At 64.5% G+C, this 94981-nt stretch carries 79 protein-coding genes, 1 tRNA gene, 2 pseudogenes and 1 riboswitch; of the genes and pseudogenes, 32 read left to right on the top strand and 50 right to left on the bottom strand.

From position 1 onward, the window contains the following. The 3 genes from F3J20_RS19615 to F3J20_RS19605 all read right to left on the bottom strand — a co-directional run. Positions 1-1484: MlaD family protein (locus F3J20_RS19615; RefSeq protein WP_167284250.1), on the bottom strand; the 1484-nt coding region annotated here is incomplete at its 3' end. Beyond that, positions 1477-2127 (bottom strand): paraquat-inducible protein A, encoded by a 651-nt coding sequence (locus F3J20_RS19610; RefSeq protein ID WP_167035931.1) that lies wholly within the window; start codon positions 2125-2127, stop codon positions 1477-1479. The genes F3J20_RS19615 and F3J20_RS19610, both read right to left, overlap by 8 nt. A 7-nt stretch (positions 2128-2134) precedes the next feature. Continuing rightward, on the bottom strand, positions 2135-2782 hold the full coding sequence (locus F3J20_RS19605; RefSeq protein ID WP_205192436.1) for a paraquat-inducible protein A: 648 nt from the start codon (positions 2780-2782) through the stop codon (positions 2135-2137). A gap of 412 nt (positions 2783-3194) precedes the next feature. Here F3J20_RS19605 and F3J20_RS19600 point away from each other — a divergent pair, with 412 nt between their 5' ends. The 4 genes from F3J20_RS19600 (at position 3195) to F3J20_RS19585 (ending at position 6625) form a co-directional block, all read left to right on the top strand. Further along, a complete protein-coding gene (locus tag F3J20_RS19600; RefSeq protein WP_167035934.1) occupies positions 3195-3755 on the top strand; it encodes a cytochrome b in 561 nt (186 codons plus the stop codon). Positions 3756-3763: 8 nt separating this feature from the next. Beyond that, positions 3764-4327: a YceI family protein gene (locus F3J20_RS19595; protein WP_167035936.1), complete on the top strand. Its 564-nt coding sequence runs from the start codon at positions 3764-3766 to the stop codon at positions 4325-4327. 155 nt (positions 4328-4482) lie between these two features. Continuing rightward, positions 4483-5052 carry a YceI family protein gene (locus tag F3J20_RS19590; RefSeq protein WP_167035939.1) on the top strand — a complete coding sequence of 190 codons (570 nt, stop codon included), beginning with the start codon at positions 4483-4485 and terminating at the stop codon, positions 5050-5052. Between the two features lie 295 nt (positions 5053-5347). Then, a complete protein-coding gene (locus F3J20_RS19585) occupies positions 5348-6625 on the top strand; it encodes an MFS transporter (protein WP_167284249.1) in 1278 nt (425 codons plus the stop codon). Between the two features lie 77 nt (positions 6626-6702). On the opposite strand, the gene F3J20_RS19580 is transcribed toward F3J20_RS19585, so the two are convergent. The 6 genes from F3J20_RS19580 to queA all read right to left on the bottom strand — a co-directional run bounded on the left by F3J20_RS19580 (position 6703) and on the right by queA (position 13269). Further along, on the bottom strand, positions 6703-7005 hold the full coding sequence (locus F3J20_RS19580; protein WP_167036906.1) for a contact-dependent growth inhibition system immunity protein: 303 nt from the start codon (positions 7003-7005) through the stop codon (positions 6703-6705). A 159-nt stretch (positions 7006-7164) separates the two neighbouring features. After that, the gene (gene secF, locus F3J20_RS19575; RefSeq protein WP_167035945.1) at positions 7165-8115 is read right to left on the bottom strand and encodes a protein translocase subunit SecF; all 951 of its coding nucleotides are present in this window, start codon (positions 8113-8115) and stop codon (positions 7165-7167) included. A gap of 18 nt (positions 8116-8133) precedes the next feature. Beyond that, a complete protein-coding gene (secD, locus tag F3J20_RS19570) occupies positions 8134-10230 on the bottom strand; it encodes a protein translocase subunit SecD (RefSeq protein ID WP_167035948.1) in 2097 nt (698 codons plus the stop codon). A gap of 120 nt (positions 10231-10350) precedes the next feature. After that, positions 10351-10680 carry a preprotein translocase subunit YajC gene (yajC, locus tag F3J20_RS19565; RefSeq protein WP_167035951.1) on the bottom strand — a complete coding sequence of 110 codons (330 nt, stop codon included), beginning with the start codon at positions 10678-10680 and terminating at the stop codon, positions 10351-10353. A 229-nt stretch (positions 10681-10909) separates the two neighbouring features. Next, the gene (tgt, locus tag F3J20_RS19560; RefSeq protein ID WP_167284248.1) at positions 10910-12103 is read right to left on the bottom strand and encodes a tRNA guanosine(34) transglycosylase Tgt; all 1194 of its coding nucleotides are present in this window, start codon (positions 12101-12103) and stop codon (positions 10910-10912) included. 119 nt (positions 12104-12222) lie between these two features. Next, the gene (gene queA / locus F3J20_RS19555) at positions 12223-13269 is read right to left on the bottom strand and encodes a tRNA preQ1(34) S-adenosylmethionine ribosyltransferase-isomerase QueA (RefSeq protein ID WP_167284247.1); all 1047 of its coding nucleotides are present in this window, start codon (positions 13267-13269) and stop codon (positions 12223-12225) included. Positions 13270-13461: 192 nt separating this feature from the next. Between queA and recG the strand changes: the two genes are divergently transcribed. The 6 genes from recG to ubiA all read left to right on the top strand — a co-directional run bounded on the left by recG (position 13462) and on the right by ubiA (position 19622). After that, positions 13462-15930, top strand: a complete 2469-nt coding sequence (gene recG, locus F3J20_RS19550) for an ATP-dependent DNA helicase RecG (protein ID WP_167284246.1) — start codon at positions 13462-13464, stop codon at positions 15928-15930. A 248-nt stretch (positions 15931-16178) separates the two neighbouring features. After that, complete coding sequence (locus tag F3J20_RS19545) at positions 16179-17138, top strand: hydrogen peroxide-inducible genes activator (protein ID WP_167284245.1); 960 nt, start codon at positions 16179-16181, stop codon at positions 17136-17138. 214 nt (positions 17139-17352) lie between these two features. Continuing rightward, on the top strand, positions 17353-17475 hold the full coding sequence (locus F3J20_RS32425; protein ID WP_275691473.1) for a hypothetical protein: 123 nt from the start codon (positions 17353-17355) through the stop codon (positions 17473-17475). Positions 17476-17621: 146 nt separating this feature from the next. Further along, a complete protein-coding gene (locus F3J20_RS19535) occupies positions 17622-17786 on the top strand; it encodes a hypothetical protein (RefSeq protein ID WP_167035966.1) in 165 nt (54 codons plus the stop codon). A gap of 224 nt (positions 17787-18010) precedes the next feature. Beyond that, positions 18011-18505, top strand: a complete 495-nt coding sequence (locus F3J20_RS19530) for a Dps family protein (protein ID WP_167035969.1) — start codon at positions 18011-18013, stop codon at positions 18503-18505. A 253-nt stretch (positions 18506-18758) separates the two neighbouring features. After that, entirely contained in the window at positions 18759-19622 is an 864-nt protein-coding gene (gene ubiA, locus F3J20_RS19525) for a 4-hydroxybenzoate octaprenyltransferase (protein ID WP_167284244.1), read from the top strand. Between the two features lie 252 nt (positions 19623-19874). Here the strand turns inward: ubiA and proC are convergent, their stop codons facing one another. From proC to F3J20_RS19495, 6 genes are all read right to left on the bottom strand, one after another. Further along, the gene (proC, locus tag F3J20_RS19520) at positions 19875-20690 is read right to left on the bottom strand and encodes a pyrroline-5-carboxylate reductase (RefSeq protein WP_167035975.1); all 816 of its coding nucleotides are present in this window, start codon (positions 20688-20690) and stop codon (positions 19875-19877) included. 82 nt (positions 20691-20772) lie between these two features. After that, positions 20773-21483, bottom strand: coding sequence for a YggS family pyridoxal phosphate-dependent enzyme (locus F3J20_RS19515; protein WP_167035978.1), 711 nt, complete (start codon positions 21481-21483; stop codon positions 20773-20775). A 36-nt stretch (positions 21484-21519) separates the two neighbouring features. After that, a complete protein-coding gene (gene glcF / locus F3J20_RS19510) occupies positions 21520-22746 on the bottom strand; it encodes a glycolate oxidase subunit GlcF (protein ID WP_167035981.1) in 1227 nt (408 codons plus the stop codon). Positions 22747-22754: 8 nt separating this feature from the next. Continuing rightward, positions 22755-23843, bottom strand: a complete 1089-nt coding sequence (glcE, locus tag F3J20_RS19505) for a glycolate oxidase subunit GlcE (RefSeq protein ID WP_167035984.1) — start codon at positions 23841-23843, stop codon at positions 22755-22757. 213 nt (positions 23844-24056) lie between these two features. Next, positions 24057-25550 (bottom strand): FAD-linked oxidase C-terminal domain-containing protein, encoded by a 1494-nt coding sequence (locus F3J20_RS19500; RefSeq protein WP_167035987.1) that lies wholly within the window; start codon positions 25548-25550, stop codon positions 24057-24059. 207 nt (positions 25551-25757) lie between these two features. Continuing rightward, positions 25758-27173 (bottom strand): FAD-linked oxidase C-terminal domain-containing protein, encoded by a 1416-nt coding sequence (locus F3J20_RS19495; protein WP_167035990.1) that lies wholly within the window; start codon positions 27171-27173, stop codon positions 25758-25760. Positions 27174-27505: 332 nt separating this feature from the next. On the opposite strand from F3J20_RS19495, the gene F3J20_RS19490 reads away from it, so the two are divergent. Continuing rightward, positions 27506-28060, top strand: a complete 555-nt coding sequence (locus F3J20_RS19490; protein ID WP_167284243.1) for a cob(I)yrinic acid a,c-diamide adenosyltransferase — start codon at positions 27506-27508, stop codon at positions 28058-28060. Between the two features lie 56 nt (positions 28061-28116). Here the strand turns inward: F3J20_RS19490 and F3J20_RS19485 are convergent, their stop codons facing one another. The 6 genes from F3J20_RS19485 to F3J20_RS19460 all read right to left on the bottom strand — a co-directional run bounded on the left by F3J20_RS19485 (position 28117) and on the right by F3J20_RS19460 (position 37230). Continuing rightward, entirely contained in the window at positions 28117-28449 is a 333-nt protein-coding gene (locus F3J20_RS19485; protein ID WP_167035996.1) for an XRE family transcriptional regulator, read from the bottom strand. Next, positions 28446-28751 (bottom strand): type II toxin-antitoxin system RelE/ParE family toxin, encoded by a 306-nt coding sequence (locus F3J20_RS19480; RefSeq protein WP_240158601.1) that lies wholly within the window; start codon positions 28749-28751, stop codon positions 28446-28448. The genes F3J20_RS19485 and F3J20_RS19480 overlap by 4 nt, the downstream gene beginning before the upstream one ends. Positions 28752-29035: 284 nt before the next feature. Continuing rightward, on the bottom strand, positions 29036-30109 hold the full coding sequence (aroG, locus tag F3J20_RS19475; RefSeq protein ID WP_167035999.1) for a 3-deoxy-7-phosphoheptulonate synthase AroG: 1074 nt from the start codon (positions 30107-30109) through the stop codon (positions 29036-29038). Between the two features lie 369 nt (positions 30110-30478). Continuing rightward, a complete protein-coding gene (tldD, locus tag F3J20_RS19470) occupies positions 30479-31945 on the bottom strand; it encodes a metalloprotease TldD (protein ID WP_167036002.1) in 1467 nt (488 codons plus the stop codon). Between the two features lie 87 nt (positions 31946-32032). Beyond that, positions 32033-32896, bottom strand: coding sequence for a carbon-nitrogen hydrolase family protein (locus tag F3J20_RS19465; protein WP_167036005.1), 864 nt, complete (start codon positions 32894-32896; stop codon positions 32033-32035). Positions 32897-32979: 83 nt separating this feature from the next. Then, complete coding sequence (locus F3J20_RS19460) at positions 32980-37230, bottom strand: YhdP family protein (protein WP_167284242.1); 4251 nt, start codon at positions 37228-37230, stop codon at positions 32980-32982. Between the two features lie 230 nt (positions 37231-37460). On the opposite strand from F3J20_RS19460, the gene glnE reads away from it, so the two are divergent. Next, complete coding sequence (glnE, locus tag F3J20_RS19455) at positions 37461-40256, top strand: bifunctional [glutamate--ammonia ligase]-adenylyl-L-tyrosine phosphorylase/[glutamate--ammonia-ligase] adenylyltransferase (RefSeq protein WP_167036011.1); 2796 nt, start codon at positions 37461-37463, stop codon at positions 40254-40256. A gap of 35 nt (positions 40257-40291) precedes the next feature. On the opposite strand, the gene recN is transcribed toward glnE, so the two are convergent. Beyond that, positions 40292-41965 carry a DNA repair protein RecN gene (gene recN, locus F3J20_RS19450; protein WP_167036014.1) on the bottom strand — a complete coding sequence of 558 codons (1674 nt, stop codon included), beginning with the start codon at positions 41963-41965 and terminating at the stop codon, positions 40292-40294. Between the two features lie 73 nt (positions 41966-42038). Next, complete coding sequence (locus F3J20_RS19445) at positions 42039-42941, bottom strand: NAD kinase (protein WP_167036017.1); 903 nt, start codon at positions 42939-42941, stop codon at positions 42039-42041. Between the two features lie 279 nt (positions 42942-43220). On the opposite strand from F3J20_RS19445, the gene hrcA reads away from it, so the two are divergent. The 3 genes from hrcA to F3J20_RS19430 all read left to right on the top strand — a co-directional run bounded on the left by hrcA (position 43221) and on the right by F3J20_RS19430 (position 45954). Further along, positions 43221-44240 carry a heat-inducible transcriptional repressor HrcA gene (gene hrcA, locus F3J20_RS19440; RefSeq protein WP_167036020.1) on the top strand — a complete coding sequence of 340 codons (1020 nt, stop codon included), beginning with the start codon at positions 43221-43223 and terminating at the stop codon, positions 44238-44240. 227 nt (positions 44241-44467) lie between these two features. Continuing rightward, positions 44468-45538, top strand: coding sequence for a ferrochelatase (hemH, locus tag F3J20_RS19435; protein WP_167036023.1), 1071 nt, complete (start codon positions 44468-44470; stop codon positions 45536-45538). A gap of 8 nt (positions 45539-45546) precedes the next feature. After that, the gene (locus F3J20_RS19430; RefSeq protein WP_167036026.1) at positions 45547-45954 is read left to right on the top strand and encodes an RNA-binding S4 domain-containing protein; all 408 of its coding nucleotides are present in this window, start codon (positions 45547-45549) and stop codon (positions 45952-45954) included. On the opposite strand, the gene F3J20_RS19425 is transcribed toward F3J20_RS19430, so the two are convergent. Further along, positions 45926-46087, bottom strand: coding sequence for a hypothetical protein (locus tag F3J20_RS19425; RefSeq protein ID WP_162842037.1), 162 nt, complete (start codon positions 46085-46087; stop codon positions 45926-45928). The genes F3J20_RS19430 and F3J20_RS19425 overlap by 29 nt on opposite strands. A gap of 369 nt (positions 46088-46456) precedes the next feature. Between F3J20_RS19425 and grpE the strand changes: the two genes are divergently transcribed. The 4 genes from grpE to F3J20_RS19405 all read left to right on the top strand — a co-directional run bounded on the left by grpE (position 46457) and on the right by F3J20_RS19405 (position 52568). Beyond that, positions 46457-47032 (top strand): nucleotide exchange factor GrpE, encoded by a 576-nt coding sequence (gene grpE, locus F3J20_RS19420; protein ID WP_167036029.1) that lies wholly within the window; start codon positions 46457-46459, stop codon positions 47030-47032. A gap of 193 nt (positions 47033-47225) precedes the next feature. Beyond that, on the top strand, positions 47226-49178 hold the full coding sequence (gene dnaK / locus F3J20_RS19415; protein ID WP_167036032.1) for a molecular chaperone DnaK: 1953 nt from the start codon (positions 47226-47228) through the stop codon (positions 49176-49178). Positions 49179-49445: 267 nt separating this feature from the next. Beyond that, positions 49446-50585 (top strand): molecular chaperone DnaJ, encoded by a 1140-nt coding sequence (gene dnaJ / locus F3J20_RS19410; RefSeq protein ID WP_167036035.1) that lies wholly within the window; start codon positions 49446-49448, stop codon positions 50583-50585. 24 nt (positions 50586-50609) lie between these two features. Next, positions 50610-52568, top strand: coding sequence for a bifunctional anthranilate synthase component I family protein/class IV aminotransferase (locus F3J20_RS19405; protein ID WP_167036038.1), 1959 nt, complete (start codon positions 50610-50612; stop codon positions 52566-52568). 54 nt (positions 52569-52622) lie between these two features. Here the strand turns inward: F3J20_RS19405 and panB are convergent, their stop codons facing one another. From panB to hda, 6 genes and pseudogenes are all read right to left on the bottom strand, one after another. Continuing rightward, positions 52623-53438: a 3-methyl-2-oxobutanoate hydroxymethyltransferase gene (gene panB / locus F3J20_RS19400; protein WP_167036041.1), complete on the bottom strand. Its 816-nt coding sequence runs from the start codon at positions 53436-53438 to the stop codon at positions 52623-52625. Between the two features lie 36 nt (positions 53439-53474). Continuing rightward, positions 53475-54155, bottom strand: coding sequence for a deoxynucleoside kinase (locus tag F3J20_RS19395; RefSeq protein WP_167036044.1), 681 nt, complete (start codon positions 54153-54155; stop codon positions 53475-53477). After that, the gene (folK, locus tag F3J20_RS19390) at positions 54152-54697 is read right to left on the bottom strand and encodes a 2-amino-4-hydroxy-6-hydroxymethyldihydropteridine diphosphokinase (protein WP_167036047.1); all 546 of its coding nucleotides are present in this window, start codon (positions 54695-54697) and stop codon (positions 54152-54154) included. The genes F3J20_RS19395 and folK overlap by 4 nt, the downstream gene beginning before the upstream one ends. A 48-nt stretch (positions 54698-54745) precedes the next feature. After that, positions 54746-56359 (bottom strand): polynucleotide adenylyltransferase PcnB, encoded by a 1614-nt coding sequence (gene pcnB, locus F3J20_RS19385; RefSeq protein ID WP_167036050.1) that lies wholly within the window; start codon positions 56357-56359, stop codon positions 54746-54748. Further along, positions 56356-57042, bottom strand: coding sequence for an HAD family hydrolase (locus F3J20_RS19380; RefSeq protein WP_167036053.1), 687 nt, complete (start codon positions 57040-57042; stop codon positions 56356-56358). Before F3J20_RS19380 ends, pcnB begins: the two co-directional genes overlap by 4 nt. Positions 57043-57232: 190 nt before the next feature. Then, positions 57233-57916 (bottom strand): annotated as a pseudogene (gene hda, locus F3J20_RS19375) (DnaA regulatory inactivator Hda); the annotation flags it as partial. Positions 57917-58227: 311 nt separating this feature from the next. On the opposite strand from hda, the gene purM reads away from it, so the two are divergent. Continuing rightward, complete coding sequence (gene purM, locus F3J20_RS19370) at positions 58228-59295, top strand: phosphoribosylformylglycinamidine cyclo-ligase (RefSeq protein ID WP_167036058.1); 1068 nt, start codon at positions 58228-58230, stop codon at positions 59293-59295. A gap of 165 nt (positions 59296-59460) precedes the next feature. Here purM and miaA read toward each other — a convergent pair whose 3' ends face one another. After that, positions 59461-60405, bottom strand: a complete 945-nt coding sequence (gene miaA, locus F3J20_RS19365) for a tRNA (adenosine(37)-N6)-dimethylallyltransferase MiaA (RefSeq protein WP_167036061.1) — start codon at positions 60403-60405, stop codon at positions 59461-59463. Positions 60406-60450: 45 nt separating this feature from the next. Then, positions 60451-62580, bottom strand: coding sequence for a DNA mismatch repair endonuclease MutL (gene mutL / locus F3J20_RS19360; RefSeq protein WP_167284241.1), 2130 nt, complete (start codon positions 62578-62580; stop codon positions 60451-60453). 218 nt (positions 62581-62798) lie between these two features. On the opposite strand from mutL, the gene F3J20_RS19355 reads away from it, so the two are divergent. Next, the gene (locus F3J20_RS19355; RefSeq protein WP_167036069.1) at positions 62799-63470 is read left to right on the top strand and encodes a VTT domain-containing protein; all 672 of its coding nucleotides are present in this window, start codon (positions 62799-62801) and stop codon (positions 63468-63470) included. A gap of 189 nt (positions 63471-63659) precedes the next feature. Here the strand turns inward: F3J20_RS19355 and F3J20_RS19350 are convergent, their stop codons facing one another. Together F3J20_RS19350 and F3J20_RS19345 are read right to left on the bottom strand one after the other, a co-directional pair. Then, positions 63660-64478 (bottom strand): mechanosensitive ion channel family protein, encoded by an 819-nt coding sequence (locus tag F3J20_RS19350; protein WP_167036072.1) that lies wholly within the window; start codon positions 64476-64478, stop codon positions 63660-63662. A gap of 193 nt (positions 64479-64671) precedes the next feature. Further along, positions 64672-65046, bottom strand: a complete 375-nt coding sequence (locus F3J20_RS19345) for a hypothetical protein (protein ID WP_167284240.1) — start codon at positions 65044-65046, stop codon at positions 64672-64674. A gap of 664 nt (positions 65047-65710) precedes the next feature. Here F3J20_RS19345 and katG point away from each other — a divergent pair. The 6 genes from katG to F3J20_RS19315 all read left to right on the top strand — a co-directional run bounded on the left by katG (position 65711) and on the right by F3J20_RS19315 (position 73885). Continuing rightward, entirely contained in the window at positions 65711-67927 is a 2217-nt protein-coding gene (gene katG, locus F3J20_RS19340; protein ID WP_167284239.1) for a catalase/peroxidase HPI, read from the top strand. A gap of 411 nt (positions 67928-68338) precedes the next feature. Continuing rightward, the gene (locus F3J20_RS19335; protein WP_167284238.1) at positions 68339-69475 is read left to right on the top strand and encodes a muconate/chloromuconate family cycloisomerase; all 1137 of its coding nucleotides are present in this window, start codon (positions 68339-68341) and stop codon (positions 69473-69475) included. A gap of 29 nt (positions 69476-69504) precedes the next feature. Continuing rightward, positions 69505-69795: a muconolactone Delta-isomerase gene (gene catC / locus F3J20_RS19330; RefSeq protein WP_167036084.1), complete on the top strand. Its 291-nt coding sequence runs from the start codon at positions 69505-69507 to the stop codon at positions 69793-69795. A gap of 77 nt (positions 69796-69872) precedes the next feature. Then, the gene (catA, locus tag F3J20_RS19325) at positions 69873-70808 is read left to right on the top strand and encodes a catechol 1,2-dioxygenase (protein WP_167036086.1); all 936 of its coding nucleotides are present in this window, start codon (positions 69873-69875) and stop codon (positions 70806-70808) included. A 243-nt stretch (positions 70809-71051) separates the two neighbouring features. Then, the gene (locus F3J20_RS19320) at positions 71052-72308 is read left to right on the top strand and encodes a GTPase (RefSeq protein ID WP_167284237.1); all 1257 of its coding nucleotides are present in this window, start codon (positions 71052-71054) and stop codon (positions 72306-72308) included. Further along, a complete protein-coding gene (locus F3J20_RS19315) occupies positions 72305-73885 on the top strand; it encodes a dynamin family protein (protein ID WP_167284236.1) in 1581 nt (526 codons plus the stop codon). Before F3J20_RS19320 ends, F3J20_RS19315 begins: the two co-directional genes overlap by 4 nt. A gap of 48 nt (positions 73886-73933) precedes the next feature. On the opposite strand, the gene F3J20_RS19310 is transcribed toward F3J20_RS19315, so the two are convergent. Both F3J20_RS19310 and F3J20_RS19305 read right to left on the bottom strand, forming a co-directional pair. After that, a complete protein-coding gene (locus tag F3J20_RS19310; RefSeq protein ID WP_167284235.1) occupies positions 73934-75331 on the bottom strand; it encodes an ATP-binding protein in 1398 nt (465 codons plus the stop codon). Continuing rightward, positions 75318-76025 (bottom strand): response regulator transcription factor, encoded by a 708-nt coding sequence (locus F3J20_RS19305; RefSeq protein WP_167036097.1) that lies wholly within the window; start codon positions 76023-76025, stop codon positions 75318-75320. Before F3J20_RS19305 ends, F3J20_RS19310 begins: the two co-directional genes overlap by 14 nt. An 854-nt stretch (positions 76026-76879) precedes the next feature. Between F3J20_RS19305 and F3J20_RS19300 the strand changes: the two genes are divergently transcribed. Next, positions 76880-78643, top strand: a complete 1764-nt coding sequence (locus F3J20_RS19300) for a hypothetical protein (protein ID WP_167036100.1) — start codon at positions 76880-76882, stop codon at positions 78641-78643. Between the two features lie 82 nt (positions 78644-78725). On the opposite strand, the gene F3J20_RS19295 is transcribed toward F3J20_RS19300, so the two are convergent. Continuing rightward, positions 78726-79754: an alcohol dehydrogenase catalytic domain-containing protein gene (locus F3J20_RS19295; protein ID WP_167284234.1), complete on the bottom strand. Its 1029-nt coding sequence runs from the start codon at positions 79752-79754 to the stop codon at positions 78726-78728. Between the two features lie 534 nt (positions 79755-80288). On the opposite strand from F3J20_RS19295, the gene F3J20_RS31885 reads away from it, so the two are divergent. Beyond that, positions 80289-82094 (top strand): hypothetical protein, encoded by a 1806-nt coding sequence (locus tag F3J20_RS31885; protein WP_205299337.1) that lies wholly within the window; start codon positions 80289-80291, stop codon positions 82092-82094. Between the two features lie 150 nt (positions 82095-82244). On the opposite strand, the gene F3J20_RS19285 is transcribed toward F3J20_RS31885, so the two are convergent. Further along, complete coding sequence (locus F3J20_RS19285; RefSeq protein ID WP_167036106.1) at positions 82245-82871, bottom strand: alpha/beta fold hydrolase; 627 nt, start codon at positions 82869-82871, stop codon at positions 82245-82247. Between the two features lie 402 nt (positions 82872-83273). On the opposite strand from F3J20_RS19285, the gene F3J20_RS19280 reads away from it, so the two are divergent. Then, on the top strand, positions 83274-83630 hold the full coding sequence (locus tag F3J20_RS19280) for an STAS/SEC14 domain-containing protein (protein ID WP_167036109.1): 357 nt from the start codon (positions 83274-83276) through the stop codon (positions 83628-83630). Positions 83631-83686: 56 nt separating this feature from the next. Here F3J20_RS19280 and F3J20_RS19275 read toward each other — a convergent pair whose 3' ends face one another. Together F3J20_RS19275 and F3J20_RS19270 are read right to left on the bottom strand one after the other, a co-directional pair. Continuing rightward, the gene (locus tag F3J20_RS19275) at positions 83687-84991 is read right to left on the bottom strand and encodes an amino acid permease (RefSeq protein WP_167284233.1); all 1305 of its coding nucleotides are present in this window, start codon (positions 84989-84991) and stop codon (positions 83687-83689) included. Then, on the bottom strand, positions 84988-85167 hold the full coding sequence (locus F3J20_RS19270; protein ID WP_167284232.1) for a hypothetical protein: 180 nt from the start codon (positions 85165-85167) through the stop codon (positions 84988-84990). The genes F3J20_RS19275 and F3J20_RS19270 overlap by 4 nt, the downstream gene beginning before the upstream one ends. A gap of 381 nt (positions 85168-85548) precedes the next feature. Between F3J20_RS19270 and F3J20_RS19265 the strand changes: the two genes are divergently transcribed. Next, a complete protein-coding gene (locus F3J20_RS19265) occupies positions 85549-86247 on the top strand; it encodes a helix-turn-helix domain-containing protein (protein ID WP_345889901.1) in 699 nt (232 codons plus the stop codon). A 7-nt stretch (positions 86248-86254) separates the two neighbouring features. Here F3J20_RS19265 and F3J20_RS19260 read toward each other — a convergent pair whose 3' ends face one another. The 10 genes from F3J20_RS19260 to ydfG form a co-directional block, all read right to left on the bottom strand. Further along, entirely contained in the window at positions 86255-86602 is a 348-nt protein-coding gene (locus F3J20_RS19260) for a DUF4188 domain-containing protein (protein WP_167284231.1), read from the bottom strand. Between the two features lie 800 nt (positions 86603-87402). Next, positions 87403-87478: transfer RNA gene (locus tag F3J20_RS19255), tRNA-Lys, on the bottom strand. A 210-nt stretch (positions 87479-87688) separates the two neighbouring features. Next, positions 87689-88438, bottom strand: a complete 750-nt coding sequence (gene ybgF, locus F3J20_RS19250; protein WP_167036118.1) for a tol-pal system protein YbgF — start codon at positions 88436-88438, stop codon at positions 87689-87691. A 20-nt stretch (positions 88439-88458) separates the two neighbouring features. Continuing rightward, the gene (gene pal, locus F3J20_RS19245) at positions 88459-88965 is read right to left on the bottom strand and encodes a peptidoglycan-associated lipoprotein Pal (protein ID WP_167036121.1); all 507 of its coding nucleotides are present in this window, start codon (positions 88963-88965) and stop codon (positions 88459-88461) included. A 32-nt stretch (positions 88966-88997) separates the two neighbouring features. Next, positions 88998-90290, bottom strand: coding sequence for a Tol-Pal system beta propeller repeat protein TolB (gene tolB, locus F3J20_RS19240; protein WP_167036124.1), 1293 nt, complete (start codon positions 90288-90290; stop codon positions 88998-89000). 182 nt (positions 90291-90472) lie between these two features. Further along, positions 90473-91483, bottom strand: coding sequence for a cell envelope integrity protein TolA (gene tolA, locus F3J20_RS19235; protein WP_167284230.1), 1011 nt, complete (start codon positions 91481-91483; stop codon positions 90473-90475). Beyond that, complete coding sequence (tolR, locus tag F3J20_RS19230) at positions 91480-91926, bottom strand: protein TolR (protein WP_167284229.1); 447 nt, start codon at positions 91924-91926, stop codon at positions 91480-91482. The genes tolA and tolR overlap by 4 nt, the downstream gene beginning before the upstream one ends. Positions 91927-91936: 10 nt before the next feature. Next, complete coding sequence (gene tolQ, locus F3J20_RS19225; protein ID WP_007179119.1) at positions 91937-92614, bottom strand: protein TolQ; 678 nt, start codon at positions 92612-92614, stop codon at positions 91937-91939. A gap of 186 nt (positions 92615-92800) precedes the next feature. Then, positions 92801-93253 (bottom strand): tol-pal system-associated acyl-CoA thioesterase, encoded by a 453-nt coding sequence (gene ybgC, locus F3J20_RS19220; RefSeq protein ID WP_167284251.1) that lies wholly within the window; start codon positions 93251-93253, stop codon positions 92801-92803. A 227-nt stretch (positions 93254-93480) separates the two neighbouring features. Further along, on the bottom strand, positions 93481-94227 hold the full coding sequence (gene ydfG / locus F3J20_RS19215) for a bifunctional NADP-dependent 3-hydroxy acid dehydrogenase/3-hydroxypropionate dehydrogenase YdfG (protein WP_167284228.1): 747 nt from the start codon (positions 94225-94227) through the stop codon (positions 93481-93483). Between the two features lie 247 nt (positions 94228-94474). After that, positions 94475-94601: riboswitch (ZMP/ZTP riboswitch) on the top strand. A 166-nt stretch (positions 94602-94767) separates the two neighbouring features. Between ydfG and glyA the strand changes: the two are divergent. Beyond that, a pseudogene (gene glyA, locus F3J20_RS19210) lies at positions 94768-94981 on the top strand (serine hydroxymethyltransferase); the annotation flags it as partial.

The following is a 94981-nucleotide window of genomic DNA, read 5'->3' as shown; positions in this document are numbered from 1 at the left end:
GCGGCCGAGAGCGTGTCGCGCGCCTGCGGCACGACTTCCGTGTCGAGGCGCGAGAACAGCTGGTCGGCATTCTTCAGCGCGCTGTTCAGGTTGTTGCCGATCTGGTCGAACGGCACCTTGTCGAGCTTCTTCGCGATGTCGGCAACCTGCAGCTGCAATTCGTCGAGCGTGTTCGGAATGGTCGGCAGCTCGATCGGATCGTTCGTCACGTCGACGCTGGCAGGCGGCGCTTTCGGGAAAATATCGAGCGCCACGTAGAGCTGGCTCGTAATCAGGTTGCCGGTGCGCAGCTGGCCGCGCAGCCCGTGCTTGACCAGTTGCGCGAGCAGGTTCTGACCGGCGAGCGTGCCCGGGGCCGGCGCGGTTTCGCGGAAGCGCTTGCCGAGGCGGTCCGGATACACGTTCATCGTGACCGGCATCGTGAAGCTGCGCGTCTTCGGGTCGTAGTCGATGCCGATGTTGGTCACCTGGCCGAGCACGATGCCGCGGAAGTCGACCGGCGCGCCGATCGACAGCCCGCGCAGCGACTGGTTGAAGTTCATCACGACGCGCAGCGGGATGCCGTCCGGTTCGCGCATCGCGTCCGCTTCGTCGGAGCCGAGGCGGAACGTCTGGTTGTTCGGCGCCTGCGGGCCCATGTTCTGGCCGAGCGGCGACTGGAACGACAGGCCGCCGACGATCACCGTCGCGAGCGACTGCGTGTTCAGCTTGAAGCCGCTCGAATCGAGCCGCAGATCGACACCGCTCGCATGCCACCAGCGCGTGTTGGTGCCGACGTACTGGTCGAACGGCGCGGACACGAACACCTGCATCGTCACGCCGGTGCCGTCCTTGTCGAGCGAGAAGCCGACTACCTGGCCGACCTGCACGCGCCGGTAGAAGATCGGCGAGCCGATGTCGATCGAGCCGAGCGAGTCGCCATGCAGCGTGTACTGGCGGCCCTTCTGGTCGCCGGTGATCGGCGGCGGCGTTTCGAGGCCGACGAAGCTCTTTTCCGTTTCGGTCGAGCGGCCCGCGTCGGCGCCGATATAGGCGCCCGAAAGCAGGGTGGTCAGACCCGACACGCCGCTCGCGCCGACCCGCGGGCGCACGACCCAGAAGCGCGAGTCCTTGACCGCGAACTGTTCGCCTTCCTTGGTGAGCTGCACCTGCACGAGCACGTGCGACAGATCCTGCGCGAGCCTGATCGTCTTGACCGAGCCGACGTCGACGTCCTTGTACTTGACCTTGGTCTTGCCGGGCTCGAGCCCTTCGGCACTGATGAAGCTGATCGTGATGACGGGCCCGCGCTCGGTCACCGACTTGACCACGAGCGCGATGCCGATCAGCGCGGCGATCAGCGGAATCACCCAGACGAGCGAGGGCAGCCAGCGGCTGCGCGGCTCGATGTCGGGGTCGGGCAGATGAGGCGGCAGCTTCGGTCCGTTCGAATCGTGGCGCGGCGCATCGTCGGAAGCGGGCGTCGGTCCTTGCGGGCTAGTCATGATGAGGGTCCTGAGGTTGGGAGGGGCTGCCTTCCACGGGGTCCCAGATGAGCCGTGGATCGAATTGCATGGAGGCGATCATGGTCAGGATCACGACCGAGCCGAACGCGATCGCGCCCGGTCCGGCCGTGATCACGGCCAGCGACCTGAAGCGCACGAGTGCCACCGTGAGCGTGACGACGAACACGTCGAGCATCGACCAGCGGCCGATGCGCTCGACCATCCGGTAGAGCGTCGTGCGCTGCTGCGGACGCCAGCGCGAGCGGCGCTGCGCCGTGGCGGTCAGCAGCGCGAGCACGCCGAGCTTGAGCATCGGCACCATGATGCTCGCGATGAACACGATCACCGCGAGCGGCCAGTCGCCCGAGGTCCAGAAATAGACGACGCCGCTCATGATGGTGTCGTCCTCGGAGCCGAGCAGCGACGCGGTGTGCATCACGGGCAGCAGGTTCGCGGGAATATACAGCAGCGCGGCCGCGATCAGCAGTGCCCAGGTACGCGTCAGGCTGTCGGGATGGCGCGAGTGCAGGTGCGCGCCGCAGCGTCCGCAGTGCTGCGGCGCGCGCGAGCGCACGCGCGGCTCGACGCGTCCGCACGCATGACAGGAAATGAAGCCCGCGCGTTTCGCGGTGACGTATTTCATCGCGGGTTCATCCTTCGCGTCGAGTGGGCGGCAGCGGCCGCTTGCCGCGCCGGCCGAGTTCGTCGGCGAGGTCCCACAGCACGGCCGGGTCGAACGTGACGACCACGGCGAACATCAGCGTGAGCGCGCCGAACGCGAACAGCGCCGCTTCGGGGATCACGCGCGCGAGGCTCACCATCTTCACGATCGTAATCAGCACGCCGAGCATGAACACTTCGATCATGCCCCACGGCCGCACGAACTGGATCGCGCGCAGCACGCGGTTGAAGTGGCTCGGCACGTAGCCCGCGCGCAGCGGCACGAGCACATAGAGCAGCGCGACGAGTTCGGTGAGCGGAAAGAGGATCGTCGAGCAGAACACCATGACCGCGACGATCTGCATGTCCTCGCCCCAGAGCGCGACGAGCGCACCGAACAGCGTGGTCTGCGAGGTGATGCCGTTGGTTTCGAGTTCGACGATCGGAAAGCCCTGCGCGATCAGGAACGTGATCAGCGCGGCGAGCGTCATCGCGCAGATCGCGTCGAGCTTGCGCGAGACGCCGCGATAGAGCGTTGCGCCGCAACGCGGACAGCGCGCGGCAGTGCGGCCGACAAGCCGTGGCTTGCGGAACAGCGTATCGCATTCATGGCACGCGATCAGATTGTCATGTTCCATGCGGTAGATGGGCTAACGACGTGGAAGGCGGCGTGCAAGGTCCGTTGTGCCCGCTTGTGCCTGCTTGTGCCTGCTTGTTGCCTGCTTGTTGCCTGGGTTATGGCCTGGTTATGGCCTGTTTATGCCGGGCTTATCCCTGTGCATGCCCGTTGTGCAGGGCGCAGCGGGCGGCGGGGTGGAGCAATAGTACCAAACGCGCCCCGCCACCGCCGCTATGCGCCGTAGCAAAGTTCGGACCTGTCCGCCCCGTGCCGCGACAGCCGGCTTGCCGTGCCTGGGGTAGCATGGCGGCCTTGGCGTGTGTCGCAGCAGGGCTCCCACCGCAGGCAACGCGAAATGGCGGGGAATAGCCGGGCAAGCCGCGCCGTTAACTTCCATCCGACTGCGTTCCCTCCGACTGCGTTGCTCCGTCATGCCACTCAATCCTTCGTTCGGTACCCGGGAGTCGTACACGCGGACCGCCATCGCGTTTCACTGGCTGATCGCGCTCCTGATCGTCTGCGGCTTCGCGCTCGGCTGGGTGATGACCGACATCCCGGGCTTCACGCCCGCCAAGCTGCGTTATTTCTCCTGGCATAAATGGATCGGCGTGACCGTGTTCGCGCTCGCGATCGTGCGCATCCTGTGGCGCGCGACGCACGCCGCGCCGCCGTTGCCGCGCCGCATGCCCGCCTGGCAGCGCGGCGGCGCGCATCTCGTGCACCTGCTGCTGTACGCGCTGATGATCGCGATTCCCGCGTCCGGCTATCTGTATAGCTCGGCGGCCAACGTGCCAGTCGTCTATCTCGGGCTGATTCCGCTGCCGCGCCTGATCGCGCCGGACCCGCATCTCAAGGACCTGCTGAAGAACCTGCACATCGCGCTCAATTACACGTTGCTCGTGCTGGTCGCGCTGCACGTCGCGGCCGCGCTCAAGCATCAATGGCTCGATCGCGACGGGCTGCTTTCGCGCATGCTCCCTTTTCTCAAATAAGGACAACCATGAAGGTCTCGTTTTATCGCTACATGCTCGCCGCGTTCGCGGCGGCCTCGCTGACCGCCTCGGGCGCGGCGCTCGCACAGGTCGACGTCGCGAAGAGTTCGGTGACGGCCACCTCGAAGCAGATGAACGTGCCGGTCGAAGGCAAGTTCGGCAAGTTCAGCGCCGAGGTCAGCTTCGATCCGGCCAGGCCCGCGGCCGGCAGCGCGCAGATCAACATCGACGTCGCCAGCTACGACCTCGGCGACGAGAGCTACAACGAGCAGGTGCGCGGCAAGGAATGGTTCGACGCGAAGACGTATCCGGGCGCGACGTTCGTGTCGATCGCGATCGCGCCAGCCGGCGGCGGCAAGTTCAACGTGACGGGCAAACTGACCATCAAGGGCAAGTCGCAGACCGTGGTCGTGCCGGTCACGGTGGCGCAGCAGGGCGCGCTGCAGACCTTCGATGGTGCGTTGCCGATCAAGCGCTCGCAGTTCGACATCGGCACCGGCGAGTGGAAGGACACTTCTGTCGTCGCCGATGAGGTGCTCATCAAGTTTCATCTCGTTGCCGCGCACAAGTAGCGCGCGGCATGCGCGGCATGCGTGACATGCGTGACATGCGTGACGTGCATCCCGCGCGCTGCGCGGCCGGCTTTTTACCGGCTTCCTGCTGGTTTCTTACCGCAATCTTCACCGCGATTTTCACCGCCATCCAGGAGCATGAATTGAAAACGTCCATGTCGATCGCTGTCGGTGCGCTGGCATCCTCCCTTTCGCTCGGCGCGTTTGCCGCCGATACCTATATGCTCGATCCGACCCACACGTATCCGAGCTTCGAGGCGGATCACTTCGGCGGCCTGTCGATCTGGCGCGGCAAGTTCACGAAGACCATCGGCACGGTGACGCTCGATCGCGCGGCGAAAACCGGCACGGTGGACGTAACCGTCGATCCCGCTTCGGTGCAGACCGGCAACGGCAAGCTCGACGAGCACCTGAAGGCGGCCGAGTTCTTCGACGTCGCCCAATATCCGGGCGTGACCTACAAGGGCACCGGAATTAAATTCGACGGCGACAAGCCGGTCGAGGTGATCGGCAACCTGACGATTCGCGGCATCACGAAGCCGGTGAATCTGAAGATCGATTCGTTCAAGTGCATGCCGCACCCGGTGCTCAAGCGCGAAGTCTGCGGCGTCGAGGCGAGTACCGAATTCAACCGCGCCGATTTCGGCATGGACTTCGGCGCGAAGTACGGCTTCGGCATGGAGACGCGTTTGCATATCCAGTCCGAAGGCATCAAGCAGCAGTAAACGCGCTGCTTTCGCGACTGCCGTCGCCGCGAAGCGAGCCGCGCACTGTCTCGCTTCGCGCTGCGCCGCAACACGAAAACCGCTTCGATCGCTCGCACGACGAAGCGGTTTTTTACCGCTGCTACCGAATGCCGCGCCCTTATGTGGCGGGCCTCCGCTATTTGCCGCTCGCCTCGTTTTATTTTTTCAGTTAAATAGAACGCATGAAGCCATGCCGGTGATGCGCGTAGCCGGTGCGGCCTGCGCGGCACAGCGCCTTCGCCGATAAATATTGCGCGCGGCACAGGAGATCGGGATGAATGCAACGACAGCAGCAAGCATCGCGGGAAGCCGGCACAGCTCGTGGCGCGCCGTGGCGGCGGCCTCGATCGGCAACGCGCTCGAATGGTTCGATCTGGTCGTGTACGGTTTTTTCGCCGTCATTATCTCGAAGCTGTTTTTTCCGGCCGGCAACGAGACGGTCTCGCTGCTGCTCACGCTCGGCACGTTCGGCGTGTCGTTCTTCATGCGGCCGCTCGGCGCGATCGTGATCGGCGCGTACTCGGACCGCGCGGGGCGCAAGGCGGCGCTCACGCTGTCCATCGCGCTGATGATGACCGGCACGCTCATCATCGCGGTCCTGCCGACCTATCAGAGCATCGGCCTCGCCGCGCCGCTGATCCTCGTGGTCGCGCGCTTGATGCAGGGCTTCTCGGCGGGCGGCGAGTTCGGCAGCGCGACCGCGTTTCTCGCCGAGCACGTGCCGGACCGGCGCGGCTTCTACGCAAGCTGGCAGATGGCGAGCCAAGGGCTCACGACGCTGCTCGCCGCCGGCTTCGGCGCGCTGCTGACCGGCAGCCTCTCGCCGCAGCAGATGACGTCGTGGGGCTGGCGCGTGCCATTCGTCTTCGGTCTGCTGATCGGCCCGGTCGCGCTCTATATCCGCACGAAGCTCGACGAGACGCCCGAATTCCTCGCCGCCGAAACGACGCAGACGCCGCTGCGCGATACGTTCGCGACGCAGAAACTGCGGCTCGTGATCGCGATGGGCGTGGTCGTGCTCGGGACCGTGTCCTCGTACCTGGTGCTGTTCATGCCGACCTATGGCGTGAAGCAGTTGGGGTTCGCGCCGTCGGTCGCGTTTTCGGCGATTGCGGTGACGGGGCTGATCCAGATGGTGCTCTCGCCCGTGGCCGGGCATCTGTCGGACCTGCATGGACGCACGCGCATCATGCTGAGCGCGGCCGGCCTGCTGCTCGTGCTGGTCTATCCGGCGTTTCTGTATCTGATCGCGCATCCGAGCTTCGGCACGCTGATCGTGTGGCAGATCGTGTTCGGTATTCTCGTGAGCGGCTACTTCGGCGCGACGCCGGGTTTGCTGTCGGAAATCTTTCCGGTGCAGACGCGCACGACCGGCATGTCGCTCGCGTATAACATCGCGGTGACGGTCTTCGGCGGCTTCGGGCCGTTCATCATCGCGTGGCTGATCGGCGCGACCGGTTCGAAAGCCGCGCCGAGCTATTACGTGATGTTTGCCGCGCTGGTGAGCATCGCGGCGTTGATGGGGGCGCGGCGCAGGTTGGGGTTCCGGTAGCTGGATTGCAGCCTGATGCGGGTTCAGTGCACTTTTTCCGTCATGTGCCCGGCGGCACGAAGCCGCCCGGCGGGTCGCTACTCGCTTAGAAGGCGCTTCAGTTCGTCGAGAAACGATGCCGTCGTGTGGCCCCATAGCTTCGGATTGAAATCCTGTCCGTACTTTTCATAAAAGGCACTGTCCAGGTTTTCGCCGCAGCTTGCCGCCAGTCTGTTAATTTCATCGATAGCAGACTGGCGCATTTCAGGCGTAATTCCATTTTTATAAATGCTAACAATTTCCTCAATCGAGTCTGCGTGGTAGTGATAATCCTGATTCAGGTATCCGCCAAAGAGGATATCGAGATTTGGGTATGAGGGATTATTTTCTGCGCGAGTCATCATTGGGTGTATGTCTTCCCAGCCTCTGATTAAGCGCTATCGTTTCACGCGTGTGCGGCATGGTTGCAAGGCGGAGTAAACGTAAAAGGCCGGTTTGCAATGAACCGGCCTTTTGACTCTTTCGGCTCGCGCAATCCGTGAGCTATGCGCGAATCCGCATCAGACTTGCGCGCCCGCGTTCGGATCGTTCGGATCGACGCGGTCCTTCTTTTCCTTCAGCAAGTCTTCGCGCTTGACGCCGAACCACATCGCGAGCGCCGCGGCGACGAACACCGACGAGTAGATACCGAACAGAATACCGACCGTCAGCGCGAGCGCGAAGTAGTGCAGCGTCGGGCCGCCGAACAGGAACATCGACAGCACCATCATCTGCGTACAGCCGTGCGTGATGATGGTTCGCGACATCGTGCTCGTGATCGCGTGGTTGATCACTTCGATCACGCTCATCTTGCGTTCGCGGCGGAAGGTCTCGCGAATCCGGTCGAAAATAACGACCGATTCGTTGACCGAGTAGCCAAGCACCGCGAGCACCGCGGCCAGCACCGACAGCGAGAACTCCCACTGGAAGAACGCGAAGAAGCCGAGAATGATCACGACGTCGTGCAGGTTGGCGATCACGCCGGCCACCGCATACTTCCATTCGAAGCGGAACGACAGGTAGATCACGATGCCGACCACCACGCACGCGAGCGCGAGCAGACCGTCGGTGGCGAGTTCCTTGCCGACCTGCGGGCCGACGAATTCGACGCGCTGCAACTGCACCTCGGGCGTATCGGCCTTCAGCGCGCCCATCACCTGTTCGCTCTGTTGCGCGGACGTGTAGCCCGTTTTGAGCGGCAGGCGGATCAGCACGTCGCGCGAGGAGCCGAAGTTCTGCACCTGCGCGTCGGCATAGCCGAGCTTGCCGAGCGTGTTACGCACCGGGTCGAGCGGCACCGCGCCCGGATACTGCACTTCGATCACGGTACCGCCGGTGAATTCCACCGACAGATGCAGCCCGCGATGCACGAGGAAGAACACCGCGGCGAGGAAGGTGATCAGCGAGATCGCGTTGAAGACCAACGCGCGCTGCATGAACGGAATGTCTTTGCGGAAACGGAAAAATTCCATGGTCTTGTTCTCCGGGACTCAGCGGGATGAACCCGGTTTCTCCGGCGTCGAGGCGCTCGACGCCGGCGTGCCTGGCGCATTGCGTCGGCGCACGGTCGGCTTCGCGCGGCCTTGCGCGCCGGCCGCGGCCTTTGCGCCCGCCTTCGGATTGGCCTTGGCGGCGGCCTTCGTGGCGGCGATGGCCTGCGCGGTGTCGGTCGCGTCGTCGTCGCTGCCGAGGCTATTGCCGGCGTAGGCGGCGCCTGCTCCCGCCGTTTGCGGACGCCACACCTGGCCGATCGACAGCGACTTCAGCTTCTTCTTGCCGCCGTACCAGAAGTTGACCACGCCGCGCGAGAAGAACACGGCCGAGAACATCGACGTCAGAATGCCGATACAGTGAACCATCGCGAAGCCGCGCACCGGACCCGAGCCGAATGCGAGCAGCGCGAGGCCGGCGATCAGCGTGGTCACGTTCGAGTCGAGAATCGTCGCCCATGCGTGCTCGTAGCCGTTCTGGATCGCCAGTTGCGGCGGCGCGCCGTGGCGCAGTTCTTCGCGCACGCGCTCGTTGATCAGCACGTTCGCGTCGATCGCCATACCGAGCGCGAGCGCGATAGCGGCGATACCCGGCAGCGTGAGCGTGGCCTGCAGCATCGACAGCACCGCGACCAGCAGCAGCAGGTTCACCGAGAGGCCGATCATCGAGATCACGCCGAACAGCATGTAGTACGCGATCATGAACACGGCGATCGCCGCGAAGCCCCACACCACCGAGTGGAAGCCCTTCTTGATGTTGTCGGCGCCGAGGCTCGGGCCGATCGTGCGTTCCTCGATGATTTCCATCGGCGCGGCGAGCGAACCGGCGCGCAGGAGCAGCGCGAGGTCGGTGGCCGCTTGCGGGGTCGGCTGGCCGGTGATCTGGAAGCGGTCGCCGAGTTCGGACTGGATGGTCGCGACCGTCAGCACCTCGCCCTTGCCGCGCTCGAACAGCACCATCGCCATCGGCTTGCCGATGTTGTCGCGCGACACGCTGCGCACCGCGCGGCCGCCGGCCGAGTCGAGACGGATGTTGACCGACGGACGCTGATGCTCGTCGAAGCCCGCCGACGCGTCGATGATGCGGTCGCCGGTGAAGATCACCTGCTTGCGCAGCAGCACCGGCACCTGGTTGCCTTGCGTGAACAGTTCGTCGCCCGGCGGTACCGGGTCGTTCGGGTTCGGATGCGTGTTGACCGGGTCGGCGAGACGCGCTTCGAGCGTCGCCGTGCGGCCGATGATGTCCTTCGCCTTCGCGGTGTCCTGCACGCCCGGCAGTTCGACCACGATGCGGTCCGTGCCCTGCTGCTGGATCACCGGCTCGGCTACGCCGAGTTCGTTCACGCGGTTATGCAGCGTCGTGATGTTCTGCTTGAGCGCGGCGTCCTGCACCGCGCGCTGCACGGCCGGCGTGAACGTGCCGACCAGCTGCACGCCGCCGTCCGCGCCGGTGTTCGGCTGCGAGGCCCACTGGAGTTCGCTGACGCTGCGGCTGAGCAGCTTGAGCGCCGCATCCGCCGTGGCCTGGTCGGCCAGATTCACCACCACCGACTGGTTTACGCGATTCACGCCGCCGTCGCGGACGTTGTTGTCGCGCAGCAGCGTGCGCACGTCCGAGGCGTCCGAATCGAGCTTCTTGTTCAGTGCGCCGGCCATGTCGACCTGCAGCAGGAAGTGCACGCCGCCGCGCAGGTCGAGACCGAGGTACATCGGCAGCGCGCGCAGCGCGGTCAGCCAGTTCGGCGAGGCGCTTTGCAGGTTCAGCGCGACGATGTACTGCGGATCGTTCGGGTCGCTATTGAGCGACTTCTGCAACAGGTCCTTCACGCGCAGCTGCGTGTCGGTGTCCGTGAGGCGCACGCGGATGTTCGCGTTGTTCTGCGAGTTGTCGAACGTGACCGCGGTCGGCTTGATCTGATTGCCGGCGAGCGCGGCTTCGACCGACGCGAGCGTCGTGGCGTCGAGCCTGACCGTCGCCTTGCCGCTCGACACCTGCACGGCCGGCGCTTCGCCGTACAGGTTGGGCAGCGTGTACACGAGGCCGATGACCAGAGCCACCAGCATCACGGCGTATTTCCAGAGGGGGTAGCGATTCATGAGTGGTCCAACGGGAAGGTTGGCTTGGATGCGATGCGTCCGGCGATGAGCGCGGGCGGTTCAGCGCGGGGAGGGCATGAACCGCCGGCGAGGCCGCGCCGGACGCGGGGAGAGCAGGCCTTACAGCGACTTGATCGTGCCCTTCGGGAGAATCGTCGTGACCGACGCCTTTTGCACGGTGATTTCCGTGCCTTCCGAGACTTCGATGCCGACGTAGGCTTCGCCCACCTTCGTCACCTTGCCGACGATGCCGCCGTTCGTCACGACTTCATCGCCCTTGGCCATCGCCGCGAGCATGTTGCGATGTTCCTTCTGACGCTTCATTTGCGGGCGAATCATGATGAAGTACAGCACGCCGAACATCAGGATCAGCGGCAGGAAGCTCATCAGGTTCGATTCGATGCCACCTGCTGCAGCGCCTTGAGCATAGGCATTGGAAATGAACGACACGTTGGTCTCTCCGTTATCAGTCAAACGAACAAAAAATCAGCCGATTATTCTACCACCGGCCGCACACGCGCCGGCACGGCGAATCGGCTTTGCGATCAACCGTTTAAAGCCGCGCCTGCGGCCCGCGTGGCGGGCCTCGGCGCGCGGCCGGCGAAAGTGAATTGTAAGTTTATGCGCGCGGCCGTGGGTGGCCGGGTGGATTCCTCAGCGGAATCAGTGTGCCGCACGATCATGACGACGGCTCGACGCCGCGCGCGCGGTCCTCGTGAAAACGCTTGCGGAATGTGTCGAACATTTTTGCGTCGATCGCGTCGCGCATTTCCTGCATCAGTTCGAGGTAGTAGTGCAGGTTGTGAATCGTGTTCAGCTGCGCGCCGAGGATTTCTCCGACCCGGTGCAGGTGGTGCAGATAGCCGCGCGTGAAGTTGCGGCAGGTGTAGCAGCCGCATTGCTCGTCGAGCGGGCGCAGCGAGTTCTTGTGCGTCGCGTTGCGGATCTTGATGTCGCCGAAGCGCGTGAAGAGCCAGCCGTTGCGCGCGTTGCGCGTCGGCATCACGCAGTCGAACATGTCGACGCCGGCGGCGACGCCCGCCACGAGGTCTTCCGGCGTGCCGACGCCCATCAGGTAGTGCGGCTTGTTGGCCGGCAGCTTTGGGCCGATGTGGTTCAGAACCCGCATCATGTCCTCCTTCGGCTCGCCGACCGACAGCCCGCCGATCGCGAGGCCGTGGAAGTTTTTCTCCGCGAGACCGGCGAGCGATTCGTCGCGCAGGTCCTCGAACATGCCGCCCTGCACGATGCCGAACAGTGCATTCGGATTGCCGAGGCGCTGGAATTCGTCGATCGAGCGCTGCGCCCAGCGCATCGACATGCGCATCGAGTCGGCCGCTTCCTTGTGCGAGGTCGGGATGTTGTTGGTCGCGTACGGCGTGCACTCGTCGAACTGCATGACGATGTCCGAATTCAGCACCTTCTGGATCTGCATCGACACTTCCGGCGACAGGAACAGCCGGTCGCCGTTGATCGGCGAGGCGAACGTGACGCCGTCCTCGGTGATCTTGCGCAGATCGCCGAGCGAGAACACCTGGAAGCCGCCCGAGTCGGTCAGAATCGGCTTGTTCCAGCCCATGAAGCCGTGCAGGCCGCCGTGCGCTCCGATCGTTTCGAGCCCCGGGCGCAGCCACAGGTGAAACGTATTGCCGAGGATGATCTGCGCGTGCATTTCCTCGAGCTCGCGCGGCTGGACCGCTTTCACGGTGCCGTAGGTGCCGACCGGCATGAAGATCGGCGTCTCGACCACGCCGTGATTGAGCGTGACGCGGCCGCGGCGCGCGAGGCCGTCGGTGCCGAGCAGTTCGAATTTGAGGCCATTCTCCGGGTGCTCGTGAGCCGCTTGTTGCAACGATGGATGACCAATGGTCATGGAGTGACTCCTGTGCTACCGGAAAACAGTCCGGCGCAAACAATGAAAACCGCCACGAGGGATCGCGGCGGCTGGGAAAACTGCCAATACGTCAAAGCAGAAGCTATGCTCGAGCCGGCTCAAACCTCGCGCCGCGTCAGCAGCATCGCGTCGCCGTAGCTGAAAAAGCGATAGCGCTCGTCGATCGCATGACGATACGCGGCGCGAATCGTCTCGACGCCCGCGAACGCCGACACCAGCATCAGCAGCGTCGACTTCGGCAAATGGAAATTCGTCACCAGCCGGTCGACCACGCGGAACCGGTAGCCCGGCGTGATGAAGATGTCGGTTTCGGCGCTCGCCGCGGCGAGCGGGTGGCCGGCCGCTTCGGCGTCGCGCGCGGCGGCTTCGAGCGCGCGCATCGAGGTGGTGCCGACCGCGATCACGCGATTGCCGCGTGCTTTGGTCGCGGCGATCCGGTCCGCGAGCGCTTGCGGCAGGTGATACCACTCGCTGTGCATCTTGTGCTCGGCGATGTTCTCGACGCGCACCGGCTGGAACGTGCCCGCGCCGACGTGCAGCGTCAGCGTCGCGCGTTCGACGCCGTGCGCATCGAGCCTCGCGAGCAGCGCGTCGTCGAAGTGCAGGCCGGCGGTGGGCGCGGCGACCGCGCCCGGATTCTGCGCGAACACGGTCTGGTAGCGGGTTTCGTCGGTCGCGTCGGGATCGTGCTCGATGTAGGGCGGCAGCGGCAGGCGGCCGTATTGCTCGATCAGCGTGAGGCAGTCGGCGGGGAAATGCAGCGTGTAGAACGGGTCGACGCGCTCGCCGACCGTGACGTCGAACGCATCCGCGAGACGGATCGTGGTGCCTGGCTGCGGGCTCTTGCTCGCGCGAATCTGCGCGAGCGCGTCGCGTTCGCCGGTCAGGCGCTCGACCAGCACCTCGATCTTGCCGCCGCTCGCCTTCTGGCCGAAGAAGCGCGCCTTCAGCACCTTGGTATCGTTGAAGACGAGCAGGTCGCCCGGCGCGAGGCATTCGGGCAGCTCGGTGAAGCGGCGGTCGATCAGGCGCGCGGCGCCCGCGGCGTCCACGTCGAGCAGACGGCTCGCGCTGCGCTCGGGCAACGCGACTTGCGCGATCAGCTCGGGCGGCAGATCGAAATCGAAATCGGAAAGCGTAAACATGCGAACGACTGGAAGCGGGTTGGGACTGATTTGGGACTGAATTGAGCCGAAGCCGGAGCCGGGCCGCTATGATGGCGGGACGCCGGAGCGGTCCGCGCGCACCCTGTGCCGCATCCCGTATGCGCCAGAGCGCGAAGGGCGGCACGACCTTTTCTTTCGACAGCAGCCGATATTGTACTTGCGAAGCAGCCCATGCCTTTGTCCGACCGCCGATTGTCCACCGCCACCCCAGACGCGGGCGCCGAGCCGCGCCGCCGCGGCGCGCGGAGCGAGGCGGGGGAAGGCGGTGCGGCGGAAGGCGGATCGCGAGGTGCGGGAGAGCGCGTGATGGCGGCTGGCCATCGTGGTACGCCTCGCGGTGAAGAAAGCGGTGAGGGGGCGGGCGATACGGCGAGTACACCGCCGGGTGGCGACGTGAAGAGCAAACCCGCCGCGAATGTCGGCATCGAGGCTGCGGCTGAAGCGGCAGGCGAGGCCGACGCCAAAGACACAGCCGAGGCCGTGGCAAAGCGCAGAACCAAAGCCAGCAGCGAGACCGGCGCCAAAGGCTCCGCCGAGGCCGCCACCAAACCCGCCGCCCAAGCCGCCTCGAAACCCGCGCTCAAAACCGCCGACAAACTCGCCAAGCTCGGCCTCACCCGCGACATCGACCTCGTGCTGCATCTGCCGATGCGCTACGAGGACGAAACCTCGCTGACGCCGATCGGCCATCTGCTGCCGGGCGGCATCGCGCAAACCGAAGGCGTCGTGTTCGACAACGAGATCGCCTACCGCCCGCGCCGTCAGCTACTCGTGAAGCTGCATGACGATGCCGGCGACGAACTCGTGCTGCGCTTTCTGAACTTCTACGGCTCGCAGGTCAAGCAGATGGCGATCGGCGCGCGGCTGCGCGTGCGCGGCGACGTGCGCGGCGGCTTCTTCGGCATGGAGATGGTGCATCCGGCCGTGCGCGCGGTCGAGGCGGACACGCCGCTGCCGCAGGCGTTGACACCGGTCTATCCGAGCACCGCGGGCGTGTCGCAGGCGTATCTGCGCAAGGCGATCGACAACGCGCTCGCGCGTACCTCGCTGCCGGAACTGCTGCCCGCGCCGGTCGCGCGCGCGTTTCTCGATCCGCTCGGCGTGCCCGGGCTGATGGACGCGGTGCGTACGCTGCATCATCCGGGCGCGCAGTCCGACGAAACCGCGCTGATCGACGGCACACATCCGGCGTGGGTGCGCATCAAGTTCGAGGAACTGCTCGCGCAGCAGATGTCGCTCAAGCGCGCCCACGACGAGCGCCGCACGCGCGCCGCGCCGGCCATGCCGCGCCGCAAGCTCGGCGACGACGCGGCGCTGGTCGCGCGGCTGCTGAAGGCGCTGCCGTTTTCGCTGACGGCGGCGCAGGAGCGCGTCGGTGGCGAGATCGCGCTCGATCTGACGCAGCCGCATCCGATGCAGCGCCTGTTGCAGGGCGACGTCGGCAGCGGCAAGACGATCGTCGCCGCGCTCGCCGCCGCGCAGGCGATCGATGCCGGCTACCAGGCCGCGCTGATGGCGCCGACCGAAATCCTCGCCGAGCAGCACGCGCGCAAGCTGCGCGGCTGGCTCGAACCGCTCGGCGTGAACGTCGCGTGGCTCGCGGGCAGTCTGAAGGCGAAGGAGAAGCGCGCCGCGATCGAAGCGGCGGCGCTCGGCACCGCGCAGCTTGTGATCGGCACGCATGCGATCATCCAGGACGCGGTCGAGTTCGCGCGGCTCGGCCTCGTGATCGTCGACGAACAGCATCGCTTCGGCGTCGCGCAGCGGCTCGCGCTGCGCGCCAAGGCGCAGAACGCCGCCGACGGCGCACGCGATTTCCAGCCGCATCAGCTGATGATGTCCGCGACGCCGATTCCGCGCACGCTCGCGATGACCTACTACGCCGACCTCGACGTTTCCACGATCGACGAACTGCCGCCCGGCCGCACGCCGATCCTGACCAAGCTCGTCTCCGACGCGCGCCGCGAAGAGGTGATCGGCCGCGTGCGCGAGGCGGCGCTGACGGGGCGCCAGGTGTACTGGGTGTGTCCGCTGATCGAGGAAAGCGAGACCTTGCAGTTGCAGACCGCGGTCGAGACCTACGAAACGCTCGCGGCCGCGCTGCCCGGACTGAAGGTCGGGCTCGTGCACGGGCGCCTCGCGCCGGCCGAGAAGGCCGCCGTGATGGATGCGTTCTCGCGCAACGAAATCCAGCTGCTGGTCGCGACGACCGTGATCGAAGTGGGCGTCGACGTGCCGAACGCGTCGCTGATGGTGATCGAGCATGCCGAGCGCTTCGGTCTCGCGCAGCTGCACCAGTTGCGCGGTCGCGTGGGGCGCGGCAGCGCCGCGTCGGTCTGCGTGCTGCTCTATACGGGACCGCTGTCGATGACCGCGCGCTCGCGTCTGCAAACGATGCGCGAAACCACCGACGGCTTCGAGATCGCACGCCGCGACCTCGAAATTCGCGGGCCGGGCGAGTTTCTTGGCGCGCGGCAGTCGGGCGCGGCGATGCTGCGTTTCGCCGATCTGCAGAACGACCAGTGGCTGATCGAGCCCGCGCGCGAGGCAGCCGCGGTGCTGCTCGAAAAATACCCCGAGGTGGTGTTGCAGCATCTCGCGCGCTGGCTCGGCGCGCGCGAGCAATATCTGAAAGCGTGATAGTGGGCGCGTGCGCGGGCTTGAAGGCGCGGGCGGGTTCGGCTTGATGGCGCGTAACGGCGCCTCGGTGCGCGCGAAGCCGTGCGTGCACCGAGGCGCACAACTGCCGCACCTAAGCGCACCTAAGCGCGAATCCGCGCGACCCAACCCCGCCAAACGCTCGCCGAAAATCCCGCAAAGGTTGGCGAACCGACCCTATAGGTGTATAACTAGAACCTATCAAACCCTCCATACTGATTGATCCCCGAATGACGCTCACCGAATTGAAATACATCGTGGCGGTGGCTCGCGAGCGCCACTTCGGCCGGGCGGCCGAAGCGTGCTTCGTTAGCCAGCCCACGCTGTCCGTGGCCATCAAGAAGCTCGAGGACGAGCTGAACGTGCAGATTTTCGAGCGCGGCACGAGCGAGGTCAGCGTCACGCCGATCGGCGAACAGATCGTCACGCAGGCTCAGCGCGTGCTCGAACAGACGCTCGCGATCAAGGAAATCGCCAAGCAGGGCAAGGACCCGCTCGTCGGCCCGCTGCGCCTCGGCGTGATCTACACGATCGGGCCGTACCTGCTGCCCACGCTCGTCAAGCAGATGATCCAGCGCGTCCCGCAGATGCCGCTGATGCTGCAGGAAAATTACACGCTCAAGCTGATCGAACTGCTCAAGCAGGGCGAAATCGACGTCGCGATCATGGCGCTGCCGTTTCCCGAAACGGGCCTGATGCTGCGCCCGCTCTACGACGAGCCGTTCGTCGTCGCGCTGCCTTCCGGCCACGCATGGGAAAACCGTCCGAAGATCGACCCCGACGACCTCAAGCAGGAAACCATGCTGCTGCTCGGCAGCGGTCACTGCTTCCGCGATCACGTGCTCGGCGTGTGTCCCGAGCTGATGCGCTTTTCGCAGAACGCCGACGGCATCCAGAAGACCTTCGAGGGCTCCTCGCTCGAAACGATTCGCCATATGGTCGCGAGCGGCGTCGGCATTACCGTGCTGCCGCGCATGTCGGTGCACGAAGTCAGGCCGCACGCGGCCGGCATCGACGCGGGCCTGCTCAGCTATGTCGCGTTCGACGAACCCGTGCCGGACCGCCGCGTCGTGCTCGCGTGGCGCAAGAGCTTCACGCGCATGCCCGCGATCGATGCGATCTGCGACGCGATCGCCGCGTGCGATCTGCCGGGCGTCAAGAAGCTCGATCTGCCGGCTGCCGTCAACTGACGGCGGGCTCCGCACCGCGCTGTCGGTGCGGATGCCCGTGTGGATGTCTCACAAACAGGGCGCAAGCCCTATCAAATAGATTAAATTAATCAAACACGAGAATTCGATAGGGTTGATATAGTTTCTTCCATGGATCGCCCGATCCCTTTATTTCATAAGGCTGAGTGCTCGGACCCGAAGCGCGGAACCCGAGGCAAGCCAGGAGGACAACACCATGCAAGCGAATTCGCAGCCCGTTCACGTTTCCACCCCTGCGCAAGCGGCTACGCCGCGTGTCGTGCCGAGTTTTCGCACGGTCGCTCTGTCGCTGCTGGTCGACCGGGTTCTGGCCGCTTGACGCGCTGGTGCCGCGCGAGCTGGCGAACCGCATCGGCGCGGGCAATTTCCCGACGTGGCGCTGCGCGATTCAGGTGATGCCGGAAGCGGACGCCGCCCACTACGCGGGTAACGTACGAACCAACGATACGAACCGGGAGCAGGATCATGATTCAGATGATGATGGCAACCATCGGCGGCCCGAGCACCGCACGCGGCATGCAGGCGCATCGACATGCGTGGATGTTGCGCAAGACGGTCGGCTGCGCGATCGTTGCGAGTGGTTTTGCGGTGATCGCCGTGCAGGCGTTGCAGCACGTTTTCGGTGGTTGAATACAGGGCTTTTTGTGCAGTTGCCCCGAACATGTCAATCAACGCAACACCGCTGTGACGGCAAGGTGAAGGCAAGTCGGCGCAGGGTGCCCGTCGGCATGACGGCGTAGCCCGGCACCTGGCTAACGCAGCGGGGTTTCACGCTACACTGTCGAACGTTTTATATCCGTTTCTGCTGACCGTCATTTGCCGACCGGTCCGTATCACTCTTCAAAGGAGTCATCATGGCCAAGAAAGAAGCTGCAGCCGTACAGCACGTCAACATCGGGATTAGCGACAAGGATCGCAAGAAGATCGCGGAAGGGCTCTCGCGTCTGCTCGCCGATACCTACACGCTGTACCTGAAGACCCACAACTTCCACTGGAACGTCACGGGCCCGATGTTCAACACGCTGCACCTGATGTTCGAAACGCAATACAACGAACTGTCGCTCGCCGTCGACGCGATCGCCGAACGCATCCGCGCGCTGGGCGTGCATGCGCCGGGCAGCTACCGCGACTTCGCGAAGCTGTCGTCGATTCCCGAAGCCGACGGCGTGCCGGCGGCCGAAGAGATGATCCGCCAGTTGGTCGAAGGTCAGGAAGCAGTGGTGCGTACCGCGCGCGCGATCTTCCCGTCGACGGAAGCCGCTAACGACGAACCGACCGCCGACCTGCTCACGCAACGCATGCAGACGCATGAAAAGACTGCGTGGATGCTGCGCTCGATGCTGGCGTAAAGCGCGTTTGAGTTGCGCCTGAGCGGCATCTGATGCCGGTGTGCGGACAACGTCCGCGTCGCGCTGCAACGAACGAGCCCCCTGCACAGGGGGCTTTGTTTTTTGCGCCGCCGTTGCGTCGCTATTGCGTCGTTCGCATGCACGCGTCGTGCGGCTCGCGTCGCACCTCGATACGCAGCCGCGCGAATCCGGGCGCGTCACGCGCATCCCGTAAAATAGCAGGACCGTGTTCGCACTTCACCGAATCCGTCCCATGTTCGCACGACTTCCCCTGTATCTGCGCCTCGTGCGCATGGACAAGCCGATCGGCAGCCTGCTGTTGCTGTGGCCGACGCTCAACGCGCTGTGGATCGCGTCCGGCGGCCATCCGTCCTGGCAGTTGCTCGTGATCTTCACGATCGGTACGGTGCTGATGCGCTCGGCCGGCTGCGCGATCAACGATTACGCGGACCGCGATTTCGACCGCCATGTGAAGCGCACCGAAAACCGTCCGCTCACCTCGGGCAAGATCAAGGCATGGGAAGCGGTGGCGCTCGCCACCGGTTTGTCGCTGCTCGCGTTTCTGCTGATCCTGCCGCTCAACGCGTTGACGAAGCAGTTGTCGGTGGTGGCGCTGTTCGTCGCCGGTTCGTATCCGTTCACGAAGCGTTTCTTCGCGATTCCGCAGGCCTATCTCGGCATTGCGTTCGGCTTCGGCATTCCGATGGCATTCGCCGCGATCCAGGATCACGTGCCGCTGCTTGCATGGGTGATGCTGCTCGCAAATATCTTCTGGTCGGTCGCCTACGACACCGAATACGCGATGGTCGATCGCGACGACGACATCAAGATCGGCATCCGCACGTCGGCGCTGACGTTCGGCCGCTTCGACGTGGCCGCGGTCATGCTGTGTTACGCGGTGACGCTCGGGATTTACGTCGGCATTGGCGTGACGCTCGGTTTCGGCGTGCTGTACTGGATCGGTTGGGCCGCGGCAGCAGGCTGCGCGATCTATCACTACACGCTGATCCGCAATCGCGAGCGCATGCCGTGCTTTGCCGCGTTCCGCCATAACAACTGGCTCGGCGGCGCGCTGTTCGCGGGGATTGCCGCGCATTACGCGGCGGCTTCGTTCTGATGCGCGTGCGCGGCGGCTGATCCGGCCGCTGCGGCTATTGCTGTTTTTCGACGCCGTAGGTGCCTGCCCTGAATCGAAGGGTGGCCACCTACGGCGTTTTTGCTTCTGCGTGACGATGTGCGGGTGGTTTCGAGCGCCAGGCCGTCGCTCTGTTTTCCGGCGGATGCCTGAGCGCCGCCCGATAGCGACCCGATCGCTACGAGATAGCTACCCGAGCATCGCATGGCCGCCGCCCCATCGCCGCCCGGCCACTTACTGCTTGCCGAACTCCTCGCCCATCTCCTTCGCACGCGCATCCGCCGCGAGCACGCCGCGCACAATCGCATCCTTGATGCCGCTCGCGTCGAATGAGGCGAGCGCCGCCGCGGTCGTGCCGCCTTTCGACGTCACGCGTTCGCGCAGCACGCCCGGCGGCTCGTCGGAATTGGCCGCCAGTTGCGCGGCGCCGGTGAAGGTCGCGACCGCGAGCGCGCGGCCCTGCGCTTCGTCCATGCCGAGCTGGCGCGCGGCTTCCTGCAGCGCCTCGATGAAATAGAACACATAGGCCGGCCCGCTGCCCGAGATCGCGGTGACCGCGTCGATCTTCGCTTCGTCGTCGAACCAGACCGTTTCGCCGACCGCACCGAGCACCTGCGACGCGAGCGCGCGGCCCGCTTCGTCGACGCTCTGCGTGGCGACGAGGCCCGTCACGCCCATGCCGATCAGCGCCGGCGTATTCGGCATCACGCGCACGATGCGGCCGTGGCCGCCGAGCCAGCGCGACATGTCGGCGATGCGGATGCCCGCGACGATGCTCACGGCCAGTTGCGACGCCTGCAGATGCGGCGCGAGTGCTTCGGCCACGCTCTTGAGGATTTGCGGCTTCACCGCGAGCACGACCGCGTCGTAGGCGGCGAGCGCGCTGTCGGCGCTCGCGCCGGTGCGGATGCCGAATTGCTCTTCGTTGCGCTTGCGCGCGTCTTCGTTCGGATCGATCGAGTACAGATCAGCCGGCGCGACGCCGCGCTTGATGAGGCCGCCGATCAACGCCGCGGCCATGTTGCCGCCGCCGATAAACGCAATTTTCATGATGGTCCGGTGAGGTTCAGATAAGAAGCGGGAATGCGACGAGGGCGCTCGCGCAGCCGCGCGCGAATGCCCGGGAAAAAGCTCAGTGCGAATAATCGCGCGCGCCGAAAATCGCGGTGCCGACGCGCACGATCGTCGCGCCTTCGAGCACGGCGGCTTCGAGGTCGGCCGACATGCCCATCGAGAGCGTGTCGAGTGCGAGCCCGTCGCCGCGCAGGCGTTCGAACAGCGCGCGCAATTCGCGATGCGGCGCGCGTTGTGCTGCGAGATCGCCGGCCGGTTCGGGAATCGACATCAGTCCGCGCAGCTTCAGCTTTGGCAGCGCGGCGATCTGCTGCGCGATTTCCGCCGCCTCGGCGATGCCGACACCGCTCTTCGACGCCTCGCCGCTGACGTTGACTTGCAGGCACACGTTAAGCGGCGCCAGGTTGTCGGGGCGCTGCTCGGAGAGCCGCTGCGCGATCTTGAGCCGGTCGACCGAATGCACCCAGTCGAAATGCGCGGCGACGGGGCGCGTCTTGTTCGATTGCAGCGGCCCGATGAAATGCCATTCGAGCGACGCGCGCAGATCGGCCAAGGCCTCGATCTTGTCGAGCGATTCCTGCACGTAGTTCTCGCCGAACGCGCGCTGGCCGGCCGCATGGGCGGCGCGCACGGCATCGGCGGGAAACGTCTTGGAGACCGCGAGCAGCCGCACGGATTGCGCATCGCGCCTGGCCGCCCGCGCGGCTTCGGCAATGCGCTGCCGCACGTCGGCGAGGTTGTGCGCGAGGTGGTGGAGCAGGTCGGACATGGAGCGAGCCGGTGTTCAGCGAAGACGATGCCCCGATTATACGGACAGCATGTGCTCGACCAGCTCGATCCAGTGCGCGACCGGCGTCGACGTGCCGCTTTGCAGATGCGCGATGCAGCCGACGTTCGCCGACACGATCACCTGCGGCTCCTGCGCCTGCAGCCGCTCGAGCTTCTGATCGCGCAGCGCGTACGAGAGACGCGGCTGCGTCAGCGAATAGGTGCCGGCCGAGCCGCAGCACAGATGGCTGTCGGCGGGCAGGCGCACGTCGACGCCGAGCGCGCTCAGCAACTGCTCGACCTTGCCGCGTATCTGCTGGCCGTGCTGCAGCGTGCAGGGCGGATGAAACGCGACCGTGTGCACCGAGCGGCGCCGCGTGATCGCGACAAGCTGTTCCTCGAACTCCGGCAGTATTTCCGCGACGTCGCGCGTCAGCTCGACGATGCGGCGCGCTTTCTCCGCGTATTCGGGATCGTGGCGCAGCAGATGCGCGTATTCCTTGACCGTCGCGCCGCAGCCCGAGGCGTTCATCACGATCGCCTCGGCGCCCTGTTCGACGTGTGGCCACCATGCGTCGATATTGGCGCGCAGGTCGTCGAGCGCTTCGTCGTGATAGCCGAGGTGCAGGCGGATCGCGCCGCAGCAGCCGGCCTCGGGCGCGACCACCGTTTCGATGCCGAGCGCATCGAGCACGCGCGCGGTCGCGATGTTGACGTTCGGCATCATCGACGGTTGCACGCAGCCCGCCAGCATCAGCATCTTGCGTTCGTGTTTCGCGGCGGGCCATGCGAGCGGGTTCTGCCGCGCGGGCACCTTGTCGCGCAGCTTTTTCGGCAGAATGCGGCGCACGCGCTGGCCGAGCCGCATCGCCGGCGTGAAGATCACGCTGTTCGGCACGACGCTCGCGAGCACGCGGCGCAGCAGCCGCTGGTTGAGCGGGCGCCTGACTTTCTCTTCGGTGAGCTTGCGGCCGATTTCGACGAGCCGCCCGTATTGCACGCCGGACGGGCACGTCGATTCGCAGTTGCGGCAGGTGAGGCAGCGGTCGAGGTGGACCTGCGTGCTGCGCGTGACCGGCGCGCCTTCGACCATCTGCTTGATCAGATAGATGCGCCCGCGTGGGCCGTCGAGTTCGTCGCCGAGCAACTGGTAGGTCGGACAGGTGGCCGTGCAGAAACCGCAATGCACGCACTTGCGCAGGATGGCGTCCGCTTCGTTGCCATCGGGCGTATTGCGAATGAAGTCCGCGAGGTTGGTTTGCATCGCGTCGCTCAGAAGTCGGGGTAGAGACGGCCGCGATTGAAGATGCGGGCCGGGTCGAAGGCGTGTTTGAGGCCGCGATGGATTTTCATCAGCGGCGTGGGCAGCGGCGTGAAGACGCCGGCGCTGCGGTCGTAGCCGTGGCCGCTGCGGAAGATCGTCGCGTGGCCGCCGGCCTGCTTCGCGCTGATGCGCACGGTTTGCGCGTCGGTGTCGGTGATCCACCAGCGCTGGCCGCCGCCCCATTCCATCAGCTGCGCGCCGGGCAGTTGCAGCGGCTCGGTGATCGACGGCAGCGCGAGACGCCACAGCGCGGCCTTCGGCGGGATCGCCGAGAAGAACGCATCGGTCTGCTCGCGCAGGCCGGCCCAGAAACGCTCGGCCTCGACCGCATCGACGACTTCGCCGTCGAGCGCCGCGCGCGCCGCCTTGACCGCGGCTTCCGCGCCCGCGAGCCGCACGGCGAGCGTGCCGTTGCGCCATGCGCTCGCGGTGATCGGCAGCGGCCGGCCGGCCCATTCGTTGAGCTTGCGGACCGCGTCGGTGCCGTTCATGTCGAACTTCAGCGTGGCTTCGGCCTGCGGCAGCGGCAGCACCTTGACCGACAGTTCGAGGATCAGTCCGAGCGTGCCGAGCGAGCCCGCCAGCAGCCGCGAGACGTCGTAACCGGCGACGTTCTTCACGACCTGGCCGCCGAAATGCAGCACCTGGCCCTGGCCGTTCATGACGACGGCGCCGAGCACGAAGTCGCGCGCCGCGCCGACGGCCGGGCGGCGCGGCCCGGAAATGCCCGCGGCGATGCAGCCGCCGAAGGTGGCCTGCGGCCCGAAGTGCGGCGGCTCGAACGGGAGCATCTGGTCGTGCTCGGCGAGCGCGGCTTCGATCTCCAGCAGGGGCGTACCCGCGCGCGCGGTGATGACGAGCTCGGCCGGATCGTAGGCGATGATGCCGCGATAAGCGCGCGTGTCGAGGATCTCACCTTCCAGCGTCTGACCGTACCAGTCTTTGGTGCCGCCGCCCCGGACGCGCAGCGCGCGTCCTTCTGCGCTGGCCGAACGCACGCGTTCGGACCAAACGGCGACGATGTCGTCCTCTTCCATGGTGTCCTGCTCGTTGTGTTTCGGTTGATTGTACCGGGCGGGGGCTCGCTGGCAACCAGGAGCGCACCCGCATCGGCAGATCGGCTGAAGGGACCGCGAAAGGCGGGGCAGGCGCTATGCAACGGAGCGCCTGCCCCGCCTTTTGCGGTGCGCGCTTCATGCGCGATGCGAGCATGAACGATGCGAGCGGTAACGGACCCTAGAAGCCGGACGCTAGAAGCGCGGCAGCTCAGGGTGGGGCAGCAGCCCGCCGCGCACATGCATCTTGCCGTATTCGGCGCAGCGCGCCCGCGTGGGAATACCCTTGTCGGGGTTCAGCAGGCCGGGCGCGTCGAATGCGCGCTTGACCGCGTGGAACGTGTCGCGTTCCTCGGGCGAGAACTGCACGCACATCGAATTGATCTTCTCGATGCCGACGCCATGCTCGCCCGTGACCGTGCCACCCAGTTCCACGCAGGCTTCGAGGATGTCGCAACCGAATTCCTCGGCGCGGTGCCACTCGTCCTTGTCGTTGCCGTTGAAGAGGATCAGCGGATGCATGTTGCCGTCGCCGGCATGGAACACGTTGATGCAGCGCAGCCGGTATTTTTTCTCCATCTCTTCGATGCGCGCGAGCAGCGGTCCGATACTGCGGCGGGGCACGGTGCCGTCCATGCAGTAGTAGTCCGGCGAAATGCGGCCGGCCGCCGGAAACGCGTTTTTGCGCCCGGACCAGAAGCGCAACCGTTCCTCTTCCGTGCGCGAAATCTGGATGCGGGTTGCACCGTGTTCGCGCAGTACCGCGGTCATGCGCACGATCTCGTTGGCGACCTCGTCGGGCGTGCCGTCCGATTCGCACAGCAGGATCGCCGCCGCGTCGAGGTCGTAGCCCGCGTTGACGAATTCCTCGACCGCGCGCGTGGCCGGCTTGTCCATCATCTCGAGGCCGGCCGGAATGATGCCCGCCGCGATGATGCCGGCCACCGCGTCGCCGCCTTTCACGACGTCGTCGAAACTGGCCATGATGACCTGCGCCGTCTGCGGCTTCGGGATCAGCTTGACTGTGACCTCGGTGACGATCGCGAACATACCCTCGCTGCCGATCAGCACCGCGAGCAGATCGAGCCCGGGCGCGTCCGGCGCGAGCGAGCCGAATTCGACGATCTCGCCTTCCATCGTCACCGCGCGCACGCGCAGTACGTTGTGCACCGTGAGGCCGTATTTCAGGCAGTGCACGCCGCCCGAATTCTCTGACACGTTGCCGCCGATCGTGCAGGCGATCTGCGAGGACGGGTCCGGCGCGTAGTAGAGCCCGTAAGGCGCCGCGGCTTCGGAGATCGCGAGATTGCGCACGCCCGGCTGCACCGTGGCGGTACGCGCATACGAGTCGACCTCGACGATTTTCCTGAAGCGCGCGAGTGACACGACCACGCCATGCCGGATCGGCATGGCGCCACCCGAGAGGCCGGTGCCCGCGCCGCGCGGCACGATCGGCACGCCGAGGCGATGGCAGATCTGCACGATGCGTTGCACCTGCGATTCGGTTTCCGGCAACGCAACCGCGAGCGGCAGACGCCGGTAAGCGGCGAGGCCGTCGCATTCGTACGCGACGGTGTCTTCCTCGCGATACAGCAAACAATGATTCGGCAACACGGCCATCAGCGCCTGCACGACTTCGCGCTGGCGCTGGGCGAGTACTTCGGCCGACAGTTCAGCGGGTGCGTTCATGTAACTTGTCTCCCCTTGCTTTTGCCGATCCGGCTCTTCGTTCGAGCCGGTTGTTTCAGGCGGCCTCGTTGCGAGCCGATTCGCTTCGAGTCACGTCGTTCCGGGTCACGGCGTTTTGAGTCACATCGTTCCGGGCCACCGCGTTTCGAGGCCGGCGCGACCGCCGCCCGATGTGGCGGCCGCCGCTTCCGGCGTGCCCGGTCTGCGTCAGGCCGCCCAGCTGAATATCTTGCCCGGGTTCATCAGATTGCGCGGGTCGAGCGCATGCTTGATCGAGCGCATCGTATCGACCGCGACGTCGCCGTGTTCCTCGAGCAGGAAGCGCATCTTGTGCAGGCCGACGCCATGCTCGCCGGTGCAGGTGCCGTCCATGCGCAGCGCGCGCTGCACGATGCGATGGTTCAGGCGCTCGGCTTCTTCGAGTTCCTCGGGCTTGTCCGGGTCGATCAGGATCGCGACGTGGAAGTTGCCGTCGCCGACATGGCCGACGATCGGGCAGGGCAGCGGCGAGGCCTTCAGATCCTGCTCCGTTTCCACCACGCATTCGGCGAGGCGTGAGATCGGCACGCAGACATCGGTCGTGACCGCACGGCAGCCGGGCTTCAGTTGCAGCATCGCAAAATAGGCGCTGTGACGCGCGTTCCACAAACGGCTGCGGTCTTCGGGGCGCGTCGCCCATTCGAAACCCTCGCCGGAATTTTGCGCGGCGATGTCCTGCACGAGTTCGGCCTGTTCCTTGACGCCGGCCTCGGTGCCGTGGAATTCGAAGAACAGCGTGGGGGCTTCGCGCAGCGTCAGATTCGAGTGGCGGTTGATCGAGCGCACCGCGAGCGAGTCGACGAACTCGACGCGCGCGATCGGCACGCCGATCTGGATCGTCTCGATGACCGCGCGCACTGCATCGCCCATCGACGGGAACGCGCATATCGCGGCCGATACCGCTTCGGGCTGCGGATAAAGCCGCACCGTGATTTCGGTGATGACGCCGAGCGTGCCTTCGGAGCCGACGAAGAGCCGCGTGAGGTCATACCCCGCCGACGATTTGCGCGCGCGCGTGCCGGTTTTGATGACGAGGCCATCGGCCAGCACGACCGCGAGGCCGAGCACGTTTTCGCGCATCGTGCCGTAGCGCACGGCATTGGTGCCCGACGCGCGCGTGGCCGACATGCCGCCGATGCTCGCGTCGGCACCCGGATCGATCGGGAAGAAGAGGCCCGTGTCGCGCAGTGCTTCGTTCAACTGCTTGCGCGAGATGCCGGGCTCGACGGTGACGGTGAGGTCCTCGGCGTTGATCGACAGCACGCGGTTCATGGCCGACAGATCGATCGACACGCCGCCTTGCACCGCGAGCAGATGCCCTTCGAGCGACGAGCCGTTGCCGTACGGAATGATCGGCACGTCGTACTGGCCGCATAGCTTGACGGCGGTTTGCACGTCTTCGGTCGTGTGCGCGAAGACGACGGCGTCGGGCAACTGGGGATCGAATGGCGATTCGTCGCGGCCATGATGCGCGCACACGGCTTCGGCAACCGACACGCGTTCACCGAACGCGGCTTTGAGCTGGTTCAGCAGTTCGGCGGGAAACGGCCGGCGCAGCGGGGCCGGCGGCACGGGATGGTTCACGCATGTCTCCTGTCGAACGGAGTGGGCGGCTTGGCGGTCGACCCGAGTGGTGCCTGCGGTTGGCCGAAGTGAGCGCTCTCGCGCGTCATTCGGTTCCCGGCGAAGCTCCTGCTTCGGTTTCATGCAAAGCGCTTACTCCGATTTCATGAAAGATTTTTGAGGGCACGGCTTATGTGTGCCGCATTCATTTCATTTTACGCCGATCGTCCGTGGGCCGGCACCGGTCCGCGCTCGGCTCGGCTTCCCGGCTCATATAATGGCGGCGATTTCGCGATGCGAGCAATATGGATAAACGTGGTGGGCGTATCGCCACTGAACGTATGGGGGACATCATGGGCAACCGCCTGAGCAAGATCGCCACTCGCACCGGCGATGACGGCACCACCGGTCTCGGCGACGGCCGCCGCGTGCGCAAGGACAGCGCGCGCATTGCCGCGATCGGCGATGTCGACGAACTCAATTCGCAACTCGGCGTGCTGTTGTGCGAGAGCCTGCCCGACGGCGTGCGCGCGGCGCTGGTGGCGATCCAGCACGATCTGTTCGATCTGGGCGGCGAGCTCTGCATTCCCGGCCACACGATGATTACCGAGCGGCATCTCGCCCAGCTCGACGGCTGGCTCGCCGACTACAACGCCGCATTACCGCCGCTGAAGGAATTCATTCTGCCCGGCGGCTCGCGCGCCGCAGCGCTCGCGCATGTGTGCCGCACCGTCTGCCGCCGCGCCGAACGCGCGATCGTGGCGCTCGGCGAGCATGAGGCAATCAACGCGCCGCCGCGTCAATATGTGAACCGGCTGTCCGATCTGCTGTTCGTGCTCGCGCGCGTGCTCAATCGCGCGGATGGCGGCACCGACGTGCTATGGCAGCACGATCGCGGCACGCATTGAGTGCAATTGAGCGAATGGTGCGCGGGTGCGCATGGCATCAGGCACCGGGCCCCGCGTTAGCCGATCGCGAGCGTAACCGGCTTGCCGATGCGGCTCATCATTTCGACGAGCGTGTCGATCGTGAACTTGGTGGTTTTCTTGTTGACCACGTCGGATACGCGCGGGCGCGACACCATCAGAATTTCCGCCGCCTCGGCCTGCTTCAGATGATGCTGTTCGATCCAGCTCGACAGCTCGGTCATGAGCTGCTCCTTGAGCAGGCGCGTGTCGTTGATCTGCTTTTGCGACGCCGCGTGCAGGCGCTTCGCTTCTTCGGCGGAAAAGCCGAGTTCGAGAAACAGATTCGCACCGGGTTGGGTGACGTGGCGAATGCGGGTGTCGGTCGTCATTGATAAGGTTTCCTATCGTTAATGATCGCGCGGTAGCGCATCTCGGCGATCTTTTTGTCTCGCGGCCCGAGCTTCTGCGTTTTCTTCTGAAAACAATGCAGCACGTAGATCGCTTCGACAAACTTACTCACATACATCACGTGAAAAATGCCGTCTTCGTCTTTGATGCGGATTTCGCGCGTTCCGGTGCCGATCGAGTCGAACGCTTTCCAGTCGTCGGGGTCGAGTCCCGCCTGAATCTTGTGCAGTTGAAACCCCGCGCGACGACGTGCTTCAGCGGGAAAGGCGAGCAGATCGCGCAAGCTCGAACCTAATCAGCGAATTTCTTTTTCCTGCTCCATAACCGCTTTTGTGTATAAAATATTGTACGAGCCATCCAGCCCGGTCAAGTCCGTTTGCATGCCTCTGAGTCAGGTACGCACGCGTTGCGAAGGCGTCACATGCAAGCGGACAACGAGCTGTTACGGTACAGAGGCGGCGCGCGCAGCACCATCGTCCGTTCGGCCAATAAAAAACCCGGTTCGAAGCCGAACCGGGTTTTCTACGGATGACTGACGAACTGCCGGAGCAGCGGCGCGGCAGGCGTTCAGTTGCCGCTGCCGCGTGCCACGCGGCGCTGCCTGACGGCTTCGGCGAGACCTTCGAGCACCGTGACGCTTTCGTCCCAGCCGATGCACGCATCGGTAACGCTCTGGCCGTACGTGAGCGTGCCGCCTTCCTGCAGATCCTGGCGGCCCGCCACGAGGTGCGACTCGACCATCACGCCGACGATCCGCTCGTCGCCCGCGGCGATCTGGCGGCCGATGTCCGCGCACACCGGAATCTGGTTCTCGTGCTTCTTCGAGCTGTTCGCGTGGCTCGCGTCGATCATCAGGCGTGCGGCGAGACCTGCCTTGCCGATGTCGGCGCAGGCGGCGTTGACGCTGTCGGCGTCGTAGTTCGGCGCCTTGCCGCCGCGCAGGATCACGTGGCAATCCTCATTGCCGGCCGTCGACACGATCGCCGAGTGGCCGCCCTTCGTGACCGAGAGGAAATGGTGCGGCTGCGAGGCGGCCTTGATCGCGTCGACGGCGATCTTCACGTTGCCGTCCGTGCCGTTCTTGAAGCCGACCGGGCACGACAGTCCCGAAGCCAGTTCGCGGTGCACCTGCGACTCGGTGGTCCGCGCGCCGATCGCGCCCCACGAGATCAGATCGGCGATGTACTGCGGGCTGATCATGTCGAGGTATTCGGTGCCGGCGGGCAGGCCGAGTTCGTTGATGTGCAACAGCAGCTCGCGCGCGGCGCGCAGGCCGTCGTTGATCTTGAAGCTGTTGTCCATGTGCGGATCGTTGATGAGGCCCTTCCAGCCCACCGTCGTGCGCGGCTTTTCGAAGTACACGCGCATCACGACTTCGAGTTCGCCGGCGAAGCGCTTGCGCTGTTCGATCAGACGTCCTGCGTATTCGATCGCGGCCTTCGGATCGTGAATCGAGCACGGGCCGATCACGACGATCAGGCGGTCGTCCATGCCATGCAGAATGCGATGCATCGCGTTGCGCGAGTCGTAGATCACGTTGGAGACCGACTCGTCGCACGGGAATTCGCGAATCAGGTGAGCGGGCGGCGTGAGTTCTTTCAATTCGCGGATGCGGACATCGTCGGTGTTGTGCGGGGGCATGGGGTTCTCCTGAATCGGTTCGTAGTTCGTAGCGTGTTCGCGTGAGTAGCGGGTGTCAAAGTTCGTCTGGAAGCAAGGCTTCAAAAGCGTGAGGCGAAAAAAAACCGCCAGGCTGGCTGGCGGTTTTTCGGGAATTCTTGGTGTCCTGCGTGCACTAACACCCCTCTCGATCCGCCAGCGGTCTGAGATACCAAAAAAAGTAAAAATAAAACTTGGCGGACATGGCGAGGTGAAATGCGTTGCTGGTCAAAAAAGGTGAGTGACTTTATAACCCGGTACAGGCTCGCTTGACAAGCATGGGCCTATAAAAATGCGGGTAATCCGCACGTTTCGCACTTTTTTCGCACGAAACGTGCATGACTTGCAGAATCAGGCGGTGCCGCCGACCGTCATGCGCTCGATGCGCAGCGTCGGCTGGCCGACGCCCACCGGCACGCTCTGGCCTTCCTTGCCGCACACGCCGACACCCGAATCGAGCTTCATGTCGTTGCCGATCATCGTGACGTACTTCAGCGATTCCGGGCCGCTGCCGATCAGCGTCGCGCCCTTGACCGGATACGTGATCTTGCCGTTCTCGATCATGTAGGCCTCGGAAGCCGAGAACACGAACTTGCCGTTCGTGATGTCGACCTGGCCGCCGCCGAAGTTCACCGCATAGAGGCCGTTCTTCACGGACGCGAGAATTTCCTGCGGGTCCTTGTCGCCGTTCAGCATGTAGGTGTTGGTCATGCGCGGCATCGGCAGCGCCGCGTACGATTCGCGCCGCGCGTTGCCGGTGACCGGCATCTTCATCAGGCGCGCGTTCAGCGTGTCCTGGATGTAGCCCTTCAGGATGCCGTCCTCGATCAGCGTCGTGCATTGGGTCGGGTTGCCTTCGTCGTCGATGTTGAGCGAGCCGCGGCGGTTCGGCAGCGTGCCGTCGTCGACCACGGTGACGCCCTTCGCGGCGACCTGCTCGCCGATGCGTCCCGCGAACGCCGACGAACCCTTGCGGTTGAAGTCGCCCTCGAGCCCGTGGCCGATCGCCTCGTGCAGCAGCACGCCGGGCCAGCCCGGGCCGAGCACGACCGTCATCGCGCCGGCCGGCGCCGGCCGCGCGTCGAGATTGACGAGCGCCGCATGCACCGCGTCGTCGACGTAGCGCGACAGCACTTCGTCGGTGAAATAGCCGTAGTCGAAACGCCCGCCGCCGCCGCCGCTGCCGATTTCGCGGCGGCCGTTCTGCTCGGCGATCACGGTGACCGAGACGCGCACGAGCGGCCGGATGTCGGCCGCGAAGCCGCCGTCGCTGCGCGCGACGAGCACCACGTCGTATTCGCCGGCGAGGCCCGCCATCACCTGCTGGATGCGCGGATCGCGGCCGCGCGCCATTTGTTCGATGCGCTCGAGCAGCTTGACCTTCGCGGTCGCGTCGAGCGAATGGAGCGGATCGGACGGCAGGTACAGATCGCGCCCGGCGATGCCGGTCAGCGACGAGGCCACCTTGATTTTCTGCTTGCCGCCGCCCGATCTGGCGATCGCGCGCGTGGCGATGGCCGCCTGGCGGATCGCCTCGGGCGAAAGGTCGTCCGAGTAGGCGAACGCGGTGCGGTCGCCCGACACGGCGCGCACGCCGACGCCCTGATCGATGCTGAAGCTGCCCGACTTCACGATGCCTTCCTCGAGGCTCCACGCTTCGCTGCGGGTTGCCTGGAAGTAGAGATCCGCGTAGTCGACGCGGTGCGTGAAGATTTCGGCGAGCGTGCGCGTGAGCAGCGACTCGTCGAGACCATAGGGCGTGAGGAGAATGTCCTTGGCGGCGGCGAGATTACGGATACCGGGTTCGATGATGTTCATGCGAAATATGTTCTGCTCGATACGAGGGGGGCGGGGAGCGCCTGAGCCACCATATGCGTGGCGGGCGCCGCAGTTTCAATGTCGGATTCAGGTCAGCACGCGATGACGCCAGGCCGGCAGGCTCTGCCGCACTTCGTCGATCCGCGCGCGTTCGAGGTTGCCGGCGACCACGCCGGCGCCTTCGTCGCGCACCGCGACGATCTCGCCCCACGGGTCGATCAGCATGCTGTGGCCCCAGGTGCGGCGGCCGTTCTCATGTTTGCCGCCTTGCGCCGCGGCGAGCACATAGCACTGGTTTTCGATCGCACGGGTGCGCAGCAGCAGCTCCCAGTGCGCGCGGCCGGTCGTGTAGGTGAAGGCGGACGGCACCACGATCAGCGCGCAGTCGCCCATGCGCCGATACAGCTCCGGAAAGCGCAGATCGTAGCAGACCGACAGGCCGACCCGGCCGAACGGCGCCTCGAAGCCGCGTACCTCGGTGCCGGGGCGGATCGTGCGCGCTTCGTCGAACGATTCTTCGCCCTTCTCGAAGTTGAACAAGTGAATCTTGTCGTAGCGCGCGGCTTCGTTGCCGTGCGGGTCGAACACGAGCGTCGTGTTCAGCACGCGCGAGGCTTCCGGCGCGGTGAGCGGCAGCGTGCCGCCGATCACCCAGAGCTTGTGGCGGCGCGCCGCGTCGGCGAGAAAGCGCTGGATCGGGCCGTCCTGGTAGGGCTCGCGCACGGCGAGCTTGTCGGTGTCCTTGAAGCCCATGAAGCAGAAGTATTCGGGCAGCAGCACGAGTTGCGCGCCGTCGTCGGCGGCTTCGGCGATCAGGCGTTCCGCGTCGGCGAGATTGCGCACGCGATCGGGCGTGCTGACCATCTGCAGCGCGGCGACCCGGAAGGGGCTGATGAAGGAGCCGCCGGATGCCGCGGCGGACGGCGATGAAGAGACGTGTGTTTCGCTCATGAGCGTGTCGAAAGGCTCCCGGCACAGCGGCGGTGCGAACCGCGGACGCCGCATGCGTCGTTCAGGGCGGGCTCGAACGCGGCTCAGGGCGCTTCCACGGTCGAAGCCGGAGCGTCCATCTTACCCCGTTCGGTCGTCACTCGCTCGATGTGCGGTTTCGCCCACGAGCCCGTGATCGTGTACTCGCGCGCGAACACGTGCGACACCCCGTGGGTGAGCGCGATATCGGCGATCAGCGCGCCGAGGCCGATCAGCGGATTGACGACCGTCGCGGCGATCACCGCGGAGCCCGCGCTGACGGTCGGCACGACGTGCAGGTGCAGGTCCTGGGTTTTCTGCGCGATGTCGACCGAGCCGGCCATCTCGGCGCGCGCCGGCGCGGTCACCATTCTGAAGTTGTCGGTGCGGGCGATGCCGTCGTGAATCTGCGCGGTGCCGGTCACGCTCGAAAACGGCAGCCCTTCGCCGATCACGTCGCGGAAATCGAGCGTGGCGATGCGCGCGAGGCTTTGCAGGCTCAGCACGCCGAGCAGCGTTGCGACGCCCGGATCGATCTTGAGAATCTGGCCGTGACGCAGATCGAGCGCGAGGTTGCCGTTCAGCGTCGAATAGTCGATCCTCGCCGGACCGCCTTGCCAGGCGGCCTTGCCCGCCAGCGAACCGCTGCCGCCCTTGAGCGTCTTCGGCAGGCCGAGGCGTTCGAGCAGCGCGCCGGCATCCTTGATGTCGAGCTTGAAATCGAACACGGTGCGGCGCGGCGTGGTTTCGTCGGCGGAACTGGCGAGTTCGGTCGAGGTGCGCCAGTTCGCGGTCGCGCTTAGTGTCGCGGCGGGATTGGTGACGTCGAACTTGTCGAGTTGCCAAACCGGCACGCCGTTTTCCTCGAAGTTGTGCGCGTCGACTTCGAGTTTGCCGATGTTGCGGTCGCGCACGATCAGCTCGTTCACGACCAGATCGATCGACGGCATGTTTTGCGCGGGCGCCGACATCGCCGGGCCGAGCAGATCCTTGTCCGCGACCGACGGAATTACGACGCGCGCAAAGCGCGCCTGCAGCGAGCCCGGCGAGTCGCGGGTCGCGCCCGGTAGCCACGACACGTGGCCCGACACCTGGTTCGAGGCGATGTTCGCCTGCCAGGTGCGGTCCGCGCGCGATGCGCCGACGATCACGTTGTCCCAGTGGCGCTTGAGCAGCGTCAGCGTGTCGACGTGCAACGCGAAGCGGCTCGGCAGGAATTGCGTGAGCGCGGGGTTGGGCTGTGGCGGCGCGGCGGCCGGAGTGGGCGCCGCGGTGCTTGTGGCGGCAGCATTGGCGTTTGCTGCGGGCGCGCCGGCGCTGCCGTTGTTACGCAATTGCGCGAAGAGCAGGCGCCACGCGTCGGCGTCGAATTCCTTGAGATCGACCGCGGCGACCACGCCGTCGGCCGGCAGCTCCGCCGGCCGGTTCACGCCGACCGCGCCGCGCACGACCGCCGGCGGCGTATTGGGCTGCACCTTCGGCGCGTAGCGCAGCAGGTACGTGGCGGCGATCGGCCCGAACGCGAGGTCGGCGCGTTCGAGACCGGCGTCGCCGGGCGTCGTCGCCGGGCTGACGGTGAAGTGCAGCGGCATCGGCGTGCCGAGCGGCTTGTCGAACGGCGCCGGGAAATCGAGCGCGAGGCCGCTCAGGTCGGAATCGGCGCTGACCTGCGGCAGGCTTCCCTTCGCGCCGTTCACCTTCAGCGCATAGGGCGCGCTGCCGCTCAGGCGCGTCAACACCTGCCCGGCCGGGCCATGCAGATCGAGCCCGCGCGCGGCATCGACGGCAATGTGGCCGTTCAGCGAGAGCGCGTACGTGCCGTTCTGGCGCAAGCCGCCGTTCGCGTGCAGGTCGCCGCCGAGGAACTGCGCGGAGAGCCGCTCGACCTCGGCCGTGTGCTCGGTGAAGCGCACCCGGCCGTTCAGTTGCGACAGCGGCGGCACGTTGTTCATGCTCAGGCGGTTATCGAGGAAGCCGAGCGCGCCTTCCACGCCGATATGCGGCTTGGGCGTGCGCGGGATCGTCAGCTTGAGCGCGAGCGATGCGGCGCCGTCGGCGCGGATTTTCTCGGTCTGGTGCCGCGCCATGATGCCGAGCGAGCTGTCGTTCACGTAGTCGAGCATGTCGGCGAGCGGGCCGCGGCCATTGCCCTGGATGACCAGGTTCGAGCTTTTCGTGCCGAGGTCGGCGATTCTGCCACGCACGCCGGTGAGCGCGACGCGCTTGTAGCGTCCGCGCTCGATGTCGAAGCGCAGCACGTTCTGCTTCAGTTCGAACACGCCGTCGATGTCGTCGAGCGCCGGCCACAGGTTCGGCGTGCCGTTCCTCATGTTGCGCGGCGGGTAGGGCGTCGGGTCGAAGCGGCCGCCCCGGAACGGCGCGACGATATGGAAGATGCCGGCGGCGGGATCGCGCGAATAGGGGAACTGGGTCAGGTCGCCGTGCACTTCGATCGTGGCGCCGCGCGAGATGCCCGCCTGCAGTCCGTGGCCCAGATAGATGCGCAGCTTCTCGCTGACGGAGGTCGGCAGATAGCGCACGATGCGCGTGACCTGCGCGCGCTGGAAGTCGGCCTTGAGGTCGAGCGAGCCGCGGCCGTGGCCGGGGTTGCTGTAATTGGCGGCGGCGGTGGCCGCGACGTCGGCGTTGGAGACCGCGACGTCCGCGAGCTTGAGGCTGAAGGCCGGCCGGTTGTCGCCCGGCGCCTTCGCGCCCATGACCCAGTCGGCGCGGGCGTGCAGCCGGTCGAGCTTCAGGCGCGGATCGTCGAACACGCCCGGCAGCGTAATCGCCACGTTCGAGGTATCGAGCAGTGCATGGCCGCCTTTCTCGTCGGCGTCGACGTTGCCCCACAGGTTTTCGATGCCCGGTATGCCGGCGCGCGGATGGCCGCGCGGCGTGAGCCCCGGCCCCGGCTCCTGGGCGGCGAAGCTGATGCCCTGCAGATCGCCCTTGAAGCGATAGCGCTCGATCGGCTCCGCGCCGGCCGGCCGACGGTCGCTGCCTACCTCGCCGGATTCCGGCTTGCCGCGCTCCACTTCGATCACGTAGTTGGCGACGAGCCCGCGCGGATTGATGCGCACGAGCCCGTTCAGGAAGCGCCGCGGCAACGGCAGCGCGCGGCTGAATTCGGCGAGGATGCCGAGGTCGACGTGATCGCCGCTGACGCCGAGCAGTTGCCCGTGCTGCTGCGTCGCGGCCCGGAACCGGCCATCGAGCGTGTGGAACTGGAGCAGGCGCGTGAGCGGCGTGCCGTCGTCGAGCGGCGGCTGGCCGAGTTCGGCGCTCAGGTCCGAGAGCTGCAGTCGGTAGTCGCCTTCGGTGGCTTCGACGTGCCACAGGAAATGGGCGACCGGCACGAGCAGCCGCGGCTGGGTCGGCCGCACGCGCAGCGCGATGTCGGTGCCGTTGAGCCGGCCGCCCGCCGCCGTCATGCGGCCGTCGGAGAAGTCGATCCAGATGGCGTTGTCGATGCGGCCGGCGAACGTCTCGATCGGGAATTTGATGTAGCGCGCGAGCGTCGGCAGATCGACGGTGCCGGTCGAGATGTACGCCTGGCCTTTCCAGTTGATCGGCTTGCCGATCTCGGAAAGCGGCGCGTGCCGGAAGTGCGTGCGGAAGTCGAGCGGCCCCTTCAGCACCTGGCCGTCGGGCGGCGCCTGCAGCGCCATGCGGTGGTCGTAGCCGTCGTTGAGGATCGCGATGCGGATGTCGCGCAGCGCGAGTTCCGGCGCCTCGCGCAGCGCGTCGCGCCAGCGCAGCACGCCGCCGCGCACGACGATCGCCTGCTGGCGCAGGAGCCAGGTGGAAAGCGCGTCGTTGCCGCTATGCCGGGTCGGCACCGGCACGCCCGCGACCGACAGCACGCCGTCGTCGCTGCGCGCGACCAGCACGTCCGGCTGATCGACGATCAGGCTCGACAGCGCCGGTTGGAACTGCCACAGCGAGCGCCATGAGACCGTCGCGGTTGCGTGCGGAATCGTCAGCGCGGCGTGGCCGTCGCGATCGCGGATGACCAGGTTCGTGACGTCGAGGCCCGGCTGGAAGCCGCTCCAATGCGGCGCGAGCCGCCCGATGGTGAATTGCGTGCGCAGCTTCTCGGAGACCACCGCTTCGATGCGCGGCCGGAACATGTCGATGCGCGGCAGCACCACGTAGCGCAGGCCGAGGAACAGCCCCGTGGCGATGAAATAGAGGACGAGCGCGAGCGAGAGGACCACCCGCAAGATCCGGCGCAGCACGACGTGGTCGCTTCCGCTCGCGTGCCGGAGCTGCTCGGTGGCGTGCGGGTCGACGGATTCGTTTCGCTCGGACATGCTGCGTCGGCTGGGCGTATGGTAGTTTTGCGGATTAACTATGGAATGTAACACACGGAAAAGCGTCGGCGGACCTCCTGCAAACCCTGTCCGCGTGCCGCTTTGCGGCTGCCGCCGGCCGGTCCGGCAAGGCCTTGTGCGCGCTTTTCGAAGCGTTCCCTTCCGTGTGCCGCCATGCATCGAAACAACACCGGACAACGCCAACCAGCAACGAGCGAGCCTGATTCTTGATGACTGACGCCACTCTCCTGAGTTCCAGCTATTCCCGCTATGCGGCGCGTGCCGCCGCGGCCCGTCCGCAACTCGTCGAGCACGTGAACGCGCTGGCCGCCGTGCCGCTCACGCGCGAGCGCATCGATGCCCGTCTCGACGCGTTGTGCGCCGGGGCGGCCGGTCCGGCCGGCGCGCCGCTCGGCGAGGAAGCGCTGAAGAAAGCGCTGCGCCAGTTGCGCACCGAGGTGTTCTGCGCGGTGATGGAGCGCGATCTGGCTGGCGAGGCCGACATCGCCGAAGTCACGGGCGCGATGACCGATCTCGCGGAAGCGACGATCCAGCGCGCGCTCGCGGTGCTCACCGCCGAGCTCGAAGCGCTCTACGGCGAGCCGCGCGGCCCGCAGGGCGAACGGCTCACGCTCGGAGTGGTCGGCATGGGCAAGCTCGGCGGGCGCGAGCTGAACGTGTCGTCGGATATCGATCTGATCTTTGTCTATGAGGACGACGGCGAGACGGCCGGCGGCCAGCGCTCGCCGCTCGCGACCCAGGAGTTCTTCACGCGCCTCGGCAAGCGCCTGATCGGCGCGCTCGCCGAAGTGACCGCCGACGGCTACGTGTTTCGCGTCGACATGCGCTTGCGGCCGAACGGCGATTCGGGGCCGCTCGTGTGCAGCCTCGGCATGCTCGAAGAGTATTTCTACGTGCAGGGCCGCGAGTGGGAACGCTATGCGTGGATCAAGGGCCGGCTCGTGTCGGAAGGCGGGAGCGCCGCGGCGCAGCGGCTCTCGAAGCAGCTCGACGCGATCGTCACGCCGTTCGTCTACCGGCGCTATCTCGACTTCGGCGTGATCAGCGCGATTCGCGCGCTGCATCTGCAGATTCGCCAGGAAGCGCAGCGCCGCGCCTCGATGCGGCCCGACAAGGCCGACGACATCAAGCTCGGACGCGGCGGCATCCGCGAAATCGAATTCAGCGCGCAGGTGTTCCAGCTGATTCGCGGCGGCCAGGACGCGGGCTTTCGCGTGCGGCCGACGCTCGCCGTGCTGCGCCATGCGGCCACGCATGGGCTGATGGACCCGGCGGTGTGCGTGAAGCTGTCGCAGGCGTACCGCTTTCTGCGCGAGCTCGAACACCGTCTGCAATACCGCAACGACGCGCAGACCCATGCGATGCCGGTCGATCCCGAAGACCGCGCGGCACTGGCCCGCGCGATGGGCTGCGACGATTACGCGGCGTTGATGGCAAAGCTCGACGCGCATCGCGAATTCGTCGAGCAGCAGTTCGACCAGATTTTCGCCGACAAGGTGAGCGGCCGCGACGGCTGCGCGGCCCCCGAAGATGGCGCGGCCGCGTGGGTCTGGAGCAGCGCGCTCGCCGACGACAGCGCCGACGACGCGCTGCGCGCGCGCCTGATCGAGCTGGGCGTGGCCGAGCCCGGCGATCTGCTCGCGCGGCTGCAAGGGGTGTGGCGCTCGTCGCGCTACATGGGCCTGAACGAGCGCAGCCGGCAGCGCTTCGACATCGTCGCGCAGCGCGCGCTCGAAGCCGCGCGCACGCTCGAACCGCCCGAGCGGCGCGGCAATACTGTCGCGCGCTTTTTCGATCTGCTCGAAGCGGTGAGCCGGCGCGGCGCCTATCTCGCGCTGCTGACCGAATATCCGCAGGCGCTGCACCAGGTGCTGTCAGTGCTCGGCGGCTCGCGCTGGGCGGCGGGCTATCTGATCCGCCATCCGCAACTGCTCGACGAACTGCTCGACGGCGAGGCGATCAACAGCCCGTTCGACTGGGCCGAGTTCAAGCGCGGCTTGCGCCTGCGGCTCGCGGCCGCCGACGGCGTGGAGCAGCAGATGGACCTGCTGCGCCACGCGCACCATGCCGAGGTGTTCCGCATTCTGCTGATCGATCTGGCCGGCAAGCTCTCGGTCGAGCACGTGAGCGACCGCCTCTCCGAGCTGGCCGACGCGGTGCTCGACGTGACGCTCGAAGCGGTCTGGAAGCAACTGGCGAAACGGCATCGCGACGAGCCGCGCTTCGCGGTGATCGCGTACGGCAAGCTCGGCGGCAAGGAACTCGGCTACGCGTCCGACCTCGACCTGATCTTCCTCTACGACGATCCCGACGATGCCGCCGCCGACGTCTACGCGACCTATACGCGCCGTCTGATTACGTGGCTCACGACCGCGACCGGCGCCGGCACGCTGTTCGACATCGACCTGCGGCTGCGGCCGAATGGCGAGTCGGGTCTGCTTGTCACCGATCTCGACGCGTTTCGCCGCTACCAGCTGCGCGAGGGCGACGCCGCCAACACCGCATGGGTCTGGGAGCACCAGGCGCTCACGCGCGCGCGCTACTGCGCGGGCGACGCCGAAATCGGCGCGAAGTTCGAGGCGATCCGCGAACAGGTGCTGACGACGCCGCGCGAGGCGGCGCCGCTCGCGAAGGAGATCGTCGAGATGCGCGAGCGTGTCGCGGCCGGGCATCCGAACCATACGCCGGAACTGTTCGACCTCAAGCACGATCGCGGCGGCATGGTCGATATCGAATTCACGGTGCAGTACTGGGTGCTGCTGCATGCGGCGAGCGATCCCGAGCTGATCCGCAACACCGGCAACATCGCGTTGCTGCGCGAAGTGTCGCGCTTCGGGCTCATGAGCGAGGCCGAAGCGGAGACGGTCGGCGCCGCGTATCGCACCTATCGCAAGCTGCAGCACACGCTGCGGCTCGACGGAATGGAGAAGGCGCGGGTCGATCCGGTGCGCGTGAATACCGAGCGGGCGGCGGTGCTGGCGTTGTGGAAGAGGGTATTGGGGTGAGGGCGCGCGGCCATGTCGGCCCCCTCACGTCCGACTTACGCCGCCAGCATTTCCTTCGCGTGCTTGCGCGTGGTCGCGGTGATTTCGAGACCGCCTAGCATGCGCGCGACTTCCTCGATGCGGCTCGCCTTGTCGAGCGAGGTCACGCTGCTGATCGTGCCGCCCTTGCCGTTGCCGGTCTTCGCCACCTGGAAGTGGTGATCGCCGCGCGCGGCGACCTGCGGCAAGTGGGTGACGCACAGCACCTGGCGCGCGTGACCGAGCTGATGCAGCAGCCGGCCGACCACTTCGGCGACCCCGCCGCCGATGCCGGTGTCCACTTCGTCGAAGATCAGCGTCGGTGTCGGGCTCGCCGCGCTTGCGATGACCGCGAGCGCAAGGCTGATACGCGCGAGTTCGCCGCCCGAGGCGACCTTCGCGAGCGGCCGCAGCGGCACGCCGGCGTGCCCGGCCACGCGGAACTCGATCTGCTCGAGCCCATGCGCGCCGCCTTCGGGCAGCGGCACGAGCGCGACCTCGAAGCTGCCGCCCTTCATCGACAGTTCCTGCATGCCGGTCGTGACCGCTCCGCCGAGCGCCTTGCCCGCTTTCGCGCGCGCTTTCGAGAGTTTTTTCGCCTCGGCGAGGAAGGCTTCTTTCGCCTGGGCTTGCGCGGCGCGCAGGCCGTCGAGGTCGGCGGCGGCGTCGAGCGCGGCCAGTTGCGTGCGCCGTGCCGTGTGTTCTTCGGGGAGCGTTTCCGGTTGCAGGCGGAATTTGCGCGCGGCCGAATGCAGCGCGTCGAGACGCTTGTCGACCTGCGCGAGCCGGTCGGGATCGAGTTCGAGCCGCTGCGCGTAATGGCTTAGCGAATACGCCGCTTCCTGCAACTGGATTTCCGCCGGTTCGAGCGCAGCCAGCACGTCGTTGAGCGCCGGGTCGATCTCCGCGAGGTCGCGCATTTTCGAGACGATCGAGCCGAGGTGCGCGATCATCGCCTCGTCCGATTCGGACAGCGCGCCGAGCGCGCCCTGCACGCCGTCGATCAGATTCGCGGAATGCGACAGCCGCTTATGCTCGGTGTTGATCTCTTCCCATTCGCCGGGCTGCGGCGCGAGCTTGTCGAGCTCGGCGAGCTGCCAGGCGAGCCGTTCGCGCTCCAGTTGCAGTTCGCGGTCGCGCGTCTGCGCATGCTCGACCGCCTGGACCTTCTCGCGCCATGTGCGCCATGCGCGTGTGACCGTGGCCGAGATGTCCGAAAGACCCGCGTGCGTGTCGAACAGCTCGCGTTGCGCGTCCGGACGCATCAGCAACTGGTGCGCGTGCTGGCCGTGAATGTCGACGAGCATTTCGCCGACTTCGCGCAGTTGCGCAAGCGTCGCCGCCGTGCCGTTGATGAACGCTCGCGAACGGCCGTTTGCGTCGACCACGCGCCGCAGCATTACCGTGCTGCCATGCTGGCCGTCGTCGGCCTCGGCCGCGCCGAGCGCCTGCGCGTCGAGCCATGCGTCGACCTGCGCGTGCGTCTCGAATTCGGCGGTGATGTCGGCGCGGCTCTCGCCCGTGCGCACGACGTTCGCATCGGCGCGCGCGCCGAGCGCGAGCGCGAGCGCATCGATCAGGATCGACTTGCCGGCGCCGGTTTCGCCCGAGAAAACGGTAAAGCCGCCGTCGAATTCGAGGTCGAGCGCGGCGACGATCACGAAGTCGCGTATCGAGAGATGGCGAAGCATGGAAGTCGTCTGGTGAGCTTGGGGTTCAGGTGTCAACCACGGCGGCGGGCGCGCTCGAATAGGGCAGCGCCGCTCAGGATTTGGAGTCTTCTTCGTGCGACGGGTACTCGTGCCAGTGCAGCTTCTTGCGCAGCGTCGCGTAATAGCTGTAGCCGACCGGATGCAGCATCGGCACCGTATGGCGCGAGCGGCGCACCTCGATCGTGTCGCCGAGCGCGAGCGAGGTGAACGACTGCATGTCGAAATTGACGTTCACTTCGCGGCCGGAAACGATCTGGATGCTCACCTTCGAGTCGTCCGGCAGCACGATCGGCCGGTTCGACAGCGCATGCGGCGCGATCGGCACGAGCACGAAACCCTGCAGTTGCGGATGCAGGATCGGCCCCTGCGAGGACAGCGCGTAGGCGGTCGAGCCGGTCGGCGTCGCGACGATCAGGCCGTCCGAGCGCTGGTTGTACATGAAGCGCCCGTCCACCGACACGCGCAGCTCCGCCATGCCCGAGACGCCGCTGCGGTTCACCACCACGTCGTTGAAGGCGAGCGCATGGTAGATCGGGTTGCCCTCGCGCATGATGCGCGCCTCGAGCAGCACGCGCTCCTCGCGCTCGAAATTGCCCGAGAGCATTTGCGGGATGGTTTCCCGCATGTCGGAGATCGGAATGTCGGTGATGAAGCCAAGCCGCCCGTGATTGATGCCGATCAGCGGCGTGCGGTACGGGGCGAGCTGGCGGCCGATGCCGAGCATCGTGCCGTCGCCGCCGAGCACCACGGCGACGTCGGCGCGCGCGCCGATCTCGGCGGGCCGCAGCGCCGGGTAGTCGGTCACGCCGATTTCGGCGGCGGTGCTGGCTTCGAACACGACTTCGAGGCCGAGCTTCGCGATGCACGAAGCGAGCGCGACGAGCGGCTCGCCGATGCCTGGCGTGTTGCTGCGCCCGACGAGCGCGACGGTCTTGAACTGGCTGGTCACTTGCATGCCGGCATTACACCATAGGTGGGGCCTGAAAAGAACCGCAGACAGACCCGGTGGCGAGCCGGTGCTCGCGGGCCGTCGGCGTATCTCGCGATTATCGTTAGAATAGTGAAGCCCTGATGACATGTGCGCCGGCTAAAGTGCGGTGTGGCGCGCGGCCAGGAGCCCGGCCGTGCGTGAAAGCGCCGCCGCGCGGCGCGCCGGCCGGCGGTGGAGCGTTCGCGCGGAGCGGGCGCCGTGCGTGCTCGCGGTAGCCGGGCCCTTGAGCTAAAATTTTTCGTCATGCTAGATCCTCGCGCACAAACCCTCCTCAAAACGCTGATTGAGCGCTACATCGCCGAAGGTCAGCCGGTCGGCTCGCGCACGCTGTCACGTTATTCGGGCCTCGAACTGAGCCCGGCCACGATCCGCAACGTGATGTCGGACCTCGAGGAACTGGGGCTCGTGATCAGTCCGCACACGTCGGCGGGGCGCATTCCGACGCCGCGCGGCTACCGGCTTTTCGTCGATACGATGCTGACGGTCGAATCCGCCGCGGACGAAGAGGCCGTGATGCGCACGGTCAAGACCACGCTGCAGGTGGGCGAGCCGCAGAAGATCGTCGCCGCGGCGGCGAGCGTGCTGTCGAGCCTCTCGCAGTTCGCCGGCGTCGTGCTCACGCCGCGCCGCAGCCACGTATTCAAGCAGATCGAGTTCATGCGCCTGTCCGACAAGCGCATCCTGCTCATCATCGTGACGCCCGAAGGCGACGTGCAGAACCGCATGCTCGCGACCCAGCGCGACTTCTCGCCGTCGCAACTGGTCGAGGCCTCCAACTACATCAACGCGCATTTCGCCGGCCTTTCGTTCGACGAAGTGCGCCGCCGCCTGCGCGAGGAAATCGACGAACTGCGCGGCGACATGACCTCGCTGATGCACGCGGCCGTCACCGCCAGCACCGACGAATCCGACACCGGCGAGACCGTGCTGATCTCGGGCGAGCGCAATCTGCTCGAAGTCGCCGATCTTTCGTCGGACATGGCGCGCCTGCGCAAGCTGTTCGACGTGTTCGACCAGAAAACCAGCCTCCTTCAGTTGCTCGACGTGTCGAGTCACGCGGCGGGCGTGCAGATTTTCATCGGCGGCGAATCGAATCTCGTGCCGATCGAGGAAATGAGCGTGGTCACCGCGCCGTACGAGGTGAACGGCAAGATCGTCGGCACGCTTGGCGTGATCGGCCCGACCCGCATGGCCTACAACCGCGTGATTCCGATCGTCGACATCACCGCGCGCCTGCTCTCGCTGACGCTGAGCCAGCAGTAGTCAGCAGTAATCAGCAGTAATCAGCCCGGCAATCATCCGGCAGCCGTTCCTCCGGTTTGCCGCGCTGCCGTCAGCGCAGCCCGTGCCGGCCATGATGCGTCATGGCGCGCGGCCTGCCAATCGGCCGAACGGCCAGGGACGCCTGGCGACGCCTCGCCCGACCCGCGCCGCTATAATGAATCCCCATTGAATCGATTTGCCGCGTCATGCGGCGACTTCCGCTGCCTATGCGCTTCGACCTCGAGCGGCCCTCCCAGAACGCTTCGTCGCATCGCGTCGCCGTGTTGCTCATCAACCTCGGCACGCCCGACGCGCCGACGCCGCGCGCGGTGCGCCGTTATCTCGCGCAGTTTCTGTCCGATCCGCGCGTGGTCGAAATTCCGGCGTTGCTCTGGCAGTTCATTCTGCGTCTGCTGATTTTGCCGTTTCGCGGCCGCAGTTCCGCGAAGAAGTACGCGGCGGTCTGGATGCCCGAGGGCTCCCCGCTGCGCGTGCATACGGAAAAGCAGGTGGAAGGCTTGCGCCATCTGCTGCAGGTGAACGACTACACGGTGCTCGTCGACTACGCGATGCGCTACGGCACGCCTGGCATTCCGGCGATGCTGAACCAGTTGAAGCTCGCGGGCGCCGAGCGCGTGCTGCTGATGCCGATGTACCCGCAATACTCGGCGTCGACCACGGCCACCGCTTTCGACGATGCCTTCTCCGCGCTCAAGCGCATGCGCAACCAGCCGGAAATCCGCACGGTGCGTCAGTACGCCGATCATCCGGCGTATATCGCGGCGCTCGCCGCGCAGGTGCATCAGTACTGGCATCAGCATGGCCGTCCCGACTTCGCGGCCGGCGACAAGCTCGTGTTCAGTTTTCATGGCGTGCCCAAGCGCACGCTCGATCTCGGCGACCCCTACCACGAGCAATGCCAGCAAACCGGCGCGCTGCTGATGCAGGCGCTCGGACTCACGCCGGTCGAATGCCGCATCACGTTCCAGTCGCGCTTCGGCAAGGCCGAGTGGCTGCAGCCCTACACGGCGCCCACGCTGAAGGAACTCGGCGCGGCGGGCGTGCGGCGCGCCGACGTGTTCTGTCCGGGCTTTACCGCCGACTGCCTCGAAACGATCGAGGAAATCGGCATGGAAGTGCGCGACGAGTTTCTGCATGCGGGCGGCAAGGAGTTTCACCGGATCGCGTGTCTGAACGTATCGCCGCCGTGGATCGCCGCGCTCGGCGAGATCGTCGCGCAGAATCTGCAGGGCTGGCCGGTGCAGGCGGTGCCGGTGCCGCACACCACGGGAGCGTGAAGACGCCGATGAATTACCGCATTTCAACCGAACCGGGCGCGAAGCTGCGCATCGACAAATGGCTGTGGGCGGCGCGTTTTTTCAAGACGCGTTCGCTGGCCGCGGACGCCGTCGAGAAGGGGCGGGTACGCATCGGCGGAGCGGCGGTGAAGCCGGCGAAGGACGTGCGCGTCGGCGACTTCGTCGAGATCGAGATCGAACGGGTCGTGTGGCAGGTGGAAGTGCTGGGCGTGTGCGACGTGCGCGGCCCGGCGAGCGTCGCGCAGACGCTTTATGTAGAGACCGAAGAAAGCAGGCTGAAGCGGCAGGTCGAGCAGGAGCGGCGCAGGATCTATCGCGAGCCGGCCGCCGCGTTGCACGGGCGGCCGACCAAGCGCGACCGGCGCTCTATCGACAGATTTTCAGGTGAGGATTGAAGAACTGTTCCATCGTGGCGTGCACGCCGCCGTATTCGGTGGTGTGGTCGTTGACCGCACCGGACATACAGATGGTCGTGGTACCCGCGATCAGTACCAGTGCGACCACCCCGATTGCAAAGGTCAGTTTCACGGTACTCCCCTTGGGAAGATTGAAACGGGCTGAATAGGTACAACTGTCAGACGTCGGTAAGGTCTACGTTAGATTAGGGTTAACGTGGCGTTTCCGATGTATGAGTGGAGAATAGGCCAGTTGCCGGCCGCACTCAATCCCTATCTGATTGCGCCACGTTAACGGTTGTTACGGCGCATTTCGCCTGCACACCGGTGGTGCGAAAAGAGCCCCGAGAGCCGCTTGAAACGGCTCTTTGCGGCCCCATCTGCAGTTTTGTATGCGGTTGCGCGCGAACGCGCGTGTCGCGATTTTGCAACGCACAAATCCCGACGCGTGTCATGTGTTTGCGTCACCGTTGGTTTTTACTTTTTAACGACTTTCAGCGACATGGAAAACACGCAAGAGAACCCGACGAGCCAGACTCCCACGCCCGCCGACGAAGCCGCGCGCCAGGCCGCCGAGGCCGCAGCCGCCCCGCAGGAAGCCGCCGCGGGCGCCGAAGCGCCGGCAGCCGGCGAGCAGGCGCTGGCCGACGCTCAGGCGAAGATCGCCGAGTTGCAGGAAAGCTTCCTGCGCGCGAAGGCCGAAACCGAGAACGTGCGCCGTCGCGCTCAGGAAGACATCACCAAGGCGCACAAGTTTGCGATCGAGAGCTTCGCCGAGCATCTGCTGCCGGTGATCGACAGCCTCGAAGCGGCCGTCGCCCATTCGTCGGACGACCTGCAGAAGGTTCGCGAAGGCGTCGAACTCACGCTGCGTCAATTGAGCGGCGCGCTCGAGAAGGGCCGCGTCGTCGCCATCAATCCGGTCGGGGAGAAGTTCGACCCGCATCGCCACCAGGCTATCTCGATGGTGCCGGCCGACCAGGAGCCGAACACCGTCGTCGCGGTGTTGCAGAAGGGCTTCGTGATCGCCGATCGCGTGCTGCGTCCCGCGCTCGTGACCGTCGCGGCACCGAAGTAAGCGCCGCGCGGCTTCGCTCGGGCGGCAGTCCCGTGATTGAAAAAATTTAAAGACCGCATCGTAAAAGAGGTCTTGAAAACGATGTGGCCGCACTTATTTTGAGTGCAGGTATGAATTGAGAGCGGGGCGCCTTCGGGCCGGATGGGCCAACCGGGCGCTTCCCGCAGCGATCAAAGTCAGGAGATTAGTAAAAATGGGCAAAATCATCGGCATCGACCTCGGCACGACCAATTCGTGCGTGGCGATCATGGAAGGCAACTCGGTCAAGGTGATCGAGAACTCGGAAGGCGCGCGCACCACGCCGTCGATCATCGCTTACATGGAAGATAGCGAGATCCTCGTTGGCGCGCCGGCCAAGCGTCAGTCGGTCACGAACCCGAAGAACACGCTGTACGCGGTCAAGCGCCTGATCGGCCGCCGCTTCGAAGAGAAGGAAGTGCAGAAGGACATCGGCCTGATGCCGTACAGGATCATGAAGGCCGACAACGGCGACGCATGGGTCGAAGTGCGCGATCAGAAGCTCGCTCCGCCGCAAATCTCCGCCGAAGTGCTGCGCAAGATGAAGAAAACCGCTGAGGACTACCTCGGCGAGCCGGTTACGGAAGCCGTGATCACGGTGCCGGCGTACTTCAACGACAGCCAGCGTCAAGCGACCAAGGACGCGGGCCGCATCGCCGGTCTGGAAGTCAAGCGCATCATCAACGAACCGACCGCTGCGGCTCTCGCGTTCGGTCTGGACAAGGCCGAAAAGGGCGACCGCAAGATCGCGGTGTACGACCTGGGCGGCGGCACGTTCGACGTGTCGATCATCGAAATCGCCGACGTCGACGGTGAGAAGCAGTTCGAAGTGCTCTCCACGAACGGCGATACGTTCCTCGGCGGCGAAGACTTCGACCAGCGCATCATCGACTACATCATCGGCGAGTTCAAGAAAGAGCAGGGCGTCGATCTGTCGAAAGACGTGCTCGCGCTGCAGCGCCTGAAGGAATCGGCTGAAAAGGCGAAGATCGAACTGTCGTCGAGCCAGCAGACCGAAATCAACCTGCCGTACATCACGGCCGACGCGTCGGGTCCGAAGCACCTGAACCTGAAGATCACGCGCGCCAAGCTGGAAGCGCTGGTCGAAGAGCTGATCGAACGCACGATCGAGCCGTGCCGTGTCGCGATCAAGGACGCGGGCGTGAAGGTCGGCGAAATCGACGACGTGATCCTGGTTGGCGGCATGACCCGCATGCCGAAGGTGCAGGATAAGGTGAAGGAGTTTTTCGGCAAGGAACCGCGCCGCGACGTGAACCCGGACGAAGCCGTGGCCGTCGGTGCCGCGATCCAGGGCCAGGTGCTGTCGGGCGACCGCAAGGACGTGCTGCTGCTCGACGTGACTCCGTTGTCGCTCGGCATCGAAACGCTCGGCGGCGTGATGACGAAGATGATCAACAAGAACACCACGATCCCGACCAAGCACGCGCAGGTCTACTCGACGGCTGACGACAATCAGAGCGCCGTGACGATCAAGGTGTTCCAGGGCGAACGCGAAATGGCAGCGGGCAACAAGCTGCTCGGCGAGTTCAACCTCGAAGGCATTCCGCCGGCCCCGCGCGGCGTGCCGCAGATCGAAGTGAGCTTCGACATCGACGCGAACGGCATTCTGCACGTCGGCGCGAAGGACAAGGCGACCGGCAAGGAAAACCGCATCACGATCAAGGCGAACTCGGGCCTGTCCGAAGCCGAAATCGAGAAGATGGTGAAGGACGCCGAAGCGAACGCGGAAGAAGATCACAAGCTGCGTGAGCTGGCCGACGCCCGCAACCAGGGTGACGCGCTTGTTCACAGCACGAAGAAGGCGCTCACCGAATACGGCGACAAGCTGGAAGCCGGCGAGAAGGAAACGATCGAAACCGCGCTGAAGGACCTCGAAGACACGCTGAAGAACGCGTCGAGCGACAAGGCCGCGATCGAAGCGAAGATCGAAGCCGTGGCTACCGCCTCGCAGAAGATGGGCGAGAAGATGTACGCCGACATGCAGGCTGCGCAAGGTGCCGAAGCGGCAGCAGCGGGTGCGGCGGCGGGTGCCGGTGCATCGGCGGGCGCGAGCCAGCAGGCCGACGACGTGGTCGACGCCGAGTTCAAGGAAGTGAAGAAGGACTAAAGCCAGGTCGTCATCCGACCGTAAAGCCGCGCACAGCAATGTGCGCGGCCCGGCTGCACAAAAAACGGCGTCCTTTCGGACGGTCTGAGTGCAAGAGCGGTTATCGCGCCTGGCGAGCCTTTTCGGCTCTCCGGGCACATTTGTTTTATGGAGGGCGTTGTTTTGAGTCGCGTCGAAGCGGGTGAAAACAACGGCCGGACGAGTCGTGAGACTCCAGCATTCAAAAGGAGCTACCGCGCCGCATTGCGCGGGTGGCGTTGAACCGATATGGCGAAACGGGATTACTACGAGGTTCTGGGCGTCGCAAAGAACGCGAGCGACGACGAAATCAAGAAGGCTTATCGCAAGCTCGCGATGAAGCACCACCCCGACCGCAACCCGGGCAACAAGGATGCGGAAGAGCATTTCAAGGAAGTGAAGGAAGCCTATGAAATGCTGTCGGACTCGCAAAAGCGTGCCGCGTACGACCAGTACGGCCACGCGGGCGTCGATCCGAACATGGGTGGGGCCGGCGCCCAAGGCTTCGGCGGTTTTGCCGATGCATTCGGCGATATTTTCGGCGACATCTTCGGCCAGGCGGCCGGGGGCGCCGCACGCGGCGGCGGCCGTGCCGGTCCGCAGGTCTATCGTGGCGCCGATCTGCGCTACAGCATGGAAATCACGCTCGAACAGGCCGCGCATGGCTACGACACGCAAATCCGCGTGCCGAGCTGGGTTTCGTGCGAAGTCTGTCACGGTTCGGGCGCAAAGCCCGGCACCAAGCCGGAAACCTGCCCGACCTGTAGCGGCTCGGGCTCGGTGCGCATGTCGCAGGGCTTTTTCAGCATCCAGCAGACCTGCCCGAAGTGCCACGGCACCGGCACGTATATTCCCGATCCGTGCGGTCACTGCCACGGCGCAGGCAAGGTGAAGGAAACCAAGACGCTGGAAGTGAAGATTCCGGCCGGTATCGACGACGGCATGCGTATCCGCTCGGCCGGCAACGGCGAGCCGGGCATCAACGGCGGTCCGTCGGGCGATCTGTACGTCGAGATTCACATCAAGCAGCATTCGGTGTTCGAGCGCGACGGCGACGACCTGCATTGCCAGATGCCGATTCCGTTCACCACGGCGGCGCTCGGCGGCGAGATCGAAGTGCCGACGCTCGCGGGCCGCGCGAGCTTCACGGTGCCGGAAGGCACGCAGTCGGGCAAGACGTTCCGTTTGCGCGGCAAGGGTATCAAGGGCTTGCGCTCGAGCATCGCCGGCGATCTGTATGTGCACGTGCAGGTCGAAACGCCGGTCAAGCTCACCGACACGCAGCGCGATCTGCTCAAGCAGTTCGAGAAGGCGCTCGTGGAAGGCGGGGCGCGGCACAGCCCGCAGAGCAAGAGCTGGTTTGATCGGGTGAAGAGTTTCTTCGATTAATCGCAGTCCGATTCGGCGATAAGCATGACGGCGGATGAGCGCGGCGCGGTATTCGCGCTGCTCGACGATTGCGGCGCAACGGCGGCGCGCCGTTCGAGTCGTCTGTACACGGGTTTTGTGCATGAGCGGGTCTGCGCGGATGCCGCGCTGCTCGACGCCGTGTGCGCAAGCGTCGTCGCGGACGCGCGCAGCGGTTTGCATGCCGTCGTGCTCGCCGACTATGAATTCGGCCGCGCGCTCATGGGTCTCGATGCGCGCCGGTCTTCGGAAACGCAGCGTGGCAATGCCGCGCTGCGTTTTTTATTGTTCGAACGCTGTGCGAGGCTTTCGCGCGAAGAGGTCGATGCATGGCTGATCGCGCGCGACAACGACGCGCTCGAGCCTTCGGTCGCGGGCACGGCCAACGTGCGCGCGAGCGTCGATTCCGCGCAGTTCAACGCGGCGATCGAGGCGATTCACGCTGCCCTGCGCGCGGGCGATTCCTATCAGGTCAACTACACGTACCGGCTCGGTTTCGACGTATTCGGGCCGCCGGTGGCGTTGTATCGGCGCTTGCGCGCGCGCCAGCCGGTGCCGTTCGGTGCGCTTGCCGCCTTGCCGGGCGGCGGCTGGGTGTTGTCGTGCTCGCCGGAGCTGTTCGTCGAGAAGCAGGGCGCGACGTTGCGCGCGCGGCCGATGAAGGGCACGGCGCCGCGCTCGCACGATCCATCCGCTGACCAGCGGACCGCCGAGTTTCTCGCCAACGATCCGAAAAACCGCGCCGAGAACGTGATGATCGTCGATCTGTTGCGCAACGACCTGTCGCGCGTCGCCCAGACCGGTTCGGTCAAGGTGCCGGCGCTGTTCTCGGTCGAGCCGTATGCGTCGGTCTGGCAGATGACGTCGACGGTGGTCGCGACGTTGCAAGGCGGCACGTCGTTTGCCACGATCCTGCGCGCGCTGTTTCCGTGCGGCTCGATTACCGGCGCGCCGAAGCATCGCACGATGCAATTGATCGACGAACTCGAAAGCACGCCGCGCGGGTTGTATACGGGCGCGATCGGCTGGCTCGATGCGCCTTTTGCGAATGCTGACAGCGCGCAGTCGGATGCCGTTACACACGCCACCGTTACCCACGCAGAGGCGGCCGCGAACACGTCCTTGTGCGGCGACTTCTGTCTCTCGGTCGCCATCCGTACGCTAACGCTGAGTCCATCCGCGCAAACGCAAGCGGGCGACACCACCTGTTTCCGCGGCAGCATGGGCATCGGCGCGGGTATCGTTCTCGACAGCGTTGCCGCCGACGAACATGCGGAGTGTCAATTGAAAGCACGTTTTCTGACCGGCGCGGAGCCGGGCTTCGAACTTTTCGAAACGATGTACGCGACGCGGGAAGACGGCGTGCGGCATCTGGCGCGCCATCTGCGGCGCCTGTCGTCGAGTGCGGCGACGTTCGGCTTTGGTTTCGACGAAGCCGGCATTCGCGAGCAGATCGACGCACAGTGTGCGGCGCTGCCCGGACAAACGCCGCATCGCGTGCGGCTCGCATTGAGCAAGAGCGGCGCGGTGCAGATCACGGCCGCGGTGCTCACGCCGTTGACGGAGTCGACCGTCGGCGTTCTGCTCGGCGCCGAACAGCAGTTCGCGCCGACGCAGGCGAACGATCCGCTGCTGCGCCACAAGACCACCCGCCGCGCCGGCTACGACCGCGGCTGGCGTGAAGCCGAAGCGAAGGGCGCATTCGATACGCTGTTCTTCAACGAACGCGGTGAGCTGACCGAAGGCGGCCGCTCGAACGTATTCGTGAAGCTCGCGGGGCAATGGTGGACGCCGCCGCTCGAATCGGGCGTGCTGCCAGGCGTGATGCGGAGCGTGTTGCTCGAGGCGGCGGCGGGCCTGCAGGCCGGAGAAAGAGTACTGACCCAGGTCGACGTGCTGAATGCCGAGGCGCTGCTGGTCTGCAACGCATTGCGCGGCGCGGTGCCGGCGCGGGTCGTTCGCTAGAGCGCGAAGCGGAGCCGCGGCGAAGCACACAGAAATTTCAACAGAAGCGCTGCATCAGAACGTGTGCTCGGCGCTTGGAAACGCTCCCTCTTTCACCGCCCGCACATACGTCTCGACCGCCGCCTGAATGCTCGGCTGCCCCTGCATGAAATCCTTCACGAAGCGCGGACGCTTGCCGGGGAAAATCCCGAGCATGTCGTGCAGCACGAGCACCTGACCCGAGCAGTCGAGCCCCGCGCCGATGCCGATCGTCGGAATGCGCAACTGCTTCGTGACCTCGCTCGCGAGTGGCGACGGAATCGCTTCCATCACGATCAGCTGCGCGCCGGCTTCCTGTACCGCGAGCGAATCGCGCAGCAACTGGCTCGCCGCCGCTTCGGTCTTGCCCTGCACCTTGAAGCCGCCGAACGCATGCACCGACTGCGGCGTGAGCCCGACGTGCGCGCACACCGGAACCGAACGCTCGACCAGATGACGCACCGTGCCCGCGAGCCATTCGCCGCCTTCGAGCTTGACCATCTGCGCGCCCGCGCGCATTAGTTCGACCGCGCTTCTGAACGCGTCTTCCGGCGTGCCGTACGTGCCGAACGGCATGTCGGCAACGATCAGCGCCGACGGCCGCGCGCGTGCGACGCTCGCCGTGTGATACGCGATGTCGGCAAGCGACACCGGCAGCGTGGTTGTCTGCCCTTGCAGCACATTGCCGAGCGAGTCGCCGATCAGCAGCACGTCGACGCCCGCGCGGTCGAGCAGCGCGGAAAAACTCGCGTCGTAGCAGGTGAGCATCGCGATTTTTTCGCCGGCGTCGCGCATTGCCTGCAGTTTCGGCACGGTGATAGCGCTCCGGCTCGCTTCCTGCAAATAGGTCATGGTTAATCCAATGGAAAAAGAAATGGCCGAGCCCGCTTAGAGCGAGGTGCCTTTGACGAAGAATTCCTTGCGGCCGCGCATCGTCTCGATGCGTTCGGCGAGCAGCGCGAGGTCCGCATCGGAGTCGAGTGGATTCAGGTGCTCGGCGTTGACCGTCAGCACGGGCGTGTGGTCGTAGTGGTAGAAGAACTCGTTGTATGCGTCGCAGAGCGCGCGCAGATAGGCGTCGGAAATCTGCAGTTCCATCGGCACCGCGCGCTTCTGGATGCGCGCGAACAGCACCTCGGGGCTCGCCTGCAGATAGACGACGAAGTCCGGCGCGGGCGCGCTGACGTCGAGCCGGGCGGCGAGCGCGCGATATAGCTGCCACTCGTCTTCCTGCAAGGTGAGACGCGCGAAGATGTCGTTTTTCTGCGTGAGAAAGTCGGCGACGAGCGGCGTGCCGGTGGCCTGCGCCGCGCTCACTTCGTGCGCCTGCTGCGTGCGTTGCAGCGCGAAGTGCAGTTGCACCGGCAGCGCGTAGCGCGCGGTATCGCGATAGAAGCGTTCCAGAAACGGATTCTCGTGCGGGCGCTCGAACAGCTCCTGCATCGACCAGCGTTGCGCGAGGCGCCGCGCGAGCGAGGTCTTGCCGACGCCGATCGGCCCTTCGATCGCGAGATAGCCGAACGGCGGACGTAGTTGCGGCGCGGTGACCGTGAGCGGCGGCGAACTCATTCGCAGCGGCCCTTATCGGCGGAATCGTCGCCGTTCAGCGCGTTGAGCATCGGGCACTGGCACGGCCCCTTCATCTTTTCGATGCGCTGATCGCGGACATGTTCGAGCAGCGCGCTAGCGCGCCCATGTTGCGGAATGATGATCGCCGCGTCGATTTCGACGAGCGGCACGAGCGCGAATGCGCGCTCCACGAGACGCGGATGCGGCACGATCAGATCGGCTTCGTCGATCGACTGATCGCCGTACAGCAGGATGTCGAGGTCGAGCGTGCGCGGGGCGTTGCGAAACGGCCGCTCGCGGCCGAAGTGATGCTCGATCTTGTGGCACAGCGCGAGCAGATGCCGCACGGGGAGCGTCGTTTCGAGCTTCACGACGCAGTTGAAATAGTCGTCGCCGCCCGCGTCGATCGGGGCGGTGCGATACAGGCTCGATTTGGCGAGCACGGTGATGGTGTGCTGTTGTGCGAGGCACACCACCGCGTCTTTCAGGGTCTGACGCGCGTCCCCGAGATTCGCGCCGAGACCAAGATAAGCAACCGTCATGGCATAACTTCCTGCAACTATCGTTCGACGGCTTCCGCGAACGCCGCGTCAGTCTTCGTGCGAGCCTGTGTGGCCCGCGTCGTTGTCCGTGCGTTCGGCTGGTGTGCCGCCCTCCATTCCGTCACCTGATTTGCGGTTTCTGGCGCCTCCGCGCCGCCGGCGTTTTCTGGGGCTCCGGTCCTTCCCGCCTTGCGTGAGCAATGTCTCGCGCGCGGCGGCGTCTCCTTCGATGAACTCCGTCCACCATGCGCCGGCCGACTCGTCGAGTTCGCCCGAGGCGCAGCGCAACAGGAGGAAATCATACCCCGCTCTAAATCTTTGGTGTTCCAGCAGCTTCAGCGCGCTGCGGCCCGAACGTTTTTCGAGGCGCAGCTGCAGACCCCAGATCTCGCGCATGTCGGCCGAGAAGCGCTTGTGGATCGCGAGTTTCTCGGTTTGCATGTCGAGCACTTCGTCCATCGCGCGATGCAGCGCGGGCACCGGGTACTCGCCTTCGGCCTCGAATTTCTGCCAGCGCTGCTGCACGTCGTGCCACAGCAGCGTCGCGAACAGGAAGCCCGGCGAGACCGGCTTGCCGGCCAGCACGCGCGCGTCGGTGCTGGAGAGAGCGAGCGAGATGAATTTCTCGCCGGTCGGCTGTTCGAGCACGACGTCGAGCAGCGGCAGCAGTCCGTGATGCAGGCCTTCCTGGCGCAGCCGCTTCAGGCATGCGAGCGCGTGACCCGACAGCATGAGCTTGAGCATCTCGTCGAACAGACGCGCGGCGGGCACGTTGTTGATGAGGTCGGCCATCTTCTTGATCGGCGCGCGCGTTGCGTCGTCGATCTCGAAGCCGAGCTTGGCGGCGAAACGCACGACGCGCAGCATGCGCACCGGGTCTTCGCGATAGCGCGTGGCCGGGTCGCCGATCATGCGCAGCAGGCGTGCGCGGATGTCGGCCATGCCGTTGTGGTAGTCCAGCACGGTTTGCGTGGCCGGATCGTAGTACATCGCGTTGATCGTGAAGTCGCGGCGCGTGGCGTCTTCGTGCTGCTCGCCCCAGACGTTGTCGCGCAGCACGCGGCCGCTCGCGTCGACCGCATGGGTGCGGCGGTCGAGCTCGTCGCGCTTCAGGCGCTTCGGCGGCGCGGCGTCGGCCGCGGGCGGATCGACGAGCGCGCGGAACGTCGAGGTCTCGATGATTTCCTGGCCGAACTGCACGTGCACGATCTGGAAGCGCCGGCCGATGATGCGAGCGCGGCGGAACAGCTTCTGCACCTGTTCGGGCGTCGCGTCGGTCGCGACGTCGAAGTCTTTCGGTTTCACGCCGAGCAGCAGGTCGCGCACCGCACCGCCGACGATGAACGCACGGTAGCCCGCCTGTTGCAGACCTTCGGTGACGCGGATCGCGTTGCGCGAGATCAGCGTGGGGTCGATGCCGTGCACGTCGTGCGGAATGATGACGGGCGCGTCCGGTTCGCGCGGCGCTTTGGCGGCGGCCGCGGCGGATTTGCGGCGCGGCTTCGCGGCCGTGCCGGAAGCGCTCGTGCCGGCGCCGGACTTGCCGCGCGCCGATGCGTTGCCTTTGGCGTCGCCGGCCTCGGCGTGGGTTTCGGCGGAGAGCGTGTCGTCAGCGGTCGCCGCGTCCTGGCCGAAGAGCTTGCGAATGAGTTTCTTGATCACGAGGGTTGAAAGAGTTCGAGGATGCGCCAGCCTTTGGCTTGCGCATGGGCGCGCAACGTGTCGTCCGGATTGGTCGCGATGGGATCGGTGACTTTTTCGAGCAGCGGGATGTCGTTGTGCGAATCGCTATAGAAATAGCTGTGCTCGAAGTCGCTCCAGTTCTTGCCGAGCGAGGCGAGCCACATTTCGGTGCGCACGATCTTGCCTTCCTTGTAGCTCGGCGTGCCGGTCGGGCGGCCCGTGTAAGCGCCGTGCGGATCGCCGCCGACGGTTTCCGCCTCGCAGGCGATCAGCGCGTCGACGCCGAATGCCTGGGCGATCGGCCGCGTGATGAATTCGTTGGTGGCGGTGACAACGCAGCAGAGGTCGCCCGCTTCGCGGTGCTGCTTCACGAGTTCGAGCGCGGCCGGCAGGATGGCCGGCGTGATGACCTCGTGCATGTACTGCGCGTGAAGGTCGGCAAGCTGCGCGCGCGAGTACCTGGCGAGCGGCGTCAGCATGGCGATCAGATAAGCGTGAATGTCGAGCTGGCCGGCTTTGTAGTCGGCGTAGAAGCGGTCGTTTTCACGGGCGAAATTTTCGGCGTCGACCATGCCTTTTTTCACCATGAAGCGGCCCCATTCGTGGTCGCTGTCGGTGGGAATGAGCGTGTGGTCGAGATCGAAGAGTGCGAGGTTAGCCATGGGGGCCTATTTTACTTGAAGCGGGAGAGACGGCGTATGAACCTGCCGGGTCGGCCAGGGACGCGCCGGTGCCCGGGCCTTCGTGCGCGGCGGCCGGGCCGGATGCGGATGAGGCTGGCGCAGCGGATGCCCCCCCTGCGGCCGGGCCGGTAATGGAGCCCGTGGAACCGCCGCGCCGCTCGTCCGCGCCGGGCGATGCGAGCATCGTGCGCAACAGCGGCAGCGTGACCGCGCGCTTCTGTTCGAGCGAGAAGCGGTCGAGCGCGTCGAGCAGCGCCATCAGGCTCGGCATGTCGCGGCGAAAATGCGTGAGCAGGTAGGCCGGCACGTCGTCGGCGAGCATGATGCCGCGCTCGCGCGCCGCGCGTTTGAGCACCGCGGCCTTGGCGTCGTCGGGCAGCGGCGCGAGATGAAACACGAGACCCCAGCCGAGCCGCGTGCGCAGATCCTCGCGCACGGTCATGCCGATCGGTGGCGCGTTGCCCGCGGCGACCAGCGCACTGGTCGGGTGCGCGCGTACTTCGTTGAAGAGGTTGAACACGGCGATCTGCTGCGCGGCCGACAGCGCATCGCAGTCGTCGATCGCATAGAGCGCGACGCGCGGATCGAAGCCGAACGCGGCGAGGCTGCTCTGCGGGCCGGCGAAGCGCGCATGGCCCGGCGGCGCTTCGTGCACGAGCGCCTGCAGCAGATGCGTGCGGCCGCTGCCGGCTTCGCCCCAGACGTAGAAGGTGCGATCGGCGACCGGCCCGGCGGCGAGCGCGTTGTCGAGCTCGCGCAGACGCGTGACCAGCTCGGCGTTCACGCCGGCGAAAAAATTGTCGAATGTCGATGGCGGCGGGGTGCCGAGATCGAGCGTCAGTTGACGAAGCACAGTAGGTTAATGCCGAATTAATGCCGAAAATAAGGCTCGGGCCGCACCGGGCCCGAACCTCGGGGCCTGAAGCGTCAAGCAAGCCGATCAATCAAGCGGGTCAATCAGCGCTCAGTGGTTGCAGGGCGTGCTCGCCGGGCTGCCGGGCCGCGCGTCGCGCGAACGCGGCGGATGGAATCGCGCGTGGTAGCGGCACGGGAATCGGAGTGTCGTAGGGCAAACTCGTTTCCGGCTCGGTCGAACGCGCGAATTCCAGCCAGGCGGCCGGCATCGGGTAAAATCGCATTTTACCGACCTTCGAGCTCTTCCCCATGAATCAACCGAAATCCACCCCGTCTTCAACCGATTCGGCCCAAGGTTTGTCGTATCGCGACGCCGGCGTGGACATCGATGCGGGCGACGCCCTCGTCGACGCCATCAAGCCCTTTGCCAGGAAGACTCTGCGCGACGGCGTGCTGGGCGGCATCGGCGGATTCGGCGCGCTGTTCGAAGTGCCGAAGAAGTACAAGGAGCCGGTGCTCGTGTCCGGCACCGACGGCGTCGGTACCAAGCTGCGCCTCGCGTTCCAGCTGAACCGCCACGACACGGTCGGTCAGGACCTCGTCGCGATGAGCGTCAACGACATCCTCGTGCAGGGCGCCGAGCCGCTGTTCTTCCTCGACTACTTCGCCTGCGGCAAGCTCGAGGTCGGCACGGCGGCCACCGTCGTCAAAGGCATCGCGCACGGTTGCGAACTGTCGGGCTGCGCGCTGATCGGCGGCGAAACGGCGGAAATGCCGGGCATGTACCCGGACGGCGAATACGACCTGGCCGGTTTCGCGGTCGGCGCGGTGGAAAAGAGCAAGATCATCGACGGCAGCAAGATCGCTCCGGGCGACGTGGTGCTCGGTCTCGCGTCGAGCGGCATTCATTCGAACGGTTTCTCGCTGGTGCGCAAGATCATCGAGCGCGCCAATCCCGATCTGAACGCAGAGTTCGACGGCCGCACGCTGGCCGACGCGCTGATGGCGCCGACGCGCATCTACGTGAAGCCGCTGCTCGCGCTGATGCAGCAGATCGAGGTCAAGGGCATGGCGCACATTACGGGCGGTGGCCTCGTCGAGAACATTCCGCGCGTGCTGCGCGACGGTCTGACGGCCGAGCTCGATCAGCGCGCATGGCCGCTGCCGCCGCTGTTCTCGTGGCTGCAGAAGCACGGCGGTGTCGCCGATGCGGAAATGCACCGTGTGTTCAACTGCGGTATCGGCATGGCGGTGATCGTGGCGGCGGCGGATGCCGAGGCGGCGATCGGTTCGCTGTCCGCGGCGGGCGAGCAGGTCTGGAAGATCGGCACGGTTCGCGCAAGCGCGGCCGGCGAAGCGCAGACGGTGGTGGTCTAAGGGTTTAAGGTTTGAGCGGTTCGCGCGGCTTCCTCAGGGCGTCGCGCGGGCCGCGGTGGTTCAAGGTCGTTCAGGTCGGTTCGAATGTGCTTGAACTATTTGTTTGAACTTCGAAGAGCCGGTTCCGGATTCTTCAGATTCGCGTTTTCCTTCTCTCCCGGCTGTTCAGGCCAGTGCCTCGATCAACTCCACCACCCGCGCCGTTGCGTGCGGATCGCAGCAATCCACCACCTTTCGCTCCGTCATGCTGCGCAGCCACGTAAGCTGGCGCTTGCATAGCTGACGCGTCGCGAAGACTCCCTTGTCGCGCATGGTTGGGTAATCGACCGCGCCGTCGAGGTATTCCCACACCTGCCGATAGCCGACACAACGCATCGACGGCATCTCGGGCAGCAGATCGCCGCGCGCGCGCAGCTTCGCGACTTCATCGACGAAACCGTGCGCAAGCATCGCGTCGAAGCGCTGCTCGATACGCTGGTGCAGTACGCCGCGCTCGGAGGGCTCCAGCGCGATCGGCACGAAGCGCCAGGCCGACGCGGCAGCGTCGATGCGCGCGGGCGCAGCAAGCAGCGTCGCCATCGGCTGGCCGGTCAGCATGAACACTTCGAGCGCGCGCTGGATGCGCTGCGAATCGTTCGGCGCGAGGCGCGCGGCCGTGACCGGATCGACCGCGGCGAGCCGCGCGTGCAGCGCGGGCCAGCCGTCGCGCGCGGCGTCGGCGTCGAGTGCTGCGCGCACGTCGGCATCGGCGGCAGGCAAATCGTTGAGCCCCTGCGTGAGCGCCTTGTAGTACAGCATCGTGCCGCCGACCAGCAGCGGTAGCCGGCCGCGCGCATGAATCTCGCCGACGAGCCGCAGCGTGTCGGCGCGAAATTGCGCGGCCGAATACGAGTCGGCCGGATCGACGATATCGATCAGATGATGCGGCGCGACCGCGCGTTCTTCCGCCGTCGGCTTGGCGGTGCCGATGTCCATCTCGCGATAGACGAGCGCCGAATCGACGCTGATGATCTCGACCGGCCGCCGCGCGGCCAGCGCGAGCGCGGCGGCGGTCTTGCCGGACGCGGTCGGGCCGAGCAGGCAGGGGATCGGAGCAGGGTGTGACGTCATGGGCAAGCGGGCGCGCGTCGCAACGGTTTCATTCAACGCAGCGCGTTATTGCCCGCGCATGAACAGCCGATCGAGATCGGCGAGCGTCAGCTGATACCAGGTCGGCCGCCCGTGGTTGCATTGGTCGGCGCGTTCGGTTGCTTCCATCTGGCGCAACAGCGCATTCATTTCGTCGAGCGTCAGACGCCGGTTCGCGCGTACCGCGTGATGGCAGGCGAGCGTGCCGAGCAGTTCGTGCTGGCGCTCGGTCAGCACGCGCGAGCCACCGAACGCGTGCAGGTCGGACAGTACCGCGCGCGCGAGCGCCTGCAGATCGGCGTCTTTCAGCAGCGCGGGCACCGCGCGGATCGCGAGCGTGGTCGGCGAGAGCACCGCGAGGTCGAAGCCGAGCGCGTCGAGCGTGTCGCGCTCTTCCTCGACCGTGCCGATTTCGACCGGGTCGGCCTGCATCGTCTGCGGGATCAGCAGCGGCTGCACGGCAATTGCGCGATCGGCGAGCGCGTTCTTGAACTGCTCGTAGAGGATGCGTTCGTGCGCGGCGTGCATGTCGACGATCACGAGCCCGTGGCGATTCTGCGCGAGCACATAGATGCCGTGAACCTGGCCGAGCGCGAAGCCGAGCGGCTGGTCGTCGGCGGCGTCGAACGTGCTTGCGCCGAACGGTGCGGCGGAAAACGGCGCGGCGGGTGCCGTCGTGCCATAGGGCGCGGTCGTTTCGGCGGCCGAATCGCGCGCCTCGAACAGCGAGGCCCCTTCGACCCGCCCGGCAAGCGGGTCCTTGCGGCCGAACAGCGCGTCGTAGCCCGCGAGCGGTTGCGCGACCGGCAGCGTGCCTTGCGTCATGCGCGCCTGGCGCATCCAGGTGTTGCCGGGCTGCGAGCCGCCGAATCCGCCGGAGCCGGTGCGGGCGCCGGTGCCGAAACCGGCGCCCGAAGCGCCGCCTGAAATACCGGCACCCGAGCCGAAGCCGCCGCCCGCGCTGCCGGCACCGCCTGCGCTACTTGCACCACTTGCACCGCCCAACGGCGTCGCCCCAAACGAAGCCGGCTCACCCGCTGTCGGCTCCAGGTGTGCCGCATGTCCGCCCGCCGTCGTTTCCGGCGACGCGCCCGCGTGCCGCGCAAGCGCGCGCTGCACCGCGTGGAACACGAACTGGTGGATCGAGCGCGAATCGCGGAAACGCACTTCGATCTTCGACGGATGCACGTTCACGTCGACGCCTTCGGGCGGCAGATCGAGGAACAGCACGTAGGACGGAAAGCGCTCGCCGTGCAGCACGTCTTCATAAGCGGCGCGCACCGCGTGGGTGAGCAGCTTGTCGCGCACGAAGCGGCCGTTGACGAAGAAATACTGCTGATCGGCGCGGCCGCGGCTCGCGGTCGGCAGACCGGCGCAGCCGTAGATCGCGAGCGGACCGGCGGCTTCGTCGAGCGGCAGATGGGCGGTCGCGAACGTGTCGCCGAGAATCTTCGCGACGCGCACGGGCGGCTCGCTCGCGTTCCAGTGCTCGACGGCCTTGCCGTTATGCAGCACCGAAATCGCGACGTCGGGACGCGCGAGCGCGGCGCGGCGAATCTGTTCGAGGCAATGGCCGAGTTCGGTCTGTTCGCTTTTCAGGAATTTGCGGCGCGCGGGCGTGTTGAAGTACAGCTCGCGGACTTCGATCGTCGTGCCTTGCGTGCCGGCCGCGGGACTCAGCACGCCGGTTTCCGCGTCGATGCGTACCGCGTGCGGCGCGTCGGCCGTGCGGCTCGTGATGCTCATTTGCGCGACCGATGCGATCGACGCCAGCGCTTCGCCGCGGAACCCGAGCGTCGCGACCGCTTCGAGCTCGGCGAGCGAGCGGATCTTGCTGGTCGCGTGGCGCGTCAGGGCGAGCGCGAGTTCGTTTTCGGGGATGCCGCAGCCGTCGTCGGTAATCGAAATGCGTTTGACGCCGCCTTCGTCGAGCAGGATGCGCAGCGTTTGCGCGCCCGCGTCGAGCGCATTTTCGAGCAGTTCCTTGACCACCGAGGCCGGCCGTTCGACCACTTCGCCGGCGGCGATCTGGCTGATCAGTTGATCGGGCAGGGGCTGGATCGCGCGCAACGGACGCGGCGCGGGCGCGGTGCCGGACGTGTCGGGGTGCGCGGCCGCGGCGGGGGCGCCGGCAGGCGTTTCGGAAAATTCTGACATGGCGAAATTATAGCGACTCGGCGCCAGGGGCTCGCGGGCATGCCTCATGCGTGCCGATCGTACGGCCCGGTGCGGCAGATTTTTAATCGCGCCGAGGCACTTTATGTATCATGTCGCGGTCAATTCGCAACGGTTTGCGATACTGCATGCCGGCTCTCTCCGCAGGCCGCGCGGCGGCCGTTTTTCCACGCTCATATTCGCTCGATAAAGGACGTTCCTTGGATACGTTGCTACATTTCGTCAACCTTGTCCTGCACATCGACAAGTTTCTCGGGGACTTCATTCACGTGTACGGCGCCTGGGTCTATGCGGTGCTGTTCCTGATCGTGTTCGCCGAAACCGGGCTCGTCGTTCTGCCGTTTCTGCCGGGCGATTCGCTGCTGTTCATCGGCGGCGCTTTCTGCGCGACCGGGCAGATGAACCTCGGCGCGCTGATCCTGCTGCTGCTGATCGCGGCGGTCACCGGCAATACCACCAACTATCTGATCGGGCGCGCCATCGGGCCGCGCGTGTTCAATTCGCATATTCCGGTGCTCGAGCGCTTTCTCGATCGCGCCGCGCTGCAGAAGACGCACAACTTCTACGAGAAGCACGGCGGCAAGACCATCGTGCTCGCACGCTTCATCCCGGTCGTGCGGACCTTCGCGCCGTTCGTCGCGGGCGCCTCGACGATGACGTGGAGCCGGTTCCAGTTCTTCAACGTCATCGGTGCGCTGTCGTGGGTGCTGCTGCTCGTGCTGCTCGGCTACTTCTTCGGCAACATCCCGTTCATCCGTCAGTATCTGAACGTGATCGTGCTCGTCGGTATCGGCGCGGCGATCGTGCCGGTCGTGCTCGGCGGCCTGTGGAAGATGCTGCGCAAGAATGGCGCGAATGCGAGTAACCGCTGAGGTGAGGCGATATCCGCATACCGGTATCGGGTGATAGTGCCGGCCCGTTTTGGGGTACGGATCGGGGCATGAAAATCGGGGCATGAATCAGAGCATGAAAAAGGGGTCGCTAGTTTAGCGACCCCTTTTTCATGGTGCCTGCTGTACTGAAGCCGTATTTCCTGTCTGCGCGCCCGTCGCCTTTTCCGATCAATCGCGTGTGACTGCGCGCGGCGCCAGCGGCGTTTCCGGCGTCGGATAACCGGCTTCCTTGAAGGTCTCTATGATCGCGCGATTCGTGTCGAAATAGACCTGCCAGTAGTTCTGGTTCGACGTATAAGGGCGCACGCACAGCAAAGGCCCTTCCGGCGTGAAGCTCAATACCTCGATATCCGGCGCGGGGCTCTCGACGACATTGGGAATTTTCGTCACGGCCGCTTTGAGGCGCGCCATCGCATCGGCCGGGTCGACGCCATTGGCGATCTTCGCCGTCAGCTCGACCCGGCGCACCGGCAATACGCTGTAGTTCGAGATCGTGTCGGAGAAGATCTTGTTGTTGCCGACGATCGTCGTGACGTTGTCGGGCGTCACGATCGTGGTGCCGAACAGACCCAGTTCCGTGACCGTGCCGGTGACGCCGGCCGCGGTGACGAAATCGCCGACCTTGAACGGCCGCAGCACCTGCATGAATATGCCGGCCGCGAAGTGCGCGAGCAGACCGCCCCATGCCGTGCCGATCGCGAGACCGAGACCGGCGAGCAAGGCCGCGAACGAAGTGGTCTGTACGCCGAAGATCTGCAGGATCGCAAGAACGAGCAGCAGGTTCAGCAAGGCGCCGACAATCGAGCTGAGATAGTGAGCGAGAGTGGGATCGACACGGCCGTTGCGCACGACCAGCTTGCGCAGCAGCCCGGTGATGAGGCCGATGATCCAGCGGCCGACGATCCACAGGACGATTGCCCCGACGACCTTGGTGCCGAGGTCGATGCCTCGGGTCATGATGAAGACACGTACGGTTTCAAGATCCAAGATGTACCTCGTTGGATAAGTTGCCATGAACTGATTGAACGGCGCTGGTGCAATACAGCGGCAAATGCTTAGGCGACGGGCGCGACCGGCGAAACCCGGTCCTCGGGAGTTATAGCCGACCGCGCCCGCATGCGCAAGGACCGTTCCTGCTCGTGGCGAGGGCGCTCGGCGTGCGTGGGGCCTGCGCGTCGGCTCAGATGCGCAGACGCGATTCCGAATACGGCGACGTGGAGATCATGATCGTCTTGCAGGCGTCGAGCTTCGTCGAGCGTCGGCGGCGTGCCACGTAGTGCCATGCGAACGCGACCATGATCGCCAGCACATAGGCGCCCGAGCGCTGGAAAAATGTTGCCGTTCGTGAAAATTGCCCGTAGCGGCTCTGCGCATCGGCGAACACGACGAAGGTCAGCACGATATCGAGGACAAGTGCGATCGCGGCGAGTGCGGCGAACACGCGCGGACCACTCAGCGTGGCGCCGGCGCCGAGCCGGTTGTACAGGCCGCACGCGAGCGACACGCCGGCAAGCAGGGCGAGATTGACAAGGATGTCTAACAGAAAGTGGGTCATATCGATCCAATGAAAGCGTAGTGCGCCGTGGCGTCGCCGAAACGTCCGCTTGTGCAACGTATCGGGCATGCCGTGTTGATCTGGCGACCGCGATCATTACATATCTTCCTGTCTCGATAAATAAGCACGCGATGTCGATCGAGCACAAACCGCAACGCGGCTATGCAACGGACATTGGCAAAAATTTTGCGTCTGCAACATTTTTTGTCGCCCGTCTTTGTCGCCAATCATCACGTATGAAAACCGGACGTGAATTAACCGTCTACGGCTGATGTCCACGAAGCACTTCCATCGAGCTCTATGCGTACGGGCTATTTGAATTGAATGCCTCGGCTGCGAACCTGACACATCGCTGTCGCTCGTGCGCAGTAATCTCTTTCCTATACTGGTCCGGGATTGCGCATGGAAAGCCGCGCCCGATTGCTGCCTCTCGACGTATTCGCAACACGATCGACCAATTGCGCGTAGAGTCAACGCCTGCGCATGATGTCGAGGTGTGATCGACGGCAGCGCAGCGAACTATACGGCGTTAGTTTTTTTCTCTCGCCCGAATCGAATAAGTCAATTTCCGTTGCCGACCCGAAGCCAATATTATGTCTAAGGTACCCGGAGTTTGGCCGAGGCCGGGTAGGTAATCATTGAACACGGTTGAAGGAGATAACGCATGTCAAGCGAAGCAAAATGCCCATTCAAGCATACTGCCGGGAGTGGCACGACCAACCGCGACTGGTGGCCGAAGCAGTTGCGACTGGACCTGCTCAGCCAACATTCCACCAAGTCCAATCCGCTGGACAAGGACTTCAACTACGCTGAAGCATTCAAGAGTCTCGATCTGGCTGCCGTCAAGAAGGATCTCGCGGCGCTGATGACCGACTCGCAGGAGTGGTGGCCGGCCGACTTTGGTCACTATGGGCCGCTGTTTATCCGTATGGCATGGCATAGCGCCGGCACGTACCGCACCGGCGATGGCCGTGGAGGTGGCGGCCGCGGTCAGCAGCGGTTCGCGCCGCTCAACAGCTGGCCCGATAACGTCAGCCTCGACAAGGCCCGTCGTCTGCTGTGGCCGATCAAGCAAAAATATGGCCAGAAGATTTCCTGGGCCGATCTGCTGATCCTCACCGGCAACGTCGCGCTCGAAACCATGGGCTTCAAGACTTTCGGTTTCGCCGGCGGTCGCGAGGACACGTGGGAGCCGGACCACGACGTCTATTGGGGCGCGGAAACGACCTGGCTCGGTGGCGATCTGCGCTATGGCAAGGGTGCGGCTGCCGACCCGCAGACACAGAGCGCCGAGGCAGGCCGCAATCTCGAGAATCCGCTCGGCGCGGTGCAGATGGGTCTCATCTACGTGAACCCCGAAGGGCCGGATGGCAATCCCGATCCGCTCGCGGCGGCTTTCGACATTCGCGATACGTTCGGGCGCATGGCGATGAACGACGAGGAAACCGTTGCGCTGATCGCCGGCGGCCACACGTTCGGCAAGACGCACGGCGCCGGTCCGGCCAGCAACGTCGGCCCTGAACCCGAAGCCGCCGACCTCGAGAACCAGGGGCTCGGCTGGCGCAACAGCTTCGGCACCGGCAGTGGCCGCGACGCGATCACGAGCGGTCTCGAAGTGACGTGGACTACCACGCCGACGAAGTGGGGCATGGGCTTCTTCGAAAACCTGTTCGGCTACGAATGGGAACTGACGAAGAGCCCGGCCGGCGCGCATCAATGGGTCGCGAAGAACGCGGGAGAAACCATTCCGCATGCCTATGACGCGTCGAAAAAGCTGCTGCCGACGATGCTCACGACCGATCTCTCGCTGCGCTTCGATCCGGCCTACGAAAAAATCTCGCGCCACTTCATGGCGAATCCGGATGCGTTCGCCGATGCGTTCGCGCGTGCATGGTTCAAGCTGACGCACCGCGACATGGGTCCGCGCTCGCGCTACCTCGGCCCGGAAGTGCCGGCCGAAGAACTGCTCTGGCAAGACCCGATTCCGGCCGTGAATCATCCGCTCGTCGACGCGCAGGACATTGCCGCGCTCAAGCAGAAAATCCAGGCATCGGGACTTAGCGTCGCGCAACTGGTGTCGACCGCGTGGGCCTCGGCTTCGACCTTCCGCGGCTCGGATATGCGCGGCGGCGCCAACGGTGCGCGTATCCGTCTTGCACCGCAAAAGGACTGGGACGCCAACCAGCCCGCGGAACTGGCGAAGGTGCTGAAGGTGCTCGAAGGCATCCAGAGCGAGTTCAACGGCAGCGCAGCGGGCGGCAAGAAGGTCTCGCTCGCAGACCTGATCGTGCTGGCGGGCGGCGTCGGTATCGAGCAGGCGGCACAGAAGGCCGGCCAGAGTGTCGAAGTGCCGTTCTCGCCGGGCCGCATGGATGCCTCGCAGGAGCAGACCGACGTGGAATCGGTCGGCATGCTCGAACCGGTTGCCGACGGTTTCCGCAACTACGTGAAGGGCAAGTTCGCGTTGCCGGCCGAAGCGCTGCTGATCGACAAGGCGCAACTGCTGACGCTGAGCGCGCCGGAAATGACGGCACTGGTCGGCGGTCTGCGCGTGCTGAACGTCAATGCCGGCAAGCATGCGCAGGGCGTCTTCACCGATCGTCCCGAAACGCTGAGCAACGACTTCTTCCGCAACCTGCTCGATATGAACACGGAGTGGAAGCCGCTCTCCGAGGAGCGGGATGCGTTCGAGGGACGTGATCGCAAGACCGGTCAGGTGAAGTGGACCGGTTCGCGCGTCGATCTGGTGTTCGGTTCGAACTCCGTGTTGCGCTCTCTCTCCGAAGTCTATGCAAGCGGAGACGGGCAGCAGAAGTTCCTTCGCGACTTCGTCGCCGCATGGGTCAAGGTGATGAACCTCGACCGGTTCGATCTCGCCTGAGCGGGCCCATGACCTCGCCGGGACGAAGCGTTCCGGCGAGGTCGGCAAGTACGCGAATCGACGCGAGTCCGACATGAAGCCGTGATGCCTTGCGGCACTTTGCTTCGGAAAACCACCAAGGGTTACAGCGCTTCATGCCTGTAACCCTTTGTTGTTCGTGGCGAGCGGTATGGATTCGACGACCCGCACTCAGCCTGTCGGAGAAGGGGGGAAGCCACTGGAACGGCTGCGAAAAGTCGTCCGAATCTCGATACCCGAAATATATGATCGATCTCGAAACCCCAGAGTAGCAGGCGTTCCGGCCCATACCATGCTTTCAAGGTATGAAAAACGACTGGAACAGTATTGGACGCTCTCAGTACGCCGCGTGTATAAAACACACACTGTGACCGCACTGAAGCAGCCTCCGCCATGACCACTCCGACGATCGAACGTATCGAAACCTGCCTCGTCGATTTGCCGACGATTCGCCCTCACAAGCTCTCGGTTGCCACGATGCACGGGCAAACGCTGATGCTCGCGAAGGTCTATTGCAGCGACGGCATCGTCGGCATCGGCGAAGGCACCACGATCGCCGGCATGGCCTACGGCCCGGAAAGCCCGGAAGCGATGAAGCTCGCCATCGACACCTACTTCGCACCGGCCATGATCGGCCAGGACGCGACGCGCATCCAGGCGTTGATGGCGCATCTCGGCAAGCTGGTCAAGGTCAATCACTTCTCGAAGAGCGCGCTCGAAACCGCGCTGCTCGATGCACACGGCAAACGCCTCGGCGTGCCGGTCAGCGAACTGCTCGGCGGCCGCCGCCGCGAGCGCTTGCCGGTCGCATGGACGCTCGCTTCGGGCGATACCGCGAAAGATATCGCCGAGGCCGAGCATATGCTCGACATTCGCCGCCATCGGATCTTCAAGCTGAAGATCGGCGCGAAAGAACTCAAGACCGACATCAAGCACGTTGCCGACATCAAGAAGGCGGTGGGCGAGCGCGCCGCGGTGCGTGTCGACGTCAACATGGCCTGGAGCTCGACGCAGGCGGCATGGGCGATTCCCGCGCTGGCCGATGCCGGCTGCGAACTGGTGGAGCAGCCGGTTGCGTCCGTCGTGGCGCTGGCGCGCCTGATGCGCCGTTTCCCGGTCGCGCTGATGGCCGACGAAATCCTGCAAGGCCCGGAAAGCGCATTCGAGATCGCGAAGAGCGGTGCGGCCGACGTGTTCGCGATCAAGATCGAGCAGAGCGGCGGTCTGTTCGCCGCGCAGCGCGTCGCCGCGATTGCCGACGCCGCCGGTATCGAACTGTACGGCGGCACGATGCTGGAAGGCGCGTTCAGCACGATCGCCTCGGCGCATCTGTTCGCGAGCTTTGCGAACCTGCAGTGGGGCACCGAACTGTTCGGGCCGCTGCTGATTACCGAAGAAATTCTGACCACACCGCTGGATTACAGCGACTTCGAGTTGACCGTGCCGAATGGCCCGGGTCTGGGCATCGAACTGGACGAAGCGAAGCTCAGGCGTTTCACCCGCGACGGGCTGCTGAAAGTCACTCGATAACCCCGACAACCACCGATAGGGTGCCGACCATGCTTTACCACGTACGAATGGATGTGAATATTCCGGCCGACATGCCGGCCGATGTCGCCAATGAAATCAAGGCGCGCGAAAAGGCCTATTCGCAGGACCTGCAGCGCAGCGGCAAGTGGCGCCATATCTGGCGTCTTGCCGGCGAGTACGCGAACTACAGCATTTTCGATGTAGAGAGCAATGCCGAGCTGCACGACATTCTGACCGGCTTGCCGCTATTTCCGTACATGAAAATTTCGGTGACGCCGCTGTGCCGTCACCCGTCGTCGATTCGCGACGGCGACGCCTGAGCCAGCGGAGCAGGCCGCTCCTCCGGGCGCGGACCCGCACTGAGCCATTTCCCCTGATACACATGGAGACTGTCATCATGAACGTCAAAGTATTCCAGAGCAAGGAAGCGCAGGACCTGTTGAAGGCCGCATCGAATATCGACGGCAGCAACGGCAATGTACGTTTTCAACAGATCATTCATCGTCTGCTCGGCGATCTGTTCAAGGCCGTCGACGATCTCGACATCACGCCCGACGAAGTCTGGGCCGGCGTCAACTACCTGAACAAACTCGGTCAGGATGGCGAAGCGGCGCTGCTCGCCGCGGGCCTCGGCCTCGAGAAGTATCTCGACATCCGTATGGATGCCGCCGACAAACAGGACGGTCTCGACGGCGGCACGCCGCGCACCATCGAAGGCCCGCTCTATGTCGCGGGCGCGCCGGTGCGCGATGGCATGTCGAAGCTCGACATCAACCCCGACGAGGACGCCGGCCCGCTCGTGATTCACGGCACGGTCACGGGTCCGGACGGCAAGCCGGTTGCGGGTGCGGTCGTCGAATGCTGGCACGCGAATTCGAAGGGCTTCTATTCGCACTTCGACCCGACGGGCGCGCAGAGCGAGTTCAATCTGCGTGGCGCGGTGAAAACCGGCGCCGACGGCAAATACGAATTCCGTACGCTGATGCCGGTCGGTTACGGCTGCCCGCCGCATGGCGCCACCCAGCAGTTGCTGAACGGGCTCGGCCGTCACGGTAACCGCCCCGCTCACGTGCACATCTTCGTCACCGACGACAAGCACCGCAAGCTGACGACGCAGTTCAACATCGAAGGCGATCCGCTGATCTGGGACGACTTCGCCTACGCGACGCGTGAAGAACTGATTCCGCCTGTTGTCGAGAAGACTGGTGGTGAAGCGCTGGGTCTGAAGGGCGATGCATACAAGTCGATTCAGTTCGACGTCAGGCTGACGCCGCTGGTCCAGGGTAAGGACAACCAGGTCGTCAACCGGCGGCGTGCTTCGGCTGCGGCTTAACGCGGGACATAGCGGCGGCGCGTGAGCGTCGCCGCTTGTTTTTCCGGCGTAGCGAAGTTCGCACTGCGTTTGCAGCCATGTTTGCAGCCACATTCGCAGCCACGTTCGCTTCAACGCTTGCATTACCCGGCGCGTGCGAGTTCATTGCCTCGTGCGCGGCCGCTGTCAGATTACTATCGAAAAATCGGTGCCGGCATGCCACGCCATGCCGCCCGACGTTCAATAAAGAGGTGGGAGCCAACAGTGTCCAGTGAAATGCGTGAGCAGGCAGCACGCGATGTCCTTGCCGTACTGCCCGATCGAGCCAACGATCTGGCGCGGCTGCGCATCCTTGTCGATGGCGACGAGCCCGTCGTGACCGTCATTGGCAAATACAACCACGGCAAGAGCAGTCTGCTCAACGAATTGATCGGCCGCGATACCTTTGCGGTTTCCGACCGGCGTGAAACGGTGAGCCTCGCGGATAACGTGCATCGAGGCGTGCGCTGGCTCGACGCGCCGGGGCTCGACGCCGACGTGGGTACCGCCGACGATCGCCATGCGCTGCAAGCGGTATGGCTCAGGTCGGACATTCGTCTCTTCGTGCATGCCGCCAAGGAAGGCGAACTCGACGAAAAGGAAACGGCGCTCTTCGCCGAATTGAATGCCGACGGCGCGAGAACGCGGCGTCAAACGTTTTTCGTGCTCTCGCAAGCCGACCAGCTGGCCGACGAGGTCGAACTCGACAAAGTCTGCACGGCGATCGGCAAGCAGGCGCCGGGCACGGAGCTGAACGTCGTTTCGTCGATGCGCAATCGCAAAGCGCTCGAAGGCGGCAAGCAGCTTCTGCTTGAGAAAAGCGGCATTCCCGCGCTGCGCGCCGCGTTGCACTCGGCGCTCGAGCGCGTGCCGCAGGCGCGGGCACATGAAGTCGCGCTCGTGTTCGACGACATCCGCGAAGAATGTCGCGCGCTGCGTGCCGGGCACGAGACAACGCTCGCTGCGCTGCGCGAAACGCAGCAGCGTCAGGCGCTCGAATTTCGTCAGGGCCTGAAGGCGGTCATCGAGAAGGTGAGCGGCGACATCGAGGCGATGTTGAATGCGCTCGGCACCGATCACGCGGCGATACCGGATTCCGCGCAGGACGCTTATGCGATCACCGCCGGAAAGGTGGAGCGCGGGCACATTCAGATTGCCTACTCGCGTGCCTGCATCGAAATGGATGGTTTTCTGGTCGGGCACGGCGTGGATGGTTTGCCGCCGGAACAGGAAACGAGCTCACGCCGCATGAATTCGGTGATGATCGCCGTGATGGGCGTGTCCGTGAAATTCCGCAAGGACTTGCGCAGGATGTTCTGCGAAGCGGCGGGGCGCGAACGCATGCAGCGCGAGTTCACGCACTACTACGAGCTATCCGACGACCGGCGCGCATTAGCCGGGCGGATCGCGCAAACGCAAGCCGCGATCGTCGCCGCGGAACAGGCATCGGCCGCGTTGCGCACACTGGAAGCGCGCGCATGAAAGCGGACGTGAGCAACGAACTGCGCTTTATCGCCGAAGTCGACGGGTTCGAATTCGTCGAGCGCGATATCGGCAAGATTCTGCACTCGCTGGATGCCTGGCTGGCGAAGCTGAACGCCGATCTGCAAGACCATCTTCTCGCCGGCGATGGTTTGAAAGAGCAGAGCGCATTGGCCGCTCAGGCGGCTGCCATCAACGCCGTACTGCAAAACAATTCGCAGGCGTGTGCCCGGCAATGGGCCGATCTGGAATCCGCCCAGGCGCTGGCCGACTCCTTCGATGAGAACGCCTTGCTGCTCGTATTCGGCAAGTTCAACGCCGGCAAAAGTTCGTTCTGCAATTTTCTCGCGGACCGCTTCGTCGCGCACGGCAAGGCCGTGCAGTATTTCCATGTCGATGCGGGCCGCGTCGTCGAGACGGCGGAGCGCTTCAGCGAAGGCGCGACCGAAACGACGTCGCGTCTGCAAGGCGTGCGTCTCGGCGAAAAGCTCGTCTTGCTGGACACGCCCGGCTTGCACTCGGTGACGCAGGACAATGCGGCGCTGACGCAGCGCTTTATCGACAGTGCCGATGCGGTGATCTGGCTGACCAGTTCGACGTCGCCGGGGCAAGTGCAGGAGCTCGACGAGTTGGGCCGCGAACTGCATCGCAACAAGCCGCTGCTGCCGGTCGTGACACGCAGTGACGTGTACGAGGAAGACGAAGTCGACGGCGAGATCGTCAAGCTTCTGTGCAACAAGACGGCGCAGGGCCGTGCGCTGCAGGAGGCCGACGTCGAAGCGCGCGCGCGGCAAAAGCTCGTGGAAATGGACGTGGATGCCGCGTTGCTGAAGCGGCCCGTGTCGATCTCCGCGTACACGGCACGCATGCAGGGCGAGACGCCGCCGGCCTTGAGCGACGCGGGATTCGAACGGCTGTACGCGGCGTTGCTTTCCATCACCGAGCCGGCGCTCGTCTACAAGCGGCGCAAGCGGGCGGAGATAGTGCTGCACCATCTGGAAGAGAACGTGCTCGGCAAGTTATGCGGCGAAGTGCTGCCGCTGCTCGCGGAGCTGGATGCGGCATCGCAGGCGGCGCGCGATCTGCTCGAACGACAGCAGGAGCGGATTGTCAACGCCGTATGGCGCGGCATTCTGCCGACGTTGCCGGCATTGCTCGAACAGCATGCTGAGGAACGTGACGTGCCGGCGATCCGCGAGAGCCTGTCGCGTGCGATTCACGAGGCGTTTTCGCGCGAGGCGAACACGCAGTTCGCCGATTACGTCATCGCAAACGAGGCAACGGTCGTGACCCTCGATCTCGATCAGGCGGTGGGTTTCGAGAGCATCGTGCTCGCGTATCCCGAGACGGACGGAAGCCTGCGCGAAGTCGTGGCCGTCGATTATCAGAAGCTGCACGCCGCGCTGAAACAGGCGATTCATACGAGCGTGCTGCGCCTTGCCCGCAAGGCCGGCAAACAGTGCAATGCTTCGCTCGAGCGCCTGATCGAACTTACAGGACGACTGAAGAATGCGTTGGGTCTTCACGCCCAGGGCTTGTTGGCGCTGAAAAGCGAATTGCGCGCGGAGTTCGATTGAAGGAGCGCGCTTCGGTGTTGCCGGTATGCGGCAATGCCTGAGGGCGATTCAATCAACGGCGACGGCAACCGGCATGACAGGACACGGTTGAGACGGGAAGCGCAGCACCATGCGGCAGCCCGGCGCGTTGTCGTGTATTTCGAGCGAGGCGTCGTGTAGCCGCGCAATCGCCGCCACGAGACTGAGGCCGAGGCCGTGCCCCGGCGTCGAGCGGGTGGCCGCCGCGCCGCTGCGGTAAAACGGCCTGAGCACCGCGCGATGCTCGGCGGCCGCGATGCCCGGTCCGTTGTCGGCGATCTGCAATACCGCCTGCGTGCCATGCATGCGCACGTCCGCGGTCACGGCGCCGCCGTGCGGCGTAAATTTCAGCGCATTGTCGAGCAGGTTTTCGATCGCACCGAACAGGAGATCGTAATCGCCGCTCACTTCCACGCGTGCCGAAGCGCTCAGTGCCAGCGAGAGCCGACGGTGTTCGGCCAGCGGCTCGTAGAGTTCCGCCGCGTCGCGCAGGACCGCGTCGAGCGAGATCGTACGGAAGCTCGAACGCCGGCTGCCGGATTCGATTTCCGCGATTCTCAGCAGGGCCGAAAACCGCGCCAGCACGACGTCGGACTGCGCGATGGCTCCATCGATCGCCTGCGCGTAATCGGCTGTCGTCCTGGACCGGTGGCTCGCGCGTTCGAGCCCCGCGCGCAGATGCGTCATCGGCGTGCGCAGATCGTGGGCGACGCCCGCGCACACGCTGCGTACCTCGTCCACGAGGTGCTCGATTTCGTCGAGCATGGTGTTGACGATCATGCTGAGCCGGTCGAGGTCGTCGTGCGTGCCGTGTGTCGGCAGCCGCCGCCCGAGTTGGCCGGCCATGATTTCCCGAGCCGTTTCGCCGACCGCGCGAATACGGCGGTTCGCGAGGCTATTGAGCATCGCGCCGCAGGCAAGCGTGAGCAGGATCGATAGCGTCACGCCCGCGCATAGCGTTTTGACGAGCGTCTGGTCGAAGCGCAGCACGCTGTCGATCGAATGGCCGACCACGATGCGCAGTCCGTCGTCTGTCGGGATGATGATGCCGCGAAAGTGCGCCGTCGATACGCCGGTCCCGTCGTCCACCGTCTGCGTATAGTTGAACGGCACGCGCTCCGGTTCGTGCGGAAGCGTCGGCACGTTGCCGGCGAGGCGGGTACCGTCCGCGTCGAAGATGCCGTAGGGCAGCGTGTCCGCGATATCGCGGCGGCTTAGTGTCGCGATGCGCGAGATGGCCTTGTCGCGACTGATCGCGTGGAATTCGGAGAACTTGCCCTTCAGCCGGTGATCGACTTCGCGCATCAGGTAGCTGCTCGTCAGCCAGTACAGTGACACGAACAGCACCAGCGACGAGACGGCGAATACCAGCAGCAGCCAGCCGGTGCCGCTAGGCTGCACCGGGCAGGTACGTCTAGCCGAACGCATGAAGGATGTAGCCCGTATTGCGCACCGTGACGATCATCGGCGAGAGCCGGCCCTCGAGGCTGATCTTGCGGCGCAGGCTGCAGATATGCATGTCGATCACGTTGGTCTGTGTGCTGGAGTGGTAATGCCATACCGACTCCAGCAGCATCCTGCGCGTGACGACGTCGCCCGCGTGACGCATCAGGAACAGGAGCAGGCTGTATTCGCGCGGTTTCAGTTCGACCGGATGACCGGCGCGCCGCACCGTGCCGGCCGCCGGATCGACGGTCAGATCGTCGACCCGAAGCGCCGATCCGGCGACGGCGGTGTCGTCGCTCATGCGGCGGCGCCGTAGCAGCGCGTTGAGTCGCGCGGTCAGTTCCAGCCAGTTGAACGGCTTGACCATGTAATCGTCGCCGCCGGTGCGCAGCCCGCGCACGCGCTCGTCGACCGCGTCGAGCGCGCTCAGGATCAGCACCGGCATCTGTTTGCCGATGTTGCGCAGCGTCGCGAGAATCGACAGACCGTCGACGTCGGGCAGCATGCGGTCGAGCACGATCGCGTCGAATTTGCCGTTGGTGGCTTGCAGCAGGCCCTCAAAGCCCGTTGCGACCCATTCGACCTGGAAGCCGTGGTCTTCGAGTGCGGCCGTAATTTCGAGTGCCGCGCCGTCGTCGTCTTCGACGACCAGAATACGTGACTTGCCTGTGGACATGTCGCTTACCGGTTGCCTCGCGGGTTTGTCCACCGGGGACGAAGCGCGTGGCCGGCCACTTCGTTCGTATGCATCGAGTGCCCGGTTTCGCTGAACGCGAAGCCGGGAGAAGAGGCGTGGACGGGGCGGCGTGTTGGCACCCATTTCGGTTCAGGAGTGCGGTCTATGCCACCTGATATGAGGTGCCTGGAAACGACGTAATAATCCACGGTGCTCCGGCGATATTATTTTCAGAACATTTTCTATATTCATTCATTTAGCCTTCAATAGCGAGAAATTGGGGCTGGGAATGAACGCTGTAAATAAACACTACAAATTTTTTGCGCGACGATGTTATCCGCGATTCCTTATCAATACCTTAAGGGTGTCGAAGAATCGAAGCGGCAGGACTACTGAGGACGACGGATGGCCGCCAGTCTTCCCCGCTGGTCCGGGCAGATGGGTCCGGTAGCGGACGCTGACCCATCAGTTTCATCGACGGACCACATGATTGACGTCACGGCGCCGCGCCCGCCGCGCCGAGGTCGCCTCCGAGGTTACCTCTATACGTCACGCACGGTACAGGCCCGCACGCTACGGGGAAATCGCGCCCGGCGTTTATAAATGCAAGGCTGACGTAATAGCGATGCCATGCGTCCTGACTAAAGTCCCACCGCAGTTTTTCTGCGCGGTAAATCGTGTAGGTGACCTTTCGGCTCGGCAGCGGCATGGGTAAATCAAGCTAGCCGGTTTAGCCATTCATATACGTTTCCGGCATGGCCTGCTTTTGCTATGCGATGGGACTTATTCCAAATCCAAAATTGATAGAGGTTTGAATGAAAAGTACCGCACTTCGCCTGCTGCCGATTGCAGCAATGACGTCCATGCTTTGGGCTTGCGGCGGTAGCAGCACACCGGGGCAAAGCGGTCCGAACCCGTCGTCGACGCCTTCCGCGCCGAACCCTGCCTCGGGCACCACGCCGACCCCGACCCCGACCGCACAGGCGAGCCTGCTGGTTTCGCGCGGCGTCTATGACCCGAGCTTCACGGTCACGGGCACGCTGCCGTACAACGCCACGCCGGAAACGACCAACGCTTCGCCGGTGAGCGCCGTGACGCCGGGCACCTATCCGAACGTGTTCACGACGGAAGGGACGACCCCCGACGGCAATTTCGGCGTGACCGCCGATATCGTGATCGATCAATGGGCCGCCGGCGCCACCAGCCCGACCACCTATCTCGACGTGACGGCCGCGGCCAAGAAGGGCGGTTTCGATTTCACGACGAGCTTCGCATCGAAGTCGGAACTCGCGATGAACCTGTCGCAGGACGGCACCGCGATTACGTTCAACGGCTATAACGCACCGATCGACTCGATCGATCTCTCGAACTCGAACACGCCGGGCGTGATCGATCCGACCAACCCCGACGTTGCCACGCCGACGTACCGCACGGTCGCCCAGCTCAACCTGGCAACCAAGGCCGTGACGTTTACGAACACCAACGCTTACTCGGGCAACAACGGCCGCGCCTCGGTGCTGGTCGGCGGTCAGTACTACATCGTCGGCAACGCCGGCAACTCGGGTTCGTCGCCGAACCCGACCTATGGCCAGCTCGACATGCTGACCATGAACACGGGCGTGCAGACGCTCGCGGCAGGCAGCAGCTGCGCATTCTCGCAGCCGGTCGGCACGTTCTTCTCGGGCAACAGCAGCACCTACGCGGCACCGACGTCGTGCGGTCTGGGCACGATCACCGACGCGCTGTCGAGCACTACGTTCGCCAAGAAGACCAACGCCGGCGGCAACCAGTTCGGCTTCTCGCTGACCTCGCTCAGCCAGCCGTTCGACAAGACCGGCAAGGATGCCAACTTCCGCGGTCTGTTCCTCGCGCCGGACGGCACCCTGTACGCGTCGAAGGGCAGCGGCGGCAACGGCGTGAACACGGTCTTCCAGGTCGGCGCAACGGGCGCGCTCGCGAACGGCGCGAAGTTCAGCAACCTGCAGAACGTCGCCATCACGCCGCTCTTCACCACGCCGACGACCGCATGGTCGGGCGCGCCGGGCGCCGCCAACGAACCGACGTCGAACGCCACGCTGACCACGGCGCTGACGGCCGCCAGCGTGACGTCGTGGCCGATGAGCTGGAATACGGGCTTCCCGTTCGGCATGTGGATGCCGAAGACCAACACGAACCTGATGTTCGTGGCTGACGAAGGCGACGGCGATCCGGCCGACATGACGATCGGCAGCGGCGGTCTGTGGGTCTATCAGAAGTCGGGCAGCACGTGGACGGCGATCGCCCACCTCACCCAGGGTCTGAATCTCGGCCAGGCGTACACCGTGACCGACACCGCCGGCACGTACGGCACGGCGGGCGCGAAGTACACGACCTCGGCCGACGGTCTGCGCAACATCACCGGCCAGGTCAACAGCGACGGCTCGTACACGATCTACGCGATCACGTCGACGGCCAACAACAGCCTCGGTACGACGTTCGACGCGGGTGCCGATTCGAACCAGCTCGTGAAGATCACGCTGAGCGTGAGCGGCACGACCGTGACGACCTCGGGCTTCTCCGTGATGCAGACGGCGCCGTATGGCCAGGTTCTGCGCGGCGTGACGATGACGAGCCGCTAAGCGGCAACGCTGGCAGGCACCGGACAGGGTCCGGTGCGTTTCGGATGGCCCGCATTCTTCGGAGTGCGGGCCATTTGTCTGGTCAGGCGCGAATCTGTACCTTGATCGAATGCGCGCTTTTGTCCGCGGCGATCCTGAAGGCCTCGTCGATCTCGGCCAGATCCATCTCGTGCGTGACCATCGTCCGAAGCACGTTGCCCTTGCGCGCCAGCAGATCGATCGCGACCTCGAAGTCGTGCTTGCCGTCGATGACGCTATAGCAGTTCGGCAGATGGATGGTGAGCTCGCGTTCGAGGGCCTCGATGATTTCGAGTCCGCGGAAGCCGCGATCGAACGCGCCGAGGACACCCAGCATGCCGAGGTGGCGCACGAGCTTGCACGAGAAGTCGAGCGTGTCGGCCGAGCCGCCCACGGTCTCGATCGCATAGTCGGCGCCGAGGCCATCCGTCACCTGATTGATCTCGCCGGCGGCCGTCGGCAGGTCTAACGAAAGAACCCCCGCCGCGCCCATCTTCAGGGCGGCCTTCGCCTGGACCTCGTGCTTGGCGACCACATAAACCTTCTCGCTGCCGGCGTCGAGTGCCGCCGCCAACGCGGAGAGTCCGATGGTTCCCGCGCCCACGATCACGCCCGTCATGCCCGGACCGATCCCCATGCGCCGCGCCGCATGCACGCCGACGGCGACAGGCTCGACGATGGCGCCGAGCTGATCGTCGACCGCATCCGGAAGCGGAAACACGCCAACCGCCTTCGTCCTCACGAACTCGGCAAAACCGCCGCCGAACGGAAACTCGCGTGCCTGGCAGTGCAGCGCATAGCCGCGCTTGCAAAAAGCACATTTCCCGCACGCGGTGCCGAGCACCATGTCGACGGTGACGCGCCGGCCGAGCAAGGTGTTCGTCACGCCTTCGCCGACCGCAACCACGACGCCGCTCAGTTCGTGGCCCATGGGAAAGCCGGAGCGGCCGGCAAACGTTCGATAGGGATGCAGATCGCTGCCGCAGATGCCGATATTGGCGACCTTCAGAACAACCGTTCCCGGGATGGCCTCGGGTCGCTCCATTTCAATCAGTTCGAGCTTGCGCAGGCCGGTCTGCAGCGCCGCTTTCATGGCACCTCCAGCCGAATAGCATTCCTGATTCAATTGACTGTCCCTCCAGGTTCGTTAGGCAACCCGATTATGGCACGGCACCATCGGACGACCGCCGCCCGCACGGACCGCCGTGCTTTTTCCCGCGACAGCTGCACACATCCCTTTCCTTACACGGGCATCGAATTAATTAAAAAGGAACGTAATTTTTCCGCCACGGCTGTTTCATCATTGAGAACGAGAATCTGCTGCCGCGGCGGGTTGCCAGTAAGTACTGAATGGCTTTTGCCCGCGCGAACGGGGAGTGCTGGCGGCATCGGTACGCCATCGCCGCACGCTGTACGACAGCGGACGCCACTTCACCTGGGCCGCAGCGTGGCTGGATATCAAATCGCACAAAGCCAGCGCTGCCGCTCTGCTACCTGACATTTTTATTTCGACATGGGTCCGTGCCTTGAGCAGATCAGGACGCATCGAATCGAGCGTTGCCGGCACGGACAGGCAATGGACTGATCCATGACAAGTTTAATGAAATTTTTCTGAGGGGATGTGTCAATGAAATTGAAAGCAATACTAAAGAAAGAAATCCTGATCCTGGGCTGCCTCGCGCTTGCCGCGTGCGGCGGTGGCGGGAATTCCGGCGCGTCCGCACCGTCGGGTGCTTCCACGCCGTCAGGTGCGTCTACCCCGTCGGGTGCTTCCACGCCGACGGGCGCCTCCGCACCGACGGGCGCTTCCACGCCGGTCGTAACCCCGGCCAGCCTGACGTGGTCGGTCGACTCCGGTACGACCGTGACGCAGGCACAGATCGCCGTGAGCCCGTCCATCGGCTCGGGTGCCGGCGGTACGCCGTTCACGCTGGCGGCTCTCGCGGCCGACCCCAACAACACGCAGACCGTCGTGAGCGCGTCCAACCCGTTCCAGGCCAACGGCAACGTGCCGGATACGGCCTATGGGCTTTGCAACTACACGGCCTCGGCGGCACGCCTGTACTACGGCGGCACGACCGCCACCACGAACCCGCTGAACAGCTCGACGACGCCGTTCAATACGCCGACCGCCAAATCGGCCTTCAGCACGAGCGCGACCTATCCGTTCGTGAACATGGCGCCGTTCTATTTCCCGCTGACGTACACGTCGAACGTGACGTCGACCGGCAACGTCAACGCCTCGGCAACGCCGATCATCGGCCTGTTCGACTGGCGTCCCGAGTACATGGACGAAGGCCTGGTGGCGGCCGAATCCGACGACAACGGCAAGACGTGGTACTTCATGCAGAACACGCTGGAGCTGGCCGCGGGCAATAACGTTTGCCCCGCCACGCTGCAAAGCGACAACTCCGCGACGACGGCCGGCGACGGCTGGGGCCACGCCACGATCGTGCAGTTGCCGGGCTCGAATGCGAAGACCGGCGGCCAGATGCTGTACATGCTCAATCGTGCTCCGGCGGCTGTGGACGTTGCGCCGCTCAACGTGATCCAGCTGACCAACGTATCGCCGAAATTCCCGATTCAGAACACGAACGCCACGACGGTCGGCTCGCAGGACATCAACGCGATTCAAACCGCGCTGACGAATACGCCGGGCACGACGTCTCCGGTCGTCGTGCAGCAGACGGTCGGTCTCCTGAACCCCGACGGCATTCTGGCCGTGGTTCCGAATACCACGCCGGGCACGCCCACCACGGTTCTGTACGTGCAGAAGATCCTGAACGGCGACAACACCGGAAGCACCGCTCTGCCGGCTGTGCAGCAGTGCGCCAAGGCCCCGTTCAGCGGCAAGACCAACCATGACATCACGTATGTTCGGCTTGCCACGACGACAGACGGCGTTCACTTCACCGATGAAGGTGCGGTCAATGGCCTGAACGACCCGACCACGGTCGACTACAACGGAACCCGTTGGGTGACGCCGCGCGGCACGCTGATCGACATCAACGGTGACGGCAGCCGCTGGGGCCTGCTGTTCTCGGCAGGCAACTGTCTCGATGCGGACTCCGATGCGTTCCACTACATCGGGTACGCGGAATCGAGCGACCTGAAGAACTGGACCGTCTATAACGACATCAACCATCCGATCGCGTCGATCAACACGATCACCGCGAAGAACCAGGGTGGCAATCAGTCGACGGTGACGATTCCGGCCAATCCGCCGCTGATCCCGACGCAGTCGTGGTTTGCCCAGCGCGTGTACGCACCGTCGGGCATCCAGATCGATCCGACGCACCTGAGCGTGACCTTTGCGGGTTATGGCGTGCAGTCGCCGAAGACCGACCTGCTGAACTACCGTCAGATCGGCAACATCGTGCTGACGGCCAGCAAGGCGCTGCCGAAGGCGCCGAACAACATCAACAACCAGTAAGCGTTGATCTTGCGTAGTACAGACGGTATGCGGTAGCCGTCTGCGGTTTCTCCCGGGCCGTACGTGCCCGAGGGAGCCGAAAGCAGAACCTGAGCGCCACCTGCCTTGACCGGCCAGGTGGCGCTTTGCTTTATGCGTATGGTTGGTGGTTCATGTTTGCGATAGGTGGGCGTCGACAAGAGGGGCCAACTGCGGCGCGTACTCATGTGCCAGATCGTGGTTGCCACCTGCGACGACATGCAAGCGTGCGTCAGGAAGCAGTTCGAGAAGCCGCCGGCCAACCGCGACTGGACTGATTGGATCGGCATCTCCCCAAAGCAGAAGAACCGGCTGCGCGATGCGGCGCAGTTCGTGCGTCAGGTCGGCCTTGAAGGATGTGAACCAGTCGGGGAAAGGCGGATTTGCATTGCTCAATCCACTTCGCCAATCCGTGGCGCCCAGTGCCTGGGTGTCGATTCCGCCGGAAGTTACCGTCAGAACCAGATGAGTGACCAGGTCGGGCTTGGCCAGCGCCGCGCGGATTGCGATCACACCACCCATCGATTGGGCGATCAGGGCGGTGGGTTGGTCGATCTGGTCGACGACCATCCGAAGCAGGTCGTCGATGTCGTTGACGTCGGGCGCAGCGGGCTCCTGGCCGAACCCGGGATACGCGACGATGACTTTTCTGGCGGGGTTCGTCAGGCGATTCGCGAGTGGCTGCCAGAATGCGGTGTTGCCGGATGCGCCTGGCAGGAAGAGTAATTTTGAGGGGGTGCGCGTGTACTGATTCTTCATTGCTTATGGGATGCCGATTGCGCGTATGGACGTTGTGGATGTTGCCAGCGCGAGGAGAACGATTGTCGATGATCCCGATGTTGATGTCGACCGGTCGCTCCTCGCCGACAATACGCTTTCACTAACCGTTCGCACGTTTGTTCGGCGTCAACGGCGGTTATGTCGCTTCATATTTCGATAGGTACGACCGACCATGACGCGACGCTCGACGTGCGGCACCCAATGTCCGCAAGCGTGTGTGCAAGGGGTGTTTGCAACGCACACGCGCCGACAGGCGTCGGAGCGACACGTCGTGCTCGCAGCCTAACCGGTCGCATGGAAAGGGGTACCATGAGGAAGTTATCGAACGCCAGGTTCATCCGTACCTGAGCGTATAACGTCTCCCTGACCAGGAGTCCTGCCATGATCCTCTATCACACCGTACCCGATTCCCCGGTTATCGAAATCTCAGTCGAAGGCAAAATCACCGACCACGAACTGCGCGAAGCCATCGAGCGCATGCGTGGTGATCTTGAACTGAACGGTAAGACCCGCGTGCTCGAACGCATTGAGCATTTCAGTGGCATCGAGCCGAAGGCGCTATGGACCGATATGACGCTCGGTGTCTCCGTTGCCCGCAAGGTCACGCGTGCCGCCGTGGTGGCCGATGCGGGCTGGATTCGCGCTGCGATGCATCTGGCGCGGTTTTTTACGAAGGCTGAAATCAAGGCATTTCACGTCAACGAACTGGAGCAGGCGCGGGCCTGGATCAACGCCTGAACGTCGTTGACAACCGATCGCATCGACGAATGAAGACGACAGTGAATCAATGAGACTTACCGTTCGAGCAGTTTGAAGAACGGCGACGCGATAATGAGTAGTCCAAACGCGAAAACTATCCACCAGGCCGGTGTTCTGAGGTGTGCGAGAGCAGGAACGCGACGCACGAGATAGCACGGAATCAGACAGGCTACGATGCCAAACACCGGCACAGTAAGCTGCATCAGCATCATCGTCGAAATATTGAGCTTTACCCAGAAGGTCAGAAAGCAGACCGTACCGATAGCAATCGCAAACGGCACTAACCGGTTGAAACGGTCACTACGGACCATGAATCTATCGACGATGTTGGTGACAATGCCACGCACGGCGTCGTGGAAACCGAGGTAGATCCCGAAGAAGGCCGTGAAGATTGCCAGAACATTCAGAATCGTAGCCAGAATCCGGACTGTTTCACCTCTCATGACTCTGGCGGCAAGCGCCAGTGAAGAGATGTTGTGCGTCATCGCGTAGACCGCATCCTCGTGGTGTGTCGCCAGCATAAAGGACAGCGCAAAAAACACCACGCAAGTTACGAGGATAAAGTAGGCATATCGGCATGCACGAAGCGACCGATAGTTGGCAATTTCACGCTTTCCTTCCAGTTTCCGGTACGCGACGTTCATCGGATTCAACACATGAACGTAGATGATCGAGAGCATGGCCCAAGGCAAGGTGAGCAGCACGTCAACCATGAACGACGAAATCTCCGGAAAGTGACCGAGTGCGAGGTGAGACACATTCCAGTAAGGCATCATCGACAAACCGAGAAACACAATGATGCCCAGCTTCGAAACAATCATAGGCCCGGAGATACGGAACAGGAGTCGCTCTCCGCGCGACGCGATCAACACAAGCGTAATGATGATCGCACCGATGTACCACGTATGATCGCCGAGTGACGCGGCCGTCAGCTTGTATGTCTGAAGATAGGATGCGCTATCTCTTGTGATAGCCGAGGAATACGCGAGCATTCCCTTCAGCAGCATCAGAAAATAGGCAACGCCCATGAAGCCAGCCCAGTTTTTGCCGAGGTATTGCGTGATGATGTCGTTGTAATCGTCGCACGCTTCGGTATGCGCCAGCGACTGAAGGTACAGTCGAGCCTGAAGGTACGTCGCAGGATAAGCGATCACCAACGCCGTCAAAGACACCCAGAATCCTTTGACGCCCATCTGGATCGGCAGAAAAATGATCCCAGACCCGATCGCCATCCCGATGCACATCACAACCCAGCCGGCGTCATATCGCGTGAAGGGGACCGTGGGCTGCCCGGTTGCTTCGGGCAGGCAAGTTGGCAGCGTGTCGGCAGCGTTTTTCATCGAATCTCCCGGATTTTTTTCTCTTCAATATCGTTCGCCACGCGGCTCATCACATAAAAGCTTCGCGCCACGTCGATACGCCACGGCGCCGCGACTGCATTGTCTGGGGGCAACACGGAGTCGTGTCGTTCCTTATGCCAGTTAGCTTCCCGAAAAGAACCGTCGAGTTGATGCATCTCCTGGCTCGCATTATCGGAGCGCGCGCGGCTCCAAAAAAAGTGTTTCGCTGATTGGAACGTGCAAATGGTTGGGGCCGATTGGCAGGCAGTAGCCGGCAGATTCGCGTGCGGGTATCCGGAGCACCGGTCTCTCGGGATGGTCACGACGAACCATATAGCAGTGGGCGGTGATGACAATTCAGAGTAGAGTGGGCAGCTATCGAAATCGGTCCACCTGTCCGAATCGCTTCCATACCCAAATTGTCCTCAAAGCCAAATTCCCAGAGCCCTCGGCTCGCAGGACCGGATGGTCTCGCGGACGCCTTAAGCGACCGACAGTTCTCGACAAACCTTGCCCGAGGTCTCGATGTACTGCGAGCTTTCACTGCCGCCGAGCCCGTGCTGACCAACCGGGCGCTTTCTGATCGTACCGGGCTACCGAAAGCGACTGTTTCGCGACTCACGTACACGCTCACGCTGTACGGATATCTGGTTCAGGAGGAGTCCGGAGCTTACCGCCTGGGAACAGGTTTCCTCGCACTCAGTCATCCCATTCTGGCGAGCTTGCCGGTACGACAACTCGCGCGCCCATTCCTGCAGGCACTCGCCGATCAAACAGGATTTACTGTAAATCTCGCTATGCGCGAGCGTGTGAAGGCAATCTACATCGATACTGTTCGCGCTGATCTTTTCAATCCCTACCTTCCCGATATCGGACGCGTCAGCCCTCTTCTGCAGAGTGCAATCGGACGCGCACTCATATTCGGTCATCCTTCGGCGGAAAAAGAACGTCTGCTCAATCGGATCAAGGTGGGCGACCCAGAGAACTTCGAGGCAGGCCTTTCACTTCTCAAGGATGACGAAGCATTGTTCGCCAGGACTGGTTATTGTCGCGCACGAGGACCGTGGCTTTCCGATATCGATGCGATAGCCGTGCCACTTCCACTGCCGGGCCGGATGAGCCCTGTCGCGATCAATTGTTCGGTTGCGATGTCCGCACCTCACGTCGCGCGACTGGTTGAGGCTGTCGATGCGCTCAAGGACACCGCACGGCAAATCGGCGATGCTTGCAGCCGCGCGAGACCTGAAAGACTCTGATCTTTCCCTAGCCTGCTTGCGACGCAACCTGCTCCAGGATCGAACCGCTCGAAACCTGAACCTCGAAGTATTCGACCTTTGGATCGAAGGAGTCGAGAAGCTTTTGGGTGCTCTCTTTTACGACTGCCTCGTGAATGTCGTCGCGGCGCGCAAACTGACGTACCGCATCCATATCGCGCCAGTAGCTCATGAACAGGATTTCGTATTTCTCGCCGATCTGTTTGGCCGACATGCTCGCGCCGATGTGACCGTCGAGCTTTTTCATTTCCTGGAACGTGTTGCGCGCGAGGTGTGCTCCGTATGTGTCGACAACCTGCTGGTTAGCGGCAATGGCGCGCCAGGTTCGGATAATCATGATCGGTCCTTTCTGGTGTGGTTGCGGAGAAATCTTGATCGATTGATGCCGTCGATCAGGGCTTATGCGGTCGTCGGAAGCAACATTCTCTCGTTCATCGCCTGGCGTATTTCTACGTCAAACATATCCGGCGCCGGATTTCCGTGGATGAATCCAATGATCGTCGGATTTTGAGTAATGGAAGCGGGCCGATGATCGGCGATCTTTCAGGCGACTGGAAGCGGTCTGCGAAGCATTTCATTTCTCCGAATGTCTCGCAAAGCAACCGTGATACAGGATGATAAGTCCCGGTTCACCTCGTAGATTTTTTGATTCGCAGAGTGAAACGGTGAGCCGTTCCAACCTGATTAGACACTCTGTATCAGGACCAACATCTACTGCCTGTCGATACCCGGGCTGAATTGCGGTTACGACAGGCGCGATTACGCGAAGATTTACCAACGCTATAAGTCTTGAGTTTGCATGCGAATCCTCGTGATCCGGAAAACCCACTTGGGAAAATCTGCATGACAGAGGGGGCTGCGGCGCCAGATTATCCGTCTGCTATAACGGGCTTCGTCGTTTCGATCAGGTACTTGCAGACGCCGTCGAACCTGTGAGGGAAGCCTCACGGAAAGCGAGCGGCATGATTGTCGTCGGCCTGCCACGGAAATCTGGGGTGCGGTAAATGGGCGAGCTAGCCGTTTGATTGCAGATTGCTCTGTTGCACCCAAAGGGAAGGAGGGTAGACCTTGTGTAGACCAAGGGCAGACTACAAAAGGAAAGGGGCTACGCCAGATGACGTAACCCCTTGATTTTCTTGGTAGGCCGTACGGGATTCGAACCTGTGACCAACGGATTAAAAGTCCGCTGCTCTACCAGCTGAGCTAACGACCCAAAAGAGAAACGGGATTATATCGGCGAGCCTATAACCTGTCAACCCGACATACCCGCCACGTTATCGGCGTTTCCCTGAAGAACGGGAAATCGCGAACGTCAAAATGAAAGGCCCGGATATCGCTATCCGGGCCTTTCAGCGAGAGGCGCGCGTGGCTATGACATCGGACACTGCGCGTACTGCCAACGACTCAATCAGTTCCGCTGCCGCTACTTGATCTGCGACAGCTTGCTCTGCGCCGACTGCGCGACGTCCGAGCCGCCGTATTGCGCGACGATCTGCTCGAGGGTCTTCCTGGCCGCGGCCTTCTGACCTTGTTCGAGCTGATTGTTCGCAATCGCGAGCAGCGCTTCAGGCGCGCGCGGATGCTGCGGGTAATTCTTCACCACACCCTGCCAGACGGCCGTCGAACCCTTGTAGTCGCGCAGCGCATACAGCGCATTGCCGAGCCAGTACTGCGCGGTCGGCTGATAGGGGCTCGACGGATATTTGGAGATGAAGCTGCGGAACGACGCGGCCGCATTCTTGAAATCGCCGCTGCGGAATTGCTGTGAAGCCGCGTTGAACGCATCGGTTTCACCCGGCTGAACTTCGCCCTGGACGCCGTCCACCGTCTGTTGCTGCGGCTCGAATTTCTTCAGGCGCGTGTCGAGATCGGTGTAGTAGTCCTTCTGCTGTTTTTGCAGCATGCCGAGCTGGTTCGCCATGTCCTCGTTCTGCCCGCGCAGCGTCGCGACCTGCTGGTTCAACTGGTCGAGACGGTTGGACTGATCGAGGATCGTGCGCTGCGCCGCTGACAGCTGACTCGACAGGCTATCGGTCTTCGAGCGCAGATCGAGAATGGCCTGGCGGGCCTGATCGTCGTCGAAGATGCCCGCATGAGCGGGCACGGCCGCGAGGGCCGTGCCTGCGACGCAGGCCGCTGCGGCAAGCCGCAGCCAGGAGAAACGATGCGTCATTCGGCTCATTACCTGTTGACTTACTGTTGATACACGAGGTCGGCGCGGCGGTTCTGTGCCCACGACGCTTCGTCATGACCCGTCGCCATCGGCTTTTCCTTGCCGAGGCTCACGGCTTCCATTTGCGAATCCGCGACGCCCATCAGCGACAGCGAACGGCGCACGGCTTCAGCACGCTTCTGGCCGAGTGCCAGGTTGTACTCGCTCGTGCCGCGCTCGTCGGTGTTGCCCTGGATCAGCACGTGACGTTGCGGATGGCTCTTCAGGTACTGAGCGTGTTGCTGAAGCAGCGTCTGATAGTCGTCCTTGACCGAGTAGCTGTCGAAGTCGAAGTAGATGCTGCGCTTGGCGAGCGGGCTGTTCGGATCGTTGAGCGGATCGACGTTGACGGTTGCAACGTCGTTCGGGTTCGGCTGAGCCGAGCCCGCACCCTTGTTGGCGTTTTCGTCGAGCTTGACGCCCGAGTGACACGCGGCCAGCGCGCCGACCATGACGACGGCGAATGCGAAACGAAGTTTGGACATCATTTGATTACTCTCCTTGTGTTATTGCATCAACGTTATTGCATAAACGGGCCCCAGGACGGTTCGCGTACGCTACCACCCTGAACGGACAGGACCTGCCGGGTACGACCGTCGGTCGATACTGCGGCCAACACGCCACGGCCGTTCACCTGAGTGGCGTAAAGAATGTACTGACCGTTCGCCGCGAAGCTCGGCGATTCGTCATGTGTCGTGTCCGTCAGGCCCGTGGCGGTTCCGCCTTGCAGGTCCTGGAGATACAGCTTGAATGCACCGCCGACGCGCGAGATGTAGGCAAGCTGCTTGCCGTCAGGACTCACTCGCGGGCTGGTGTTGTAGCTGCCCGTAAACGTGACGCGTTGCGCGGAACCCGCGCTTTCGCCTTGTGCCGGCATTTTGTAGATCTGCGGCGAGCCGCCGCGGTCGCTCGTGAAATAGATCCACTGGCCGTCAGGAGAGTAGGTCGGCTCGGTGTCGATCGAGCTGCCTTGCGTGAGACGCCGCAGGCCACTGCCATCGGCATTGACCGCGAAAATCTGCGTATTGCCGGTGCGCGACAGCGCGACGGCGAGCGTGCGCCCGTCCGGCGACCAGGCCGGCGCGCTGTTGTTGCCCTTCTGGTCCGATACGACGATACGCCGGCCCGTGGGCAGGTCGTGGATGTAGACGATCGGCTTTTTCTTTTCGAACGACACGTAGGCGACCTTGGTGCCGTCCGGCGACCAGGCCGGCGAGATGATCGGCTCGGGGCTCGACAGCGCGATATGCGCGTCCTGGCCGTCCGAATCGGAAATCTGCAACTGGTAGCGGTTGCCCGACTTGATGACGTACGACAGGCGCGTCGCGAACACGCCGCGATTGCCCATCAGCTTCGCGTAGATGTAGTCGGCGACCTTGTGCGCGCTCATGCGCAGACCGCTTGCCGGGCTTACGAGCACGAGGCCGCCGAGGCTTTCGCCCTTGACCGTGTCGTACAGCTTGAAGCGCACTTCGTACTGGCCGTTCGGCAGGCGGTTCACGCTGCCCGCGACGAACGCGTTGGCGTCCTTGGCCTTCCAGGCGCCGAGATCGACCGAATCGGTCTCCGACACCGGCGTCGAGCCTGCGTCGACATTCGTGAATTTGCCGCTGCGTTGCAGGTCCTGGCGCACGATTGCGCTGACCTGCTGCGGGGAGTTCGCTTCATTGGCGAAATTCGCCGTTGCGATCGGAAACTGGGTGGATCCGACGCCCGTCACGAGGACGTTGAGTTGTGCATTGGCGGCGCCGCCGACGGTGATCAGGCACGTTGCCACGAGCGTTCGCAGGCCTAGCTTGGTCATCAAACTCATGCTGTATGGATTCCTCAAAACGGTTTTACTAATACTTCACGACAGCAGACAGACCGGAAAACAGCTAATTCGTTCCCGAGGTGGCCGTGCGCCATAGCACGGCTTTTGTCCTCAATTGACTGCAACTTAGCCGTAAATCGACTGCTAGCCAGCTGTCAAACTTCTGCGAATCGACCCGCAAGTCAGCCCGCAGGGCGCAACGTTATCAGGAAGCTTTCCGGCGTTTTGCCGTTGACGTCCAGAGGCATCGGATCCGAGCGCTGCACGGCCCGCAACGCGGCGGCGTCCCATGCGGCGTTGCCGCTACTGCGCGAGACCGTCGCGCTCAGCAAGGTGCCGGTCGGCGAACAGCGCACGGAGATGACGGTTTCGAGGCCTTCCGTTTCGCCGCCCCACGAAATGTTCGGGCGCACGACGCGGCGGACCTTGTCCGCATAACCCGGCGATGCCGCATTGCCTCCCGAGCCGCTGCCAGTACCGCTCTTGCCGAGCCCGTTGCCCGACGAACCCGTGGGGCCCGCCATGCCCTGCATCTGCGCAAGTCGCGCGCGTCGTTCCGAGTCGAGCTGTTTCTTCGCCTGCGCGGCGGCATCGGCCTGCGCCTTGGCCTTCGCCGCTTTCTCGGCGTCAGCCTTCTTCTGCGCCTCCGCCTGAGCCTGCTTCTGTTGCTGCTCCTGCTGTTCTTTCAGTTGCTGCTGCTTTTGCTGCTCGGCGAGCTGCTGTTGCTTGAGCCTGTCGGCCTGCTGCTGCTGCTGCTGCTTGAGCTTCGCGGCCTTCTGGGCGGCGAGTTGAGCGGCCTGCTCGGCCGCCAGTTCCTGCTGGCGTTTCGCGTCCGCTTCCTGCTGCTCTTTCAGCTTCTGCTGACGCTGCTGCTCGGCCAGTTGCGCCGCGCGCGCTGCTTCCTGCTGCTGGCGTTTCTTTTCCTGCAGGGCGATGTCGGCCTGCTCGTCGCGCACGGGCGGGGCAGGGGCGACCGGCGCGGGCGGCGGCGGAACGGGACGCGGAATCGCCGAGTCCGGCACCTCGGTCCACAGTTCCGCTTCCGCGCCTTCGGGCGTGCTGTTCTGCCACTGGATGCCGTGGTACAGGAAGAACCCGAGCAGCGCATGCATCACCAGCGCGAACGCAAAGGCTCGCCCGGTGCCGCGTTCACGCGGTGGCTGGAGCGGGTATTCGGAATTCTTGCGGATCATTGCGATTTGACGAGCAATCCAACGCGCTTGACGCCCTGAGCCTTCAGCTCGGACATCACGTTCATCACGGCTTCATACTTCACGGTTTTGTCGGCGGCGATCACGACGGGCTGGTCCGGGTGCGATTGCGCGCGATCGGCGATGAAGCCGTTGAGGCCGGCCTTCGTCATGTCTTCCTGCTGCTGCGTGCCGGCGTCGTCCTTGTACTTGACGCTCAGGTTGCCGTCCGCGCGGATGTTGACGATTACGGGCGGGGTTTGCTGCTGCGGCGCGGCGCCGCCGACGGTCGGCAGATTGACGATCGACGGCGCGACGAGCGGTGCCGTGACCATGAAGATCACGAGCAGCACGAGCATCACGTCGATGTACGGCACGACGTTGATGTCGGCCATCGCGCGGCGCTGACGCGAGCCGCGCATGCTGGAGGAGCGGGAGCCTGCCATCGTGGCCTCCTTACTGTGCCTGGCGCTGCAGAATGTTCGAGAACTCTTCGATGAAGGTTTCGAAACGGATCGCCAGACGATCGATGTCGTGCGCGTAGCGGTTGTAGGCAACCACGGCCGGAATTGCGGCGAACAGGCCGATCGCGGTGGCGGTCAGCGCCTCGGCGATGCCCGGCGCGACGTTCGCGAGCGTGGCCTGCTGCACGTTGGCGAGGCCGCGGAACGCATTCATGATCCCCCACACCGTACCGAACAGACCGATATACGGGCTGACCGAACCGACCGAGGCGAGGAACGCGAGGTTCGCCTCGAGCACGTCCATTTCGCGCTGGAACGCCGCGCGCATCGCACGCCGGGCGCCGTCGAGAATCGCGCCCGGATCGTTCAGGCGTTTTTCCTTGCCCTTCAGGAATTCGCGCATGCCGGACTCGAAAATCCGCTCGAGCGCACCGATCGTGTGACGGTTGTTCGCGGCGCTCTGATACAGCGCCTGCAGGTCGCCGCCCGACCAGAAATCGCGCTCGAAGCGTTCAGTTTGCGCGCGCGCCCGGCGAATCGCAAACCACTTGCGGAAGATGAAAGTCCATGACAGCAGCGAGAGCAACAGCAGCAGAGCCATGACCGCCTGGGCCAGCAGGCTCGCGTTGAGTACGAGTGAAACGATCGACAGATCTTGTGTAGTGTTCATAAAGGTTCGTTTTAACGTCCCGGGAGGGGGCGTCCGGCTGCAAGGCCGCCTCAAGCTTGCCGTGAACAGAACGGAAGCTTCGGCGATATCGAAGCCGAACCATGCTTTGTGTTGCCTGATCGGTATGAGTTCACTGGCCCCGTATCAACGAGGCTCGGTCATCGTCCGTTGACACGCCGGCGCTGCTCAATGCATATCTGGCCCGCGCCGCAGCGCGGCGAGAACCGGGGCGGGGATCGCCGCCGGCCGCAGCGCGTCGCGGTCCACGCAGCCGATCCGGATCGAACCGGCGGCTAGCAGCGTGCTTTCGCGCCATGCTTCCTGCGCGAAATCCACCGAAGCTCTGCCAAGACGCTCGATCCGGCTGACAATTTTCACGATGTCGTCGAGCCGGGCCGGAGCCCGGTAGTCGACTGCGGTGCTGCGCACGATGAAAATCGCCCCCGTTTCTTCCGCAAGCCGATGCTGGTCGACGCCGCACGCGCGCAGCCATTCGGTGCGCGCCCGTTCGAAAAATTTCAGGTAATTGGCGTAAAACACGATGCCGCCCGCATCGGTATCTTCGTAGTACACGCGGATGGGCCATGTGTAGCCGCTTTCCATGCCAGGCTGGCTGGTCGACATATTCATGCGGCGCATTTTACCGGAACGCATACTGCGGGTCTGTTTCAAAATGTGCGTTTTGTCCGGCGTGCTCCGGCCGCGCGTGCGGCCGGGTTTGGCGCACGCCCGAGCGCCCATTCGAGGGCCGTCCGGCAGGGCGAGCCAAGGGTAGCCGAGGGGCCACTCAGGGACCACCCAGGAACCCGACGGGACCACCGGGCGCGGTTTGCCCACCGCTCGCCGGGCCGACCCTCGCGGCGCGGTCAGCCGCGATGCACGGTCAGTCCGCCGAACGACTGCGCGACCGGCATCAGCTCGATCGTATTGATGTTGACGTGGGCGGGGCGCGTGGCGATCCAGTAGATCGAATCGGCGATGTCCTCGGCGGTCAGCGGCTGGACGTTTTCGTAGACCTTGGCGGCCTTGCCGTCGTCGCCGCGATAGCGCACGTTCGAGAATTCGGTGCCGCCGCACAGGCCCGGTTCGATGTCGGTCACGCGCAGCGCGGTGCCGGCGAGATCGGCGCGCAGGTTCAGGCTGAACTGGCGCACGAACGCCTTGGTCGCGCCGTAGACGTTGCCGCCCGCGTACGGCCAGCGGCCCGCGATCGAGCCCAGATTGAAGATATGACCGCGATTGCGCTCGACCATGCCGGGCAGGAGCGCATGCGTAACCTGCACGAGGCCCGTGCAGTTGGTCTCGATCATGGTGTTCCATTCGTCGAGGCTGGCCTTGTGCGCGGGCTCGGTGCCGAGCGCGAGGCCGGCGTTGTTGACGAGCACGTCGAGCGCGGCGAATTCGGCCGGCAGCGAGGCGGGCACGGCTTCGACGGCGGCGCGGTCGCGCACGTCGAGTTCATATGGCAGCAGCGCGTCGCCGAGTTCGTCGGCGAGTGCCTGCAGACGGTCTTTGCGGCGAGCGGTAGCGACGACGCGATGGCCGCCCTTGACGAAGGCACGAGCGATGGCGGCGCCGAAGCCTGCCGACGCACCGGTAACGAACACGATCATTGCAATTCCCTGGTCGATAAGAGACAAAGGCCCCAAGCCTACTTGCAATGCGGCGCTGCGGCAAGGATGAACGAGCCGCATCGGCAGCCGTGGCAGCGGCGTTTGGCGGATATTCGGCGCGGCTGCCCGGCTTTCGTCAGACCTGTGCGCGAGACGCGGCGCTGGGCGCCCGAAAGCCCCGCCGGCGGGCGCTGGAGCGCCGGAAAGCCGGTTGCCTATTCGGGCCTCTTCCAATACACTAACGCGCTCGACCCTGCGTGACTGGCGATAGAACCGAGTCAGCCGACTCAGCCGATTCAACCAATCGGGTTCAAGGTGGAACAACCCACCGTGAAGCGCAGGGTGCCGTTTTGCCGTTCGCCTGGGCAGCCGTGATCCGTGCGCATCGATTTGCGCTGACGGTGGTTGGCCTGCCTCGCGTGTGCGGCGACTCCCCCCTCGCCACGTCTGGGCTGGCATGGCCGCCAGCAGCGCTGCGTACCCTCTACGCAAGATTCGGCGCACGATCCGGTCAACCTGAACACACTCAACGGAATCCGTATGTTTGACAGAGCCCAAAGCACCATCGCCAACGTCGATCCTGAACTCTGGAAGGTCATCGAGCAGGAAAACCGCCGCCAGGAAGAACACATCGAACTGATCGCGTCGGAAAACTACACCTCGCCCGCGGTCATGGCCGCACAGGGCTCGCAACTCACGAACAAGTACGCCGAAGGGTATCCGGGCAAGCGCTACTACGGCGGCTGCGAATATG

This window comes from Paraburkholderia sp. Cy-641, from assembly GCF_011752945.1.
Lineage (GTDB): Bacteria > Pseudomonadota > Gammaproteobacteria > Burkholderiales > Burkholderiaceae > Paraburkholderia.
Note: the sequence above shows the minus strand (reverse complement) of the source record. Positions and strands in the feature narration are given on the sequence as shown.

Coding starts and splice junctions, on each gene's coding strand:
- catC (WP_167036084.1), top strand. CDS start 69,505: ATGCTTTACCACGTACGAATGGATGTGAATATTCCGGCCGACATGCCG.
- ybgF (WP_167036118.1), bottom strand. CDS start 88,438: ATGACGCATCGTTTCTCCTGGCTGCGGCTTGCCGCAGCGGCCTGCGTC.
- F3J20_RS19305 (WP_167036097.1), bottom strand. CDS start 76,025: ATGTCCACAGGCAAGTCACGTATTCTGGTCGTCGAAGACGACGACGGC.
- hemH (WP_167036023.1), top strand. CDS start 44,468: ATGCGCTTCGACCTCGAGCGGCCCTCCCAGAACGCTTCGTCGCATCGC.
- miaA (WP_167036061.1), bottom strand. CDS start 60,405: ATGACGTCACACCCTGCTCCGATCCCCTGCCTGCTCGGCCCGACCGCG.
- F3J20_RS19535 (WP_167035966.1), top strand. CDS start 17,622: ATGATTCAGATGATGATGGCAACCATCGGCGGCCCGAGCACCGCACGC.
- katG (WP_167284239.1), top strand. CDS start 65,711: ATGTCAAGCGAAGCAAAATGCCCATTCAAGCATACTGCCGGGAGTGGC.
- F3J20_RS19295 (WP_167284234.1), bottom strand. CDS start 79,754: ATGAAAGCGGCGCTGCAGACCGGCCTGCGCAAGCTCGAACTGATTGAA.
- grpE (WP_167036029.1), top strand. CDS start 46,457: ATGGAAAACACGCAAGAGAACCCGACGAGCCAGACTCCCACGCCCGCC.
- F3J20_RS19460 (WP_167284242.1), bottom strand. CDS start 37,230: ATGTCCGAGCGAAACGAATCCGTCGACCCGCACGCCACCGAGCAGCTC.
- dnaJ (WP_167036035.1), top strand. CDS start 49,446: ATGGCGAAACGGGATTACTACGAGGTTCTGGGCGTCGCAAAGAACGCG.
- F3J20_RS19445 (WP_167036017.1), bottom strand. CDS start 42,941: ATGCAAGTGACCAGCCAGTTCAAGACCGTCGCGCTCGTCGGGCGCAGC.
- F3J20_RS19405 (WP_167036038.1), top strand. CDS start 50,610: ATGACGGCGGATGAGCGCGGCGCGGTATTCGCGCTGCTCGACGATTGC.
- F3J20_RS19465 (WP_167036005.1), bottom strand. CDS start 32,896: ATGAGCGAAACACACGTCTCTTCATCGCCGTCCGCCGCGGCATCCGGC.
- tolR (WP_167284229.1), bottom strand. CDS start 91,926: ATGGCAGGCTCCCGCTCCTCCAGCATGCGCGGCTCGCGTCAGCGCCGC.
- F3J20_RS19530 (WP_167035969.1), top strand. CDS start 18,011: ATGGCCAAGAAAGAAGCTGCAGCCGTACAGCACGTCAACATCGGGATT.
- secF (WP_167035945.1), bottom strand. CDS start 8,115: ATGGAATTTTTCCGTTTCCGCAAAGACATTCCGTTCATGCAGCGCGCG.
- mutL (WP_167284241.1), bottom strand. CDS start 62,580: ATGTCAGAATTTTCCGAAACGCCTGCCGGCGCCCCCGCCGCGGCCGCG.
- ubiA (WP_167284244.1), top strand. CDS start 18,759: ATGTTCGCACGACTTCCCCTGTATCTGCGCCTCGTGCGCATGGACAAG.
- folK (WP_167036047.1), bottom strand. CDS start 54,697: ATGACGGTTGCTTATCTTGGTCTCGGCGCGAATCTCGGGGACGCGCGT.
- F3J20_RS19500 (WP_167035987.1), bottom strand. CDS start 25,550: ATGAACGCACCCGCTGAACTGTCGGCCGAAGTACTCGCCCAGCGCCAG.
- F3J20_RS19545 (WP_167284245.1), top strand. CDS start 16,179: ATGACGCTCACCGAATTGAAATACATCGTGGCGGTGGCTCGCGAGCGC.
- glcE (WP_167035984.1), bottom strand. CDS start 23,843: ATGGAAGAGGACGACATCGTCGCCGTTTGGTCCGAACGCGTGCGTTCG.
- F3J20_RS19285 (WP_167036106.1), bottom strand. CDS start 82,871: ATGAAGAATCAGTACACGCGCACCCCCTCAAAATTACTCTTCCTGCCA.
- panB (WP_167036041.1), bottom strand. CDS start 53,438: ATGACCTATTTGCAGGAAGCGAGCCGGAGCGCTATCACCGTGCCGAAA.
- glnE (WP_167036011.1), top strand. CDS start 37,461: ATGACTGACGCCACTCTCCTGAGTTCCAGCTATTCCCGCTATGCGGCG.
- F3J20_RS19595 (WP_167035936.1), top strand. CDS start 3,764: ATGAAGGTCTCGTTTTATCGCTACATGCTCGCCGCGTTCGCGGCGGCC.
- F3J20_RS19345 (WP_167284240.1), bottom strand. CDS start 65,046: ATGACCCACTTTCTGTTAGACATCCTTGTCAATCTCGCCCTGCTTGCC.
- F3J20_RS19335 (WP_167284238.1), top strand. CDS start 68,339: ATGACCACTCCGACGATCGAACGTATCGAAACCTGCCTCGTCGATTTG.
- hrcA (WP_167036020.1), top strand. CDS start 43,221: ATGCTAGATCCTCGCGCACAAACCCTCCTCAAAACGCTGATTGAGCGC.
- tgt (WP_167284248.1), bottom strand. CDS start 12,103: ATGACCATTGGTCATCCATCGTTGCAACAAGCGGCTCACGAGCACCCG.
- F3J20_RS19430 (WP_167036026.1), top strand. CDS start 45,547: ATGAATTACCGCATTTCAACCGAACCGGGCGCGAAGCTGCGCATCGAC.
- ydfG (WP_167284228.1), bottom strand. CDS start 94,227: ATGATCGTGTTCGTTACCGGTGCGTCGGCAGGCTTCGGCGCCGCCATC.
- F3J20_RS19515 (WP_167035978.1), bottom strand. CDS start 21,483: ATGTCCGACCTGCTCCACCACCTCGCGCACAACCTCGCCGACGTGCGG.
- queA (WP_167284247.1), bottom strand. CDS start 13,269: ATGTTTACGCTTTCCGATTTCGATTTCGATCTGCCGCCCGAGCTGATC.
- F3J20_RS19275 (WP_167284233.1), bottom strand. CDS start 84,991: ATGAAAAACGCTGCCGACACGCTGCCAACTTGCCTGCCCGAAGCAACC.
- F3J20_RS19315 (WP_167284236.1), top strand. CDS start 72,305: ATGAAAGCGGACGTGAGCAACGAACTGCGCTTTATCGCCGAAGTCGAC.
- F3J20_RS19585 (WP_167284249.1), top strand. CDS start 5,348: ATGAATGCAACGACAGCAGCAAGCATCGCGGGAAGCCGGCACAGCTCG.
- F3J20_RS31885 (WP_205299337.1), top strand. CDS start 80,289: ATGAAATTGAAAGCAATACTAAAGAAAGAAATCCTGATCCTGGGCTGC.
- F3J20_RS19380 (WP_167036053.1), bottom strand. CDS start 57,042: ATGGCTAACCTCGCACTCTTCGATCTCGACCACACGCTCATTCCCACC.
- catA (WP_167036086.1), top strand. CDS start 69,873: ATGAACGTCAAAGTATTCCAGAGCAAGGAAGCGCAGGACCTGTTGAAG.
- dnaK (WP_167036032.1), top strand. CDS start 47,226: ATGGGCAAAATCATCGGCATCGACCTCGGCACGACCAATTCGTGCGTG.
- tldD (WP_167036002.1), bottom strand. CDS start 31,945: ATGAACATCATCGAACCCGGTATCCGTAATCTCGCCGCCGCCAAGGAC.
- F3J20_RS19280 (WP_167036109.1), top strand. CDS start 83,274: ATGATCCTCTATCACACCGTACCCGATTCCCCGGTTATCGAAATCTCA.
- F3J20_RS19395 (WP_167036044.1), bottom strand. CDS start 54,155: ATGAGTTCGCCGCCGCTCACGGTCACCGCGCCGCAACTACGTCCGCCG.
- F3J20_RS19610 (WP_167035931.1), bottom strand. CDS start 2,127: ATGAAATACGTCACCGCGAAACGCGCGGGCTTCATTTCCTGTCATGCG.
- F3J20_RS19590 (WP_167035939.1), top strand. CDS start 4,483: ATGTCGATCGCTGTCGGTGCGCTGGCATCCTCCCTTTCGCTCGGCGCG.
- tolA (WP_167284230.1), bottom strand. CDS start 91,483: ATGATCCGCAAGAATTCCGAATACCCGCTCCAGCCACCGCGTGAACGC.
- F3J20_RS19600 (WP_167035934.1), top strand. CDS start 3,195: ATGCCACTCAATCCTTCGTTCGGTACCCGGGAGTCGTACACGCGGACC.
- ybgC (WP_167284251.1), bottom strand. CDS start 93,253: ATGCGCCGCATGAATATGTCGACCAGCCAGCCTGGCATGGAAAGCGGC.
- aroG (WP_167035999.1), bottom strand. CDS start 30,109: ATGCCCCCGCACAACACCGACGATGTCCGCATCCGCGAATTGAAAGAA.
- tolB (WP_167036124.1), bottom strand. CDS start 90,290: ATGAGTTTGATGACCAAGCTAGGCCTGCGAACGCTCGTGGCAACGTGC.
- purM (WP_167036058.1), top strand. CDS start 58,228: ATGAATCAACCGAAATCCACCCCGTCTTCAACCGATTCGGCCCAAGGT.
- glcF (WP_167035981.1), bottom strand. CDS start 22,746: ATGCAAACCAACCTCGCGGACTTCATTCGCAATACGCCCGATGGCAAC.
- secD (WP_167035948.1), bottom strand. CDS start 10,230: ATGAATCGCTACCCCCTCTGGAAATACGCCGTGATGCTGGTGGCTCTG.
- F3J20_RS19300 (WP_167036100.1), top strand. CDS start 76,880: ATGACGTCCATGCTTTGGGCTTGCGGCGGTAGCAGCACACCGGGGCAA.
- recG (WP_167284246.1), top strand. CDS start 13,462: ATGCCTTTGTCCGACCGCCGATTGTCCACCGCCACCCCAGACGCGGGC.
- recN (WP_167036014.1), bottom strand. CDS start 41,965: ATGCTTCGCCATCTCTCGATACGCGACTTCGTGATCGTCGCCGCGCTC.
- F3J20_RS19485 (WP_167035996.1), bottom strand. CDS start 28,449: ATGACGACCGACACCCGCATTCGCCACGTCACCCAACCCGGTGCGAAT.
- tolQ (WP_007179119.1), bottom strand. CDS start 92,614: ATGAACACTACACAAGATCTGTCGATCGTTTCACTCGTACTCAACGCG.
- pal (WP_167036121.1), bottom strand. CDS start 88,965: ATGATGTCCAAACTTCGTTTCGCATTCGCCGTCGTCATGGTCGGCGCG.
- F3J20_RS19605 (WP_205192436.1), bottom strand. CDS start 2,782: ATGGAACATGACAATCTGATCGCGTGCCATGAATGCGATACGCTGTTC.
- proC (WP_167035975.1), bottom strand. CDS start 20,690: ATGAAAATTGCGTTTATCGGCGGCGGCAACATGGCCGCGGCGTTGATC.
- F3J20_RS19260 (WP_167284231.1), bottom strand. CDS start 86,602: ATGATTATCCGAACCTGGCGCGCCATTGCCGCTAACCAGCAGGTTGTC.
- F3J20_RS19270 (WP_167284232.1), bottom strand. CDS start 85,167: ATGCATCAACTCGACGGTTCTTTTCGGGAAGCTAACTGGCATAAGGAA.
- F3J20_RS19490 (WP_167284243.1), top strand. CDS start 27,506: ATGGGCAACCGCCTGAGCAAGATCGCCACTCGCACCGGCGATGACGGC.
- F3J20_RS32425 (WP_275691473.1), top strand. CDS start 17,353: ATGCAAGCGAATTCGCAGCCCGTTCACGTTTCCACCCCTGCGCAAGCG.
- F3J20_RS19580 (WP_167036906.1), bottom strand. CDS start 7,005: ATGACTCGCGCAGAAAATAATCCCTCATACCCAAATCTCGATATCCTC.
- F3J20_RS19310 (WP_167284235.1), bottom strand. CDS start 75,331: ATGCGTTCGGCTAGACGTACCTGCCCGGTGCAGCCTAGCGGCACCGGC.